At 68.5% G+C, this 112,833-nt stretch carries 91 protein-coding genes, 4 tRNA genes and 3 pseudogenes (2 of these 98 cut by a window edge); 50 read left to right on the top strand and 48 right to left on the bottom strand.

Going from position 1 to position 112,833, the window contains the following annotated elements; genetic code table 11:
• The 3 genes in view from ACSUZJ_RS15620 to ACSUZJ_RS15630 are tightly spaced (at most 2 nt apart) and all read left to right on the top strand, a layout consistent with a single transcriptional unit that may run on beyond the window.
• A protein-coding gene (locus ACSUZJ_RS15620) for an FtsW/RodA/SpoVE family cell cycle protein (protein ID WP_499409662.1) crosses the window boundary here: on the top strand, positions 1 to 2,227 show its 3' portion. Its footprint begins 110 nt before the window's first position; only the last 2,227 of its 2,337 coding nucleotides appear in the window; its start codon lies off the left edge, out of view; it ends in the stop codon at positions 2,225 to 2,227.
• Positions 2,228 to 2,229: 2 nt separating this feature from the next.
• Complete coding sequence (locus ACSUZJ_RS15625) at positions 2,230 to 3,813, top strand: hypothetical protein (protein WP_499409664.1); 1,584 nt, start codon at positions 2,230 to 2,232, stop codon at positions 3,811 to 3,813.
• 2 nt (positions 3,814 to 3,815) lie between these two features.
• Entirely contained in the window at positions 3,816 to 4,262 is a 447-nt protein-coding gene (locus tag ACSUZJ_RS15630; RefSeq protein WP_499409666.1) for an SH3 domain-containing protein, read from the top strand.
• A gap of 8 nt (positions 4,263 to 4,270) precedes the next feature.
• On the opposite strand, the gene ACSUZJ_RS15635 is transcribed toward ACSUZJ_RS15630, so the two are convergent.
• Complete coding sequence (locus tag ACSUZJ_RS15635) at positions 4,271 to 4,738, bottom strand: GNAT family N-acetyltransferase (RefSeq protein ID WP_499409668.1); 468 nt, start codon at positions 4,736 to 4,738, stop codon at positions 4,271 to 4,273.
• Between the two features lie 116 nt (positions 4,739 to 4,854).
• Here ACSUZJ_RS15635 and ACSUZJ_RS15640 point away from each other — a divergent pair, with 116 nt between their 5' ends.
• Positions 4,855 to 5,808, top strand: coding sequence for a PP2C family protein-serine/threonine phosphatase (locus ACSUZJ_RS15640; protein WP_499409670.1), 954 nt, complete (start codon positions 4,855 to 4,857; stop codon positions 5,806 to 5,808).
• A 210-nt stretch (positions 5,809 to 6,018) separates the two neighbouring features.
• A complete protein-coding gene (locus ACSUZJ_RS15645; protein WP_499409672.1) occupies positions 6,019 to 7,338 on the top strand; it encodes an FHA domain-containing protein in 1,320 nt (439 codons plus the stop codon).
• A gap of 443 nt (positions 7,339 to 7,781) precedes the next feature.
• On the opposite strand, the gene ACSUZJ_RS15650 is transcribed toward ACSUZJ_RS15645, so the two are convergent.
• From ACSUZJ_RS15650 to ACSUZJ_RS15680, 7 genes are all read right to left on the bottom strand, one after another.
• On the bottom strand, positions 7,782 to 10,094 hold the full coding sequence (locus ACSUZJ_RS15650; protein WP_499409674.1) for an SUMF1/EgtB/PvdO family nonheme iron enzyme: 2,313 nt from the start codon (positions 10,092 to 10,094) through the stop codon (positions 7,782 to 7,784).
• 7 nt (positions 10,095 to 10,101) lie between these two features.
• Entirely contained in the window at positions 10,102 to 12,291 is a 2,190-nt protein-coding gene (locus ACSUZJ_RS15655) for a coiled-coil domain-containing protein (RefSeq protein ID WP_499409676.1), read from the bottom strand.
• An 83-nt stretch (positions 12,292 to 12,374) separates the two neighbouring features.
• Entirely contained in the window at positions 12,375 to 13,391 is a 1,017-nt protein-coding gene (locus ACSUZJ_RS15660; RefSeq protein ID WP_499409678.1) for a hypothetical protein, read from the bottom strand.
• Entirely contained in the window at positions 13,388 to 14,470 is a 1,083-nt protein-coding gene (locus ACSUZJ_RS15665) for a hypothetical protein (RefSeq protein WP_499409680.1), read from the bottom strand. Before ACSUZJ_RS15665 ends, ACSUZJ_RS15660 begins: the two co-directional genes overlap by 4 nt.
• 1 nt (position 14,471) lies before the next feature.
• Complete coding sequence (locus ACSUZJ_RS15670) at positions 14,472 to 15,026, bottom strand: hypothetical protein (protein WP_499409682.1); 555 nt, start codon at positions 15,024 to 15,026, stop codon at positions 14,472 to 14,474.
• Between the two features lies 1 nt (position 15,027).
• Positions 15,028 to 16,329, bottom strand: a complete 1,302-nt coding sequence (locus tag ACSUZJ_RS15675) for a hypothetical protein (protein ID WP_499409684.1) — start codon at positions 16,327 to 16,329, stop codon at positions 15,028 to 15,030.
• A gap of 110 nt (positions 16,330 to 16,439) precedes the next feature.
• On the bottom strand, positions 16,440 to 19,625 hold the full coding sequence (locus ACSUZJ_RS15680) for a penicillin-binding transpeptidase domain-containing protein (protein ID WP_499409686.1): 3,186 nt from the start codon (positions 19,623 to 19,625) through the stop codon (positions 16,440 to 16,442).
• 215 nt (positions 19,626 to 19,840) lie between these two features.
• On the opposite strand from ACSUZJ_RS15680, the gene ACSUZJ_RS15685 reads away from it, so the two are divergent.
• Both ACSUZJ_RS15685 and ACSUZJ_RS15690 read left to right on the top strand, forming a co-directional pair.
• Positions 19,841 to 20,080: a hypothetical protein gene (locus ACSUZJ_RS15685; protein WP_499409688.1), complete on the top strand. Its 240-nt coding sequence runs from the start codon at positions 19,841 to 19,843 to the stop codon at positions 20,078 to 20,080.
• A 220-nt stretch (positions 20,081 to 20,300) separates the two neighbouring features.
• Positions 20,301 to 20,876 (top strand): YXWGXW repeat-containing protein, encoded by a 576-nt coding sequence (locus ACSUZJ_RS15690; RefSeq protein ID WP_499409690.1) that lies wholly within the window; start codon positions 20,301 to 20,303, stop codon positions 20,874 to 20,876.
• Between the two features lie 242 nt (positions 20,877 to 21,118).
• On the opposite strand, the gene ACSUZJ_RS15695 is transcribed toward ACSUZJ_RS15690, so the two are convergent.
• Positions 21,119 to 23,047 carry an alpha/beta hydrolase family protein gene (locus ACSUZJ_RS15695; RefSeq protein WP_499409692.1) on the bottom strand — a complete coding sequence of 643 codons (1,929 nt, stop codon included), beginning with the start codon at positions 23,045 to 23,047 and terminating at the stop codon, positions 21,119 to 21,121.
• A gap of 122 nt (positions 23,048 to 23,169) precedes the next feature.
• Here ACSUZJ_RS15695 and ACSUZJ_RS15700 point away from each other — a divergent pair, with 122 nt between their 5' ends.
• Positions 23,170 to 23,856 (top strand): ribonuclease HI family protein, encoded by a 687-nt coding sequence (locus tag ACSUZJ_RS15700; RefSeq protein ID WP_499409694.1) that lies wholly within the window; start codon positions 23,170 to 23,172, stop codon positions 23,854 to 23,856.
• Complete coding sequence (locus ACSUZJ_RS15705) at positions 23,837 to 24,511, top strand: HD domain-containing protein (RefSeq protein ID WP_499409696.1); 675 nt, start codon at positions 23,837 to 23,839, stop codon at positions 24,509 to 24,511. The genes ACSUZJ_RS15700 and ACSUZJ_RS15705 overlap by 20 nt, the downstream gene beginning before the upstream one ends.
• A gap of 176 nt (positions 24,512 to 24,687) precedes the next feature.
• On the opposite strand, the gene ACSUZJ_RS15710 is transcribed toward ACSUZJ_RS15705, so the two are convergent.
• Positions 24,688 to 25,821, bottom strand: a complete 1,134-nt coding sequence (locus tag ACSUZJ_RS15710; protein WP_499409698.1) for an IS481 family transposase — start codon at positions 25,819 to 25,821, stop codon at positions 24,688 to 24,690.
• Between the two features lie 162 nt (positions 25,822 to 25,983).
• Between ACSUZJ_RS15710 and ACSUZJ_RS15715 the strand changes: the two genes are divergently transcribed.
• Positions 25,984 to 26,559: an MFS transporter gene (locus tag ACSUZJ_RS15715; protein ID WP_499409700.1), complete on the top strand. Its 576-nt coding sequence runs from the start codon at positions 25,984 to 25,986 to the stop codon at positions 26,557 to 26,559.
• Here ACSUZJ_RS15715 and ACSUZJ_RS15720 read toward each other — a convergent pair.
• Complete coding sequence (locus ACSUZJ_RS15720) at positions 26,552 to 27,889, bottom strand: IS4 family transposase (protein ID WP_499409702.1); 1,338 nt, start codon at positions 27,887 to 27,889, stop codon at positions 26,552 to 26,554. The two genes, ACSUZJ_RS15715 and ACSUZJ_RS15720, sit on opposite strands and share 8 nt — an antisense overlap.
• 82 nt (positions 27,890 to 27,971) lie before the next feature.
• Here ACSUZJ_RS15720 and ACSUZJ_RS15725 point away from each other — a divergent pair, with 82 nt between their 5' ends.
• Together ACSUZJ_RS15725 and ACSUZJ_RS15730 are read left to right on the top strand one after the other, a co-directional pair.
• Entirely contained in the window at positions 27,972 to 28,640 is a 669-nt protein-coding gene (locus ACSUZJ_RS15725; protein ID WP_499409704.1) for an MFS transporter, read from the top strand.
• On the top strand, positions 28,637 to 29,494 hold the full coding sequence (locus ACSUZJ_RS15730) for an EamA family transporter (RefSeq protein ID WP_499409706.1): 858 nt from the start codon (positions 28,637 to 28,639) through the stop codon (positions 29,492 to 29,494). The genes ACSUZJ_RS15725 and ACSUZJ_RS15730 overlap by 4 nt, the downstream gene beginning before the upstream one ends.
• A gap of 99 nt (positions 29,495 to 29,593) precedes the next feature.
• Here the strand turns inward: ACSUZJ_RS15730 and ACSUZJ_RS15735 are convergent, their stop codons facing one another.
• Together ACSUZJ_RS15735 and ACSUZJ_RS15740 are read right to left on the bottom strand one after the other, a co-directional pair.
• The gene (locus ACSUZJ_RS15735) at positions 29,594 to 30,787 is read right to left on the bottom strand and encodes a GGDEF domain-containing protein (RefSeq protein ID WP_499409708.1); all 1,194 of its coding nucleotides are present in this window, start codon (positions 30,785 to 30,787) and stop codon (positions 29,594 to 29,596) included.
• A gap of 66 nt (positions 30,788 to 30,853) precedes the next feature.
• Positions 30,854 to 33,061: a TonB-dependent receptor plug domain-containing protein gene (locus tag ACSUZJ_RS15740; RefSeq protein ID WP_499409710.1), complete on the bottom strand. Its 2,208-nt coding sequence runs from the start codon at positions 33,059 to 33,061 to the stop codon at positions 30,854 to 30,856.
• A 248-nt stretch (positions 33,062 to 33,309) separates the two neighbouring features.
• Between ACSUZJ_RS15740 and asd the strand changes: the two genes are divergently transcribed.
• Positions 33,310 to 34,170, top strand: coding sequence for an archaetidylserine decarboxylase (gene asd, locus ACSUZJ_RS15745; protein ID WP_499409712.1), 861 nt, complete (start codon positions 33,310 to 33,312; stop codon positions 34,168 to 34,170).
• Here asd and ACSUZJ_RS15750 read toward each other — a convergent pair.
• From ACSUZJ_RS15750 to ACSUZJ_RS15770, 5 genes and pseudogenes are all read right to left on the bottom strand, one after another.
• A complete protein-coding gene (locus ACSUZJ_RS15750) occupies positions 34,158 to 36,356 on the bottom strand; it encodes a putative bifunctional diguanylate cyclase/phosphodiesterase (RefSeq protein ID WP_499409714.1) in 2,199 nt (732 codons plus the stop codon). The genes asd and ACSUZJ_RS15750 overlap by 13 nt on opposite strands.
• A gap of 186 nt (positions 36,357 to 36,542) precedes the next feature.
• Positions 36,543 to 37,166 (bottom strand): exopolysaccharide biosynthesis protein, encoded by a 624-nt coding sequence (locus ACSUZJ_RS15755; RefSeq protein WP_499409716.1) that lies wholly within the window; start codon positions 37,164 to 37,166, stop codon positions 36,543 to 36,545.
• 178 nt (positions 37,167 to 37,344) lie between these two features.
• The gene (locus ACSUZJ_RS15760; RefSeq protein ID WP_499409718.1) at positions 37,345 to 37,737 is read right to left on the bottom strand and encodes a VOC family protein; all 393 of its coding nucleotides are present in this window, start codon (positions 37,735 to 37,737) and stop codon (positions 37,345 to 37,347) included.
• Between the two features lie 80 nt (positions 37,738 to 37,817).
• The gene (locus ACSUZJ_RS15765) at positions 37,818 to 38,555 is read right to left on the bottom strand and encodes a YjjG family noncanonical pyrimidine nucleotidase (RefSeq protein ID WP_499409720.1); all 738 of its coding nucleotides are present in this window, start codon (positions 38,553 to 38,555) and stop codon (positions 37,818 to 37,820) included.
• Positions 38,556 to 38,597: 42 nt separating this feature from the next.
• Positions 38,598 to 39,454, bottom strand: a pseudogene (locus ACSUZJ_RS15770) (LysR substrate-binding domain-containing protein).
• Between the two features lie 171 nt (positions 39,455 to 39,625).
• Here ACSUZJ_RS15770 and ACSUZJ_RS15775 point away from each other — a divergent pair.
• Positions 39,626 to 40,294: a cupin domain-containing protein gene (locus ACSUZJ_RS15775; protein WP_499409722.1), complete on the top strand. Its 669-nt coding sequence runs from the start codon at positions 39,626 to 39,628 to the stop codon at positions 40,292 to 40,294.
• 2 nt (positions 40,295 to 40,296) lie between these two features.
• The gene (locus tag ACSUZJ_RS15780; protein WP_499409724.1) at positions 40,297 to 41,463 is read left to right on the top strand and encodes a flavin monoamine oxidase family protein; all 1,167 of its coding nucleotides are present in this window, start codon (positions 40,297 to 40,299) and stop codon (positions 41,461 to 41,463) included.
• Here the strand turns inward: ACSUZJ_RS15780 and ACSUZJ_RS15785 are convergent.
• Both ACSUZJ_RS15785 and ACSUZJ_RS15790 read right to left on the bottom strand, forming a co-directional pair.
• Positions 41,404 to 41,808 (bottom strand): YybH family protein, encoded by a 405-nt coding sequence (locus ACSUZJ_RS15785; RefSeq protein ID WP_499409726.1) that lies wholly within the window; start codon positions 41,806 to 41,808, stop codon positions 41,404 to 41,406. The genes ACSUZJ_RS15780 and ACSUZJ_RS15785 overlap by 60 nt on opposite strands.
• Positions 41,809 to 42,029: 221 nt before the next feature.
• Positions 42,030 to 42,944, bottom strand: a complete 915-nt coding sequence (locus ACSUZJ_RS15790; RefSeq protein ID WP_499409728.1) for a LysR family transcriptional regulator — start codon at positions 42,942 to 42,944, stop codon at positions 42,030 to 42,032.
• Positions 42,945 to 43,060: 116 nt separating this feature from the next.
• Between ACSUZJ_RS15790 and ACSUZJ_RS15795 the strand changes: the two genes are divergently transcribed.
• From ACSUZJ_RS15795 to ACSUZJ_RS15805, 3 genes are all read left to right on the top strand, one after another.
• Entirely contained in the window at positions 43,061 to 43,657 is a 597-nt protein-coding gene (locus ACSUZJ_RS15795; protein WP_499409730.1) for an FMN-dependent NADH-azoreductase, read from the top strand.
• A gap of 150 nt (positions 43,658 to 43,807) precedes the next feature.
• Complete coding sequence (locus ACSUZJ_RS15800; RefSeq protein WP_499416572.1) at positions 43,808 to 44,677, top strand: pirin family protein; 870 nt, start codon at positions 43,808 to 43,810, stop codon at positions 44,675 to 44,677.
• Between the two features lie 105 nt (positions 44,678 to 44,782).
• Positions 44,783 to 45,256 (top strand): hypothetical protein, encoded by a 474-nt coding sequence (locus ACSUZJ_RS15805; protein WP_499409732.1) that lies wholly within the window; start codon positions 44,783 to 44,785, stop codon positions 45,254 to 45,256.
• 36 nt (positions 45,257 to 45,292) lie between these two features.
• Here ACSUZJ_RS15805 and ACSUZJ_RS15810 read toward each other — a convergent pair whose 3' ends face one another.
• Together ACSUZJ_RS15810 and ACSUZJ_RS15815 are read right to left on the bottom strand one after the other, a co-directional pair.
• On the bottom strand, positions 45,293 to 45,817 hold the full coding sequence (locus tag ACSUZJ_RS15810; protein WP_499409734.1) for a nuclear transport factor 2 family protein: 525 nt from the start codon (positions 45,815 to 45,817) through the stop codon (positions 45,293 to 45,295).
• A gap of 83 nt (positions 45,818 to 45,900) precedes the next feature.
• A complete protein-coding gene (locus tag ACSUZJ_RS15815; RefSeq protein WP_499409736.1) occupies positions 45,901 to 47,070 on the bottom strand; it encodes an acyltransferase family protein in 1,170 nt (389 codons plus the stop codon).
• Positions 47,071 to 47,177: 107 nt separating this feature from the next.
• On the opposite strand from ACSUZJ_RS15815, the gene ACSUZJ_RS15820 reads away from it, so the two are divergent.
• Together ACSUZJ_RS15820 and bla are read left to right on the top strand one after the other, a co-directional pair.
• The gene (locus ACSUZJ_RS15820; protein ID WP_499409738.1) at positions 47,178 to 48,152 is read left to right on the top strand and encodes a succinylglutamate desuccinylase/aspartoacylase family protein; all 975 of its coding nucleotides are present in this window, start codon (positions 47,178 to 47,180) and stop codon (positions 48,150 to 48,152) included.
• Between the two features lie 104 nt (positions 48,153 to 48,256).
• Positions 48,257 to 49,141 carry a class A beta-lactamase gene (bla, locus tag ACSUZJ_RS15825; protein WP_499409740.1) on the top strand — a complete coding sequence of 295 codons (885 nt, stop codon included), beginning with the start codon at positions 48,257 to 48,259 and terminating at the stop codon, positions 49,139 to 49,141.
• 299 nt (positions 49,142 to 49,440) lie between these two features.
• On the opposite strand, the gene ACSUZJ_RS15830 is transcribed toward bla, so the two are convergent.
• Positions 49,441 to 50,643 (bottom strand): ISL3 family transposase, encoded by a 1,203-nt coding sequence (locus ACSUZJ_RS15830; protein WP_499409742.1) that lies wholly within the window; start codon positions 50,641 to 50,643, stop codon positions 49,441 to 49,443.
• Positions 50,644 to 50,741: 98 nt separating this feature from the next.
• Between ACSUZJ_RS15830 and ACSUZJ_RS15835 the strand changes: the two are divergent.
• Positions 50,742 to 51,425, top strand: a pseudogene (locus tag ACSUZJ_RS15835) (DMT family transporter); the annotation flags it as partial.
• A gap of 78 nt (positions 51,426 to 51,503) precedes the next feature.
• A complete protein-coding gene (gene yghU / locus ACSUZJ_RS15840; protein ID WP_499409744.1) occupies positions 51,504 to 52,352 on the top strand; it encodes a glutathione-dependent disulfide-bond oxidoreductase in 849 nt (282 codons plus the stop codon).
• A gap of 54 nt (positions 52,353 to 52,406) precedes the next feature.
• Here yghU and ACSUZJ_RS15845 read toward each other — a convergent pair whose 3' ends face one another.
• The 7 genes from ACSUZJ_RS15845 to ACSUZJ_RS15875 form a co-directional block, all read right to left on the bottom strand.
• The gene (locus ACSUZJ_RS15845) at positions 52,407 to 55,271 is read right to left on the bottom strand and encodes a sensor domain-containing diguanylate cyclase (protein WP_499409746.1); all 2,865 of its coding nucleotides are present in this window, start codon (positions 55,269 to 55,271) and stop codon (positions 52,407 to 52,409) included.
• 67 nt (positions 55,272 to 55,338) lie between these two features.
• The gene (locus tag ACSUZJ_RS15850; RefSeq protein WP_499409748.1) at positions 55,339 to 56,343 is read right to left on the bottom strand and encodes a DMT family transporter; all 1,005 of its coding nucleotides are present in this window, start codon (positions 56,341 to 56,343) and stop codon (positions 55,339 to 55,341) included.
• 106 nt (positions 56,344 to 56,449) lie between these two features.
• Positions 56,450 to 58,372 (bottom strand): PAS domain-containing hybrid sensor histidine kinase/response regulator, encoded by a 1,923-nt coding sequence (locus tag ACSUZJ_RS15855; protein ID WP_499409750.1) that lies wholly within the window; start codon positions 58,370 to 58,372, stop codon positions 56,450 to 56,452.
• An 86-nt stretch (positions 58,373 to 58,458) separates the two neighbouring features.
• Positions 58,459 to 59,208 (bottom strand): helix-turn-helix transcriptional regulator, encoded by a 750-nt coding sequence (locus tag ACSUZJ_RS15860; protein WP_499409752.1) that lies wholly within the window; start codon positions 59,206 to 59,208, stop codon positions 58,459 to 58,461.
• Between the two features lie 68 nt (positions 59,209 to 59,276).
• Positions 59,277 to 59,903 carry an N-acetyltransferase gene (locus tag ACSUZJ_RS15865; RefSeq protein WP_499409754.1) on the bottom strand — a complete coding sequence of 209 codons (627 nt, stop codon included), beginning with the start codon at positions 59,901 to 59,903 and terminating at the stop codon, positions 59,277 to 59,279.
• Positions 59,904 to 59,927: 24 nt separating this feature from the next.
• Positions 59,928 to 60,797, bottom strand: a complete 870-nt coding sequence (locus tag ACSUZJ_RS15870) for a hypothetical protein (RefSeq protein WP_499409756.1) — start codon at positions 60,795 to 60,797, stop codon at positions 59,928 to 59,930.
• Positions 60,798 to 60,804: 7 nt separating this feature from the next.
• Complete coding sequence (locus ACSUZJ_RS15875; RefSeq protein ID WP_499409758.1) at positions 60,805 to 60,963, bottom strand: hypothetical protein; 159 nt, start codon at positions 60,961 to 60,963, stop codon at positions 60,805 to 60,807.
• A 198-nt stretch (positions 60,964 to 61,161) separates the two neighbouring features.
• On the opposite strand from ACSUZJ_RS15875, the gene ACSUZJ_RS15880 reads away from it, so the two are divergent.
• Together ACSUZJ_RS15880 and ACSUZJ_RS15885 are read left to right on the top strand one after the other, a co-directional pair.
• Positions 61,162 to 62,775, top strand: a complete 1,614-nt coding sequence (locus ACSUZJ_RS15880) for a sensor histidine kinase (RefSeq protein ID WP_499409760.1) — start codon at positions 61,162 to 61,164, stop codon at positions 62,773 to 62,775.
• Positions 62,765 to 63,388, top strand: a complete 624-nt coding sequence (locus tag ACSUZJ_RS15885; protein WP_499409762.1) for a response regulator transcription factor — start codon at positions 62,765 to 62,767, stop codon at positions 63,386 to 63,388. Before ACSUZJ_RS15880 ends, ACSUZJ_RS15885 begins: the two co-directional genes overlap by 11 nt.
• A gap of 4 nt (positions 63,389 to 63,392) precedes the next feature.
• Here the strand turns inward: ACSUZJ_RS15885 and ACSUZJ_RS15890 are convergent, their stop codons facing one another.
• The 3 genes from ACSUZJ_RS15890 to ACSUZJ_RS15900 form a co-directional block, all read right to left on the bottom strand.
• Entirely contained in the window at positions 63,393 to 64,364 is a 972-nt protein-coding gene (locus ACSUZJ_RS15890; RefSeq protein ID WP_499409764.1) for a universal stress protein, read from the bottom strand.
• Between the two features lie 86 nt (positions 64,365 to 64,450).
• Complete coding sequence (locus ACSUZJ_RS15895) at positions 64,451 to 64,897, bottom strand: GreA/GreB family elongation factor (RefSeq protein WP_499409766.1); 447 nt, start codon at positions 64,895 to 64,897, stop codon at positions 64,451 to 64,453.
• A gap of 410 nt (positions 64,898 to 65,307) precedes the next feature.
• Positions 65,308 to 65,805, bottom strand: coding sequence for a DUF421 domain-containing protein (locus tag ACSUZJ_RS15900; protein WP_499409768.1), 498 nt, complete (start codon positions 65,803 to 65,805; stop codon positions 65,308 to 65,310).
• Between the two features lie 147 nt (positions 65,806 to 65,952).
• Between ACSUZJ_RS15900 and ACSUZJ_RS15905 the strand changes: the two genes are divergently transcribed.
• Positions 65,953 to 66,201, top strand: coding sequence for a DUF3297 family protein (locus ACSUZJ_RS15905; protein ID WP_499409770.1), 249 nt, complete (start codon positions 65,953 to 65,955; stop codon positions 66,199 to 66,201).
• Positions 66,202 to 66,407: 206 nt separating this feature from the next.
• Here the strand turns inward: ACSUZJ_RS15905 and sugE are convergent, their stop codons facing one another.
• The gene (sugE, locus tag ACSUZJ_RS15910) at positions 66,408 to 66,725 is read right to left on the bottom strand and encodes a quaternary ammonium compound efflux SMR transporter SugE (protein ID WP_499409772.1); all 318 of its coding nucleotides are present in this window, start codon (positions 66,723 to 66,725) and stop codon (positions 66,408 to 66,410) included.
• Positions 66,726 to 66,897: 172 nt separating this feature from the next.
• On the opposite strand from sugE, the gene ACSUZJ_RS15915 reads away from it, so the two are divergent.
• The 3 genes from ACSUZJ_RS15915 (at position 66,898) to ACSUZJ_RS15925 (ending at position 71,456) form a co-directional block, all read left to right on the top strand.
• Entirely contained in the window at positions 66,898 to 67,956 is a 1,059-nt protein-coding gene (locus ACSUZJ_RS15915) for an alkene reductase (RefSeq protein WP_499409774.1), read from the top strand.
• Positions 67,957 to 68,132: 176 nt separating this feature from the next.
• Positions 68,133 to 70,787 carry an aminopeptidase N gene (gene pepN / locus ACSUZJ_RS15920; protein ID WP_499409776.1) on the top strand — a complete coding sequence of 885 codons (2,655 nt, stop codon included), beginning with the start codon at positions 68,133 to 68,135 and terminating at the stop codon, positions 70,785 to 70,787.
• Between the two features lie 6 nt (positions 70,788 to 70,793).
• Positions 70,794 to 71,456, top strand: a complete 663-nt coding sequence (locus ACSUZJ_RS15925; protein WP_499409778.1) for a hypothetical protein — start codon at positions 70,794 to 70,796, stop codon at positions 71,454 to 71,456.
• A gap of 13 nt (positions 71,457 to 71,469) precedes the next feature.
• Here the strand turns inward: ACSUZJ_RS15925 and ACSUZJ_RS15930 are convergent, their stop codons facing one another.
• The gene (locus tag ACSUZJ_RS15930; RefSeq protein WP_499409780.1) at positions 71,470 to 71,799 is read right to left on the bottom strand and encodes a hypothetical protein; all 330 of its coding nucleotides are present in this window, start codon (positions 71,797 to 71,799) and stop codon (positions 71,470 to 71,472) included.
• Between the two features lie 108 nt (positions 71,800 to 71,907).
• Here ACSUZJ_RS15930 and ACSUZJ_RS15935 point away from each other — a divergent pair, with 108 nt between their 5' ends.
• The 3 genes from ACSUZJ_RS15935 (at position 71,908) to ACSUZJ_RS15945 (ending at position 74,657) form a co-directional block, all read left to right on the top strand.
• Positions 71,908 to 72,762, top strand: coding sequence for an endonuclease/exonuclease/phosphatase family protein (locus ACSUZJ_RS15935; protein WP_499409782.1), 855 nt, complete (start codon positions 71,908 to 71,910; stop codon positions 72,760 to 72,762).
• A gap of 115 nt (positions 72,763 to 72,877) precedes the next feature.
• Positions 72,878 to 73,315 carry an acyl-CoA thioesterase gene (locus ACSUZJ_RS15940; RefSeq protein ID WP_499409784.1) on the top strand — a complete coding sequence of 146 codons (438 nt, stop codon included), beginning with the start codon at positions 72,878 to 72,880 and terminating at the stop codon, positions 73,313 to 73,315.
• Positions 73,316 to 73,430: 115 nt separating this feature from the next.
• Positions 73,431 to 74,657 (top strand): right-handed parallel beta-helix repeat-containing protein, encoded by a 1,227-nt coding sequence (locus ACSUZJ_RS15945; protein ID WP_499409786.1) that lies wholly within the window; start codon positions 73,431 to 73,433, stop codon positions 74,655 to 74,657.
• A 21-nt stretch (positions 74,658 to 74,678) separates the two neighbouring features.
• Here the strand turns inward: ACSUZJ_RS15945 and arsC are convergent.
• Positions 74,679 to 75,023 (bottom strand): annotated as a pseudogene (arsC, locus tag ACSUZJ_RS15950) (arsenate reductase (glutaredoxin)); the annotation flags it as partial.
• A gap of 225 nt (positions 75,024 to 75,248) precedes the next feature.
• Here arsC and ACSUZJ_RS15955 point away from each other — a divergent pair.
• Entirely contained in the window at positions 75,249 to 75,878 is a 630-nt protein-coding gene (locus tag ACSUZJ_RS15955) for a 1-acyl-sn-glycerol-3-phosphate acyltransferase (RefSeq protein WP_499409788.1), read from the top strand.
• A gap of 29 nt (positions 75,879 to 75,907) precedes the next feature.
• On the opposite strand, the gene ACSUZJ_RS15960 is transcribed toward ACSUZJ_RS15955, so the two are convergent.
• The 5 genes from ACSUZJ_RS15960 to ACSUZJ_RS15980 all read right to left on the bottom strand — a co-directional run bounded on the left by ACSUZJ_RS15960 (position 75,908) and on the right by ACSUZJ_RS15980 (position 82,142).
• Entirely contained in the window at positions 75,908 to 76,456 is a 549-nt protein-coding gene (locus tag ACSUZJ_RS15960) for a GNAT family N-acetyltransferase (RefSeq protein WP_499409790.1), read from the bottom strand.
• Between the two features lie 118 nt (positions 76,457 to 76,574).
• A complete protein-coding gene (locus tag ACSUZJ_RS15965; protein ID WP_499409792.1) occupies positions 76,575 to 78,401 on the bottom strand; it encodes a DUF1302 domain-containing protein in 1,827 nt (608 codons plus the stop codon).
• A gap of 13 nt (positions 78,402 to 78,414) precedes the next feature.
• A complete protein-coding gene (locus ACSUZJ_RS15970) occupies positions 78,415 to 78,564 on the bottom strand; it encodes a hypothetical protein (RefSeq protein ID WP_499409794.1) in 150 nt (49 codons plus the stop codon).
• Between the two features lie 73 nt (positions 78,565 to 78,637).
• Entirely contained in the window at positions 78,638 to 80,278 is a 1,641-nt protein-coding gene (locus tag ACSUZJ_RS15975; RefSeq protein ID WP_499409796.1) for a SulP family inorganic anion transporter, read from the bottom strand.
• 382 nt (positions 80,279 to 80,660) lie between these two features.
• Positions 80,661 to 82,142: a GGDEF domain-containing protein gene (locus ACSUZJ_RS15980; RefSeq protein WP_499409798.1), complete on the bottom strand. Its 1,482-nt coding sequence runs from the start codon at positions 82,140 to 82,142 to the stop codon at positions 80,661 to 80,663.
• A 169-nt stretch (positions 82,143 to 82,311) separates the two neighbouring features.
• Between ACSUZJ_RS15980 and ACSUZJ_RS15985 the strand changes: the two genes are divergently transcribed.
• From ACSUZJ_RS15985 to ACSUZJ_RS15995, 3 genes are read left to right on the top strand one after another with little or no spacing between them, the layout of a single operon-like run.
• Positions 82,312 to 83,277 (top strand): SDR family oxidoreductase, encoded by a 966-nt coding sequence (locus ACSUZJ_RS15985; RefSeq protein ID WP_499409800.1) that lies wholly within the window; start codon positions 82,312 to 82,314, stop codon positions 83,275 to 83,277.
• Between the two features lie 11 nt (positions 83,278 to 83,288).
• A complete protein-coding gene (gene ku / locus ACSUZJ_RS15990) occupies positions 83,289 to 84,395 on the top strand; it encodes a non-homologous end joining protein Ku (RefSeq protein WP_499409802.1) in 1,107 nt (368 codons plus the stop codon).
• Between the two features lie 6 nt (positions 84,396 to 84,401).
• On the top strand, positions 84,402 to 84,725 hold the full coding sequence (locus ACSUZJ_RS15995; RefSeq protein WP_499409804.1) for a hypothetical protein: 324 nt from the start codon (positions 84,402 to 84,404) through the stop codon (positions 84,723 to 84,725).
• A 207-nt stretch (positions 84,726 to 84,932) separates the two neighbouring features.
• On the opposite strand, the gene ACSUZJ_RS16000 is transcribed toward ACSUZJ_RS15995, so the two are convergent.
• Positions 84,933 to 85,913, bottom strand: coding sequence for a hypothetical protein (locus ACSUZJ_RS16000; protein WP_499409806.1), 981 nt, complete (start codon positions 85,911 to 85,913; stop codon positions 84,933 to 84,935).
• A 218-nt stretch (positions 85,914 to 86,131) separates the two neighbouring features.
• Between ACSUZJ_RS16000 and ACSUZJ_RS16005 the strand changes: the two genes are divergently transcribed.
• From ACSUZJ_RS16005 to ACSUZJ_RS16015, 3 genes are all read left to right on the top strand, one after another.
• Entirely contained in the window at positions 86,132 to 87,595 is a 1,464-nt protein-coding gene (locus tag ACSUZJ_RS16005; RefSeq protein ID WP_499409808.1) for a catalase, read from the top strand.
• Positions 87,596 to 87,775: 180 nt separating this feature from the next.
• On the top strand, positions 87,776 to 88,408 hold the full coding sequence (locus ACSUZJ_RS16010; protein WP_499409810.1) for a DUF1294 domain-containing protein: 633 nt from the start codon (positions 87,776 to 87,778) through the stop codon (positions 88,406 to 88,408).
• A gap of 62 nt (positions 88,409 to 88,470) precedes the next feature.
• Positions 88,471 to 89,010 carry a DUF2059 domain-containing protein gene (locus ACSUZJ_RS16015; RefSeq protein ID WP_499409812.1) on the top strand — a complete coding sequence of 180 codons (540 nt, stop codon included), beginning with the start codon at positions 88,471 to 88,473 and terminating at the stop codon, positions 89,008 to 89,010.
• 24 nt (positions 89,011 to 89,034) lie between these two features.
• On the opposite strand, the gene ligD is transcribed toward ACSUZJ_RS16015, so the two are convergent.
• Positions 89,035 to 91,653, bottom strand: a complete 2,619-nt coding sequence (gene ligD / locus ACSUZJ_RS16020; RefSeq protein WP_499409814.1) for a DNA ligase D — start codon at positions 91,651 to 91,653, stop codon at positions 89,035 to 89,037.
• A 243-nt stretch (positions 91,654 to 91,896) separates the two neighbouring features.
• Between ligD and ACSUZJ_RS16025 the strand changes: the two genes are divergently transcribed.
• A complete protein-coding gene (locus ACSUZJ_RS16025) occupies positions 91,897 to 92,229 on the top strand; it encodes a hypothetical protein (protein WP_499409816.1) in 333 nt (110 codons plus the stop codon).
• A gap of 186 nt (positions 92,230 to 92,415) precedes the next feature.
• The gene (locus tag ACSUZJ_RS16030) at positions 92,416 to 93,360 is read left to right on the top strand and encodes a D-2-hydroxyacid dehydrogenase (RefSeq protein ID WP_499409818.1); all 945 of its coding nucleotides are present in this window, start codon (positions 92,416 to 92,418) and stop codon (positions 93,358 to 93,360) included.
• 176 nt (positions 93,361 to 93,536) lie between these two features.
• Here the strand turns inward: ACSUZJ_RS16030 and ACSUZJ_RS16035 are convergent, their stop codons facing one another.
• Positions 93,537 to 97,487 (bottom strand): sensor histidine kinase, encoded by a 3,951-nt coding sequence (locus tag ACSUZJ_RS16035; protein WP_499409819.1) that lies wholly within the window; start codon positions 97,485 to 97,487, stop codon positions 93,537 to 93,539.
• 110 nt (positions 97,488 to 97,597) lie between these two features.
• Here ACSUZJ_RS16035 and ACSUZJ_RS16040 point away from each other — a divergent pair.
• The 5 genes from ACSUZJ_RS16040 (at position 97,598) to ACSUZJ_RS16060 (ending at position 99,502) form a co-directional block, all read left to right on the top strand.
• Positions 97,598 to 97,674: transfer RNA gene (locus tag ACSUZJ_RS16040), tRNA-Arg, on the top strand.
• Between the two features lie 206 nt (positions 97,675 to 97,880).
• Positions 97,881 to 97,957, top strand: a tRNA-Arg gene (locus ACSUZJ_RS16045).
• A 226-nt stretch (positions 97,958 to 98,183) separates the two neighbouring features.
• Positions 98,184 to 98,260: transfer RNA gene (locus ACSUZJ_RS16050), tRNA-Arg, on the top strand.
• A 198-nt stretch (positions 98,261 to 98,458) separates the two neighbouring features.
• Positions 98,459 to 98,535, top strand: a tRNA-Arg gene (locus ACSUZJ_RS16055).
• 421 nt (positions 98,536 to 98,956) lie between these two features.
• Positions 98,957 to 99,502 carry an FxDxF family PEP-CTERM protein gene (locus tag ACSUZJ_RS16060; RefSeq protein WP_499409820.1) on the top strand — a complete coding sequence of 182 codons (546 nt, stop codon included), beginning with the start codon at positions 98,957 to 98,959 and terminating at the stop codon, positions 99,500 to 99,502.
• 90 nt (positions 99,503 to 99,592) lie between these two features.
• Here ACSUZJ_RS16060 and ACSUZJ_RS16065 read toward each other — a convergent pair whose 3' ends face one another.
• From ACSUZJ_RS16065 to ACSUZJ_RS16075, 3 genes are all read right to left on the bottom strand, one after another.
• Complete coding sequence (locus ACSUZJ_RS16065) at positions 99,593 to 101,485, bottom strand: sensor histidine kinase, YfiR-like protein-associated (protein ID WP_499409821.1); 1,893 nt, start codon at positions 101,483 to 101,485, stop codon at positions 99,593 to 99,595.
• Positions 101,485 to 102,066: a TOL_0243 family YfiR-like periplasmic protein gene (locus tag ACSUZJ_RS16070; protein ID WP_499409822.1), complete on the bottom strand. Its 582-nt coding sequence runs from the start codon at positions 102,064 to 102,066 to the stop codon at positions 101,485 to 101,487. Before ACSUZJ_RS16070 ends, ACSUZJ_RS16065 begins: the two co-directional genes overlap by 1 nt.
• A gap of 71 nt (positions 102,067 to 102,137) precedes the next feature.
• Positions 102,138 to 104,063, bottom strand: coding sequence for a TOL_0244 family TonB-dependent receptor (locus ACSUZJ_RS16075; RefSeq protein ID WP_499409823.1), 1,926 nt, complete (start codon positions 104,061 to 104,063; stop codon positions 102,138 to 102,140).
• Between the two features lie 256 nt (positions 104,064 to 104,319).
• Between ACSUZJ_RS16075 and ACSUZJ_RS16080 the strand changes: the two genes are divergently transcribed.
• From ACSUZJ_RS16080 to ACSUZJ_RS16095, 4 genes are all read left to right on the top strand, one after another.
• Positions 104,320 to 104,949, top strand: coding sequence for a 2-hydroxychromene-2-carboxylate isomerase (locus ACSUZJ_RS16080; protein ID WP_499409825.1), 630 nt, complete (start codon positions 104,320 to 104,322; stop codon positions 104,947 to 104,949).
• Between the two features lie 101 nt (positions 104,950 to 105,050).
• Positions 105,051 to 105,875 (top strand): response regulator, encoded by an 825-nt coding sequence (locus ACSUZJ_RS16085; RefSeq protein ID WP_499409827.1) that lies wholly within the window; start codon positions 105,051 to 105,053, stop codon positions 105,873 to 105,875.
• Positions 105,876 to 106,098: 223 nt separating this feature from the next.
• Positions 106,099 to 109,131, top strand: a complete 3,033-nt coding sequence (locus ACSUZJ_RS16090) for a PAS domain-containing hybrid sensor histidine kinase/response regulator (protein ID WP_499409829.1) — start codon at positions 106,099 to 106,101, stop codon at positions 109,129 to 109,131.
• Positions 109,132 to 109,262: 131 nt separating this feature from the next.
• Complete coding sequence (locus ACSUZJ_RS16095) at positions 109,263 to 110,255, top strand: response regulator (RefSeq protein ID WP_499409831.1); 993 nt, start codon at positions 109,263 to 109,265, stop codon at positions 110,253 to 110,255.
• 415 nt (positions 110,256 to 110,670) lie between these two features.
• Here the strand turns inward: ACSUZJ_RS16095 and ACSUZJ_RS16100 are convergent, their stop codons facing one another.
• Positions 110,671 to 111,114, bottom strand: a complete 444-nt coding sequence (locus tag ACSUZJ_RS16100; RefSeq protein WP_499409833.1) for a hypothetical protein — start codon at positions 111,112 to 111,114, stop codon at positions 110,671 to 110,673.
• 281 nt (positions 111,115 to 111,395) lie between these two features.
• Here ACSUZJ_RS16100 and ACSUZJ_RS16105 point away from each other — a divergent pair, with 281 nt between their 5' ends.
• Positions 111,396 to 112,833 carry the 5' portion of a response regulator gene (locus ACSUZJ_RS16105; protein ID WP_499409835.1) on the top strand. Its footprint extends 191 nt past the window's final position, so the window shows 1,438 of its 1,629 coding nt (coding positions 1–1,438); the start codon lies at positions 111,396 to 111,398; the stop codon falls past the right edge of the window.

Here is a 112,833-nt window from a genome sequence, read left to right on the forward strand (position 1 = left end):
CGCCCGGATCGCGGTCACGCTGGCGCCCGGCCAGGGCATCGAACTGGGCCGCGCGGAGCTGGCCGCGCCCGGGGCCGATCCGCGCCACCTGCGGCTGCGCCGCGACGAGGCCGGGCGCTGGTGGATCGCCAGCGCCAGCGGCATCCAGGGCCTGCGCCTGGAGACCATGGGCGAATCCCGGCGCAGCGGCGAACTAGCCCTGCTCGCGGGCCAGCGCTTCACGCTCGGCGCCACGCACTATACGGTGGAGGCTGCCGGCAGCCACCTGCGCCTGAACGACGGCCGCCACGTCTGGGACTACGACGGCGCCCTGGTGCGGCGCGACGGCGAAACCCAGGGCGCCTGCCCGCAGGCCACGCCCGGCGCGCGCCTGCTGTCCGCCTGGAACCGCTTCATGCCCGCCTTCCTCGGCTTCGCGCGCCCATTGCGCCTGGGCGGCAACCTGTCCTGCGCGACCATCATCGGCAATGCCGAGGCCGCTCCGGGCAGCGCCAGCATTGCCTTCGGCGACGGTGCGCCGGTCCTGCTGGCCGCCACCGGCGCCGGGCGCGCGCCGCTGCTGGCCGAGATCGACGGCCTGCCGGTCGACCTGGCCCTGCGCGAGCAGGCGCTGGCGGGGGTCACCGCGCTCACGGTCGGGCGTACCCGGCTGCTGGCCGATATCGATGGCGACCAGTTGCGGCTGCGTCCGGTCAGCCGCGTTGCCCTGTTCGGCGAGACCCGCACCGAACTGCCCGCGGCGGTCACCTGGCAGTGGGAAGCGCGCCAGCCCTGGCTGCTGCCGGGCTGGGCGCCCTGGGCCGCCGCCCTGGCGCTGGGCAGCGGCCTGCTCGCCGCCTTCCTTGCCTGGCGTACGGCCTGCCGCAAGCATCCGGGGCTGGCTGTGCGCTGCGGCGCCGGCGTCGCGCTCGTCCTTGCCGGCCTGGCCATGCTGCTGTCCCAGCGCGCCGGCCAGGCGCCCGGCCCCGCCCTGAGCTTGCTGCCGGCCTGGGCCGCGCTCTGGTACGGCATTGGGCTCGGCGCCGGGTCCGGCACCCAAGCGCGCCGTCCGAATCCGGTGCTGGCGACCGGCGTGCTGCTGCTGGCCGGCGGCCTGCTGCTGCAGCTCGAGCTGGGCGCGGCCGCAGCCGACACCTCCTGGATGCGCCACTTCCAGAAGACCGCCGCCGCCACCACGCTGGGCCTGGGCCTGGCCGGCCTGGCTGCGCTCTACCGGGGCCGCCGCCCCCTGTCGCAGGCCCAGGTCGAATGGCTGCTGCTGGCCCTGGCCTGCGGCGCGGTGCTGGCCCTCCTGGCCCAGGTCGGCTGGGGCAACGAGACCGGCGTCTTCGACCTCCAGCCCGTGGAATTCGCCAAGCTGGCGCTCACGGTGCTGACGGCCCACTGCGTCGCCCTCGGGCTGGGCGCGGGCGAAACCCGCAACGGCGCCCTGCTGCGCTGGCTGCGCCTGGCCTCGCCCGCGCTGCTGTTCATGGTCCTGCTGGCCGTGGCGCTGGTCCAGGTCGACGATTACTCGCCCCTGATCCTGCTGCTGGTCTGGGGCGCGGCCATGCTGCTGGCCTGGTCGCTCGCCGTGCGGCGCAAGGCCGTGGCCTGCGGCGTGCTGCTGCTCGCGGCCGGCGCAGTGCTGGCCGTCGCCCTGCTGCGCGGCGCCAGTCCCGAGGATATCGCGCACTGGAATTTCTACGGCGAGCGCTTCCTGGTCTGGCTCGACCCGGCGGCCCATCCGCACACCGGCCAGCAACTGCTGCTGGGCGCCCGCGCGGTCGCCAGCGGCGGCTGGCTGGGCGCCGACGGCGTGTTCGGCCTGGCGGCGCTGGGGCAAGGCGCGCCCGATGCCCTGGCGATTCCCGCGGTGCAGGACGACTTCGCGCCCTCCTTCTTCCTGCACCGCCACGGCCTGCTGGCGGGCCTGGCCCTGTGGACGCTGCAGGCCCTGTTCCTGTGCGCGCTCCTGCATGCGGCCCAGCGCGCCTGGCAGGCGGGCCTGGCGGCGCGCGACTTCCGCCATGCCTGGCGCGCCCGCCTGCGCTGCTTCGTGCTGTGCGGCGGAGCGGCCTTCGTGTTCGGCCACTTCCTGCTGTCCTGGGGCACGAACCTGGCCTTTTTCCCGATCATGGGCCAGCCGATGAGCTTTCTGTCGGCGGGCGGCTCGCACCTCCTGTTTTTCATCTTCCCCCTGCTAGCGTTCGGTGCCGCGGGCGCCCAATCTTTAGAGGAGAGTTAATCATGCCGGTCTACGTCCAACACGAATCCCTTGGCAAGGTGAGCGATGTGTTCAACGCCGAAGCCTTGTGGCAGGCGCCTGGCCTGGCGCTGTTCGCGCGCCGCCCGCTGCTGCGCGACCTGCTCGAGCGCGCGCCGCGCGAGCAGCGCGGACGCGCGCCTACCCGCTGCTTCTCCCACGTGACCCTGATGCTGCCGCAGGACGAGGTCGACGACGACCGCCACCTGACCCGCGGCGCCCGGGTACGCGACCTGACCCAGACCCTGCAGTCGCTGCACCAGAAGGACTTCGGCGACCTGCTCGGCGCCGACGAGGTGCGCTACCACGTGGTCGGCTCGGAAGCGCTGGAGCCGGGCCAGGTCGAGGTCAAGTTCGGCCATGCCGTCTACCTGCCGGCCCCTGGCGAGCAGGTGCAGTACTCGGTCAGCGTCTCGCGCGACAGCGCCATCTGGGAAACGGTGTGCCCCATCTACCCGGGCCAGCGCCTGACCGTCCTCGGGCACGACGCCGCCAGCGCCACCCACGCGGTGCCGGGCTGGCCCTTCGCGCTGGACGGCGCCATCCTCCTGATCAACGACGGCCCGGACGCACCGATCGAAGTGCAGGTGCGCCCGAAGGACGCGTTCGAGTGCCATTTTGATGCCGCCGGCGGCTACTACACGATCCGCACCCGGCGCGGCGATGCACCGGGCAGCACGGGGCGCCTGCTCCTGAGAATCACGCCCAGCCAGCCGGCCATGACGCAGATCCCGCGCATCGCGCAGGCCACGCAGCTTGCGCCCCGTCCGGCCGCCACACCGCCTGTTTCCGCCCCGGTCCGCGTGCCGGCCGTCTGGAAGACGCGCGCACGCACACTCGACGACGCCGACCTGACCGCCACTCCGGCCCTGCAGCGCGCGCACCCGAACGCCGGCAGCGAAGCGACCTTCGCCCCGGTGGCGCGCCAGCGCGTGGCCCTGGCGGCGCTGGCCCTGCCGCGCCTGAGCCGCTACCGCGAGACCGGCGCCCAGCTGCTCGAATTCGGCCTGGACCGCAAGCTGGCGGTGTGCGCGCCGGGCGAGGACTGCCTGATCGGCTTCGCGGTCGACGAGGCCGACGAGGTCTACGCCATCGGCGCAGGCGGGCGCCAGCGCATCGGCGTGCCGAACCGCTTCGCGCCGCTCGATGGGCTCGAGCTGCGGGTGCTGGCGCCCGCGCCCGAGATGGCGGATCGCTACAGCGCCCTGGTCTGCCTGCCGCAGGCGCCCTCGCTGCCGGTCCCGGGCGGCGCGCGCATCGCCTTCGGCCGCGGCACGCCCGCCCTCGGCGCCCTGCGCGTGTTCGACAACGCCTGCCTGCGCGGCGCCGACGGCATGGACGCCGGCAGCGCCGACCGCCTCGGCCTGTCGCGCGAGGCCTTCACTTTCGAGGCCGGGCCTGACGGCTGGCGCGTCGCGCGCCAGTCGCCGACCCAGGCCCTGTTCCACCTCGACGAGCGCCTCGGCTTCGTCGCCGCGCTCGATGCTGCGACGCTCGAGGCGCCCTGCCTGGTCCCGGCCGGGCACCACATCGTCGCCGGCCATTACGTGCTGCGCATCGAGGCGTAAGGATGCCCGCGATCCTCACCCTGCTGGCCTGCTGTGGCGCCGCGCTGCTGCTGACGCTGGCGCTGTCAGCCTGGCTCACGCCGCGCGCCTGGTGGCGCCGCGCCAACGCGCGCGCCCTGGCCGTGCTGGTGGCCGGAACCGGGGCATTCGGGACCGCGCTATGGTGGTGGGCGGCGCCTGCCGGCACCGCGCCCCAGCCGGCGGTCGCCGTGCACCAGGACGCGCCGCTGCCGGGCCGCAGCTACCGTGTGGCCGATGCGCTCAACCTGCGCTCGGCCGTCGGCGTCGGCGCAGCGCGGGTGGCGGTGCTGCCGGCGGGCTCGGTCGTCACCGCGACCGGCAGCCAGGATGGCGACTGGTGGCGCGTCACTGCCCAGGTCGAAGGCGCCGCCGTCGAAGGGTGGGCCAGCAGCCTGTGGCTACGCCGCGCGGACGAGCGCAGGCGCTGATGGGATCTTCAAGCCGGCGTAGCTGGCGTGTAGCGCATCGGGTTGAAATACAGTCCCTTCACGCATTGCGTCGGCGCCGTGCGCACGAAGCCGAAGGCCTCGTACACGGGCACGGCATGGTTCGAGGAATTGACGGTGAACTCGCCCGAACCGCCGCGCGCCACGGCCTCGCGCCGCGCCACGTCCCAGAGCTGGCGCGCCAGGCCGCGCCCATGCCAGCGCTTGTCGACGAACAGGTGGAACAGGTGGCTGTTGGCGCGCACGCCGATGAAGCCGGCCAGCGCCGCATCCATCTGCGCCACGTGGTAGACGTGGCCGCTGTGCACATAGGCGCGCAGCCCGTGCTCGTCGTTCTCGCGCAGGAAAGTCGCGGCGCCTTCCGGCGTCGATTCATGGACGATGAATTCGCTGGCGGCGTCGCGCAGCAGGCGGGCGCACAGGGGGAGATCGGCTTCTTCGAGAGGTCGGATCAGCATGAGGGGTGCGGGCTTTGCCAAAACCCTAAGTTACCATGCTATACGATACCATGGACACCTTGCGGCGGGCTGCGGCCCGTTCCCATCAACCAGCCTGCCTGAACAGGACACGCGTCATGTTCGAAGGACTCGATTTCGGCCCCCACCTGGACGTGGCGGCGAGGAGCAGCATCGGCGCCGGCCCGGTCCTGCGCGCCGAGAACCAGGACAACTGCGTCCTCATCGATACCCGGGGCCGGGCTGCCTTCCTGGCCGGGGGCGCGCCGCAGCGCGTGCAGTTGCCTGGCTGGCCGCCCGGTCACGTGCGCCTGGCCGTCCTCGACGGCATGGGCGGGCACGGCCACGGTCGGGAAGCCGCCGAAGCCGCCGCCGCCGGACTGCTGGACATTCCGGCCTGTACCGATCTCGACAGCCTGTGCGCCCACCTCGACGCCCTGCACGCCGCGCTGCAGCGCCGCTTCGACGCGCTCGGCGAACCGGGGCCGCGCCCCGGCACCACGCTGACCCTGCTCGAGATCGCCCCCGGCGGCCAGGCGCTGCTGTGGCATGCCGGCGACTCGCGCCTGCTGGAGATCGGGGCAGGCAGGGTGAGCCCGCTCACGGTCGACCATGTGCCGGCCACGGCTTACGCAATGAGCGGCCTGCTCGGCGAGGCTGCGTGGTGGCGCCAGGTGCACGGCGAACACTGGCCGCAGATCGCCCAGGCTTTCATCCTGGGCAATACCTTTGCCGATCCGCTGCGCCTGGACGACGGCCTGTTTGCGCTCACCAGCGAGAACCTGCCGCCCTGGCTGCACGCCCTGCCCGACCGCCGGGCCCTCGCGCTGCGCCCGGACGCGACCTGGCTGCTTGCCACCGACGGCTTCTGGTCCTGCACCGACCCTCAGGAATTCGTCGCGCGCTGGCCGCGCCTGCTCGGCCGGGGCGACGCCGCGGCCGGGGTCGCCGCGCTGTTTGACGAGATGGAAGCGCGCCCGCCGGTGGGCCTGCAGCCAGATAACCTGACCGCCATCGTGTTGCGCTGCCGCCCCGCGCGCCGCGACGAAACGGCACTGCCGGAAAGCAATTGATTTAGAATAGGAAATAGTGCTTTAAGCCAATTTTCGCCGGCCAGGCGCGCGCCATTGCCGGGCTAAAACGCGTAAGCTTGCCCTGTCCCTGAGCCCGCCAGTCCCATGAACCGTTGCGCCAATCCTGATCATCCGCATTGCACTGTCTGGGTCCTGCCAGGGGACGGAACCTGCGCGCACGGACACCCGCAGCCGGCTTGCGCGGAAGCCATGAGCGCGCCCGAGCCTGAAGCCGCCGCCGCGGCGCCGATCGTCGCCCCGGCGCTGCGGCGCCCGCACCTGCATGTCAGCGGTTTCGACCCACGCGCCGCCGGCGGCCGCCAGGTGCTCAAGCTGGAATTGCGCGGCATGCCGCCGGACTGCGCCCCCCAGGTGGCGATGCTGGCCAGTTCGCGCCTGCGCCTCGAAGGCGGCGAGCGCCACAGCTTCACGCGCACGCTGCGCGGCGACTGGCTGCCGGTCTTCCTCGAATTTTCCTCGCGCGGGCTGGAGCACGGCCAGTACCGGGTCGAACTGGAACTGCACAGCCGCACGCGGCCGGCGCGCTCCTGGCAGGCCACCCTCCTGATCCTGGCGCCGCGCCTCGACGCCAGCCTGCACGAGATCCACCAGACCTTCCTTGCCACCCACAAGAACGTGCGCGTGAGCGCTGACGACGCCTCGATCGCCCGGGTCAATGCCCGCCTCGATGCCCTCCCCGGCGGCCGGGTCGACATCGATGTCGCCGCCAACAACGCCGGCATCGCCCACCTCGACCTCGACGCGCGCGGCGGCAAGATCGACCTGGGCTTTTCCAGCATTGCCTGGGACGAAGAGCTGCTCGAGATCGACCTGCCCGCCGAGGAGTCCAGACACCCCTGCCCGGCCAGCAGCGCCTGCCTGGAATTCGCCGGCGCCGGGAGCGCGCGCCCCCGCTGGCTGCGCCTGTTCGCGCTCGACGAATGCATACTCGGCCGCCACGACGGCGATGCCGACATCCGCCTGATGCACCACGACGCCACCGGCCCCGCCCGCGACGGCCTGACGCGCCGCCTGTCGGCGCGCCATGCGGTGATCCGGCGCGGCCGCGAGGGTTTCGAGATCGAGGACGTGTCGCGCTACGGCCTGCTGGTCGACGGCGCCTGGCCGGGCAAGCACAAGAGCATCACCCTGCGCCCGGGCATGCGCATCGAACTGACGGCCAGCATTCCGGGCATTGCGGTGCTGGAGGTGACCGCCGTCCTGCCGAACGCGATCCTGCTGCACCGGCTCGACGCGGGCATGGCGCACGAGGCCTTCTACATCGTCGACCCCGAGCGCCAGCCCGGCTTCACGCCGCGCCTGGGCGCGCTCGGCCTGCCGCTGCTGTTCCACCGCGACGGCGGCTTCTGGCATGCCGATCCGGGCAGCGGCGTCGACACCCCGCTGACCCCAGTTACAGCGCCCGAGCGCCTGCAGGGCTGGCCGCGCGGCGCGCGCTTCGCGGCGCGGGCGTATCCGGACGGGCGTAGCGGACAGACGCCTGCGGCGGCGGAGCGTCACGTGTCCTGATTCCCTGCGTCGGCCTCGACAGTAGGGTGGGCACTCCGTGCCCACGCGGAAAGCCGCATCGAGTCAGCCCTGCTCCCATCGAGAACGACGCACGAAGACAGCGCCAACAATGATCATCCAGAAGCGCTGGCGACTATCGAGGCGTGCGTTTCCAAACGCGGCCAACGGCGCGCACGCTTTCGCGTGGGCACGGAGTGCCCACCCTACGGTCGGCATGCGCGACCGCTCGCTCTCTAATGCCCCTGCGGCAGCAACACCAGGAAGATGAGGGCGCAGCCCGCCAGCAAGGCCGCCTGCAGCCCGAAAACAATCATCGGGATGCGGAGATGTTCGGGGATGTTCATGACGTGTCCTTTCGTACGACGCTAAAAAGACCGTTTTGAAAGTTCTCAGGCTACTCCGGGCGCCAGGACACGGCGCACGCTAGCCCGCAGGCATCGCCCTCAGGATTCGTCCTCGGAAGCCGCGGCGGGCAGCTCGCGCGCCACGCGGAAACCCACGATGTCGTTCGACATCACGGCCGAGAAACCGTTGCGCAGCGCAGAGCGCAGGTAGCGCGGGTTGTAGAGCCAGGAACCGCCGCGCAGGATGCGCCGGGCCCGCTCGCCGCCCTCTTCCCAGGCGCTGCCGTCGAGCGGCGCGCCCTCGTAGCTGTCGTGCATCACGTCCTGCACCCATTCCCAGACGTTGCCATGCATGTCGTGCAGGCCCCAGGGGTTGGGCGGGAAATGCGTGACCGGCGTGGTGCCGCGCCGGTACGCGCCGCGCGCTCCGCCGTTGTAGGTGAAGTTGCCGTCGTAGTTGGCCAGGTCGGTGTGGATACTGTCGCCGAAGCTGAAGGCGGTCTTCGTGCCGGCGCGGCAGGCGTATTCCCATTCGGCTTCGCTGGGCAGGCGGTAGCGCTCGCCCGTGGCCTCGCTGAGCCAGGCGAGGTAATGCTGGGCGTCGACCCAGCTCACGCCGACCACCGGATGGTCGTCGGTTTGCGGGAAGCCCGGTGCCGCCCAGTCGACCTCGCCTTCGGAGCGCCAGCCGGTAGCCTCGGCAAACAGCCGCCACTGCCCGACCGTCACCGGATAGCGCCCCAGCGCGAAAGGGCGCGCGATGCCGACCCAGTGCTGCGGGGTCTCGCGCGCCAGCCAGTTCTTCTGGGCGCCCGCCGCCATCGCGATCCTGCGCTCGTGCTCGGGCGAACCCATCTGGAAGCGTCCGGCGCGCAGCACCACCAGTTCCGGCCCCTCCGCGCTGCCGTCGAGGAAGCGGTCGCGCATCAGGACGGGGGCGGCCGCCGCTGTCGGCGCGGCGGCCGGCGCTGGTGCGCCCGTTTCGCCAGGCGCACCCGCCCTGGCGCGCGTGCGCTCCTGCTCGGCCAGGTAGGCCGCCGCGGCCCTGGCCTGCAGCACCTTGCGCTGGGCCTCCTCCTGGGCCTGGCGCGCCTTCGCGAGCTCTTCCGCCTGGCGCGCGCGCAGCTGTTCGCGCAGGGCTTCGCGCCGGGCGCGCCGCGCTTCCTCGGCCTCCTGGCGCGCGCGGCGCTCCTGTTCGCGGCGCAGCCTGTCGGCCGCGGCCTGGGCTGCCACCGCGGCGGCGGCCTCGCGGCGGGCCTGTTCGTTCAAGGGCTGCGGCGCACGCGCCGGCCGGGCTGGTTCAGGCGGCGCCGGCTCCGTCGCCGCGGGAGAGGCAAGGTCCGCTGCGGGCGCCGCGTCCACGGCTTCGGCGCCCGCAGAGGAAGCGGCTTCGATGAGCGCTGCATCCGGCTCGTCCGCCTCGTCCGGCTCCCCGAGCTCCACCCTCTCCAGCAGCATCAGGAGCGCCGACACGCTTTCCGGGCGCGCGGCCGGATCGTGGGCGAGCCCGCCCAGCAGTGCGCGCCACTGCGCCTCGTCGAGGGCCGCCGGCCGCGTCGCCGCCCCGACCGAAGCGGCCGGCAGCTGTCCCGCCACCATCTGCTGGATCATCGCCGCCACCGCGTACACGTCCAGCGTGCGCGCCGGCGCCAGGTTCGGGGTGGACGCTTCCGGCGCCCGGTAGCCCGGCGTGCCCGATACGCCGGGCGCTTCCAGCAGAGACACCGCGCCCTGACCCTTCCTCGCCCGCGCCGCGATGCCGAAGTCGAGCAGCTTGACCTCGCCCCGCCGGGTGACGAAGACGTTGGCCGGCTTGATGTCCCGGTGCACCAGGCCGTGCTTCTCCCAGGCGTAGTCGAGCGCCGCGGCCACCGGCGCCAGCAGCGCCAGCGCCCGGGCCAAAGGCAGCGGCGTCTCGCGCGCCAGCAGGGCGTCGAGGTCCTCGCCCTCCAGGTGTTCCATGATGACGAAATAGCTGGACGTGGCCGGGTCCTGGGCCCAGTCGTAGACGCGCACGATGTGCTCGTGCGCCAGGCGCCGCGCGCGCGTGGCCTCCTGCACCAGCAGCTTGGCGTGGCTGGCGCTCTCGGTCAGTTCCGGCGACAGGATCTTCAATGCGACCTGGGCGCTGTGGCCCAGCTCCGCGTGGGTCGCCAGGTCGGTCGCCTGCCAGACCTGGCCCATGCCGCCGTGCGCGATCAGGCGCTCGAGCCGGTAACGGCGGTTGGCCGGACCGACCTGCTGGCCCTGCATCAGCCCGAGCTCGGTGCCGCGCGCCGCCTTGTCTTCCGGGGGGAGCGCGTACACCGCATCGAGGATCGCGTTCTTGCGCTGGTCGAACTCCTGGCGGCTCAGCAGGCCGTCGTCGTGCAGCGCGCGCAGTTCGCGGATCTTGTCGATGGCTGTCTGCATCGCCGGCTCAGTCCTGCAGTGCCGCGCCGCAGCTGGCGCAGAAACGGTCGCCCGCGCGCGCCGGATGCCCCTGGGCGCAGCGCCGCGCCTCCTCGACCGCCTGGACCAGCGCGCCGGCCACGCTGGCCTGGGCGCCGAGCGCCGTCTTGTTGACGTCGTTCTGGAGCGTGAGCAGGTCGATCTGGTGGCGCCTGTCCTTGTCGACCTCGCGGTCGCGGCGCAGCCGCTCCTGCTCGGCCGCTTCCTGGGCCAGGCGCGCCGCGTCCACCGCCTTCAGTTCGCCGCCGGCCGCCACCACGCCGGCCAGGGAGGCGAGCTGACCCGCATCCATGGTCGCGTGCACGCGCGTCTTCATGTAGTCGGCCAGCACGGCCGCATTCGGCGCGGCGGCGACCGCCAGTTTCGCCGTGTCGTCCAGGCGCCCGATGGCTTCGGCGCGCGCGATCTCGATGCGCGCCAGTTCGAGCGCATGGTCGAGCTGGGCCGCGCGCTCGGCGCGCTCGTGCCCCAGGCGGCGCAGCTCCTGCTGCCACTGCGCTTCCTGCTCGGCGCGGCGCAGCGCGTGCTGGCGCTCCCCGGCCATCAGCTCGACTTCCTTGGCGCGCTGGGCCTGGCGGTGCTCGGCCTCGATGGTGCGCAGCAGTTTCTCGTGCTGGGCGACCGCGTCCTGCTGGCCGCCCTCGCGCTTCAGGGCATCGATCTTCTGCTGCACGCGCTCGGCTTCCAGGCTTTCGGCGCGCTGCAGTTCGCGCATGCGCTGCTGCCCCGCCAGCTCTTCCCATTCCTGTTCGCGTTCAAGCGCGCGGCGGCGCGCAGTGTTCGCCAGCGCCAGCAGGCCCAGTTGCGCGGCGTGCTCTTCCTCGTCGAGCGCGCGGGCGCGCCGGGCAGCGAGGTCTTCGGCGGCGCGCAGGCGCGCCAATTCCTCGCGCTGGCGCGAGGCGTCCGCGATCTCCTTCACCTGCTCGACCTTGTTGCGGATCTGCTGGAGCAGCAGGGTCTGGGCGAAGCGCTGCTGGGCGAGCTGGCGCGCGCCGATCGCTTCCTGCTGCGCCACCTCGAGCGCGCCGCGCATGCGGATCTGGGCCAGGGCCTGCAGGTGCCGCCATTCGGCCTCCTCGCCGGCGCGCTCGCCGCGCTTCTTGGCAAAATCGTGCTCGAGTTCGGCCAGCACTTCGCCGGCCCCGCGCTCGATCGCCTCGCGGCGCGACTTCGCTTCGGCCACCCGTGCATACAGGTCGATCTCGCGCGCCCGGATGCCGTGGGCGCGCTCGGCATTGCCGAGGGAAAGTTCGGCCCGGTCCAGCGCTTCGTCCTGGCGCAGCTCCAGGCGGCGCAGGCGCAGGCGCGCCTCGTGCTCCTCGCGGCGGATGCGCTGCCATTCCTGTTCGTCGTAGAGTTCGTCGAGCTGGCGCGCATGCGCCATCTGCACGCGGCGCTCGTCGGCCGCCAGCCACAGCGTGCCGATGCGCGCGCGGTTGGCGTCGAACTTGTCGTGGCGCAGCGCCAGCGTGTCGACCCCGGCCACGCCCAGACCGTACTGGGCCAGCAGCAGGCGCAGCGCCCCCTGCAGGCGTTCGTCGAACTGGGGACGCAGGTCGCGGTTGGCGGCCATCTCGCGCAGCGACTGGGCGCCGACGAACTCGGCGGCCAGCTGGCGCACGGCCGGTTCGAGCAGTTCGCGCAACTGGGCGCTGCCGACCACGCCGGGCATGGTCATGAAGTGGCGCGCAAAGGCCGGCACGTTCTCCACGCGCAGGCTGACGGTGAAGCGCGCCGCCACCTGCAGGTGTTCGACCGTCTCCAGGTCCTCGAACGCGAATTCGACCGGCAGCGCGCTGGTCCGCGTGATCAGGATCTCGGCATGCCCGTCGCGCAGCAGGTGGTTCAGGCGCGTGAAGAAGCCCTCGATCTCGTATTCGCCCTGGGGCACTTCGGTGGCCTGGTCGCCCTGCAGGATCCAGGCGCGCGCGGTGGCAGGCACGCGCAGCGTCTTCACGAACAGGCCCGAAAGCGCGTTCACGCCGAAGAATACGGCCAGCTCGTCGGGACCGGCAACCCAGCGGTTCTCGACCAGCACCGGCTTGTTCCGGGGCGCGCCCAGCGTGATGCCGCAGGCCGCGCAATAGCCGGCGCCGCCCGCATTCTTGTGCTCACAGCGCGGGCACCGGGCGCCGCCAAAACCGAACATCTGGAACATGATCCGACTCCATCCTCAGGTAATCCCCAGCCCGGCGATTCTAGCAGCCGGGACAGTACCGGGCCTTGCGCGCGCAAGACCTCTCAAATAATGCCGATCCGCTCGACACAGGCCAGGCTTGCGCCTTTCGCGCGCAGCGCGTCGCGCAAGCCGGGGGGCAAGCCGCCCTCCCAGGCGCGCGGCAGCAGCACGCGGTCGCCAGCCGCCGCTTCGCGTTCGATCAGCGCGCATTTCGGCGCCAGCCCTTCCACGCCCTCGACCTGGCCGGCGTGCCAGGCGTTTGATGCGCCGCTGGCGATGATGCGCCCGCGCGGCAGGAATTCGCGCCCGCGCGCCATGCGGTCGGCCAATACCAGCGCCAGTTCGTAGGAGTTCCCATGCAAGTTGTCCTGGCCGAAGCGCACCGTGGTGCGCCAGCGTGGAGCTGTCTCGCCGTCGAAATGGCGCGCGCCCGCCAGGGCCTGGCGCAGCGCATGCTGGCGGGCGCTGTCCAGGCCCGGGGCCGCGATCGCCTCGTCCTGGGGCACCGTGCCGGGTTCCAGCGGGTAGACGCTGACCTCGACCCAGCACAGGCTGTCGTTGATGCCGCCGCTGTGCAGCGGGAACCAGGCGCGTGCGCTCGACACCGACTGCGCCACGTCCGGCTGGCCCGACAATGCACCAAGATGGTGCAAATGCCGGGGGCCGCCGAGCAGCGCGTCCGCCGGCGGATGGCGCGCGTCGTGGCCGTCGATGCGCCCGCGCTGCCACTGCTCGGACCAGCCCAGCGCCAGCGGCGCGGCGCGCAGCGGCAAGACCCCACGCACCATGCGGTCGGCCAGCACCACCGCCAGTTCCCAGTCGCGTTCGTGGGCGCCGGGCGCGCGGTCCATGCTGATCAGGACCTGGTCGCGGCTGTCGTAGCGCGCCTCGGTGTGCCGGGCCAGGCGCGCCACCTGCTGCATGCGCGCGGCGATGGCGGGGGCGCCGGGCGCGCTGCACTTGACCTCGGCCAGGCTGCCGCGGGGGCGGCGCGTGGCCGTGACCGTCACCACGCTGCCGTCGGCCAGCAGGCTGCGGCATTGGGCGGTGTCAGGACGGGTGTGCGGCTCGGCCTTCATGCCTGCTCCTTCGGCGCGACCAGCTTGCGCCCGTCGAATTCGTGTTCGAGGTTGGCGACGATGCGCTCGGCGTCGTCGAACAGCAGCGCCAGTCCTTCGTCCCCGGCGCGCTCCAGGCGCGCCAGCAGCGCCCAGGCTTCGTCCAGCGCGGCGGCGGCGCGCACGCTGTGGTGGGCCCGGCGCGACTGCTGCTCGGGCGCCAGCGGCTGGCCGGGCGCGGCCAGCGCCAGGGCCGGCATGCTGGCCGCCGCCAGGCAGGCCAGGTCGAGGCGCTGCAACAGCGCCTGCTGCTGGCGGAACAGCGCCTGCCCGCTCGGCAGCGCCGCCAGGCGCAGCCGGCACATCACGCAGGGCAGCTCCAGGAACAGGCGGCGCAGGGCCCGCGCATCCTCCTGGGCCGGGTCGAAGGGCTGCGCGGCCGCTGCCTGCGTCCGGGCGGGAGCGGAAGGCGCGGCCGCGGGTTCGGCCCCGATGAAGGGCTCGTCCTGCGCCAGCGCGGCGCGCGCACGCAGCGCCTGGGCGTAGTCGCGGCTGGCGCCCAGGTCGACCGGCACGCAGTCGTCCACCGTCAGGCCGAAGCGGGTATAGAGCAGCTGGTTGAAGCCGGCGCGGAAGGCATTCCACTCGTCGAGCGTCGTGCACGGCGGCAGCTCCAGGTTGCCCTGGGCCAGTTCGCGCTGCAGCGCGTCCTCGATGCGCGCGCGGAGCTCGTCCAGCACCAGTTCGCCCGCCGCCTCGCTGGCGAGGAAGAGGTCGAAGCGCTGCTGGGTCATGCGTGGATCCGCGCTGTCGATGGCGAAGTGCACGCGCAGGCCGATCTCCGGCGCCTGCGCGAAGGGCAGCAGCTCGCAGCCGTAAGGGCCCGGATGGAAGCACCAGCCGCTCTCGCCTTCAACCAGGGCGATGCGTCCGCCCGCGCTGATGCGGCGGGTGTGGCCGGCGCGGTCGACCGCCACGCCGACAGTGGACGGCGGCAGCACGCAGCCGGATCCGATCGGCCGCGCCAGCACCCGCTCGCCCAGGCCCGCCGCGTCGAAACCTGGTGCGCGCCCGATCCGCCTGAACAGGTCGAACATCATCTCAGGCCGGCACCACGGAAAAGGCCGCGCCATGGCCCTGGAAGTGCGCGGCCGGCGCCTGCGCAAAAGGCCAGGCGCCTTCGCACTCGCCGTCCGCATCCAGCCGTCCCTGCAGCACTTCCTGGCCGGCGCCGTCGAGCACGCGCAGCAGCGCTGATTCGCGCAGCAGGCGCGCCGCGAACGGAGCCGCCGGCGCCAGTTGCAGGATCACGCGCCGCGCGCTCCCGCTGCCCAGGAAGTAAAGGCGCCAGTAGCCGTCGTCGGTGGCCAGTTGCTCGAGTTGCGCGCCGCTGTCGGCTGCGCGCAGCATCCCGGTGCTGCCCTGCCAACCGCCGTCATTGGCGGCCGCGCGGCGCGCCAGCGCCAGGCTGCGCAGGCGGCGCGCCGTCAGGGGCGAAGCCTGCAGGGCCGCGCGCTCGCCCGCGGTGAGCGGCCGGCTGCCGTCCAGGGCGGCGAGCAGCACGGCGTCGCCCAGCACCAGGCGGTCGCCCTCCACGCGCCGGCCCAGCACCAGCCGCTCCTGCAGTTTGCGCTCGATATCGCTCGTCGTCTTCAATTCATCCTCCCGTTCGTGGTGCGGCCAAGAGGCGCGCGATGGCCGCGTCGCGCCGCTTGCGCAGGGTCGGCAGCGAGACCCCGTCCAAAGCCGCCAGCTGCTGCATGGTCGGCAGCGCGCCGGTCGCCGGATCGCGCCAGGCCTCGGGATAACTGTCGTCCTCCCCGCCCAGCAGCTTCAGGTAGACCGCCAGGCGCACCGGCAGCGTGTCCGCCGCCAGCAGGCGGCCGATCGGGCTGCCGGGGTCCTCGGCGGCGCGCGCCGCAGGCATGAAGCCGGGGGGAAGTGAAACCGCTTCCGCCCGCAGAGCAAGTGCCGGCCAGTCTTCAAGCGCGGGCGAGGGATCGGGCAAGGCGGGCGGCGGCACGGACACCGCCACATCGAGCTCGTCCTCGCGCGCTTCCAGGACCAGGTCGGGTCCCGGGGTGCTGCCCTGCGCCGACTCGTCCAGCACCCGCCAGTAGTCTTCCAGCCAGGCGCCGGCGGCGTCCTGGTCGTGCAGCCAGTCGCCGTCGCGGTTGCTGGAGATCGCCTCGTACTCGCCGATCTCGGCCAGCATCTCCGCGATCTTCTGCGGGCTGTTCTTCAGGCTCTCGAAGCGCTTCGACTTCGTGTGCAGGGGCCCTGGCGAGCCGGTGAAGCGCTCCAGGGTCTCGCTCCAGCGCATGATCCACTCCGGGCGGCAGCCGGCGATCGACTGCAGCTGGCGCACCTCGATCGGGATCGAGAACTCGACCGGCCGGCCGAGGATGGCCCCGACCTGGGCCGCGTTCTCGTGCCAGCCGGCGAACAGGCGCGCCACCTCGCCATAGGCGGTGTCGAGCATGCGGTAGGCATAGATGCGGTTCGGGCTGCAGGGGCGGCCGCAGGCGGCCTGGTAGTTGTCGGCGTCGACCTTGTCGCGCAGGACGGCGAACATGTCGTTGACCTTCTTGCGCAGCAGGGCCTCGCCGCCGGGCTGGCGCCAGAAGCAGGGGGCGCGCGCGTGCGCGCTCCCCAAAGCCGTGCGAAATGCCTCCCAGTCGCCCGGCCGCGCCGCCAGTTCATAGGCCAGCAGCAGGGCCAGCTCGCCGACCGTGTCGCCATAGCTGTTGCCGCTCGCCTGGAAGCGCGCCGTGCGGCTGGACGCGTGCAGGCATTCGGCCAGCAGGTCGACGTACAGCGCCAGCGCCTCGTCCAGGGGCGCCGGGGCGAGCAGTTCGGCGGGGTCGCAGCGCGCAAAGGCGCCGAGCGAGCAGGCGCCCAGCAGCTTGCGCACCTGCTCCCAACCAGGTTCCTGATACCGGGTTCCCGGCAAACGCATAGCGTCCTCTTGAGTCAAATGGCATATCCGGCAAACAATGGATGTTGCGGATTTTGCTAATCGAGCAAATCATGCCATAGAAACACAAAATCCAGGCGCGCTGGAGAGCCTCACTTGCCCTTCAATTCCTGCTTTTGGACCAGCATGCTGCGCAGCAGCGCGGCCACGACCGGGGCCGCGTGCGCCCCGCCCGTTTCTTCCGAGCGGCTGACGAACACGGCGAAGGCCAGGCGCCGGTCCTGGCCCGGGATGCTGCCGGGCTCGAGCCAGCCGGTGAACCAGACCGTGGCCAGGCCCGCATCGCCGACCGGCGCGGTACCGGTCTTGCCGTACAGGCCGGATCGCAGGCCATCGAACTCCGGCGCGCGGAAGGCGCCCGCTGCCGTGCCCTGCGCCACCACGCCGCGCAGGCCGGCGCGGATGCGGTCCAGGCGCACCCCGAGCGGCTCGCCCTCTTCCGCCCGGGCCTCGCGCCCGTCCAGCGCCAGCAGCAGGCGTGGCTGGACGGCGCGGCCTTCGCCGACGGCGCCGGCCGCCAGCGCCATGTGCAGGGGTGTCGCCTGCATGCGCAGCCCGATCGCCATCTGGCGCAGCTCGTGGCGCGAACCGATCGGGTCGCTGGCGGCAATGCTGGCCTGCAGGGCGTCCCAGTCGCGCCAGCGGTACTCCGACGGCAGCAGGCCGCCGTCCAGGCGCAGCGCCCGCTCGAAGCCGAGCCGGCGCGCCATGTCGGCCACCGGCCGCACGCCAGACAGCGCGCCGGCGTCGAGCGCGCGCAGGCTGGGTGCCCCGCCCTGCGGCTTGCCGAGCAGGCTGCGGTCGGCCAGCTCGGCGGTCCAGGCGAACCAGGTATTCAGGCTATGGGTGAGCGCCTGCGCCAGGCCCAGCCTGCCGTCCTGGGCGCGGCGGTCGAGGTGCTGGTCGCGGAAGTTAGTGATATGGACCCCGGTCCCCAGCGGATAGCTGGCGGCGTCGGTGCGGAAGGCGTAGCCCCCGGCGGCGGCCATGGCGTTGATGCCGGACAGGGGCATGCCGTCCAGCAGCGCATCCAGGCGCGGGTCTTCCTTCGCCGCCAGCTCCAGCCCGAGTGCGCTGACGATCTTGAAGGTCGAACCGGGACTGCGCTCGGCGCCGCCGTCGTGCTGGAAGGTGGCCTGGCGCAGGGGGCTGCGCGCCGGATCGACGCGGTCGAAGTCGCGCAGCTCGCTCCACGCGGCCGCATCGGGCGCACCCTGGCCGCCGGCGCTCGCGGCGGCCAGGATGTCGCCGCTGCCGGTGTCGAGCAGGACCAGTCCCGCCTGGCGCTCCGGCGGCGGTGCGCTGCCACCCTGGCAACGCCGGCCGTCCCACTGGCCGCGGCGCAGGCCGACGCAGTCGAGCGCGCCCTGGGCCGCCGCCTGCAGCGCCAGGTCGAGGCTGAGGGTGGCCTGGTGCGGCCTGCCGCTGGGCGCCGGCTGGCGGCCCAGCATGCCGGCAATGCTGTTGGCATGGCCCTCGCGCAGGCCGAGCAGCGTGGCCAGGCCGGCCGCGGCCGCGCCTGGGGCCGGACGTCCGCCTCCCCACAGGCGCTCGCCGTGGCGGTCCGCCAGCAGCACCGGCGCCGCCGGACCGGGGCCGGGGCCGGGGCCGGCGGCCTCGGGCAGCGGCTGCCAGCGCAGGACGCCGCGCTCGACCACCAGGTGGCGATAGGCCGCATCACCGGCCGAACCGAATCGTCCCATGTCGAGCGGCGCCGCTTCCAGCACGACACGGCGCGCGCCCGGCGCCAGCGCCAGCACCAGTTCGTTCACATCGTCGGCCCGGGTGCAGGCGCGCCCGCCGCACACCGCGTGCGACGCGACCAGGCTGGCGCCCTCGAGCGCGCCGGGGCGTCCCGCCAGCATGATCTCGATGCGCTCGCCGCCCCGCGCCGGACGCGGCAGCACCAGGGCTAGCCGGGCGGCGGCCGCGCCTGCCGGCCAGTCGGCGATCCGGCTCCACGGCGCCCAGCCCCGCGGCAGGCGGTCGAACAGGCGCGCCGCCAGCGGCATCGCGGCCACGGTCCCCACCGCGACGGCGCCTGCATTGGCCTGGACCGTCGCGCCCGGGGCGTCCGGCCGCAGGCGCCAGGCCAGCAGGCGCCGCTCGCTGTTGAAGATGCGGACCTGTTCCAGCACATAGGCGCCGTCGGCGCGGTGGTGCAGGCGTTCCAGCAGCTTCAGTCCGGCGGCGTCGAGCCTCACGCCGTCCCAGCTGCGCAGGTCGCCGGCGCGCTGGGCTGGATCGGCGGCGCGCCAGCGCGCCAGGTCGCGCGGGGCCACTTCGATCAGTCCGGAGGGCGCCAGGCGGATGAAGCCGCGTTCGCGCAGGCTGTCGAACAGGGCGCCGTCCTCCAGGCGCGGCGCGGCGGCAAGCGGCACCCGGTATTCGCCGGGCGCGAGCGTTGCGCTCACCACCTCGCCGTGGACGGGAAAGGCCGCCACCTGCGCCGCCTGCAGGGCAGCCGGGGCCGGAGAATAGCGCTGCAGCACCAGCTCGCCCGCCGGGCAGGCCGCGCGGGCCCGCCGTGTCACGCGCAGCGCGCCGGTCTCGCCCCAGACCAGCCAGCCCTGGCGACCAAGAATGGCCTCGCCGCGCTCGCCCTTGACGATGACGCCGGCGCTGGCGTCGCCGATCCAGCGTGCGGCAGGCGCACCGCTCCAGCTCACCCGCAGCGGCGCGCCGGGCGCAGCAATGCCGGTGATGTCGAGCTGGGGCATGGGCTGCCCGGCCAGCACCACGTTGCGCAGGGTGACCGGACTGCCTGCCGTCTCGTTGCGCCTGGCCCAGCGCGCCACGTCCTCGAAGCGGTAGCCGATGCGGATCGGTGCCAGGCGGCCGCTGTCGCGCTCGAGCATCTGCTCGCACAGGTCGATCGCGACGGCCCGCTCGGCGCGCATGCCGGCGACCACCAGCAAGGCGCCGTTGCCGTGGGCGCCCAGGCTGACGCCGGATTGATGCGGCACGCTGAAGGCCAGGCCCGGCAGCGCCGGCTGGAAGGCAGGCAGTTCGCGCACCAGGCCGCTGCCGGCGCCGGCCGGGCCGGCCGCCGCGCCGAGCATGCGGGCGTGGTGGGCGATCAGGATGGCCCCGCCGATCGCCACCGCCAGCGCGCCCAGGGCGAGCCACCATCCGGCGCCAGCATGCGCTCCCGCGGACACCCGCGCGTTGGCGGCGGCGCCGACCGGCCGTGCACCTGCGCGCAGGTTGCGCGCACGCCGCCGCGCCCGCCTGCTGGCGGCCAGCCCATCCAGTACCGTGGCAAACACTCCCTGCATCGAACCCTCCCCCTGGCGCCCGCGACGGGCGCATCTCGCGCATGCCTAGCGGAGGGACGGTGAAAAGCATGCAGATACGGTCGGGTTGGCGCGCGTTGTCCTCCGTTTTGTGCAGGTCATCCCGCTTTTCATGCGGCTCGTCGCAATCCGGTGGAGCATCGGGGCGGGCTTGGATACAGTGCATCCATCGCAAACCCACCCGCAAGGAGAACACCGTGAACATCGCCAAGCACATGGAAGCCGTTTTCGTCGTTGCCCTCGCCGCCGCCGGCTCCGCCAGCTACTTCGTGGACACCCTGCCGCAAGCCCAGGCCCGCCCCGCCCTGATCCAGGATTCGAGCATCGCCACCAACACCAAGATGGCTGTGGTGGTCGTCAAGGGCAAGCGCATGAGCGAGGCCGAAAAACGGCAGACCCTGCTGGCCGATCGTCGCGAAGCCGGGAGCCGCATTTGACCGCCCGCGCGCGCCGGGCCGTGCACTGAGCACGCCCGGCAGCGGTTTCCCCTCTCCCCTCTTCTCCCCGTCCTTTCCTTTCGTTTTTCACCGGTTTCTCCCCGGCTGTTGTAGCCGCGCTGCTGCAATCTGTTTCAGTTGTAAGCACATGCGTCAAACGCCCCATTGCGCGTAAGTGATTGATATAGTGAATCATCCGCTTTGGATTTGGAGAACGAACATGAAACGCAGCCTCACTCTCGCTACCCTGATCGCACTCGGCGCCGCTGCATACGCTCCACTGCCGTCGATGGCGCAGGGCAACCTGGAAGTCTATATCGGCACCGCTCCGCCGGCGCCCCTGTACGAACGCGCGCCCAGCGTGCGCCGCGGCTATGTCTGGTCGCCGGGCTACTGGGAGTGGCGCGGGCACCGCCACCACTGGATCCCCGGCACCTATATCGTCGAGCGTCCGGGCTATGTCTACGCGCCGCCGTCCTGGCGCCAGCGCGGCGGCCAATGGGTCATGACCCAGGGCTACTGGAGCCCGCGCGACCGCTACTATGCCGGCAACGACCGCTACTACGACCGCGGCGACCGCTACTACGGTCCGGACCGCGGCTGGCACGACCGCGACCGCCGCGGCCCGCCGCCCCGCGTCGAAGGCCGCCGCGACTACGACCGCGATGGCGTGCCGAACCGCTACGACCGCGACCGCGACAACGACGGCATCAGCAATCGCTATGACCGCGATCGCGACGGCGACGGCATCGGCAACCGCCGCGACCACAATCCGGATAATCCGTATCGCCGGTGATCGTGGACCGGAGCGGATGAAAAAAAAGCGCCCCCATGGGGCGCTTTTTTGTTGGGTCGGTATTTAGTACAGGGCATATCGCGCAGGTTTTCCGGTGATCGGGCGGTGAAGCTTTGCCGATGACCGACCGGTGAGACAGCGTGGACACAGGTGTCCACCCTACGAATGCCCTTGCAGGGTGGACTCCCGAGTCCACGCTGTACGACGTCCGATCTGTCGTGGCGTTGAACCAGGCACAGACGTCAGCGTTTCAAATGCTTGTCCAGGAACGCCAGGATCTTCGCACTCGCTTCCGCCTGGTTCTTCTTCTTCGAGAACCCATGCCCTTCGTCCGGGAAGACGATGTACTCGACCTCGACGTTATTCTTCTTCACCGCCTCGACGATCTCGTCGCTTTCCGGCTTGATCACGCGCGGGTCGTTGGCGCCCTGGATCACCATCAGGGGCTTGCGGATGTTCGCGGCGTGGAACAGCGGCGAGGTCGCGGTCAGGAATTCCTTGTCCTTGACCGGGTCGCCGATCTCGTCGTACAGCGCCTTGCGCTGGGCTTCCCAGTAAGGCGGGATGCTTTCGAGCGTGCGGATCCAGTTGCTGACGCCGAAGATGTCGATGCCGACCTTGAAGGCTTCCGGGCGGAAGGCCATCGCCGCCAGCGTCATGTAGCCGCCGTAGCTGCCGCCCATGATGCCGATGCGCTCCGGGTCGACCCAGCCCAGGCTGGCCAGCCAGGTCTTGGCCTCCACGCAGTCCCACAGCGGCTCGAGGCCGTGCCTGCGGTCGTCGGCGGTGAAGAAGGTCTTGCCGTAGCCCGAGCTGCCGCGGTTGTTGATGCCAAGGACCGCATAGCCGTGGTTGACCAGGTACTGGATCTGGGCGCTGTAGCCGCGCATGGTCTGGCCGCCCGGTCCGCCGTGCACGTAGACCACGGCCGGCACCTTGTTCAGGTTCGACGCGCCCTTGGGCTTGTAGAAGATCGACGGGATCACCGTGCCGTCGAAGGACTTGAAGCGCACCACCTCGGCCTCGACCAGGTCGTCCGGATCGATCTCCGGACTCAGGCTGCGGGTCAGCTGGACCGTCTTCTTCGTGCGGAAGTCGTGCACGTAGAGGTTGTTCGGCGAGCGGTCGCCGTTGACGTAGAAGGCCATCAGGCTGGCGCTCGGCGAGAACACCGCGCCGCGGATCTCGCCGCCGCTGGTCTTCGGCAGCGCCACCGGTTTTGCGCCCGCTGCGTCGACCACGCGCAGGCGGATGCTGCCGTCCTCGTTGACATAGCTGATGCGGTGGCCGCCGTTGCGCGAATAACCGGTGCCGAGGATGTCCCAGTCGGCCTTCTCGACCTCGGTCACGGCGCCGGTGGCCAGGTCGTAGGCGCGCACGCGGGTGAATTCGCCGCCGTCGTTGGTGGTGAACAGCAGGCGCTTCGATTCCGGATCGAAGTCCTGGGCGCTGTAGCTGGCCGTGCCCTGGTGCGGCGAGATGTGCTTGACCTGGCCCGTGGCGACCTCGTACAGGTAGATGTCGCTGTCGGCCGTGGTGTTCGGCTTGCCCAGCGCCAGCCAGCGGCCGTCGCGGCTGATGGCCGAGACGGTCTGCCCGGTCTCGTTCTTGTAGACCATCGTACGGGCGTAGGTTTTCGCGTCGTACTTGTAGAGGTCGAAGAACTTCGGGTCGCGTTCGTTGGTCACCACATAGAAGGCGTTGCCGTCGGGCTGCCAGCCGGCGAAGCCCGCTTTCAGCTTGGCCCCCGGCGTCAGGTCGCGCTCGCTGCCGTCGAGCTCGCGCACGAACAGGTGGTTCTGCTCGTTGCCGCCCTGGTCGCGCGTGAACAGGACGCGGTCGTCGTTGTAGAAGAAGCCGACCGCGTAGGTGCTGTCGGTGGTCGATTTGGTCAGCGCGCGCGGCGTGCCGCCGCCGACCGGCAGCACGTAGGCATTGAAGATGCCCGATGCGTTGCTGCTGAACAGGATCTGCTTCTCGTCGCGGCTGAACGAGGCGCCGCTGACGGAGGTCGTCGCCATGAACTGTTCGATGGTGTAACGCTTGTGTTCCTTCTGTCCCTTCTGCGCCTGCTTGGCGGGCGCCGGCGCGGCGGCCTGGGCAGGCGAAAAAGCGGTGGCGATGCAGACGGCCAGCGCGGAGGCGCTTACGACATGGTGCAACAAACGCATGGGTTCTCCTGTTGAACGACGGGCGAAGTGAAACAACGAAACGAATGTCGAAATAACACCAGGCAAGTGTTGCAAGCTTTACACGCCGTGTCAACGCCGCCGAAAGCGGTTATGCTCACGTCATGAACGACCTCGTCCGCCTCGAAGGCGCCGCCAACAAGACCGAACTTGCCGCCAGCCGCAAACTCGTCCGGCAGACCGGCATCCCGTTTGAAGCAGCCCTGCGCGCCACGCTCGAACGCAGCGCGGGCGCGGCCGGCCTGGCCCAGTTGCTGGCCGAACGCGCCGCCCTGCGCGCCGCCGAAGCCGCCCGCGCCCTGTCCAGGCGCGCCGCGCGCGACGCCGCGCTGGCCCTGCGCCGCGCCCGCCACGAAGGCGCCCCGACCGCCTGGCGCGCCTGGTTCGACGGCTCCGCCAAACCCAATCCCGGCCGCTGCGGGATCGGCGCGCGCCTGCAGGGACCGAACGGCGAACTGGTCGAACTGTCGCAGGCGGCCGGGTACGGCAACAGCAGCGAAGCGGAATACCGCGCCCTGATCCTGGTGCTGGAAGCCGCGCTGGCGCACGGCGCCGGCCCGCTCACCGTCTACGGCGACAGCCAGGTCGTGATCAACGACGTGAATGGCGGCATCGAGGACAGTGTCCTCGTCCTGCGCCCTTACCGCGAACGCGTGCACGCCCTGCTGGCCCGGCTGCCCGCGGTCACCCTGCGCTGGGTGCCGCGCCACAAGAACCTGGAGGCCGACGCCCTGTCGCAGCGGGCCAGCGCCTTGCCTCTTGAAGAGACCGATGACTCCACCACACACTGAAACCGAGCTCGCCACCTGGCGCCCCCGTTTCGTCGCCCTCGCGGAGAGTGCGGCAACCGCGACCGCCGGCAACGACGGCGCCCACGACGCCAGCCACCTCGAACGGGTCTGGCGCAGCGCCCAGGCCCTGCTGGCCCATCATCCCGAGGCGGACGCCCTGGTGGTAATGGCCGCCAGCTACCTGCACGACCTGGTCAACCTGCCGAAGAACGATCCCGACCGGGCCCAGGCTTCGCGCCGCTCGGCGGGGCTGGCGCGCGAGGAACTGGCGCGGCTGGGCTTTCCGGCGGAGCGGCTGGACGCGGTGGCCCACGCGATCGAGGCGCACAGCTTCTCGGCGGCGATCGCGCCCACCACGATCGAGGCCAGGATCGTGCAGGACGCCGACCGCCTCGACGCCCTCGGCGCCGTCGGGCTGGCGCGCATGTTCTATATCGCCGGGCGCATGGGCAGCGCGCTGGCGCACCCCACCGATCCGCTGGCGGAGCAGCGCGAACTGGACGACCGCAGCTATTCGCTCGACCACATCATGGTCAAGCTGGCCAGGCTGCCGGAGATGATGCAGACCGAGGCGGGACGGGACATCGCGAACGAGCGGCTGGGCAGGCTGCTGGTGTTCCGCAAGGAGTTCGCGCAGGAGTGGCTGGGGGCGTAGGGTGGGGTAATCGAGGGCAATGCCCTCGATTACATACGTGCCCACCAACACGATGAGCATACGCAGCGCCTTCGACGTCAACGCGACGCGCGCACTCGGTGGGCACGGGGCGTGTTTAGCACAGGGACATAGGTAACACCTGTCTAGAGACATGGGTAACACTGCGTGGTGCTATTTTAGCTGCTGGCGAGGTCGATCTGTGCAACCTGTTGGTGGCAGAAGATGACGTTGAAGACGCCGTCCTGATCCGTCGCTCTGATTGCCACAGGCTCTTGGTACAAACCTTCACCCACAAAGTAACTGCGGCCCTTGAAATTGATCTGGCCGTGCCGCTGTACGGTACGCACGATGTCGCCGTCGTCATATTCGATCGGCGGCAGGTGGGATGGAAAACTGCGCGCACTGGGCTGGTAGCGGGTGGCGGGAGCTTTTTGTCCCAGTGCCTCGTGGGGACGAATCAGGTTGTATTGGTCGCGCCAGGCATCGAAGGCCTCCTGGCACGCGGCAAGCGAGCCATAACCGTAGCGCTCCAGGAGTTCGCGCTTGAGCGTTCGATGAAACCGCTCGTCCTTGCCCTGCGTTTGCGGATGGTGCGGACTGCTATGGCTGACGCGGATACCCAGGCGTACCAGCCACACCTCGAGCCGCGAGATGGATTTATGCCCGGCTGTTCCCCAAGGCGCACCGTTGTCGCAGGTAATGCGCTGCGGCAGTCCATATTTTTGAAACGTCCTTGTAAGCACAGCCTTTGCCTGCGGGCCGTCTTCGCCCGAGCACGCAGCCAGACACAGCGAAAAGCGGGAGTGATCATCCAGTACTGTCAACGGATGGCAGCGGCCGGCCGCTGCATTGGTCAAGGCAAAATGGCCTTTGAAATCCATCTGCCACAAGCTGTTCGGTTCCTCGTGTTCGAAGCGTCCCTTGGCAGGCTTGGTCTGGCTGACATGAGGCACTAGTTGGCGCCCATGCCGTCTCAAAATGGCAGCAATGGTGTTTGGATGCGGTTTGCCCGCGGTCTCGGGGAGCAGTGCTTTGAGCTTGCGGGCACCCCAGCAGGGATACTTGTCGTGCAGGGCCAGCACTGCCGCCTCCAACTCGGCACCGCATCGCTTGGGCGACGACAGAGGACGGCGTGAGCGCTCTTGCAGCCCTTCCGGGCCGTGCTTCCGATACAAATCGAGCCACTTGTAGCCAGTCTTTCGGCTGACGCCGAAAGACTGGCAAAGCGCTGTCATGTTGCTGTCAGACGCATCCGCCAGCATGGCAAATTCAAGACGAGAGGACATACGGGAACTTTCCTTCCAAGGCATCGCACACTCCACTTGTTAGCTGTGCAATGATCATAAAAGGTGTTACCTATGTCTCTAGACAAGTGTTACCTATGTCTCTGTGCTGAACAGGGCGCCCACCCTACGACGATGTTTTTTTAACATGAACGGTGCTAAGATGGTTCCTTTTGGCAGGACCCGTCCATGCTGCGCAAGACTGCTTCGCACCAGGCCAAACCAGGCAATCTCAACTTCGTCCTCGTCAGCGTCTTCATCGACGTCATCGGCATCGGCCTGATCGTGCCGGTGATGCCGCTGCTGGTCGGGCAGTTCGTCGCCGGGCGCGACGAGCAGGCGCTCTGGTACGGCATCCTCGCCACCGTCTTCGGCCTGCTGCAGTTCATCTTCATGCCCATGCTGGGCGCGATCAGCGACCGCGTCGGACGCCGGCCGGTGCTGCTGTACTCGATGGGCGGGATGTGCCTGAACTTCCTCGTCACCGCCTGGGCCCCGAGCCTGGCCTGGCTCTTCCTCGGGCGCGCGATCGGCGGGCTGTCGGCCGCCAGCATGTCGGTGGCGATGGCCTATGCCTCGGACGTCTCCACGCCCGACACCCGCGCGAAAAGCTTCGGCAAGATCGGCGCCGCCTTCGGCATCGGCTTCATCTGCGGCCCCGTGCTGGGCGGCCTGCTCGGCGAAATCAACCTGGCCCTGCCGTTCTACGTCGCTGCAGCCTTGTGCGCCGTGAACCTCGCCTACGGCTTAATGCCAGTCAGTTAAGCTGACTGGCATTTTTCATTGGAAATTTGGATCTGGGCTGTTTGACGACTCTTGGATAGGAGCGCGTTCGACGTTCGGGCAAGAGATAGGCGCGGGCCTGCTCGCGTAGCAATGCCAGGCGCCTGGGGAAGGTGCCTGGTGTCTGCAAGGGCCAGTGGTAAAGCGCAGTGGTGATGGCCAGGGCCAGCCATTGGAAGCTCAGGTACTGAGGCGTCACATGCAACTCGTCGGCCATCTGGGCCATTTCATGGCGCAGCAGGTTATAAGCGATGAGCATTCCCCACACTTCCTGACGTACCAGTTCGGGCAGTTTGCTGCGCAAGGTCGTCGCCTTTTTCAGCATGCTCTGCTTGATCTCCCTGAAGCCCAGTTCGATCTCCCAGCGCTGCACGTAGTGCGCGGCGATGTCGCGTGCGGGAAAACGCTGCGCGTCGCACAGCGAAGTAAGAAACTGGCGTGCCTGTCCGCCGACCTTGCATTCGATCAGACGGGCTTGCCAATGCGTCGGCAACCCAGGATGCAGCCTCTGCGCCCGCGGAGAAACCGGCAGGTGCACCAGATAGTCGCCAGGAGCAAACCGGTGCACGATTTCGTGGCGCAGCGGCGTTTTGGCGCGCATGAGCCAGTGTCTTTGTGTTCCGGCCTTTTGCCAGTCGAGCAGGAAAGCGGCCGAGAAATAGGCGCGGTCGAAGATCGTCAGGGAATCGTCCGGCACCGCCTGCATGAGCGGCGCGGCAAAACTGAGTTCGCCGGTACGATAATCGCCGAAATTGGCCGCGCGAATCAGATGCGTATAGGTGTCCATCAGGCAGACAGCGCGCAACTGCGGCCATGCACCACAGCCATGGGCGTTCGAGGGCCGGCCAAATTGCGCCAGGTTGGCTTGCGTGTCGGGCACTGACCAGACGACGCCATCGACGGCGTAAGTGCGCAGGCCATGAAACCGCTCCTGCTCGGGCACGGGGCAACTTCCCCAGCAACTGGCCAGGCGCTCGAACAGCCACGCCATCGGCGCTTCGCCCAGACGCTCACGACCGGCGACCGACGCGCTCGGAACCGGGGCGCACAGCGCCGGGCCGTCGGCAAGATCGAGTTGCTGCACGATGTGCCAGATCGGTTCATTACGAAACAGGGCCAGTCCGATGACCAGCCACACCATGCGCTCGGCGGGAAGCCGCCGGCGCCGCAGCGAAACCGTCCCGGTCTGGCGCAGGGCCTCATCGATCCACTCCGGCTCAATCAGGCTGGCAAAGCGCTCGAACTCATGCGGCGCCAGCTCAGCCGCATAGTCCAGGTCAAGTTGGAGAGCCATAATAAAAAACGGATTCACGTTGATCGTGAATCCGTTTTAGTTGCTGCAGCCAGCCAGTCAAGCGCTTAAGTGACTGGCATTAGCCTACGGCTGGTTTTTCGTGCCCGAGTCGCTGCCCGCCGCCACCCGCGCGCCCTTCAGCTGGCAGCGCGTCAATCCGCTGTACGCGCTGCGCCGCCTGCTGGGGCGGCGCGACATCCGCGGGCTCGTCATCGTCTTCGCGCTGACCACCTTCGGCCAGATGATGACCCAGGCCACCTGGGTGCTGTACACCACTTTCCGCTTCGGCTGGACCCCGCGCGACAACGGCATCGCGATGTTCTGCGTCGGCCTGGCCGCCGCCGTGGTCCAGGCCGGACTGCTCTCGCTCCTGATACGGCGCTTCGGCGAGACGCGCCTGGCTGTCATGGGCCTGACTTCCGGCGCCATCACCTTCGTGCTGTACGGCCTGGCCACGCAGGGCTGGATGATGTACGTCTTCATCTGCTGTAACCTGCTGGCCTTCGCCGCCGGGCCGGCCCTGCAGGGCATCATCTCGCGCGAAGCCGGCCCCGGCGAACAGGGCGAGTTGATGGGCTCCCTGCAGTCGATCAGCAGCCTGGCGGTCGTGATCACGCCGCTGCTCGGCACCGGCATCCTGGGCGCGGTCAGCCACCTGCCCCCGAACGACTGGCGCATCGGCAGCAGCTTCTTCCTGTCGGCGGCGATGCAGGCGCTGGCCGTGCCGGTGGCGATCCGCACCTTCCGCCAGCGGCGCCTGGCCGTATGACGCCCGCCGCGGGGATCTCCGGCCCCGTGATGGCAGCCGTGCTGTGCGCGGCGCTGATGCACGCCGGCTGGAACGCCCTGGTCAAGGCCAGGGGCGACGCCTTCCTCTCGACCGTGCTGGTCACGGCCAGCGCCGGCATCCTCTGCCTGCTGGCCCTGCCCTTCCTGCCCCAGCCCCTGCCCGCGAGCTGGCCCTTCATCGCCGCATCCAGCCTCACCCAGGTGCTGTATTACGCCCTGCTGATGGAGACCTACCGCGAGGGCGACATCAGCCACGCCTATCCGCTGATGCGCGGCTGCGCGCCGCTGATCGTGGCGCTGCTGGGCCTGGGCTTCATGGGCGAACGGCTGGCGCCCGGCCAGTGGCTGGCGATCGGGCTGATCTGCGGCGGCGTGCTGGCGATGTACCTCAGTGCGCGCGGCGGCACCGCCGGCGCGCGCCGCACCACGCTGCTGGCCTTGTGCACCGCCTGCGTGATCGCCACCTATACCCTGATCGATGGCGCCGGCGTGCGCCGCTCAAGCGCTCCGGCAGCCTACACCATGTGGATCTTCGTCTTTACCGCCTGCGGCGTGTCGCTGCTGGCCCTGCGCCGGCGCCGCGAACTGCTGCCCTTCGCGCGCCGCCATCCGGCCCTGCTGCTGGGCGGCGGGGCGATGTCGGTCGGCTCCTACGGCGTGGCGCTGTGGGCGATGACGCAGGCGCCGGTGGCCGCCGTGGCGGCGCTGCGCGAGACCTCGATCCTGTTCGCGGCCGCGATCGCTTTCCTGGTCCTGCGCGAGCGCATCGGCCTGGCCCGGCTGGCCGCCGCGGCGCTGATCGCCTGCGGGGCGGTGGCGATGCGCCTGGGCTGAGCGTGCCCGGCGTCGATACCGGGTTCCCGAGCGTGCGGCCGCAACCCGGACACGCGGCGTCAGCGCAGGGACCGGGGATCCGTCGGCCCTGCGCTGACATCAGCCGCTCGAGCGCAACAACGCCGGAGCACCGCTCGCGATCGTCCCGCGCACGCCATTGCGCCCGCCGCGCTTGGCCGCATACAGTTCTTCGTCGGCGGCCCCGATCAAGGCGTCGACATGCTCCGGCGGAACCGGATGCCACGCCGGGACGGTGGCGACGCCGAAGCTTGCGGTCGCGGCGACGCGCGCGCCGCCTTCCACCGCGATGGAAGCATCGGCAAAGGCCTGGCGCACGCGTTCGGCCAGCGCCAGCGCCCCTGGCAAATCGGTTTCAGGGAGCACCACCAGGAACTCCTCGCCGCCGTAGCGGATCACGCTGTCGACCGTCTCGCGTGTCATCGCGCGCAGCAGGGCGGCAAACTCGCCCAGCACCCGGTCGCCGGCCGCGTGGCCATGGCTGTCGTTGATGCGCTTGAAGTGGTCGATGTCGCACAGGACCACCGACAGGGCGCTGCCGTAGCGGCGGCTGCGCGCCAGTTCGGCCTCCAGCAGGCCGCGCTGCAGCACCCGGCGGTTGCGGCAGCCCGTCAGGGGATCGCGGTCGGCCAGCTCCTGCAGCAGCATGGTCGAGCGGAACTGCTCGCGCTGGGCGATGTGGAAGCGGTGCGCAGCGATGTAGCCGAGCGCATTGCCGAGGATGAGCATGAGGACCAGCGCCACCAGGTCGTCGATCTTCAGCGACGCCTGGAACAGCAGCATGCCGGCAAAGACCAGGCTGGCGCCGACGCCGATCGCCACCGCGTAGACGAAGCGGTTCGGGATGATGACATAGACCGCCATCAGGATCAGCGCGTGCGACATCAGGTTCCACGCCATCGCGCTGGGCTGGAACCAGCACAGCACCGGGAAAACCACCAGTCCCACGGCCTGCGCGGCGCAGCTGGCCCGGACCGAGGCCACCACGCAGTCCGGTCGACGCGCAATGGCGGCGCAGGCGCCCAGGGCCACCAGCGCCACCAGCACGCGCAGGGCGACCATGCACCAGGCGGTGAGGGTCGGACCCAGGGTCGCGATATCGGTGAGGCCGAACACGACATAAAAGGCCGCCGAGAACAGCAGGCTTGCCTTCAACTGGGCGTTGCGCTCCGCCAGGACGTGGCGCATGAAACGCTCCTCGCATTCGCGGTCCGCGAACTCGGCGCGGCGGCGGTCGATATGCAGGCGCAGGGCGGACAGGTGCGGGAGCGACACGGCAGTTTCCGGCAGTGGATCAGGAGGCCGCGCCACGGCGGCCGCAGGAACGGCAACCGGCCATGATCAGAACTTCGCCTCCACGGTCGCGCGCAAGGTCACCCCGACCGGATACTCCCCGCGCCGCACCACCAGTCCGCGCCCATCCTCGAGATAGCTGCTGCGGTGGGTAAAGTCCTGGTCCAGCAGGTTCTGGCCGGCCACGCGCAGCTGCAGCTTCGGCGTGAACTTGTAGAGCACATAGGCTTCCAGGTCGCGCCGCGCCTCGATATACGAGGTCTGGCGCTCGGACACGCGGACCCGCCCGCCCTGCTTGTAGGCGAAGCTGGTGCCGGTGCTGAAGCTGCCGGTCTTGTAGTCGACGCCGAGGTTGGCCGCGAGCGGCGTCTGGCCGTCCAGGCGGTTATCCGGGCCCGGCACGCCGTCGACCTCCGACCAGTTGCGGCTCAGGCTGGCGCGCAGGTCGATCGCCGGGGCGCCCTCCATGATCGCCTTCAGCGGGAATTTCGCTTCCAGCTCCAGCCCGCGCGTCTCGGCGCGGCCGGCGTTCATCGGCATCGCCACCCAGCGCGCGCCGTCGAAGTCGACCAGGTGGCGGGTGTAGCCGTCGATGCGGCGGCTCGAGACGCTGGCCGAGAGCAGCGCGCCATCAAGCCAGTAGTGCTCGTACGAGAGGTCGAAGCCCAGCGCCAGTTCCGGCTGCAGGTTCGGGTTGCCCTGGTAGTCCGGGTCGGTCGAGCGGTTGTCGACCGAGGTCTGGCGGCGCGGAATCAGGTTCGAGACGCTGGGCGCCTTGTAGGTGCGGGTGACGGCGAAGCGCAGCTGGTCGCCCTTGGTCTCCGGGATCTTCCACAGGGTCTGCAGCACCGGGCTCCAGACGCTCGAGCGCGAGCGGCCGGTCCCGAAGGTATTGCCCGAGGTGCGGGTGCGGATGCCTTCCCAGCGCGCGCCGAGATACACCGACAGGCGCGGGCTGATGCTCCACTCGTCCTGCGCATACAGCGCCAGGCGCGCGACCTGAGCCTCGAACTGTTCGCCGCCTGGCAGTCCCGGGAACACGAGGCGGCCGGCTTCGCGCTCGAGGCGGCTGTCCTCGCGCGTGTTGTAGCCGCCGTCCCAGCCCATGCCCAGCGCGTGGCCCTCGAAGATCGTTCTCGAATATTTGCCGGTGCTGGTCGCACCGCGGTCCTCGCTCTCGGACGCAATGACGTTGTCGAGCACGCGCGGCGCGCCGGCGGGCGTCCAGCGGCGCTGCTCGTTGTCGCTTTTCCCGCGCTGCACGCCCAGCTTGGTGTCGAGCTTGGCGCCGCCTTCCATCTTGTGCACCCAGTTCAGTTCGGTGCGCAGGTAGCTGTTCCTGACCTCGTTTGCGAGATCCAGCTCCGGATACGCTGCCGGCGCCCCGATGCCGGTGCTGGCGACTTCGTTCGTGCGCGTCTTGAACCTGGTCATGTTGAGGAAGGTCTGCGAGGTCAGCGTGTCGCCGTTTTCCAGGTTCCAGTTCAGGCGCGGCGCCAGGTTCATGAAGTTGAAGGAGCCGTCTTCCCTGCCCGTCGTACTGCGCGCCTGGGTCTGCAGGCCGCTGGAGGCAAAGCCATCCTCGGTGACGGTGGCGGTGCGCTCGAAGCTTTCGTGGGCGGCTGCGCCCGAGATCGAGTACGACATCTTCCCAAGCTTGTCGGACAGCTGCAGGTTCGCGTTCGGTCCGCGCATGCCGCTGCTGGTGCGGCGCATGCCGAGCTTCAGTTCGCGCTGGCCGCTGCGGATCGCCTTTTTCAGCACGATGTTGATGGTGCCGGCCACCGACTGGGTCGAGAACTCGGCGCTGGCTGCGCGCAGCACCTCGATGCGCTCGATGACGTCGGGCGAGAGCGATTCGATCGAGAAGCCGGCCGGCGCGCGTTCGCCGTTGATCAGGATCTGGGTGTAGCCGGCGCCCAGGCCGCGCATGCGGATCTCGCCGCCGCGCCCGTTGCTGCTGTTGACCGTGATGCCCGGCACGCGCTTGAGCACGTCGGTGACGCTGGTGTCGCCGTATTTGACGATCTCTTCCTGGCTGACCACGATCCTGGTGGCGGTGTCGTCGCGGCGCGGATCGTAGGCCGCGGCACTGCCCTTGACCTCGACCGTCTGCATCTTCTGCGCGGACTGAGGCGCGGCCTCCCCGGTCGCCTTGCCGCCTTGTTGCGGGACTTCCTGGGCGTGCAGCGGGAAGCTCAGTGCCAGTGCCGCGGCCAGCAGCGTCGGGCGAATCGGGGAAAATGCGCGGTGCATAACAGACAGACAATAAACGGAGCGCGTATTGTCGGTCAGTTTTCCCGGCTTGTGTTGCTACAAAGAATATTTTTTTGATATGCATGTGCAGCGCACAATGGACGCCGCGCCGGCCGCCGCAGCGCCGGACGCCATCGGCAGAGGACGATGCGCTACACTGGGCAGGCACGGCCGCTGTGAAAACAACCATATGCACCGGCTCAACCCTTATTTATAATTCGCGATTCTTTCGTTTGGGGCCTTCCACCGTGTCCGACCGCTTTAAAGTACTGCCGCAATATGTCCTGCCCAAGCAGGCGCTGACCTCGTTTGCCGGACGCGTTGCCGGCGCCCGCGGAGGCGCGATGACAACCCGCCTGATCCGCTGGTTCGTGGCCAAGTATGGCGTCAACATGGCCGAGGCGGCCAATCCCGACATCGCCAGCTACGCCAGCTTCAACGAATTCTTCACCCGGCCCCTGCGTGACGGCGTGCGTCCGCTTGCCAATGCCGACTTCGTTTGCCCGGTCGATGGCGCGATCAGCCAGTTCGGCGCGATCGACGACCACCGCATCCTGCAGGCCAAGGGCCACAAGTTCACCACGGCCGAACTGGTCGGCGGCGACGCCGGGCTGGCCTCGCACTTCCAGCACGGCAGCTTCGCCAACCTCTACCTGAGCCCGAAGGACTACCACCGCATCCACATGCCCTGCGACGGCCGCCTGACGCGCATGATCTACGTGCCCGGCGCCCTGTTCTCGGTGAACCCAACCACGGCGCGCGGCGTGCCCGGCCTGTTCGCGCGCAACGAGCGCGTGGTCTGCGTGTTCGAGTCCGGGCAGTTCGGCACCTTCGTGATGGTGCTGGTCGGCGCGACCATCGTCGGCAGCATGGCCACCTCCTGGCACGGCGTGGTCAATCCGCCGCGCATGGCGCGCATCTGCGACTGGACCTACGACAGCCAGCCGGTGGTGCTGAAAAAAGGCGAAGAAATGGGCCGCTTCCTGCTCGGCTCGACGGTCGTGATGCTGTTCAAGGAAAACACCATCAGTTTCAATCCGGAGTGGGCGCCCGAGCGCGCCGTGCGCCTGGGCGAAATGATGGGCAACCGCCCGCTTCAGGGCGCCTGACGGGCGCCCTTTCCGGCCGCTGCCAGGAAGGCATGCAGCTCCGCTGCCGGAAGCGGCCGGCTGAACAGGTAGCCCTGGAACAGGCTGCAGCCGCAGCTGCGCAGCTGCTCGCGCTGCGCGGCCGTCTCCACCCCTTCCGCAACCACGGATAGTCCCATCGCCTGCCCGAGCGCGATGATCGTATTCACGATCGCCAGGTCGCGCGGATCGCTCTGCAGGTTGTGCACGAAGGATTGGTCGATCTTGAGCTGGTCAAGCGGCAGCCGCTTCAGGTAGGTCAGCGAGGAGTAGCCGGTGCCGAAGTCGTCGAGCGAGAAGCGCACGCCGTGCTCCCTGAGCGCCTCGATCTTTTCGATCGCGCCCTCGATATCTTCCACCAGGAGCGACTCGGTCAGCTCGATTTTCAGCCGCTGCGGATCGGCGCCGGCGCTGCGCACCGCCGCCAGCACTTCGGCCACGAAGTCGGGCTGGCGAAACTGCAGGGCGCTGACATTCACCGCCACCCGCAGTCCCCGGCTCGCGGGATGGCTGTCCAGTTCCACCAGCTGGGCGCAGGCCGCTTCGAGCACCCAGCGCCCCAGGGGCAGGATCAGGCCGGTGTCCTCGGCCAGGGGAATGAACTCCGCCGGCGACACCATGCCGCGCTCCGGATGCCGCCAGCGCAGCAGCGCCTCGACGCCGATGACCCGGTCTTCGCTGTCGAGCTGGGGCTGGTAGTGGAGCAGGAACTCTGCTCGCTGCAGGCCCTGGCGCAGGTCCGCGTCGAGTCCGGCGCGCGCCACGGCGGTCGCCTGGATCGCGGGATCGAAGAAGCGCACGGTATTGCGGCCCGCGGCCTTGGCCTGGTACATCGCCAGGTCGGCGCGCTTGAGCAGTTCGGTGATGGTCGGAGCGCTGCAGTCGAAAAAGGCGACGCCCACGCTCGGCGTGATGTGGCGCTCGTAGCCCTCGAGGTTGAAGGAACCGTTGAGAGCCGCCAGGATGCGGCCGGCGACTTCGGCCGCGTAGCGCCCCGCGCTTTCCTCGCAGGCGCCGATGTCTTCCAAAACGACGACGAATTCGTCGCCGCCGAGCCGCGCCACCGTGTGCCGCTCCTCCACGCTGCCAACCAGGCGCCTGGCAACGAGATCGAGCAGGAGGTCGCCGTTGTCGTGGCCGATCGTATCGTTGATGTTCTTGAAGTGGTCCAGGTCGAGCAGGAGTACGGCCCCGAAGCGGCCCAGGCGCGCATGCATGGTGACGGCGTGCGCCAGCCGGTCCATGAGGAGCTGCCGGTTCGGCAGGCCGGTCAGGGTGTCGTAGAAAGCCAGCCTGCCGATCTCCTCGTGGGCCAGCTTCATGTCGTGGATGTCGGTGGTGGTGCCGTACCACTTGGTGATGTTGCCATTGCCGTCGCGCACCGGCAAGCCCTTGGCGATATGCCAGCGGTAGAGCTGGTCGGCGCCGCGGCGCAGGCGGTACTCGACCGAGAAGACCGCACCGGACCGCACCGATTCCGCCCAGGCCGACAGCGTCCTGTCGACGTCGTCCGGGTGCAGCAGGCCCATCCATTGTTCGCCGATACGCGTGCTGTCGCGCAGGCCGGCGTAGTCGACGATCGCCTGGTTGGCGAAATCGATGATGCCGTCGGGCGTGGCCGACCAGACGATGTGGGGCATGGCGTCGGCCAGATGGCGGAAGCGGCCGCGCTGCGGCTCGAGCGCCTCGTGGCCGCGGCGGCGCAGCTCGAGCCGCGCCATGACGGCTCCGGCCAGGGTGCGCAGGCCTTCCAGCTGGGCCGGCGCCGGCGTGCGCGGTTCGCCGTCCATGACCGCCAGCACACCGAGCACGAAGCCGTCCGGCGTCACCAGCGGCATGCCGGCATAGAAGCGCCAGCCTTCGCGCCGCGGCGCCGCCGCATCGGGCGGCAGGGCCTGCAGGTCGGGAACGACCAGCTCCCTGCCGTTGGCGAGGAGCTGGGCGCACAACGAGTCCTGGTGGGCCAGTTCCGCCAGGTCCAGGCCGATCCGCGATTTGCGCCATTCGCGGCTTCCGTCGAGAAAACAGAGCGCCGCCATGGAGGTGCCGAAAAGGGTGGCGGCCAGCCGCACCAGGTCGTCGTAGCAGTCCTCGGCCCCGCTATCGAGAATGTCGTAGGCCTCGAGCGCCTGGCGCCGATTCAGTTCGTTCAGATTTTCAGAAAGCATGGTTGGCCGAAGGAGTTTGCGGTCGCGCCACAACCAACATGATTCTTGTCGGCTGCCGCACGCTCCCATTCTAGCCAAGCTGCTCTGAAATCCCCTAACGATTGCCGTACGCCAACATCAATGTCCTTCAAGCAATGTCGGTAAAAGGCGACGCCGGCCGTCTTCCCCACGCTGCCGGCATGTGCTTCAGCTGCTCAGGCGCCCGACCACCTCGCGCGCCGCCAGCCCGCCTCCGCCGATGAGGACGCTGAAATACACGATGGTGAGCACATTGCTGATGTAGCCCAGCAGCACGCAGACGCCGTCGCGCTGCAACAGGCCGATGGCCAGGAACAGCAGCGCGACGGCCGGGAAGGTATTGCTGAACGGGATCAGGCCGAAGGGCATCATCAGGAGCACGGCGCCCAGGATCAGGGAGGCGTCGTTCATGCGCTGGACGGGGCCGCCGGCCACCAGCCATTCGATCCGGTTCGGGCGGCTGACGCGTTCCAGCTTGTGCAGCAGGGGCAAGGCCTTGCGCAGCACCGGACGCAGCTTCTTGGTGCCGATGGTCTTGTGTTTCAGGCGCGACGGAATCCAGAGTTCGCGCCGGAACAGCCGGCTGATGCCGATCAGGAGGATGGCGGCGCCGAACACGGTGCTCACGCCGGGAATGGAGATGGGGATCAGGAACACCAGGGTGAGCAGCGCGGCCAGGATCAGGAGGCCGTCATTGCCCACGCGATGGATCAGCTCGCTCAACGTGATGCCGGTGGGCGGCAGCGAGCGGACCAGGCTGCGCAGCCTTTGGGAAATCGGTTCAGCGTACATGGGACTCCTTTGCGTCTTGCGTCGTGGTGGCGGGAAACATGAGCCGCCCACGGCCGAGCCAGGCGCTTGCCAGGCTCAGCCGTGGGCTGGAGCGACATTATAATTTTGCTACGACACTCGTTCAAGGAATTCGATTGCGCTCAGGACCGCAGGCCGAACCTTGCCTGCCGCGTCCGGTCTAGCGGGGGCGGTAGACCGCGCACAGCTTGTGGCCGTCCGGGTCGCGCACATAGGCGAGATACATGGCGCCCAGGCTGCCTTCGCGCAGGCCAGGCGGGTCCTCGATGGAAACACCGCCGTGCGCGAGCGCCGTGTCGTGGAACTGCTGCACCTGCTCGGGCGAATCGCACCTGAAGCCGATCGTGCTGCCGTTCGCGACGCAGGCTGCCTCACCATTGATCGGCTCGGTAATGCCCAGGGTGCCGCCGTTGTGCCGGTAGAAGAGCCGGGCGTGGCCGGACGGCGCCGTGTTGGGGATGGGCTCGCCGGCCCCGAGCGTGCCGAGCACGGCGTCATAGAAACGTTTCGAGCGCTCGATGTCGTTCGAACCGATCACGATGTGATTGAACATTGCCTGTCTCCTTCTTGTGTGGTGGTGTCACGGCTGTGGACAGGCAGTATAGATGAACTGACGGGCGGATTGCCGCGCTTTCAGGCCAGCGCCAGCGCTTCCAGCGCCGGAATCACTTCGCGCAGGCTGGCCGCCTCGCAGCTCGGCGTGGCCTGCGAGGTGTTGGCCAGGCCCTCGGGATTGAACCAGCAACTGTCGATGCCGAACAGGTTGGCGCCGAGGATGTCCGCATCGAGCCGGTCGCCGACGATGACCGTGGCCTCCCTGCTGAAACCGCGCGCCATCCGGGCCGCGTAGTCGAAGAAGCGGCTGTCCGGCTTGGCGTGGCCGCAGGCTTCGGACGTGGCAACAAACGAGATATATTCGCCCAGTCCGGAACTGGCGATGCGCCGCTGCTGGATGTGGTCGACACCGTTGGTGATGATGCCGAGTTCCCCGATGCCGGCCAGGGCCTCGCACAGCTGGCGCGCGCCGTCGACCAGGACCACGGTTTGCGGCAAGGCCTCGAGGTAGAGGCGGCTGGCGGCTTCGGGGTCGAGGTCCAGGCCGGCCGCCTGGAAGGTCTGGCGGAAGCGCTCCACCTTCAGGAAGTCCTTGGTGACCGTGCCGGCCTCGAAGCTGCGCCACAGGGCCAGGTTGAACGCCTGGTAGTGCTGGAACAGGCTATCGGTGCTGCCCTGCAGGCCGAGGGCGCGCAGCGTGCGTTCGAAGGAGAGGAGTTCGGACGCGCGAAAGTCGAGCAGCGTGTCGTCCAGGTCGAAGAGGAAGAGCGTGTGTTTCAATGCGTCGAAAGGATAGGGCTGGGAGGCTTGCATCATAGCATGCTGACCGGCCGCTCCCGGCGGCCCCTGATGCGCTGCTCAGGCCGCCCGCTCGTTCCTTGCGGCCTCGGCAAGGAGCCAGTCGCGGAAGGCCGCCAGCTTGGTCAGCCCCGCGCATTCCGGCCGATACACGACGTAGTAGGCCAGCGGCGACTGGCAGCGCACCTGCGGGAACAAGGGCAGCAGGCGCCCTGCCCGCACGTCGTCGTGCGCCATCGCACCGCGCGCCAGGGCCACGCCATGGCCATCGATGGCCGCCTGCAGCACCGCCGCCGAGTTGTTGATCCGCAGGCCGCGCGCCGCGCCGGGGTCGCCAACGCCGGCCAGCGCGAACCACTGCGCCCATGAGGGAAAACCGCTGTGCCCCTCCATCGACAGGTCGTGGATCAGAGTTTCTCCAGTCAGGTCCGAGGGCTTGCCCAGCCGGCCCGGCGTGCGCAGCAGCGCAGGCGAGCAGACCGGATAGATCTCTTCTTCCATCAGCTTGTCCGCGGCCAGTCCCGGCCAGGCGCCGGCGCCGTAGCGCACGCCGATGTCGACGCCTTGCGCAACGAAGTCCACCGGCTTGTGGTTCGTGTCCAGGCGCACGTCGGTATCGGGCCAGGCGGCCTGGAACCTGTCGATGCGCGGCAGCAGCCACTTGGCGGCGAATGCGGGGCTGACGGTGACAGTCAGCACACCTCCCGCAACGCCCTCCTTCAGGCGTTCCACCCCCAGGGCGAGACGGTCGAACCCCGCGCGGATATCGGGCAGCGCCTTCTGGGCCGCCTCGGTCGGAACCAGTCGGACGCGGCCGCCGGCGTCACGTTCAGTTCGGCCGCCGCTGCGGAGAAGCTCTTGTGGCGGGCGCTGGCCTCGAAGGCGCGCAGTGCGTTCAGGTGGACGAGCGAGGCCATGACGATAAAGATTTTCTTTCAATGAGAGACAGATTATCTCATTTGCCGGCGTGCGCGCGTTGGTCGACAATCCTGTACATCTCAACGAGCAAGGATGCAATCAACATGAGCAATCAATTCGAAGGCAAGAAACTGCCGGTCGCCTGCGCCGGCCACAGCTGAGGAACGATCATGCTCATCCATGCCGACTTCTCGCGCCGCGCCGTCGTCGCCCCCGACCAGTACGCCTGGACAGCCTCGCCGCAGGGCGGTGTCGAGCGCGTCATGCTGGACCGGATCGGCGCCGAAAAAGCGCGCGCCACCAGCATCGTGCGCTACGCGCCCGGTTCGCGCTTCCCTGCCCACACCCATCCGGGCGGCGAGGAAATCCTGGTCCTGTCCGGCGTCTTTTCCGACGAGCACGGGGACTATCCGGAGGGCTGGTACCTGCGCAATCCGCCGGGTTCGGCCCATACGCCTTCCAGCCGCGAGGGCGCCACGATCTTCGTCAAGCTGCGCCAGATGACGGCAACCGAAACCGCCGGCGTGCGCATCGACACCCGTGCGCCCTCGTCCTGGCGGCAGCAGGGCGCGCGCGCGGTCTGTCCGCTCTTTGCCGCCGAGGGGCAGGAAGTGTCGCTGCAGCGCGTGGAAGCGAACGGCATGGTCCTGGCCGAGCCGGTGGCCGGCGCCGAGATGCTCGTGTTGGCCGGCGAGCTCGTCGAGGACGATGCACGCCACGCCTGCGGAACCTGGATGCGCCTGCCTGCCGGCGCCTATCCCGCGCTGCGCGCCGGCCCGCAGGGCGCAACCCTCTACCTGCGCACCGGAGCCCCGGCCGCGGTGCCGGCGCAGGAGTGAGCATGCGCAGCGCACGGATCGCGATCGTCGGTGGCGGCCTGGGCGGCCTGTTCGCCGCGTATTGCCTCGAGCAGGAAGGAATACACGACTACGTCCTGCTGGAAGCGCGCGACGGCATTGGCGGACGGATCGCGTCGCACGGGGCGGCTGGCGCCGACCCGCGCGAGCGCTTCGATCTCGGGCCGACCTGGTTCTGGCCCGGCATCCAGCCGCGGCTGGACCGTCTGATCCGCGGCCTGGGCCTGGAGCGCTTTGCCCAGCACGAGGAGGGCGAGATGCTGGTCGAGCGTGCCGGCAGCGAGCCGCCGTTCCGGGTGCCTGGCTACGTGAACGCACCGCCGTCGATGCGCCTCGCCGGAGGCATGGCGGCGTTGACCGATGCCTTGCGGGTTCGCCTGCCCGACGCGCGGGTCGTCACCGGCCAGGCCGTGCGCCGGCTGCGCCAGGCCGGCGGCCAAGTGGAACTGGACTGCGAAGACCTCGCCGGCCAGGCGCACACCTGGCGCGCCGCGCACGTGCTGCTGGCCGTGCCGCCGCGCCTGGCCGAGAGCAGCATCGCATTCACGCCCGCACTGCCGCAGGCCCTGGGCCGGGCGTGGCGCGCGACGCCGACCTGGATGGCGCCGCATGCCAAGTATGCCGCCGTGTATGCGGCGCCCTTCTGGCGCCGGTTGGGCCTGTCCGGCGAAGCGCGCAGCAGCCGCGGGCCGATGGGCGAGATCCACGACGCTTCCGTGCCCGGCGCCGGCGCCGCGCTGTTCGGCTTCCTCGGGATTCCGGCGCAGCTTCGCCAGGGCCTGGATGAGGCGACGATGCGCGCGCATTGCCGCGCGCAGCTGGTGCGCCTGTTCGGCCCGCAGGCGGCAGCGCCGCAGGCCGAATTCTTCAGGGACTGGGCCTTCGAGCGCTACACGGCCGCGCCGGCCGACCTGGCCGAACTGGCCGGCGGCCAGGAGCACGCCGCCGCGCCCGCCTCCACGGCCGATTCCGGGCCATGGGCGGGGCGGCTGACCGGCATCGCCAGCGAATGGTCGCGCCAGTTCCCCGGCTACCTCGCCGGCGCCATCGGCCGAGAGCGGCGTACATGCCATGCTGGAGGCGCTCCTGCGTCAGGACACGCCCGCCGCGTCCAGCAGCGCGGTGCCATAGGAATTATCGATCAGGCATAGCCATGTGCCGTCCGCCTCCCGCCGGAACACATAGGTGGCGCGCCGCGTCACCGAGACCGGCCTGCCCTCTTCCACATAGTCGAGCAGGGACTCCATGATCACGAGGGCGGTGCCGCCGCCCTCGACGACTTCGAACAGGCCCTGGCTGACGACGAGGCTGTGCCGGACGTACTCGGCGATCTTCACGAAGGCCGCCCGGATGTTGGCCTTGCCGCTGACGTTCAGGCCCGGCTTCACGACGAGGGTGGCGTCGGGCGCGTAGAAATCCATCAGGGCGTCGAAGTCGCCTGCCGTGATGGCCCTGTCTGTCGCCTGGATGACCTGTTCGAGTGGATGCGATGCCATGGTAAGTCTCCTTGAGTTGGCCGAAGAGACGGGCATCGATGCACACCCGCCGCTCGGCGGGTTGCAACGAAAAAGCGCTAACCCACCATTGGAAGAATGGTGGTGATAATCGCCAGGGAGGTGGTGCGTACGCAGTTCATTGCCAAATGCTAACACAGCCAGGGACGGTGGCAAGCGCCGTCCCTGGCTTTTTTGTCATGGCAGACCGGGCAGACCGCCAGCTAGCGCCCTTCGCCGCCCGCCTCGCTGCAGAACATCTCTTCCATCATGTCGAGGAAGGCCCGGGTCTTGGCCGGCATCAGGCGCCGCCCCGGGAACACGGCCCAGCCGGTGGCGGTCGGCATTTCCCACTCCGGCAGCACGCGCACCAGTTCGCCACGGCGCACGAGCGGCGCCGCAAACAGTTCGGAGCTGGCCGCGATGCCCGCGCCGCTGCAGGCGATGCGCGCCAGCAGGTCGGGCGAGTTGGCGGTCAGGCGCGCCGGCAGCTCGCGTTCCCAGCGCACCTTGCCGCGCGTGAGCACCCAGGGCACGGCCCCGCCGCTGCGGCTGAGCAGGCACAGCAGGTCGTGGCCCAGCAGGTCGTCCGGGTGCTCGGGCAGGCCGCGCACGGCCGTGTAGCAGGGCGAGGCATACAGGCCGAAGCGCTGCAGCGTCACCCGGCGCGCGTTGAGGGAGGCGTCGTCCGGCAGGTCGCCCATGCGGATCGCGATATCGAAGTTCTCTGCCACCAGGTCGACCCGGCGCGGCGACAAATCCAGTTCCACGCTCACGGCCGGATAGCGCTCCAGGAAGCGCCCGATCATCGCGCTCATGCCGAGGTTGGCGAAGTCCGCCGGCAGCGAGATGCGCAGGCGGCCGCTGGGCGCGGCCTGGCGGTGCTGGGCCAGGGCGCCGGCCGCTTCGCTTTCCTCCGCCACCTTGCGCGCGTGCTCGAGCAGGCTGGCGCCGAACTCGGTCAGCACCAGCTTGCGGGTCGTGCGCTGCAGCAGCCGCTCACCCAGGCGCGCTTCGAGCAGCGAGATGCGGCGCGAGACGGTCGACTTGGGCAGGTTCACGCGCGCGGCGGCCTGGCTGAAGCTGCCCGCGTCCACGATCCGCGCGAACAGCAGCAGGTCGTTCGGTTCGACTTCCATGACATTGTTCCACTGGCTGAATAATGTTATCCATTCTAGCGGCTTCTGGTTCGATTTTGGAACTGCTAAAGTAGCTTCCATCGATACACAACCCATACACAACAAAGGAAGCCTCCATGAACATTCTGCAGATCACCTCCAGCCTGCGCGGCGCCCAGTCGGAATCGACCCGCGTTGCCAACAGCATCGTCGCCAAGCTGGTCGCGGCCAATCCGAACGCGCTAGTTGTCACCCGCGACCTGGCGCGCGATCCGCACCCGACCCTGGACGAGGCCGCCCTGGGCGCCTTGTTTACCCCGGTCGAGCAGCGCACTGCCGAGCAGGCCGCCCGCGTGGCCCTGGATGACGCCCTGATCGCCCAGGTGCAGGCTGCGGACGTGGTCGTGATCGGCGCGCCGATGTACAACTTCGGCATCCCGGTGCAACTGAAGAGCTGGTTCGACGCCATCGCCCGTGCCGGCGTGACCTTCCGCTATACCGAGAACGGTCCGGAAGGCCTGCTGAAGAACAAGAAGGTGTTCGTGACCACCTCGCGCGGCGGCATCTACCCGGTCGAGGCCGACCCGCAAGTGCCCTTCGTGCGCATGCTGCTGAACTTCCTGGGCATGACCGACCACACCTTCGTGTACTCGGCCGGCCAGGCGATGGGTCCGGAAGCCGCAGCGAAAGGCCAGGCCGAAGCCGACGCGACGGTTGCCGCCGCACTGGCGTAAGGCAAACAACTAAGAGCGCCTAACAAAAGCTTCAGGGCAAGGCGCATTGTCGAAGACAGTACGAGCGTACGGCGAGACGATGCAACGCCGCCATGGAGGCTTTGTTAGGCGCTCTAAAGCCGCTCCGGCGGCGCAGACAAGGAGAAGATGATGACCCAGGTAGTGAACACCCAATCCGTGACGAAGGCGCGCGCAATCGAGCGCGTCATCGCAGGCCAGTACGTGATGGACGGCGCCGGCGTGAAGATCAACCGCGTCCTCACCAACACCCTGCAGCGCCGCCTCGATCCCTTCCTGATGCTCGATGCCTTCGGGAGCGACAAGGCCGGCGACTACATCGCCGGCTTCCCGGAGCACCCGCACCGCGGCTTCGAGACCGTCACCTACATGCTGACCGGCCGCATGCGCCACCGCGACAGCGCCGGCAACGAAGGCCTGGTGACCGACGGCGGCGTGCAGTGGATGACGGCCGGGCGCGGCGTGATCCACTCCGAGATGCCCGAGCAGAACGAGGGCCTGATGGAAGGCTTCCAGCTCTGGCTCAACCTGCCCGCGAAGGACAAGATGAGCGCGCCCTGGTACCGCGACATCCCGAACGAGGAAGTGCCGCGCTTCACGCTGGATTCCGGCGCGACCGTGCAGGTAATCGCAGGGACCAGCCACGGCGTGGCCGGCGCGGTGCAGCGCGAAGGCACCGAGCCGCTCTACCTCGACGTCGAGCTGCCGGAAGGCGCGACCTTCGAGCAGGCGCTGCCGGCCGGGCACAATGCCTTCATCTACGTATTCCGCGGCGAGGCGGTGGTGGCCGGCAAGGGCGTGCCGCAGACGCGCATGGCGATCCTCGACAATGCGGAAGGCGCCGACGGCGTGGTGATCAAGGCGGCGAAACCGACCCGCCTGCTGCTGATCGCGGGCCGTCCGCTGAAGGAGCCGATCGCGCAGTATGGCCCGTTCGTGATGAACACCCAGGCCGAGCTGCAGCAGGCCGTCGAGGACTTCCGCGCAGGCCGCTTCGCTTAGCGCGCAAGCAGCACGTTGACTGACAACGCGGCCGGGCGATCCATGCATCGCCCGGCCGCGCTTGCGTTACACTTCCGGCATGTTCATCGTCCGTCCTTCCCCGCCATGCCCCTGATGCCCATCGTGCTCGACCTGCTCTCGAAAGCGAGCCACGCGCTGGGCTTCGAGACCATCGACCGTTTCCCCGCCGGCCACGCCTATGCGCGTACGCGCTGGGACCGGGCATACTTCGACATCGCCTCCGACCTCAAGCCCGAGGCCATCGAGCGTTCGTTGTGCGAGTCGATCGCCAACACGCCTTCGGTATTCGCCCACATCGTCAATCCGACGCCGGCCATGCAGCGCACCCTGCTCGGCGTGATCGACACCCGCCTGCGCCGCTCCTGCGGCGCGCCGACCGACCTGGTGATGCTATTGATCGAGGCCTACCGCAGCCCGCACACGATCGAAGCGCGCCCCGGCCTGCGCGCGGCCATCGAGGCGACCCAGGGCCAGGACATGCGCGAGCGCGTGCACGCAACCCTGGCCTTCCTGGGCGCGATGCCGGCGGCCTTCGACGTGATCGAAGCGCGCGACTGAGAAACCGGACACGCGTCTTCGAACCGGAGTCCGGCATCAGCGTGGGATGGGGTTTTCTTCCGCCGACCAGGTGACTGCGACGATCTTCCAGCCCGCGTCGGTCCTGACAAGTTGCCAGCCTTCCTTGCCCCAGGCGTTCTTGTAGTCGCCGCTCATGAAGGTGTAATCGAACCAGACCTGGGCGACCTCGCCGTCGGTGTCGATGCGCACGTTGGAGAAGGTTTCGGATTTCACTTCCCTGGACCTCGCAATGCTTTCGATGAACTTGCGGGGACTGCCTCCCTGGACCTTGGTGGCCAGGGGCGTTCCCGTGCCCTTGAGAGCTGCGTTATACCTGCTGACACTGTCATCCGTATAGACGACATTCCATGCGATGTCTTCCCGCAGGAAAAGCTTCATGAAGCCGGCGACGTCCTTGTCGACGATCGCTTTTCCGAAACTTGCGATCACGTCTTCGATCTGCTCCCTGCTCGATGCCATGCTCTGCGCGAAAGCCGACTGCGGCGCCGAAACAAGGAGACTGGCGGCGAGTATGGCGGCGGAAAGTACAATTCTCATCATTTCTCCCTAGGCGAAGTTGAGGTAGCTTTTCTTGCCACATCCTAGCACTGAAGAGTTCCAGTTCGAAGAAATATTATTGAACACTAGACATCGGAGGATGGCAGCCGATTCACGTGGTACACCGGCCGCGCCAGGTTGCTCGGCACATAGCGCTCGCGCAGGCGCATGAAGGGCGTTTCGACCAGCCGGTACAGGAGCCAGCCCGACAGGACCGACAGCGCCAGCAGCACGACAATCGCCACTGTCGTCTGCGGCCCGAATCCGAGCCCGCTCAGGACCTGGGCCCCGAGCGCGCTCGCGCCGCGGTGGGTCAGGTAGATCGCATAGGACCACAAGGCCAGGCTGGCGGCGCCGGGAATGCGCAGTTCGCGCAGCAGCGAACGCTCGGACAGCGCAGCCAGGATCAGCAGGCCGAAGCCCAGGCCCAGCAGCGGATAGCCGAACACCGTCGCCGCGAAACCGTAGTGGTTATCGAGGAAGAGCCAGAATGTCAGGCCGGTCACCACTACGCCGGCGGACAACCAGAACCGGCCCTGGTGCGTGAGCGCGGCCCAAGCCTGCGGGTGGCGGTTCTTCAGCAGCGCAAGCGCGACGCCGGCCACCAGTTCGTCGAGGCGGCATAAGCTCGAGTAATAAATGAGCTTGTAATAGAAGTAAATCCCATACTTGTGGGCGTCGACGTGGGCGCTCCAGAGCCAGGCGCGCAGCAGCATGCCGCCGATCACGACCAGCCCGATGACGACCCAGGCAAAGGAAATGCGCAGGCGCAACGCCGCGCCCAGCATGGCCAGCGCCGGCAGCAACAGATAAAACTGCTCCTCGATCGCCAGCGACCAGCTGTGCGAGAACGCAGTGCCCGGCGCCAGGCCCAGGTTCTGGGTAAAGCTCAGGTAGCGCCACAGGGGCAGGAGCGGCGCGTCCTCGCGGAAGGCCGGCCACAGGAAGTAGATCGCCAGCACCACCCAGAAATTCGGCAGGGTGCGCAGCAGGCGCCGCGCATAGAAGGACTTCAGCGACAACCCCTCTTTCGTGCCGAGCGCGGCGCAGATCTGGTTGCCGATCAGGTAGCCGGAGAGCGCGAAGAACAGGTCCACGCCCACCCAGCCTATCCGCCCGACCCAGCCGAAGGTACCGTCGTCGTTGGAAACGAAGAGCGTGTAGTGGTGCAGCACCACCAGGGTCACGGCAAGGGCGCGGAGGGTGTCGAGCCCGTGGATACGTGCACTGGGGCGCGCACTGCTGAAAGAGGTCATCGGTCGGGTTGGCTTGCCAGGGTTGCGAATGATGCCATGCTGCACGCACGCGGGCCAGGGTTTCCCGATAAAATGACGCCACCGATATTTCCTTGGATCACCATCGCATGAGCTCCGCCCGCAATTTCCAGTTCAAATCCGTCAACTATACCGGCCTGGGCCAAGGTCCGCGCGTCATCATCATGGGGGCGACGCACGGCAACGAAATCTGCGGCACCGAGGCGATCAAGCGGGTGATGGCCGAAATCGACAGCGGGGAACTCCGGATCGTGGCGGGCAGCGTCACCTTCGTCCCCATCGTCAATCCCCTCGCCTACGCCAAGAACGAGCGCAACGGCGACCGCAACCTGAACCGCAACCTGTTCCCGAAAGACGACCCGCAGGACTTCGAGGACCAGGTCGCCAACTGGCTGTGCCCGCTGCTGGCCCAACACGATGTGCTGCTCGACCTGCACTCCTTCAACGCCGCCCATGGCGAGCCCTTCGTGATGGTGGGCCCGGTCAACAACGACGGCGAGCTGGAGCCCTTCCAGCATGCCGAAAAAGAACGCGCGCTGGCGCGCCGCCTGGGCGTGCGCCGCTTCGTGACCGGCTGGATGGCGGCCTATGGCGGCGGCGTCAAGCGCCGCACGCGCGGGAATGCAGCCGAGCTCGAGACCGTGCTGCGCTACGGCGTCGGCACCACCGAATACATGCGCACGACTGGCGGCTACGCGCTGACCCTCGAATGCGGCCAGCACGTCGACCCGCGCGCCCCGGAAGTGGCCTACCGCGCCATCATCAATACCCTGGCCCACCTGAAGCTGATCGACGCGCCGGACCCGGAACCGGTGCCCTTCGACGAAATGGAAGCCCTGCAGATGGTCGTGGTGCACGACAAGACCGATGCCGCCGACCAGTTCAGCCGCGCCTGGGCCAGCTTCGACCCGGTGATCGAGGGCGAACAGATCGGGGTACGCGCCGACGGCACGCCGGTACTGGCCGAGTTCAGCGGCCGCATCCTGTTCCCGGACGCGAAAGCCGGCGCCAACTCGGAGTGGTACTACATGACCCGTCCGAATCCGGAGTTCGGCAGGAGCTGAGCGTCCTTCCCTTCCGCTTGAAGGCGGCGCCAGCCCGCGCCTTCGAGCGCCAGGCAAGCGCTTCGAAGTCCAACGATAGCTGCTGCGCTACACAAATGAGACCAATGAGCCCACCTCGACGCTTCTCGCCTTCGATGAGCCGCCGCCATCTCGTGCTGGCGCTTGCCTCCTTGCCTTTTCCCGCAGCCGCCGCGCCGACGGCGGGCAAGGCCGGTTTCGCCGCTGTCGAAGGCGAGTTGAACGGCGAGCTCGGCGTGGCCGCGATCGACACTGCCACCGGACGGACGATCGGCTATCGCCAGGACCAGCGCTTCCCGATGTGCAGTACGTTCAAGGCAGTGCTGGCGGCGGCCGTGCTGGCGCGCGAAGCCATGGAGCCCGGTTTGCTCGACAGGCGCCTGCCCTTGCCAGAGTCCGTCTTTGTCGACTGGTCACCAATTACCGGCAAGCACGTCGACGGCGAACTGAGCGTGGCGCAGTTGTGCGCCGCGGCCCTGCAATACAGCGACAACACCGCCGGCAACATGCTGCTGCGTGAAGTGGGCGGTCCGGCCGGGTTGACGCGCTATGCACGCGCGCTCGGAGACGAATATTTTCGGCTGGACCGCTGGGAAACCGAGCTGAACACCGCAACGCCTGGCGATGAACGCGATACGACGACTCCGCTGGCGATGGCACGCACGTTGCAGAAGCTGTTGTTGCTGGACGGCTTGCCACCGCCGGGGCGCCGCCGCTTGCGTGACTGGATGCTGGGGAACACGACGGGCGCTGCACGCATCCATGCCGGCGTGCCGGCCGGCTGGCAGGTGGCCGACAAGACAGGCACCGGCAGCTACGGCAGCGCCAGTGATATCGCTGTGATCTACCCACCGGACAAGGCACCGATCGTGCTGGCTGTTTACACCCGACAGTCGGTAAAAAACGCCAGCGCGCGCAGTGATATTATTGCCCAAGCTGCAAAAATCGCGATCAGCGCCTGCCGATCATAAGCCCCTCGAAATCCGGACAATGCGCGCGGACGCAGGGCAGGTCATTGCTCCGTTGCGCCACATTTGCGGCGTTCATTACAGCGAATCTGAAAGCGGGGGAAAATGGAACGCTCGTCAGCCGGATGGGGCAGCGGCCTGATCGGGGTCATCATATTCAGCGGTTCATTACCGGCGACCCGGATTGCCGTCGTCGATTTTTCCCCGATGTTCCTTACCTCGGCACGCGCCGTGATTGCCGGTTTGCTCGGGGCGTTTTTCTTGTTCACACTTCGGCAGACGCTGCCATTAAAAAAGGTTCATCACGGATTTCCGGGAAATGCGGCTTTGATCTTCAGGAAGAAGAAGTCGCTATCGCGGTAGCCGTAGGCCATCCGCTTCATGACCTTGATGCGGTTATTGATGCCTTCGAGCTGGCCGGTATGCATCGGCCAGCGCAGCCGTGCTGCAATGCCCCGCCAGTAAGGCTTGAGCTTGGCAGCGAATCTCCTGAGCGGCTCGATTCCGCTGTCGCGCGCCATCCTGAGCCAGTTCCGCCAGGCGAGAAGCCATTGCCATCCGCCTGATGTCTGCCAGAGTTCCTTAAGTGTCGTCTTCATCACGTACACCGTCATCAAAGCCTGGTTGGCGGCTAGCAGCTCATCCAGATTCGCCTGCTGCGTCGGCGGGACGTTTTCCCGGTTGCGCAGCAACAGCCAGCGGGAGCGCTTGACGACTTTACGCTGTGGACGATCGTCTCGCAGACGATTGGCCTCGTCGACGCGTACCCGGTCGATGACTTCACGGCCATACTTGGCGATGACGTGAAACAGGTCGTAGACCACGCGCGCTTTCGGACATTGCCGCCGCACTTCCAGGTCGAACGCGGTATTCATGTCCATCGCTACGGCTTCGATCCTGGCGCAGCGTTCAGGGCCGAGCCATTCGAAGAACGGCCGGATGGCCTCGCGGCTGCGGCCTTCGCCGACCCAGAGCACCTGCCGGCTGTCGGCATCGAGCACGACCGTGGCATAGCGATGGCCTTTGAACAGCGCAAACTCGTCCATGACAAGCCGGGTTGGCTGTGCTGCAGGCAAGGTAGCCAATTCACGTTCCAGCTTGGCACGCTCGATATTGCGCACCGTCTCCCAGTGCAGCTGCGCCAGCTTGCACACATGGGCTACCGGCAGCTTCTCGCACCACAAGCCTACAAATTCAGCCAAGGCGCGGGTCACTCGGGCGTGCCGGTCGAGCCAGCTCACGCGCTCAGTACGGGTGCCGCATTGACCACACCGAAGCCGTCTGAGAGGCACACGCAGCCACACCGGCAAACCGAACATGGGCAGCTCGCGGATAGTGCGTAGGCCTGTTTCGTGTATCTGATGACAGTGATGGCCGCAGCCGCCGCATACCATCGGCGCCCCAGGATCGCGTCGCAGGTTGATCCACACTGCGTCAGGTCCGCGTTCCAATTTAGATGCAATGAACCCTTCCCAGAACGGGAGGTCAAGATTATGATTCGTCATGAAAGCGGTGAGTTGAGTCAGCTTTGTTGGTCGCACAACAAGTCTAGCTCTTCTTCACCGCTTTCTTGTTTTTAGCATTGCTTCCCGCTAATCCGTGAAGAACCTTAAAAAAGGATATCTTGCCGCTGCTTGTCGTTTCCCTCGGCGTGGTCCTTGGCTTTCCGCTCCTGACCGGATTCGCACTCCAGCACATCACGGCTGCCCATTCCATCGTCTTCATCGGACTGTTGCCCCTGGCGACCGCCATCTTCGGTGTCCTGCGCGGCGGCGAGCGTCCCAAGCCGGCATTCTGGGCATTTTCCATCCTTGGCGCAGCAACGGTGGCCGGCTTTGCGCTTTCCACAAGCGACGGCGGCTCCATGCCTGGCAACGCGCTGATGGTGGCCGCGATTCTCCTTTGCGGCCTGGGTTATGCGGAGGGCGCAACACTATCGCGCCGGCTAGGCGGATGGCAGGTCATTTCCTGGGCACTGCTATTGTCGCTGCCGGCGATGGCAATCATTGCCATGTTCACCGCACCCGCCATCTGGACGTCGGTTGGCGTGCCGGCCTGGGCCAGCCTCGCCTACGCGTCGATCTTCAGCATGCTCGTTGGCTTCATCTTCTGGTATCGGGGCCTTGCACTGGGCGGCATTGCCAAAGTCGGCCAATTACAGCTCTTGCAACCATTCTTCGGCCTGATACTGGCAGCGGTATTCCTGCATGAGCCGATCTCGTCGGGCATGATCGCCTCCGCGCTTGTCGTCGTATTGTGCGTTGCCGGAGCCAAGCGCTTTACGTAGAGCCTATCAGCGCCATCCGGCCAGTGCGGCTAGAATCTGGTCAGGCATGCAAGTTAACCCGAATTCAAGGAGAAATCGATGACCGACCAGCAGAAGCACGGAGTGTACGAACCGCCGAAAGTCTGGACCCCGACCGCTTCCGGCGGCAACTTCGCCAACATCAACCGCCCGGTCGCCGGCGCGACCCATGAGCAGGAGCTGCCCGTCGGCAAGCATCCACTGCAACTGTATTCGCTGGCCACGCCGAACGGCGTCAAGGTCACCATCATGCTGGAAGAACTGCTGGCTTTGGGCCACGGCGGCGCCGAGTACGATGCCTGGCTCATCAAGATCAACGAGGGCGCCCAGTTCTCCAGCGGTTTCGTCGCCGCCAACCCGAACTCGAAGATCCCGGCCCTGGTCGACCGCAGCGGCGAGAAACCCCTGCGCGTGTTCGAATCGGGCTCGATCCTGCTGTACCTGGCCGAGAAGTTCGGCGCCTTCTTGCCGCAGAACATCGCGGCGCGCACCGAAACCCTGAACTGGCTGTTCTGGCAGATGGGCTCGGCGCCTTTCGTGGGCGGCGGCTTCGGCCACTTCTACGCCTACGCGCCGGAAAAATACGAGTACCCGATCAACCGCTACGCGATGGAAACCAAGCGCCAGCTCGACGTGCTCGACCGCCAGCTGGCCGAGCACCGCTACGTGGCGGGCGAGGAGTACACCATCGCCGACATGGCGATCTGGCCCTGGTACGGCCAGCTCGTGCTGGGCCATCTCTACAATGCCGGCGAATTCCTCTCGGTGCACGAGTACCAGCACGTGCGCCGCTGGGCCGACGAGATCGCGGCGCGCCCGGCCGTGATCCGCGGGCGCAAGGTCAACCGCGTGTTCGGCAACCCGGAAGACCAGGTGCCGGAACGCCACGACGCGTCCGACCTGGGCTGATCGGCCACACGGTCGAGACCCTGCCCGCCGCCCTCCTCCTGCGGGCGGCGGGCCTCAATCGATCCGCTTCAGGGCAGACCGCCCGCGGCCGGCTTCCTTTGCCAGGTACAGGGCCTGGTCCGCGGCCACGCCCAGTCCTTCCGCGTCGACGCCCGCCGACGCGCTGTAGGCCAGGCCGATGCTGGTCGACACCATCCGCTCGCCCTGCTCGAGGAGCACGGGCCGCTCGAAGGCTTCCAGGATCTTCGCCGCCACGAGTAGCGCTTCCTCGGCCGACTTCACCCCTTCCAGGATCACCGTGAACTCGTCGCCCGCGAGACGGCAGACCGTGTCGGTGGCGCGCACCGCGGCTTTGACGCGCTGCGCGAATTCCTGCAGGACGGCGTCGCCGGCGGCATGGCCCAGGCTATCGTTGACCTGCTTGAAATGGTCGACGTCGAGATACATCAGGGCAATCGCTGTGCCGTTGCGGCGGGCGCGGCGCAGCGCCTCCTCGAGCCGCTCGCCATAGTTGCGCCGGTTCGGCAGGCCGGTCAGCAGGTCGATGCGGGCCAGCCGGTTAAGCTCTTCCTCGTGGCGCTTGGCCGTCGACACGTCGGCGCTCAGGACATAGACGCCGCGGCAGGCTCCGTCCTGGACGTCGGGGATGGCGGTGACCTCGACGGTCCTGAAGCCATCCGGGCCCGGCATGCGCGTCTCGAACTTCACCGGCTCGCCCGCCAGGCTGCGGCGCAGGAAGGGCGCGTCGCGCGCGTACGGTTCCTCGCCCAGCGCTTCCTTCACGGTCCTGCCGACAATGTCCGCCACCGGCACGCCGTACCACTTTTCATGGGTGGCGTTCACGAACCGGTAGCGCTCCTCATGGTCGATGTAGGCGATCAGCACCGGCAGGTTGTCGGTAATCGTGCGCAGCGTGCGTTCGCTCGCCTCCAGGCGGCGCGCCGATTCGCGCAGTTCCGTCACGTCCTTCAGAGCGATCACCGCGCCGATCTTCGTGCCATCGGTTGCATGCAGGGCGCGCCCGCTGGCGAACACCGTGCGCGGCGCGCGCTGCAGGCGCTTGACGACGACCTCGGCGTTCTCGACCAGCTCTCCCGCCAGCGCCCGGTGGAGGGGTGTCTTCCCGGGGGCGATCGGCGTCTTGCCGTCGGCCGCGAACAGCCGGTAATGACCGTCGCGCTCGTCGAGCGAGGCGGCGTCAGGCGGCAGGCCGTTGATCTCGCGCGCCGCGCGGTTGAACAGGGTCACCCTGCCCTCGCGCGAGCAGACCACCACGCCGACGTCGATGGAATCGAGCACCGCGTCCAGCAGTTCGCGCTCGCGCGCCAGTTCGTCCTCGATGCGCTTGCGCTCCGAGATATCCTGCATGAAGGTGCCGAAGAAATGGGTCGTGCCGTCGTTCACCAGGCCGATCGTCATCTCGACCGGGAACTCCTCGCCGTTGCGGCGCTGGGCGACCAGTTGCAGGCGCCTGCCGACCACGCCGGTGCTGCCGGCGATCGAGAAGCGCTCGATGCCGCGGTCATGCGCCTCGCGGTAGCGCGGCGGGATGATCATGCTCGACACGCTGCGGCCCAGGGCCTCGTCGCGGCGCCAGCCGAAGATCTGCTCGGCGCGCGGATTCCAGTCGATGATGCACCCGGCCGCATCCACGCCCACGAAAGCGTCCAGGGCAGTGTCGAGGATCGCCCGGATGCGCCGCTTGCCGGCGCTGCTGGCCGCAACCGCCGCCTCCAGCGCCATCGTGCGTTCCTGCACCCGCCTCTCGAGCGTCGCGTTCAGCTCGCGCAAGCCCTGCTCGTTGGCGCGCAGCTTGGCTAGCAGGGCGTCCAGGGCGCTTTGCAGGATCTGCACTTCGGCCAGCCGGCTGCGCACCGGCGCGATCTCGTGGACGCGGCCCTCGCGCAGGCTGTCGGCCTGGTCGGTGATGGTGCGCAGCGGGCGGGTCACGGTGCGCGCCAGCGCCCAGACCGCCAGGGCGGCCAGCAGGGACGTGGCGAGGCCACCCCACAGGATCTTCGCCTTCAGGGCCTCGACCGGGCGGTAGGCGTCCTCGAGCGGCTGGCGCACCACGACCACCCAGCCCATCCCTGGATACGTCCGGTGGCCGCGGCTCGGGCTGTAGCCGACCAGGTAGCGCCGGCCGTCCGGCCAGGTTTCGATCGCCGAGCCGCTGGCGCCCTGCCGGGCCCGCAGCACGCTTTCCTGGTCCAGCACCTTGCCGGCATAGGCCGGCGGCCCCAGCAGCACCGAGCCGCCGCGGCTCAGGATCAGCGTATCGACGGCCTTGCGCTCGGCCAGCGGGCGCAGCACCGAGCGCTCGATATCGGCGGCCCATTCCCAGCTCAGGTGAGCGGCGAGCACGCCCTCGATCTCGCCGCTCTTGCCGCGGTAGGGAAAGGCGATATCGAACAAGCGCAGCGGCTCCCGGCGCGGATTCGGCAAGAGCTGGGCCAGCAGCACCGCCTCATGGACATCGTGCAGGTGCTGGCCCTTGCCGGCGGCGGCAAACCAGGGCCGGCGCGAGACGTCGACGTTTTCCAGCAGACCCCGGCTGGCCACCTGGACCTTGCCGGCCTTGTCGGTCAGGCCGATCCAGGCGTAGTAGGGATAGGTCGCCTGCATGCTGTCGAACAGGGCGCGCTTGACCGCCAGGGGCACTGCGCGGTCCGTGATCTCGTGGCGCTCGGCCATCAGCTTCACTTCGCGGTAGCGCTCGAACATCCCCTGGTCGAGCTTGTCGGTGGTCTGGAACGCCAGCTCGGCCAGGCTGCGGCCGATGTCGGCTTCCGCCTGCCTGGCCGAGGTATGGCCGACCAGTTGCAGCGTCACGAAGGTGAGCAGCAGCATGGCGGTGGCCATGGCGATGGCCAGCGAGGGCGCCAGCGCGATACGTCGGAAGCGAAGCTGTAAGGACATGGACTGGGAAGGTGGCGAACATTTCAACCCAGAATCGTAACATGTGGTTCACTCAGGTCAATTCCGGCTAGTCGTCGGCAGCCGCTTTCGTCATCGCATGTGTTTCCAGGCCCTGGCCTGGCGCACGCGGCGCGGCGGCGCCGGCCTCGCCCGCCTGCGTGTTCCGGTGTACCGAGGCGCAGGACACCACCCCGGCGCTCAGCAGGACCAGGGCCGCACCCTCGGCCAGGGTCGGCCAGCGCCCCGCCCACAGGAAGCCGTAGAGCGCGGCGAAGATGGTCTCGAAGACGATCATCTGCCCCATCAGGCTCAGGGGCAGCGCGCGGCTGGCGTAGTTCCACAGGCCGTTGCCGATGACCGAGCAGAAGACCGCGACGGCGCCGACCACGCCGGCGAAGCGCAGCCAGTCGGCATCAGCATGCACCTGGCCGGCGAACAGGAAGGCCGGGACCGCCAGCAGCAGGGCCTGGCCGCCGGTCACCACCCCGACCAGGAGGCTCCACTCGTGGGCCGACACCGTGTCGAGCCGCGCCAGTATCCGGCTGTTCGCGACCGCATACACGGTCCAGGAAGCCAGCGCGCCGAGCGCGCAGGCCAGGCCCATGAGCGAGCCCTGGCCTGCGCCGGCCCCGGCCAGCGACTCCCAGCTGATGCAGAGCAGCCCGGCCAGGCCGAGCAGCAGCGAAGGCAGCAGCCGCCGCAACGCCACCGCCTGCCTGTCGCGGCTGCCGACCAGGGTGACCGCCAGCGGCAGCAGGCCGATCACCAGCGAAGCCATCGCCACCCCGCCGGCCTGCACGGCGGTGGCAAGGAACAGGTAATAGACGATGTTCCCGCACAGGCTGAGCCAGAAGAGCGCGCGCCACTCGGTGCGCGTCAGCTGACGCGCCAGGCGCCGCCACGAAGGGGCGATCAGGACGGCCGCCACCAGGCCGTAGACGATGTAGCGGCCGGCCGAGAGCTGCAGCGAGCCGAAGCCTGCCGCCAGTTCCGGCGCCACGAAGACCAGGCCCCAGAGGGCGCCGGCCAGCACGCCCGCGCCGATGCCGAGCCAGGTTTGTTTCACGAGCATGTTCAGTCTCCAGAAAACACGGAGTCTGAACCCACCGCGCCGGGAAATCTTGTCGGAAGCTCCGCCGCTTTTGGCGTATCTTCCGGTTGCGGGGCTGGAACCGGATTCAGCCCGCGCCCGCGCGCGCCAGGATGCTCTCCAGCCTGGCCGTGTCGATGGGCTTGACCAGGTAGTGGTCGAATCCCGCGGCCAGGGCGGCCTGCTGGTCGCTCTCCTGTCCGTAACCGGTGATCGCGACCAGCAGGCTGGCGGCGGTCTCCGGCCGGGCGCGCAACTGCTGCGCCAGCTCCTTGCCGTCCATCTCGGGCAGCCCGATGTCGAGCAGGCAGACCTGGGGCGGGTCAAGGCGCGCCCGCTCGAGCGCGCCCTGCGAGCGATGCTCGACCGCCACCTCGTGGCCGGCCGTCTCCAGCAGCACGGCCAGGGTCGTGGCGGCATCGACGTTGTCGTCCACCACCATGATGCGCAGCGGCGCGGCGGCTTCCCTGGCCTCGTCCGCGGACATGTCCGGCCGCGTGGCGCCGCCTACATCGGCCAGGCGCGGCAGGCAGACGGTGAAGCGGCTGCCCTTGCCGGGACCGGGGCTGTCGCAGGACACGGTCCCGCCATGCAGTTCGACCAGGCTCTTCACCAGCGCCAGGCCCAGCCCGAGGCCGCCGGACGAACGGTCCGGGGTGCGCTCGGCCTGGGTGAACAGGTCGAAGGCGCGCGCCGCCATCTCGGGCGCCATGCCGATGCCGTTGTCGACGACCGCGATGCGCACGTGGCCGCCGTCGAGCCGGGCCGTCAGGGCGATCTTGCCGCCGTCGCGGGTGTACTTGGCGGCATTGTTCAGGATATTGGTGACGACCTGCACCAGCCGCTTCTTGTCGCCGAGCACCAGCGGTGCCCCAGGCGGCAGGCTGCAGCCGAGCTCATGGTGCCGGGCGCGCATCAGCGGCATGACCTGCTCCACCGCATCCCTGAGAATGGCGTTGACGTCGGCCGGCGCCTTGTCCAGCGTGACCAGGCCGTTGGTGACGCGCGAGACGTCGAGCAGGTCGTCGATCAGGTGGGTCATGTGCAGGACCTGGCGGCCGATGATCTCGCTGGTCCGGCGCACCCCCGCCTCGTCCAGCCTGCCTTGCTGCAGCAATTGCGCGGCCACCCCGACCGGCGCCAGCGGGTTGCGCAGCTCGTGGGCCAGCATCGCCAGGAACTCGTCCTTGTGGCGGTCGGCCTGCCTGAGCTTTTCCTCGGCCTCGCGGCGCTCGGTGATGTCGCTGGCGGCGCCGATCCATTCGTAGATCGCGCCGTCGGCGTCGAACATCGGCACCGCGCGCGAGAGCGTCCAGCCGACGCTGCCGTCGAGGCGGCGCACCCGGTGCTCGAGCTCGAAGATCTTGCGTTCGCGGATCGCCTCCTCGACAGCGGCATGCACCAGCGCGTGGTCTTCCGGCGGAATGTATTCGTCGAGCCAGAACTCGTGCGAGTCGGCGCTGTTCTTGAGGAAGCCGCGGCCTTCCAGTTCGCGGAGCCGGGTCCAGTCCGGATTCATGCGGTAGACGACGTCGGAGGAAGCCAGGGTCAGGGCGCGGAAACGCTTCTCGTTCTCGCGCAGGGCATTTTCCGCGCGGATCTGTTCGGTCACGTCGCGGTTGGTGTGCGATATGCAGACGATGCGGCCATCGGCATCGAAGATCGGGCTGCTGTACGAGCTCCAGAAACGTTCCTCGAAAACGACCTGGCCATCGGGCAACGTGACGGGGATGGGATAGCGCTGCACCGGCAGGTTGTCCGGCTGGCCCGTCTCCATCACGCGCGCGAACGAGCTGCGCAGCTCCGCCTCGCTGGTGTCCTCCGGGTCGTGCGGGTTGCCGGGGAAGGCTTCGAACAGGCTGACGCCGACCAGTTCCTCGCGGGTCCGGGACGATGCCCGCAGAAAGGTATCGTTGACGGCGAGAATGATCGCCTCGGGCGTAGGCGAGAGCAGATAGTTACCGACGGGAGAACTGTTGAAAGCCGATTCGAATAAAGCTGGGGAAAGCATCTGGTCTACTCGCCGGACTCGGCGCTTCTGAAAATCGGGAACGCCAGTGTAGGAGCAGTCTTGTCTCGAAGGCAAGCGGGTTCGTGTCAGGGCCCGGCATTTTCCCGGCTCCGGCGCCGATACGCCGCGGGCGTCGTGTCCATGTGCCGGCGCATGGCGCGGGTCAGCGCGCTCTGGTCGGCAAACCCGGCCCGCAGCGCCACCTCGGCGATGGCCTGCCCGCTGCCCGCCAGTTGCCGGCAGGCGAGCTCGATACGCTTTTGCAGCAGCCAGGCATGGGGACTGGTGTCCAGTTCTTCACGGAACAGTTCGTGCAGGCGGCTGGCGCTCAGGCCGGCGCAGCGCGCCATCGCCTCCAGGCTCCAGGCCAGCCCGGGCTCGGCTTCGATCCTGGCCAGCAGCGCGGCCAGGCGCGAACGCGGCTGGGGAACGTCCAGCGCCAGGGTATCGAGCAGCAGCGGCATCCAGCCGGCGAGTACGGCGGGCGCCGCCTGTCGCGCCGCCATGATGCCCATGTATTCGACCAGCTTGCGCGCGGCCGCGCCGATCGGGGTGAAGGGGCGCTCGCGCAGGCGCTCGAAGGCATCGTGGGTCATCGCCGCGCGCCCGATGTCGACGATCAGGGAGCGGTTGGCGACCGCGCTGTACTGCGAGTGCCAGGCGCCCGGCACGACCAGGGCGCCGTGCAGGGGATCGAGCCGCCCTTCCCTGCCGTCGATCGCAAGCCGCACCTCGCCGTCCAGGGGCAATACCAGCTGGGCGAAATCGTGGCGGTCCGCCGTCGGCTGCGCCGGATAGCTGCGGATCGCCAGGTCGACGGATGGGCTCTCGATCATGGACAATGGCGTGCGGGGATGCGGTACGAAGCCCGAGTCTAGCACGCCCGCCCGCACGCCGCGGCGGCTCAGTCGTCCAGGCGCATGCCGCTGCAAGAGGCCAGGCGCGCCAGGTCCCAGCCCGATCCGAGCAGGACCATGCGCGTGAACAGGTCTTCGCGCAGGCGCGCATCGACCTCCCCGCCCAGGCAGCGCAGGCGCCGGTCGCGCACGCCGACGTAGACCAGCCGATAGCGCGCCGCCAGCCGGCCCCAGAGGGCGTGGGCGCCGCTCGACTGGCGCGCGCCGCTGATCAGGCAGCGTCCGCCGTCGAGCCACCAGCGGTAGACCGTGGTGGCGATGCCGCGGCGCTGGTAGCGGACCCGGTATTTCGAGTGCGGCGCGCGCAGGCAGGCGCCGGCGCCGCGACCCGCTTCCGGCACCCGGCTGAACACCGTGTAGCCGGCCAGGCGGCCGCTGATGGCATCCTCGACGTACACGTAATGCTCGCCGCCGGCTTCGCGGTGCCGGAACACGAAACCGGGCAGCACGATGGGCAGCAGCGGCAGGCCATGCAGGGCGTCGCCGCGGCAAGCCATGCGCCGCTGCAGTTCGTCGAGCTCGCGCTCGAGCTCATCGGCGGGCCGCTCGACGTCGATGCGCAGCTCAACCGGCCCGCCGCACCAGGGCGGGAAGGAAAAAACCAGCCTGTACACAGGGAACTCCGGTGGCGTCCCGCCTCAACGGCCGGGACCACCCCACCAGCCGCTCAGCAGTCTCGTCGGGCGCAGGCAGGCATGCACGCGCGCACTGGACTCCCAGGCATCGCAATGCACCTGCAGTCCCGCATACACGCCGTAGCCGGCGCCGGCGGCGATCTCTTCGCCCGCCTGCAGGCTTTCCCCGGCCTTGATCGCGCCGCGCGCAAGGATGGCCTTGCCGGCCTTGATGCCCCAGTTCGCCTGCAGGTGGCTGGCGCAGTCGATGCCGGCGCCGGCCTCGATGCCCTGCCCGGCGCAGATGCGCCCGTGGGCGGCAATGGCGCCGCCGGCGCGCAGGCCCTTGCCGCAGTCGAGCGCGGCGCCGGCCGTGATGTCGCGTCCAGCAATGCAGTTCGCGCCCGTCGTCAGTTCGCGTCCGCTGACGATGTCCCAGTCGGCGCGCAGTTCGCCGCCGACCCGGATGCTGCCGGCCGCCTCGATGCCCCAGCGCACATGCAGGTTGCCGCCGGTTTCGATGCTGCCCTCGCTGACCACCATGCCTTCGCAGCGCAGGTCGGCGCCACAGGCAATCGCCGTGCCGGCGCGGATGCTGCCGTCGCAGCGGATGCCGCCGCCGGTGCGCAGCACCGTGCCGACGGTGATGCTGCCGTGTACGACGAGGGTGCCGGCGAACACGATGGCGTCGGCCTCGAGGGCGTCGACCGACAGCACGGCGTCGGTGGGGCCGAATTGCGCCAGCAGCCAGCAGGCGTCGTCGACGCGGCCGTCGGCCACCAGGGCGTCGAGCAGGGGCTGGTAGTCGGCGCCCTCGTCGTGGTGGCGCAGGAACCAGCGGAAGCCCTCGGCGCAGGGACGCTTGGCCTTCACGAACTGTCTGGTGATGTCCATGGCCGTGCTAGCCCACCAGGCCGGCCAGCGCGCTGCCGGCCGCCATCGCCACGCCCAGCGCCGCCATCAGCGCGCTGTCGCGCCGGTTCGCGTCCCTGTGCTCGCGCCATGCGGTCCAGAACAGGCAGGCGCCGATGATCGCCAACGCCAACACGAGCTCCTTCATTCCCTTTTCCTCCTTCCGGCGAACCGCCAACTGATCAGCAGCGAGTATCGGCGATCGCCCCCGGCTTGCCTATTCGCCCGCGCCCCTACGGGTTTCCCTTACACCCGTCGCCGCAAGCCGGCGCCAGGTGCCGGGACGCGGGGAATTTCGTATACTCCGGCCTTTGTCCTCCCGCCCGGACGCCCGACCGGCCCCACCATGAACAACCTGCGTGCTGTACGCGCGGCAGGGAACGGCCTTGCCTTCCTTGCCGCCTACGTTGCCTTCGACATCCTCAGCGGCCCCGAAGCCCGGCTGCAGGTGATCGCCCCGGTCTGGCACCCGGCCGCCGGCCTGGCCCTGTACGCCCTGCTGCGTTACGGCCGGCATGCCCTGCTGCCGCTGTTCGCCGCCGCGCTGGTGGCGGCCGCGATCACGCCGGCCCTGCCGGCGCGGCCCGGCTTCTCGCTGCTGGTCGGGCTCCTGCCCCTGCCGGTGTACGCGGCGGCCGGATGGCTGACGCGCCGCCTGCTGCCGGGCAGCGCCTTCTTCGCCAGCCACCGCGGTCTGCTGTCCTGGGCCGGCATCGTCACCCTGGCCAGCATCGCCGGCGCGGTGCTGTACGCGGGCATGCTGCTGGGATCCGCGGCCTTTGCCGGCCCGGCCTGGATCGAGGCGGTGACCCGCTATGCCGTGGCCGAGACCGCGGGCATGCTGGTGATCGTGCCGGCCGCCTGGTGCCTGCTCGACCCCGCGCTGCGCGCCGAGGCCCTGCAGCGCGTGCGCACGCCGGAAACCCTGGCCTACGCCGCCCTGATCGCGCTGGTGCTGTCGATCGCGCTGCAGGGGCCGGCGCTCGAGTCCTTTGCCTACCACCTCCTGATCCTGCCGCTGGCCTGGGCCGCGGCGCGCCAGGGCATGGCCGGCGCGATCGCGGCCGCGATCGTGCTCGAAGCCGGCGTCACCGTGGCCGCCCTGCGCCCGCTGGCCTATGCCGCCCACATGCCCGACGTGCAGATGCTGGTGCTGACCCTGACGCTGTCGGGCTTCCTGATCGGCATCGCGGTGGACGTGGCGCGCCGCGCCAGCGACGAACTGCGCCAGTCGCTGCGCCTGGCGGCGGCCGGGGAGATGGCGGCGGCGCTGGCCCACGAGCTGAACCAGCCGCTCACCGCCCTCTCGGCCTACGGCAGCGCCTGCCAGCGGCTGGCGGAGCGCGGCGGTGGCCCGCTGCCCGACCCGCTGCTGCAGAAGACGATCGCCGCGATGGTGGCTGAATCGCAGCGCGCATCGAACGTGCTCAAGCGGCTGCGCGAATTCTTCCGCACCGGCAGTGTGCGCCTGGAGCCGCTGTCGCTGCCGGCGCTGGTCCAGGCCGGCGTCGATTCCCTCGCCGTCCAGGCGCGCGAGGCCGGCATCAAGGTCGAGGTCGGCACCCTGCCCGCGGCCAGCCTGCTGGGCGACGGCGTGCAGCTCGAGATCGTGCTGCGCAACCTGCTGGCCAACGCGATCCAGGCGCTGGCGGAGCTGCCCGAGGGCTTGGCGCGGCGCGTCACGGTCGACGCCGGCCTCGAGCGCGGCAAGGTCTGGATCAGGATCGCCGACAATGGTCCCGGCATCGCCCCGTCGATCCGGGCGCGCCTGTTCGAGCCCTTCGTGTCGCTCAAGTCGAGCGGACTGGGACTGGGCCTGGCGATCAGCCGCGCCATCGTCGAGGCCCACGGCGGCAGCCTGGCCGCCGCGCCGGGGCGGCACGCGGTGCTGACCATCGTGCTGCCGGCGCAACTGCCGGACGAGAAAGAGGAGGAGAATGAGAAGCGCCATGAATCCTGAAAATACCGTCTTCATCGTCGACGACGATGCCGCCGTGCGCGACGCCCTCGGCCTGCTGCTGAGCCTGCACGGCTACCGCACCGCCTTCTTCGCCGACGCCGCCGCCTTCCTCGGCGCCTGGCAGGCCGGCATGCGCGGCTGCGTGCTGATCGACATCCGCATGCCGGGCATGGACGGCCTGAGCCTGCAGAAGGCCCTGGCCGAGCGGGGTTCCCGGCTGCCGGTCCTGATCATCACCGGCCACGGCGATGTCGATTCGGCGCGCGAAGCCTTCCGCGCCCAGGCCGTCGACTTCCTGGAAAAGCCGCTGCAGGAAGCGGCGCTGGTGGCCGCGATCGAGGAGGCGTTCGCGCGCCAGGCCAGCAGCGGCGGCAACAGCGCGGCGCGCGCCGACTACCTGCGGCGCGAGGCCAGCCTGACGCCGCGCGAACGCGAAGTGATGCTGCAGGTGGTGGCCGGACGCCACAACCGCGAGCTGGCGCAGGCGCTGGGAATCAGCGTGCGCACGGTCGAAGTGCACAAGGCGCGCATGATGGACAAGCTCGGCGCCCCGACCGTCGCCGACCTGGTGCGCCAGCACCTGCAGCACGGCGCCGGGCTTCCCGGCGCCTGACGCCTCAGGCCGGGCTGGCCTCGGCCAGGCCGGCGCCGCCGCCATGGGCGACGCCGTGGGCGAGCTGCGTGCCGGCCGGGCCGATCAGGACGTCGCAGTCGGCATCGCGGCTGAGACGGCGTGGCGCCTCGCCCAGGGCGTCGCGCCCGCGCCGCCCCTGCCCCTGGCGTCCGAGCACGACCAGGTCGGCGCCGATGCGCCGCGCGCAGGAGCGGATCACCGGCACCGGAAAGCCGGAATGCACGGCGCGCGCCCGCGGCTGGCGCATCGGCTTGAGCGCGTCGATCCAGTTTGACAAGCGCTCGCGCGCCGCCTCGCAGCCACGCACCAGGTAGGCGTCGACGACGCCGGCGGGCACCTCGAATTCGCGCATCAGGCCTTCGTCGGGCAGGCGGTAGGCGTGCAGGAAGGTGAAGTGGGCGCTGGGCGCGAGCGCCAGCGCCATGCGCGCCGCGTTCAGGGCGTCCTGCGAAAAGTCGACCGCCACCAGCACCCGCTGGTAGACCTCGCGCGGCTCCTGGTGCACCACCAGCACCGCGTTGCGGCTGCGCCGGACGATCTCGTCGCTGTCGGACGACGCCAGCAGCTTGAGGAAGGCGTTGCGCCGGTGCGGCGCCAGGATCGTCAGGTCGGCCGCCATCTCCTGGGCGCGCCCGACCACGATCGCCGCCGCCGGCCGCGCCTGTTCGTTCCAGAGCACGTCGACCGCATCCGGATGGTCAGGCAGCGCGAAGGGACGGCGCTGCCCGGCCACCCAGGCGCGCAGTACGCCGCAGCCGACTTCGAGATGGCTGAAGCTGGTAAGGGGCGTACCCATTCCCCGTTTGCCCTGCCTGACAGCGATCATGTCGAACTTGCCCACGTCGAGCTGGGCGCTGAGCAGGGCCGCGCGCAGTTCGGCGTTGCGCGACTGCGCGCTCTGGGTCGTGGCCAGCAGGATTTTCTTGATGTCGTGCATGCGGTTCTCCTTTGCCATGGACGACGCCGCGCCACAGGGCGCGCCGTCGTGTTGGAAACGGGGTCCGTGGTGCGCGCCGCGTCCGGGCGGCGGCGCCCGGATCGCTAGAAGCAGTAGGCCGACTGCGCGGCCGGCGCCCGGCGTGGCGGCCAGTCCGCCCGTACCGGAGGCGTGATGGCGAGGATCTCGAACGCGTCCCCGCCGCCCGCCGGGTCCCCGATGGCGACCACGCTGCCGCAGGCGCGCCCGAGCACGGCCAGCGCCAGCGGCGTGAGCAGCGACACCTGGGCCAGGGCCAGGTTCGCGTCCTGGGGACAGGCGATGAAGACGCCCTCGCGCTCACCGCTGCCGAGCTTGCGGCAGCTGACGTGGGAATACAGGGCGGCGTACTGCGCCGTCCTGTCGGATTCGGGCAGCAGGATGGCCGTGGCCAGGATGTCGGCGAGATGCGCGCCGGCGCATGCGCGCTCGCCGCCGGCGCCCAGCCAGGCGGCGGCAAGCCGGCTCAGCACGGCGGCATCGTGTTGTTGCAGATAGCGTGGTTCGGTCATGGAAATGGCCTTTCGCAGCCGGCGCGAATGCGCGGCCGCAGAACGAAATGGAAAGTCGGCCAGCCGGGGGCTGGCAGCTCAGGCAAGTCGTGGGCAGGCTCGGGAGGCCGGGGCCGCGTGGGCGCCCGGCGCTCGCCGAGCTTACGAGAGGCCGGCGATATCTCGCGTGGAAAGGTGCACGAGGCGGGCGTACAGGACGCCGCATTCGCGCGAAGCGAGGCAGGTGGCAAGACGCGGGCAACTGCACGCCACGCGGCGCCCGGCCCGGCGTGGGCAGGCGTGTTCGGCGGGGCGGCGGATGCGGTCAGTGTTCACGTCGGTGCACGGTGATGGTGTTCAAAACCCGGTCGAGTATAGCGCAGCTGGTTTTTTCGTCAACTCCACGGCCAAGGCAGGGTGCGGTGCGGCGCTCAGCCTTCCTTGAACCTGACGACCGTGAGCGCGCCTTCTCCCTCGATGTAGGCGGCCTTGACCTCCTCGACCGACGCGATGCTCTGCTGGCGCAGCGAACTCATGAGCTCTTCCTCGGTCAGGAATTCGCGCCGCATGTTCCGCCTGAGCATGCGCCCATCGCGGATCACCTGGATCGGCGGCGAGGACACCAGCTTCTCGATGAAGCGGAAGCGGTAGCTGGCGGCATTGATGATGAAGTTCCAGCCCATCAGGACGAGGACCAGCACCAGGCCTTCAAAAATGGAGGTGTATTCGCCGAAGGCGTTCGACGCCGCTTCCGCGATCAGGAGCAGGAAGATCAGGTCCATCGTGGCCAGCTCGCCGCCGGTGCGGCGCGGCATGAAGCGCATCAGCACCAGGATGGTGAAGTAGAGGATCGTGCCGCGCACGACCAGTTCGAGGACCGGGGTCTCGACCACGAACAGGTCGGACCATGCGTCGGGAAGCCAGTTCATTGTCACCTCTTCGCTGCGAAATGCCGTGGACATGGGCGGGCCGCAAGCGCAGCCCGGCAGCCGCACTGTACCCGTCCCGGCCTTTCCATGACGCGCAGGCGTGCGCGCCGTTGTACGCGGCGCGGTTCTGGTGGATAATTCGCACCCATGAACGATACCGCTACCCTCCCCCCGCTCCCAGACCGGCTCTCGATCGACCCGAGCAGCCCTTTCCATAACCGCGACGTCTTCCAGCATGAAATCGGCATCCGCTTCAACGACAAGGATCGCCACGATGTCGAGGAATACTGCATCAGCGAAGGCTGGATCAAGGTCGCCGCCGGCAAGGTGCTCGACCGCAAGGGCAAGCCCATGCTGATCAAGCTGAAGGGCAAGGTCGAGGCGTTTTACCGCTGATCGATCGCGACAGTTTTCCCATCACGCAGACGCAGGCGCCTCATTAAGGCGCCTTTTTTGTAGGGTTGGCACCTGTGCCCACGCGGTGCGGAACTGTCGCGTATCCGCACGGATCCTCTTCAGCGAAGATACAAACAGGCGTTTTGGTACGCTTCAGCACCATACAGCGTGGACACAGGTGTCCACCCTACGACCTCGCCTCCGAGTCAGGGCGTCAGCAGCTTCAGCCCGGCAATCCCTAGCGCGATCAGGCCGATCGACGCAATCCGCAGCGCGCCTGCCGGTTCGCCCAGGATCACCATCCCGAACACGGCCGTGCCGATGGTGCCGATGCCGGTCCAGACCGCATACGCCGTCCCCAGCGGCAGATGGCGCACGGCCAGGCCCAGCATGCCCACGCTGCCTGCCATCGTGGCCAGGGTAAAGGCCGAAGGCCACAGCCGCGTGAAGCCTTCCGTGTACTTCAGGCCTACCGCCCAGGCCACTTCAAGCAGGCCCGCCACCACCAGGTAAATCCAGCTCATCGCTTCCCTTTCGCGGACCAGGCCGCCTGTCAAGAACGGCCCGCAGTATACCGTGTGCCGCTCGCGTGCCCTGCGCCGCCCGTCCCGCCGCTTCCGCAAAATCAAGCGGCCTCGGCAGGAATCTGGCGCTTCCCTTAAGATGGCCGCCAGCTAATTTCTTGAAGGAGCATGCATGACCACCCTGTTCGACCCGATCAAGATCGGCGCCTTCGAGCTGCCGAACCGCATCATCATGGCGCCGCTGACCCGCGCCCGCGCCGTCGGCCCCGGCCGCGTGCCGAACGCCCTCATGGCCGAGTACTATGCCCAGCGCGCCAGCGCCGGCCTGATCCTGTCCGAAGCGACCTCCGTGACGCCGATGGGCGTCGGCTATGCCGATACCCCGGGCATCTGGTCCGAGGAACAGGTCGAAGGCTGGAAGCAGGTGACGCAGGCCGTGCACGAGGCGGGCGGACGCATCGTCCTGCAGCTCTGGCACGTCGGCCGCATCTCCGACCCGGTGTTCCTCGACGGCGCCGCTCCGGTCGCCCCGAGCGCGATCAAGCCGGCCGGCACCGTCAGCCTGCTGCGTCCGAAGCGCGAATACACCACCCCGCGCGCGCTGGAAACGGCTGAAATCGCCGGCATCGTCGCCGCCTACCGCAAGGGCGCCGAGAACGCGAAGAAGGCCGGCTTCGACGGTGTCGAGGTGCATGGCGCCAATGGCTACCTGCTCGACCAGTTCCTGCAGGACAGCACCAACCAGCGTACGGATGCATACGGCGGCCCGGTCGAGAACCGTGCGCGCCTGATGCTGGAAGTAACCGATGCCTGCATCGACGTCTGGGGCGCCGACCGGGTCGGCATGCACCTGGCCCCGCGCCGCGATTCGCACGACATGGGCGATTCCACGCCTCTTGAAACGTTCGGCTACGTCGCCCGCGAGCTGGGCAAGCGCGGCATCGCCTTCATCTTCGCGCGCGAGGCCGTGGGCGAAGACAGCCTGGGTCCGCTCCTGAAGAAGGAGTTCGGCGGCCCCTTCATCGCCAACGAGAAGATGTCGGTGGAAACGGCCGGGCAGCTTCTCAGCACCGGCAAGGCCGACGCCATCGCCTTCGGCCTGTGGTTCATCGCCAACCCGGACCTGCCCCAGCGTCTCAAGCTGGGCGCCGAGCTCAATCCGCTGCGCTCCGAGGTGATCTACGGCCAGACCGGCGAGGGCTATACGGACTACCCGGCGCTGTCGGCATAAGCGTCCACGGGCGGCCGCGCGCCGCCCTGCCTGCCCCTCCTCCGTTTCAAAGCGCGCCCGTCAATACGGGCGCCGCGTGCATACGCAACTCCTGCGCAACGCCCGTTGCACTCATGATATTCTTGCGCGATTCGCATGATGCGCCCTCGCTGGCGCGTGCTTACAAGGACCGCTACTTGAACATCTTCGCACTCCGCCTGATGGCGCTCGCCATCGCTTCCGCCTTCGCTTTCGGCGCCACCGCCCATGCCGCACATGCCGCCGCCGCGCCTGCCCGCGCCGAGAATGCCTTCCTGTCGCAGCAGGACACCGCCGCGCGCTCGGCCCGCGTGTCGAACGTCGCCTACGCGCTGGAATTCACGCTGACCGGCAAGGAGACTTTCAGCGGCGTCACCACGGCCAGCTTCGACCTGAAGGACAAGGCCTCGCCGCTGACGATCGACCTCGACAAGGCCACCGTGAAATCGGTGACCGTCAACGGCAAGACGGTGGATGCGAAGTACAACAACTGGTTCATCACGATTGCCGCCGCCGACCTGGCCGAGGGCCGCAACACCGTCGTCATCGCCTACGAGCGCCTGCACAGCACCAATGGCGAAGGCCTGCACCGCATGGTCGACCCGGTCGACGGCCGCGTCTACACCTACTCGCACTTCGAGCCGGCCGCGGCGCACCAGATGTTCGCCGTGTTCGACCAGCCCGACCTGAAGGCGACCTACCAGGTCACGGCGAGCGTCCCGGCCGACTGGCATGTGGTGTCGACCACGCGCGAGTCGAAGATCGAGCAGGCGGGCGACTTGCGCCGCTGGACCTTCCCGACGACGAAGAAGCTGAGCCCCTACAACTTCTCGCTGCACGCCGGCCCCTATAAAGTCTGGGAAGACAACAGCGGCAAGTACCCGATGCGCCTGTTCGCGCGCCAGTCGGTAGCGGCCCAGGTGACGCCGCAGGACTGGTTCCGCTACACGAAGGACGGCCTGGCCTTCTTCGACCACTACTTCGGCATCCCCTACCAGTTCGAAAAATACGACCAGCTGCTGGTGCCGGACTTCCTGTACGGCGCCATGGAAAACGCCGGCGCGATCACCTTCGCCGAAGGCCGCTTCCTGCACAAGGCGAAGATGACCGACGCCCAGCGCCAGTCGCTGGCCTCGGTCATCATGCACGAGATGGCCCACCAGTGGTTCGGCGACCTCGTCACCATGCAGTGGTGGAACGGCCTGTGGCTGAACGAAAGCTTCGCTTCCTTCATGGGCACGCTGGCCACCGCCGAAGCGACCGAGTTCAAGGATGCCTGGCAGGCCTTCTATTCAAGCGGCAAGCAGGCCGCCTATGCCCAGGACCAGAAGCTCACGACCCACCCGATCGAGGTGCCGGTGCCGTCGACGGCCAACGCCTTCGACAACATCGACGCCATCACCTATTCGAAGGGCGCCTCGACCCTGATGCAGCTGCGCCACCTGCTGGGCGCGGAGACCTTCCGCAAGGGCGTGCACAACTACCTGGTCAAGTATGCGTACCAGAACGCGAAGCTGGACGACTTCATCGGCAGCCTGGGCCAGGCCGCCGGCCGCGACCTCTCCGGCTGGACGCGCCAGTGGCTGTACGAGCCGGGCGTGAACACGATCGCCGCCGACTACACCTGCAAGGCCGGCAAGATCGCGTCCTTCAGCCTGAAGCAGAGCGCGAGCCGCCAGTTCCCGACCCTGCGCGAGCAGCGCGTGCAGGTGGCGACCTTCAAGGTCGAGGGCGGCAAGGTGGCGCTGGCGCAGAACGTGGCCGTCACCTATGCCGGGGCGACGACGAACGTTCCGGGCCTGGTCGGCAGTGCCTGTCCGGACCTGGTCTATCCGAACTACCAGGACTGGGGCTTCGTCAAGGTGCAACTGGATGATCGCTCCTTCGCCACCGCGCGCGCCAGCCTGTCCCGGGTCGAGGACCCGCTGCTGCGCACCATGCTCTGGCAAAGCCTGTGGGATGGCGTACGCGACGCCAAGCTGCCGCTGAACGAATTCATCGAGACCGCGCTGACCAATGCGCCGCTGGAGAAGGACTACACGCTGCTGGGCGACATCCTTGGCAAGGTCGCCGCCTCGAAGGACTATCTCGACGCGATGAACCTGGACAGCGCCTGGGCGCGACAGACCCGCACCACGCTGGAAGAGATGGCGTGGAAGGGCGTGCTGGCGAACAAGGGCAACGAGAACTTCCAGCGCCGCTGGTTCTCGACCTACCTGGGCCTGGCCAGCACCCCCGTCGCGCTCGACCGCCTGAAGGCCATCTTCGCCGGCAGCACGGTCGTCGAAGGCCTGACGATCAACCAGGACCTGCGCTGGGCCATCATCGGGCGCCTGAACCGCTATAACGTGGCGGGGGCAGCCGCCCTGGCCGAGCAGGAAGCGCAGCGCGACAAGTCCGACACCGGCCAGGCCGCCGCGCTGGCGGCCAGCGTCGCGCGTCCTGCCCCGCAGGTGAAGGCGCAGTGGCTGGGCACGGTCGAAGACCTGCAGACCAAACTGCCGTTCTCGAAGATCCGCACCGCGATGAACAGCCTCTACCCGAGCGAGCAGAACGCGCTGTCCGAGCAGACCGCCAGCGCGCGCCTGGCGAAGCTGCCGGCGATCGACAAGGCGGCCGGCCCGGTCTACATGCGCGCCTACGTCGGGGCCCTGATCCCGGCCACCTGCACCCCGCAAAGCGTGAAGCGCCTGAGCGAGGCGGCCGACAAGTACCAGGACCTGTCGGCCGGCACCCGCCGCGCCCTGCTCGACACGTTGCAGGAAGACCAGCGCTGTGTCGCCATCCGGCAGGCCATGACGGCGCCGAAGTAAGCCGCCATGGTGAGCGGCGTTCCGGCATCATCGCGTACCGTGTCGTGGACGCCGCTCGTCCTGGCGCTGGGCCAGCACCTGCTGCTGGTGCTGGCCTGGTGGCTGCGGCCGGGCGTGCAGCTCCCCGGCCTGGCTCCCACCGAGCGCACCACGATGCTGGTCATGGTCAAGCCGCCGCCTCGGTCCTCCGCCACTTCCAGGTCCCTGCCCCGGCCGCCCGCGGTCACGCGCGCGCGGCCGCCAACGCTGCCCGCCCAGCCCGCCCAGCCCGCGAATCCCGACGCTGTCTTCGAACCACAGCCCACCCCGCCGCCCGCCGAAACCGAGGCTGCGCCCGCGCCCATGCCGGGCGGGCTGCTTGACGCGTCGCGGCGCATGGCCGGCAGGATAGCCCGGGAACTGCCTGCGGACAGCAGCCCGATCACGGCCGAACCCGACCGCAAATGGGAGCGCTTCGCCGGCATGGTGGCGGGCGCGCGCGTCGACGCCGGCCGCAGCGTGAGCCTGGACAGCTATACGGCTTCCGACGGCGTGACGATCTACCGCAAGACTGTCGGCGGCCGCGCGCGCTGCTATATGAGCGGCAGCGTCGGCGGCCTCGGACCGGCCGACGGTCACTCGGCCGGCAACGTGCCCTGCCCGCCCGGGGTGCGCTGGACCCGGCTCTAGCAGCCGGCGGACTTCAGGGGGCGGGACTGGACGACGGCCGGCACAGCTCGGCCACCCGGCGCCAGTCCCCGCTGCCGCCGCAGCCGGGCGGCGGTCCCTGCTTGAGCAATTCCTCGATCCGCAGCGGCGCCATCTCGTTGACCCGCACCTCGCGGTTGATCGGCAGGCAGACGGCGTCGTGCCAGGCCGCGGCGACGCCGGCCGGCGCCGGCAGCGGACCGCGCAGGCGCACGGCGGCCTGCTCGCATTCGTTTTGCGTCTGGTATACGCCGCGCAGGCTGCTCGATTCCAGCGTCACTTCCAGGTTCTGCTGCAGGTAGAGCAGCAGCACGATCGTGTACATAAGGCCTCCGCGACAGTACGGCCGGGTTCGCTCATCAAGCCTGAGCTGGATCAGCCCGGCTCGGCGGTAGAAGCTTAGGCTGTGCGCTTCGATTAAAAGAGGACAGCAATGCCGAAGCTTATCACCTGGAATATCCAGTCGGGCCGCACCGCGCAAGGCGGCGCCGACCTCGACCGCGTCGTCTCGACGCTCTCGCGCTTCTCCCATTTCGACGTGTTGTGCCTGCAGGAAGTAGCCTCCGGATACGAGGCGCGCGACGGCAGCCCGCTCGGCGACCAGTTCAAGGGCCTCGCCCTGCGCCTGCCGGGCTACAACCTCGCCACCTGCACCACCCTCGACACCCTCGCGCCCGAGGGAAGCCGGCGCCGTATCGGCACCATGATCTTCTCGCGCTACCGCATCCTGCAGGTATTTCGCCACTCCCTGCCCTGGCCGCCGGACCCCGAGGTGATGAGCATGCCGCGCAGCGCGCTGGAAGTGACGCTGCAGACGCCCTGCGGCCTGCTGCGCGTGCTGTCGGTGCATCTCGAATACTTTTCGCTGATCCAGCGCATGGCCCAGGTCGGACGCCTGCGCGAACTGCACCGCGAGGCCGTCCAGCACGCCCGCGCGCCGCGTCCGGGCGAGTCGGAAGCCGGTCCTTTCGAGGCGCTGCCGCGCGCCGCCAACACCATCCTGCTGGGCGACTTCAACATGCTGCCCGGCTCGCCCGAATACGCGCGCCTGCTCGAGCCCTTCCACGACGGCACGCCGGCCCTGCGCGACGCCTGGAGCCTGACCCAGCCGGGACGGCGCCACGCGCCGACCGTCGGCCTGCACGACGACAACCCGGACGCGGGCGCGCCCTTCACCTTCGACTTCGCTTTTGTCAGCGCGGGCCTGGCCGAACGCGTCGGCAAGATGCGGGTGGACGCCGCCGAGACCGGCTCGGACCACCAGGCGCTGCTGCTCGAAATCGGATGAGCCTGCATCCGACCGGGCTGGCGGGTAGAATGGTCCTTTTGCCGGCGGCCCTTGCATTGCACGTCATGGACGCCTCGCGCGCAAGGACCGCGGCTGCTGCCAGAAGGAAACCGATTTGAACTGGGATTATCCGCAACCGTATATCTTGTCGCTCGTGCCGCGCCCTGAAGACATCGATGGACTGAACCACACGAACAATGCCGTTTATGTCCGCTGGTGCGAACAGGTCGGCTGGGCCCATTCCGAGTCGCTGGGCCTGAGCCTGGAGGACTACCGGCGCCTGGACCGCGCGATGGCGATCCGGCGCGGCGAATACGACTACATCCTGCCGACCCTGCTGGGCGAGGCGTTGACGCTCGCCACCTGGCTGGTCGGCGGCGACGGCAAGCTGTCGATGGAGCGGCGGTTCCAGCTGGTGCGCAACAGCGACGGCGCGACCGTGCTGCGCGGGCGCTGGGAACTGGTCTGCATCGACATCAGCGGCGGCCGGCCGCGCCGCATGCCGCCGGAGTTCCTCGACGCCTATATGCCCCAGGTCGTCGCGGCGAACTGAGCCATGCACGGGCGCGCGTGAGCTACCTTGCGCGCGCTCAAAAGGAAACTTGAGCAAACCGGGCCGGGCGGCGGGTGTGCCGGGCGACACTCTCTGAGTGCCCACAAGGATCCCTATGGCCAGTCCCGACAACCTCGCCGCCGCCCGTCGCGCCTATCCGCTCGCCGCCCTGCTGCGCTGCGTTGGGTCGCTCCCGCTTCTGCTCCCGCTTCTGCTCCCGTTTCTGCTTGTGCTCCTGCTTGTGCTCGCCGGCTGCTCGCGCGAGGATTCGTCCGAGCAGCTCGTGGTGCCCGAAGTCGTGCGCACCAACCTGTACGTGGCGCCCGGCGGCTCCGACGCCAATCCCGGCACCGAGGCCGAGCCCTTCCGCACCATCAGCCGCGCGGCCCAGGTCGTCACGCCCGGCACCACCGTGTACGTGGCGCCCGGACAGTACACGGGCGGCTTTCGCACCGAGGTCAGCGGCAGCGCCGAGGCACGCATCATCTTCCAGTCGAGCGAGCGCCGCGGCGCCAGGATCGTGCCGCCACTCGACTCGCGCACCACCAGCGCCTGGGACAACCGCGGCAGCCATGTCGACATCGTCGGCTTCGAGATCGACGGCACCCAGTACCAGAGCGGCAACAAGTGGCTGAACGGCATCTACAACGGCGGCTCGCACAACAACATCCGCCACAACCACGTGCACCATGTCGGCGTCGACGTGCCCTGCGAAAGCGCAGGCGGCGCCGGCATCCTGGTGGACGGCTCGCACAAGGGCACTGGGTCCGAGGTAGTCGCCAACAACGTGCACGACATCGGACCGGCCGATTGCGGCTCCCACCACGGCATCTACATCGGCACCGAGGCGCGCGTGCGCAGCAACCTGATCTACCGCATTGCCGGCGCCGGCATCCAGCTCTGGCACGACGCCAACCGCGTCGAGGTCACCGGCAACACCATCTCCACCTCCGGCGCCGGCATCGTGGTCGGCAGCGGCGACTACCACCACGGAACGGGCCCGAACGACTACACGGTGGTGGCAAACAATATCGTGTACGACAACAGGCAGGGCATCCTGGAACTGGGCCAGACCGGCGAGAACAACAGCTACCGCAACAACCTGGTCTTCCAGAATGCAGTGGCCGACTGGCGCCTGCCCGAGGGCCGCAAGCACGTCGGCACGATCGCGGCCGAGCCGGCCTTCGTCGAATACAGCCGCACCGGCACCCCGGACTTCCGCCTCAGCCCGCGCTCGCCGGCGATCGGCAAGGGCCTCCCCGGCGACACGCCGGAACAGGATTACCAGGGCAAGCTGCGCAGCAAGGCGACGGGGTATGACATCGGGGCCTTCCAGCACTGAGAGCGTTCGCCCCCCGCCTTACAGGATTTCGCGCACCAGCTCGAACGGCCGGCACAGGCGCACGCCCTTGGGCGTCACGACGAAGGGCCGATTGATCAATACCGGATGCGCCAGCATGGCGTCCAGCAGCGCCTCGTCGGTGACCTCCGGCGCATCCAGGCCCAGCTCGCCGTACAGGCTTTCCTTGCTGCGGATCGCCTCGCGCGGCGTGAGGCCAGCGGCTGCCAGCATGGCCTGCAGCTCCTCGCGGGTCGGCGGATTGCTCAGGTAGTCGATGACGCGCGGCTCGATGCCGGCGTCGCGGATCGCGGCCAGGGTGTTGCGCGAGGTGCCGCAACGCGGATTATGGTAGATCGTGATGTCCATAGTGATAAGCCTTGCTGAAAGGACAGCATGATACCGCAGCAATACATCAACAGTACCGCAGCACCATCGCCGCCGCCATACAACAGGCGCGCCATTTTTGCTTGTCGCCCTTGCGCGGCCGCTATAGAATCCTCCGCTTGGTTTTCCGGGGAGTAAGTTTGCTTCCTTGCGAGAACAGTAAAATACAAGGATAACGGCCGGTTCACACGGCACGACGGAGAAAACATGAGCGATCATCTGCTGCGCCCCGCGGCACTGCCCACCTGGGGTCAGCGCACTTCCCTGCGCCTGCTGAACCTGATCGGCTGGAAGATGCACTACAAACCGCTGCCCGGGCCGCACGGCATCGCGGTCGTCTATCCGCACACCTCGAACTGGGACTTCTTCATCGGCCTGCTCGGCAAGTGGGCCGTGGGCCTGCAGTTCCGCTGGCTGGCCAAGGATTCGCTGTTCAAGGGCATCCTGGGCCCGGTCATGCGCTACTGGGGCGGCATCGCGGTCGACCGCCGTGCGCCGATGGGCGCCACGCGCTCGCTGGCGCAGAACATGCTGCGCGAAGAATGGTGCTGGGTCGCGATCACGCCCGAAGGCACGCGCGGCTACCGTCCGCACTGGAAAAGCGGCTTCTATCACCTGGCGCTGGCCGCCGACGTGCCGCTGCTGCTGGTCTACATGGACTACAGCAAGAAGGTGCTGAGCGTGGTCGACACCGTGCGCCTGACCGGCGACCAGGAAGCCGACATGGCCGCGATCGCCGCCGTTTACGCCGGCAAGCAGGCGCTCTACCCCGAGCTGGCCGCGCCGATCAAGCTGGCCCCGCCGCACGCGGGCCCGGACCGCAGGAAGAGCGCCTGAGGCGCCCGAAACTCCCGCCCGAGCCTCTCTTATGCCGCGAGCGCTCCCTTGCGCTCGCGCACGAACAGCGTCTTGTAGTAGATCGCCGTCGCGCGCCAGTCGCCTTGCGGGGTCGCGCAGTATTCCGGCAATTCGCCGATCCGGGTATAGCCGAGCCGCTGGTAGAGCGCCTCAGCGCCCGAGCCCGCCTCTGTATCCAGGAACAACAGGCCGCGCCTGAGCGCCAGCGCCTGCACTTCCAGGGCCTCCATCAGGGCCGTGGCCGCGCCGCTGCGCCGCGCGCCGCTGTGCACCAGCAGCTTCTGCACTTCCGCACGGTTCAGGCCGTTCGGCTTCTGGCACAGGTCGAGCTGCACCGTGCCGACCAGCACATGGTCGCGCCAGGCCACCAGCAGCACGCGCGAACCTTCCGCCACCGCTGCGCGCACGTCGCGCCAGTAAGCATCGGCCGCCGCCTCGTCGATCGAGGCCATGAACCCCACCGATGCGCCATGCGCGACCGCGTCCAGCAGCAGTGCGCGCAGCGGCGCCGCGTGCGCCGCTGCGCCGGCGGCGTCGAGCATTCGAATCTGCATCATGGTTTCCTCCGTTGTCGTCAACGCAGAGCGTGCAGGATTCGTGCCTGCCTGTCCAGCCGTGCTGCCGCGAGAAATGCACCAATATGGTGCATTCGTCGCCTCCGTACATCCCGATGCACTAGAAGCGGACCCCGACAGCGAGCGCCGCGACATCGCGGTCGGCGACCTGGTTGTAGTCCCCTCCCCAGCCCGGCAGGTACTGCATCTCGAACAGGTAGCGCTGGCGGTACTCGAAGCGCAGCGCCAGGTTGGCCGTCTTGCGTCCCTCGTTGAGCAGGAAGTCGCCGGCCCAGCCTTTCACGTCATGCGCGAATGTCATGCTGGCGCTCGCGGCCAGGCCGTCGAGCAGCGCCGGGACGCGCGCATCCAGGCGCAGCCGGTAGCCCCAGGCGTTCGCCGTGGCATAGCCGCGCAGGCTGCACTGGCGGACGGCATTGCCGGTGGCGACGGTGCAGGCGCCGTTCACCGGGCCGACGCCGAAGATGTCGGCCCGCCCGTAGCGCCGCAGCGCCTGATCCGGCAGGTTCGATGCATGCTTGCCGACCACTTCGGCCGTACCGGTGAACCCGGCCCTGCCCCATTGCCACTCGCGCTGGGCGCCCAGCTGCAGCTGCGACATCGCATACAGGTCGTAGCCATGGAAGAGGCCTCCGGGCGGCACCGCGTTGGCGTCGGCGCGCAGCAGGGCCGGCGCGCTGGCGTTCAGGAAGGGCGGGAGCACGTCGCCTGGCGCCAGCATGAAGGGCTGGCGCGGCCGGTAAGACGCTTCGCCGTAGAAGACGGCGCGCCCGCGCTTGTGCGCGACCGTGAGCGCGGTGATTTCCAGGTCCTGCGGGTACTCGGTGAAATAGGCCATGTTGCGCCCGTCGGGATCGCCGGCGATCAGGGCCGGGCCATTCGGGCGCGTGCTGCGGCGCAAGCTCGGCAAGGCCGTGCGTGCGTTGTAGCGTGCGTGGTAGATCCCGACGTCGAGCGCCAGCGCTGCCGATTTCCAGGTCAGGCCGACACCGTACTCGGGACCGTTCACCTCGGGCGTGGGCAGGCGCTTCTGGTAGGCGCCAAGCGGGATGCGGGCGCGGTCGCTGACCATCGGCTGGCCCGACATCACCAGGTCGCAGCCTTCGGCCAGGTAGTCGCTCAGGGCCCACAGGGTGCCGCACATGTCGAGCGCGGTCGGCCTGTGGCTGGTCTGGTAGTAGGCCTCCACGCCGAAGGCGGGCGCGAACTCGAGCCGCCCGGACAGCATCGGCACCGCCACGCGCATCTCCTGCGGGACGGCGCCAGCCCTGTGCAGGGCCGGCAGGTCCTTCGGATTGAGCGCCTCCAGCCCGCCGGGCGTGATACTGCGGTTGCCCCAGTCCAGCGACTGCTGCCCGAGGCGGGCGCTGTAGCGCAGCCTGTCGGCCTGGCCGGCATACTGCAGCCAGGCCTCGCCCAGGGCCACGCCCGAAAAACGCGACAGGCGCGCGGCGCCGGCATCCGACAAGGGCGCTCCCGCCGCATAGCCGTTGGCGACATTGCCCCAGGGGCGCTTGCGGTTTTCCAGCGCCTCGTCGCGCCAGGCCTTGACCCGCACCAGCGCCGACCACGGGCCCTCGCGCAGGCTCAGGTCGAAGTAGGCCTTCAGGGCCAGGGAGGCCAGGTCGCCGCGGGCGTAGTTCAGGTTGGCGTCGTCGGCATTGCCGCCGCTGCCATAGCCCGCCAGGCCGATCGCAGCGGCATTCACGCCGGTCAGCAGTTGCGGGTCCTGGGCCTGGGTGCGGGCCACCGCGCCGAAGTTCACGCGCCCGCTGATCTTCGTTTCGACCGCCTGCGCCGCGGGCAGGCTGCCCAGCGCCAGCGCCAATGCCGGTCCAAGCACGGCTGCGCCGCGTGTCAGGTTGAGGGAAAAGCCGGTGGGATGGACTTGCCCGGTCCTGGGCCGGGACGATGCGAGCGGCGCCATGGCATGGCCCGGCTCAGTGAGGACGGCGGGCCAGCATGCGCTTCCAGGCCGCCAGCTCGAGCAGGCCGGCGGTCGCAAGCAGCGCGATGGAATTCTCGGCCAGGCCCGCGATCCAGAGGACCGGCGCCAGGAACAGACAACCAACGGTGATGAAGCGATGCATGCCAGCCTCCTTCATATTTATTATTTGCAAGTTAATACTGCCACAGCATTTGTGCTGCCGCAATATCTGCAATTCATTCTTTGTTGTTCGAAAGCTGGTCCCAGGCCATCGCCGTGCTCAGGAACACCCTGCCCTTCAGTTGCGGCAGCAAGTCGCTCTGCTTGAGCCGGTCCATCACCGGCCCCTTCACCTCGGCCAGGTGCAGCGTGACGCCGCGCCCCGCCAGCATCGCATTCAGCTCGGTCAGCCCGAACAGCGCCGTGGTATCGACCTCGTTCACCGCCGACAGCACCAGCACCAGGTTGCGGGTGCCGGGGTACGCGGCCAGCTCGTCCTCGATGCGGGCGTTCACCGCCTCGACGTTGCCGAAGAAGAGGCCGGCGTCGATGCGCAGCATCAGCAGGCCCGGATGGGTGTCGGCCGTGTAGCGCGCGATGTTGCGGAAATGCTCGGTGCCGGGAATGCGGCCCAGCACCGCGATGTGCGGACGGCTGGCGCGCCAGATCAGGGCGCCCATCGACAGCGCCAGGCCGATCACCACGCCCGCCTCCACGCCCATGACCAGCACGCCGCAGCCGGTCGCCACCAGGGCGGCGGCGTCGGCGCGGTCGAAGCGCCAGGCGGTGCGCAGCGTGCTGGCGTCGAGCATGCCGAGCACGGCGACGATGATGGTCGCCGCCAGCGTCGGCAACGGCATCAGCGCCAGCCAGCCGGTGGGTGCAACCAGGGCCAGGGCCAGCAGCGCGGCCGTGATCAGGCTGGCGAGCTGGCTGTTGGCGCCGGCGGCGAAGTTCACCGCCGAGCGCGAGATGCTGCCAGTGACCGGCAGGCCGCCGCTCAGCGCGCTGCCGAGGTTGGCGGCGCCCAGGCCGATCAGCTCGTGGTTGCTGTGCAGCTTTTCGGCGCGCTTGAGCGCCAGCGTCTGGGCGCCCGACATGCTGATCAGGAAGACCATGAAGCCGATCAGGAGGGCCGGCTTGAGCAGTGCGACCCAGTGGCTGGACGAAGTTTCCAGCGCCAGCAGCGGCAGGCCGGCCGGGACGCGGCCGGTGGTGTGCACGCCCAGCGCCTGCAGGTCGAGCAGGGGCACCAGCGCGGTGGCGCCGAGCACGACCGCCATCGGCGCGAGCTTGGCGCCGATATCGGCCGCTGTCGGCGCCAGCCCCAGGCGGCGCAGCAGCGGCGCCAGGTGGCTGCGCGCGAACAGCAGCAGGAGCAGCGACACGACACCGAGGATGGCGCTGGGCAGGTGGAAGTCCGGCAGCTTCGCGCCCAGCAGCGCCGGCAACTGGCCGAGGGCGATGACGATCGAGGAACCGATGGTGAAGCCGCTCATCACCGGACGCGAGAAAAAGTTGGCGACGAAGCCCACGCGCAGCAGGCCGCAGACCAGCAGCACCGCGCCCGAGATCAGCGCCAGCTGGGCCGCCAGCGTGGCGTACAGGGCGCTGCCGGCCGGCGCCAGCGGCGCCAGGGCGGACGCGGTCATCAGCGAGATGATCGCCATCGGCCCGACCGACTGGGTGCTGCTGGTGCCGAACAGGGCGTACAGGGCCGGCGGCACGATGCTGGCGTAGATGCCGACCACCGGCGGCAGCCCCGCCACCAGCGCGTACGCCATGCCCTGCGGGATCATCATCATCGCCACGACCACCCCGGCGCTGATGTCGCCCGGCAGCATGGCGCGCCGGTAGTGCCTCAACCAGTGCAGCATGGTGTTCTTCGTTTCTTAGCGTGTTTCAAAGGCGCAAGGGTAGCATGCCGGACGGGCCGGTGGCCGGCCTTTTGTAGGGTGGACACCTGTGTCCACGCGGTTTGGTACCGGTGCACGCCACCGAAACGTCCGGCAGCCGGCCGCGTCGCAAGCCGCGTGGCTCGGAAACGGTGAGACGGCGCGGGCTCGAGAGCCCACCCTACGAAAACCCACAGCCACCCGGAACATCCGCGGTGCCGTAGGGTGGACACCCGTGTCCACGCGGTATGGTGCCGGTCCACGCCACGGAAACGTCCGGCAGCCGGCCGCGTCGCAAACCGCGGGGTTCGGAAACGGTGAGACAGCGTGGACACAGGTGTCCACCCTACGAAACCAGCGATGATTACATCGCCAGCTCGACGCAGTTGCGCCCTGCCCGCTTGGCCCGCCCCAGCGCGGCATTCACCCGCAGCATCAGCGAGTCGCCGCTTTCCTGTTCGCCGAGCTGGGCCACGCCCAGGCTCACGGTCAGCTGGTCGCAGCCGGGAATCGGGGTCGCGGCGATCGCCGCGCGCAGCTTCTCGGCGATCTTCAGGCCGTCGATCGCGCTGGTATGCGGCGCGATCACCTGGAATTCCTCGCCACCCGAGCGCACCACCATGTCGCTCGAACGCAGCAGTGCTTGCGCCGCCTCGGCCACCGTGCGCAGCGCGACGTCGCCGACCGGGTGGCCATAACGCTCGTTGATTTCACGGAAGCGGTCGATGTCGAAGGCGATCAGCGCCAGCGGCAGCCGGTAGCGGCGCGCGCGCTTGATCTCGAGCTCGAGCAGGGTCTCGCCGTGGCGGCGGTTCGCCACGCCGGTCAGGGCGTCGACGGTGGACAGGTGCGTCAGGCGCGCCAGCAGTTCCTCGCTCTCGCGCCCCATGTCGGCCATGCGCAGGCCGAGCGCCACCAGGCCCGCCAGTTCGTCGAAGGCGTCGAGCTGGTCGCGCGAGAACACATGCCTGCTGTCGAACAGCAGGCACAGCGACCCGCGCGCGCTGTTCAGGCCACTGCCGGGCCCGCCCGCCGGGATCGGCAGGCCCAGCACCATCTCGACGCCATGCGCGCGCAGCGCCTCTGCCAGCGCGGGCTCGCCCGATTTTTCCGGCGCATCGAGCAGCGCGACGGTGTTGGCGGCGGCCGCCAGCAGGCCGGGGAAGGCGTGGCGCAGCGGCGACTGCAGCAGGCGGTCGCCGCGCTGCAGCACGCTGGCCAGGTTCAGGGTGCGGCGCGCGCCGTGCTGCGCCTGCAGCCGCAAGTCGCCGCCGGGCTGCAGGTAGAACAGCGCCGCATGCACGACGCCCGGCCAGCTGCACAGCGCCTCGCACAAGTGCTCCGACAGCGCCAGCAGGTCCTCGCCCTGTCCAAGGGCCGCCTGCACCCTGGCGCGCAGGGCCGCCAGTTCTTCCAGCTCGCTTTCGCGCGGCGTCGGTGCCCGCACCAGGCTGGCGCCGGCCGCCAGGCGCGCCGCGAGCAGCTCGCGCAGGGCCTGTGGCGCGAGCGGCGCGATCGCGTAGTCGAGCGGACCGCAGGCCATCAGGGCCGGCAGCCAGCGCATGTTCGCGAACGGGCACAGCACCAGCGTCGGTTCGCCCGCGCGCGCCGACACCAGCCGCGCCAGGCTCGCCAGGTCGAGTTCGGGATCGAAGCGCTCGAGGTCGATGACGAGGAGATCGACCGCTTCACGCTGCAAGGCCTCGAGGGCGGCGTCGGCGCCGTCGGCCAGCGCCAGGCGCGCGAATTGGCCGCCGCAGTCTGCCTGGAACGCAAGGCGCCGCTGGGCTGCCGGGTTGACGAACAACCCGGCGCGTTGGCCTTGCGGCTCGGCCTGCTGAGGCATGGTTTTCTCCTTGTCATGCATATTTGTTACGAAGCGGTATGAATTTTGACATATTTGGGAGGGGCCGAACAGGCAAGGTGTGTTCTTGTGTGTGGAAGCGCACCGTCGCGCCCGGGCGCGCGGCCGATACTGGCGCGGTCAAGAACCAGGATGCGAAAGGAAGCGTGCGATGGCCAACCAGGACGATGTAGCGAACCACCAGAAGGCGATCCAGAACCGCCAGGACCAGCTCGACGCGAGCGGGGGACAGCAGGAAGGCGAAAAGCCGGTCCAGATCGGCGCCCAGCAGCCGGTGCCGCCGATGCCCGAGCAGCACCTGGCCAAGCCGGGACTGGAGGCGCAGATGGAGGTCAAGCCGCGCTTCATGGCCGAACACTACAAGGGCAGCGGCAAGCTCGAGGGCCAGGTGGCGATCGTCACCGGCGGCGACTCGGGCATCGGGCGCGCAGTGGCGGTGCTGTTCGCGCGCGAAGGCGCCGACGTCGCCATCCTCTACCTGAACGAACACGAGGATGCGGCCGAGACCCAGCGCTGCATCGAGGCCGAGGGCCGGCGCTGCGTCACCATCGCCGGCGACGTCAAGGACATGGAGTTCTGCCAGCAGGCGGTGGACCGCGTGGTCGCCGAATGGGGCCGCCTGGACGTGCTGGTGAATAACGCCGCCTTCCAGGAGCACGCCAGCAGCCTGCTCGACATCACCGAGGAACGCTTCGACGAGACCATGCGCACCAACATCTACGGTTACTTCCACATGGCGAAGGCCGCCCTGCCCTACATGAAGCGCGGCGCGGCCATCGTCAACACCGGTTCCGTCACCGGCCTGAAGGGATCGAAGATGCTGCTCGACTATTCCTCGACCAAGGGCGCGATCCACGCCTTCACGATGTCCCTGGCCGCCAACCTGCTGGACAAGGGCATCCGCGTGAACTGCGTCGCGCCGGGCCCGGTGTGGACCCCGCTCAACCCGGCCGACCAGTCGCCGGACAAGATCGTCCACTTCGGCGAGAGCACCACCTATGGCCGCGCGGCCCAGCCCGAGGAGCTGTCGCCGGCCTACGTGTTCCTGGCCTCGAACGCCTGTTCGAGCTACATCACGGGCATCGTGCTGCCGGTGACCGGCAGCGTCGGCGAATAAGGAGAAACGGCATGGCGCGCAGCATGTGGAAGGGTGCGATCAGCTTCGGGCTGGTGCACATCCCGGTCGAGATGTACCCCGCGGTGAGCAACAATGCGCTCGACCTCACCATGCTCGACCGCCGCGACTTCTCCCCGATCGGTTTCAAGCGCTACAACAAGACCACCCAGAAGGAGGTCTCCTGGGACGACATCGTCAAGGGCTACGAGTACAGTTCGGGCGAATACGTGGTGCTGTCCGACGAGGACCTGCGCCGCGCCAACCCCGAGGCCACCGCGACCATCGACATCCTCGCTTTCGTCGACGCCGGGGACGTGCCCCTGCTGTACTACGACCATCCCTACTATCTCGCGCCCGGCAAGGGCGGCGACAAGGTGTACGCCCTGCTGCGCGAGACGCTCAAGAAGGTCGGCAAGATCGGCATCGCCCACGTCGTCATCCGCGTCAAGCAGCACCTGGCGGCGCTGGTGTGCGAGGGTGACACCATCGTCCTCAACACCCTGCGCTACCCGGACGAGATCCGCGACGCGGGCGAACTGAAGATCCCGTCGGCGAAGGCGAAGAGCGCGGCGATCAGCGACAAGGAGCTGAAGATGGCCATGGCCCTGGTCGAGGGCATGAGCGAGGACTGGGACCCGAGCCAGTACCACGACGACTACCGCGAGGACCTGCTCGCCCTGGTCGAAAAGAAGATCAAGGCCAAGCAGACCAAGACCATCACGATGCCGGACCCGGACGAGAAACCGGCCAAGTCGACCAACGTGATCGACCTGGTCGCCCTGCTCCAGGCCAGCCTGGGCAAGAAGCCGGGCAAGGGCAAGGCTGCCCAAGGTGATGAGAATGCGGACGAGGACGACGACGAACCGCCGCCGCCGAAGCGCTCGCCCAAGCCGGTCGAGGTCGAGGACGAGGAGGAAGCGCCGCCCCCACGCGCCCGCAGGACGGCGGAGAGCCGCGAGCCTGCCACCGCCAGCGCGAAGCGCACGGCGGCGAAGTCGGCTACAAGGACCGCGGCCAGGCCGGCTGCAAAACCGGCCGCAAAGAAGGCTGCCGCGAAATCGACCCGCGCCGCGCCGCCGGCCGCGAAGGCGCCGGCGCGCCGCAAGAAGGCGGCGTGACGGCCCATGGATGAATTCCTCGACTTCCTCCAATGGCCCGCGATGGCGGTCAGCCTCTACGCCGCCTACCTGATCGGCTCGCAACGCGCCGGCAGGCGGGTGTTCGGTTTCTGGATGTTCATCCTCAGCAACCTGCTGTGGATCGTCTGGGGCGTGCACGACGAAGCCTGGGCGCTGATCGCGCTGCAGGCGGCCCTGATGGCGATGAACATCCGCGGCATCTGGAAGAACGACTCGCATCACAGGGCGCATGACACGGCACATGACACGGCCGGCGCGACAGACGCACCGGCCAGCAGCGAAGGCCGGCGTTCAGCCGGGCGGCGCTGAAGACAACACCCACGCGACACGATTCGCTCACTCAAGGAGGTTCACATGCGTAAGATGATCATGATGGCGATTGCCGGTTTTATCTGGAAAAAAATCCAGGCCAAGATGAATGGGCAGACCAGCGGGTCGGTGCGCCGCTACTGATGATCCGCCGCGCTCGCTCTCGCAGCGGGCGCTGGCACGACCGCGCGGTTCGCGCAGGGCGCCCTAGTTCTTGGGCACGTTCTGCGGCGTGTGCACGTCGGTCTGCGCGAGCGGCGCCTTGCTCAGCCACCCGAGTGCATCCTTGAGCTTCATACCGAGACCGTTTGCACCAACGTCCAGGATGACCGCCGTCGAGCAGCAGGACTGGAGGCTATTCAGCGCCTTTTGCGCTTTTTTGAACGTGATACCGCCGGTTCGAGAGGCATCGCAGCGGCCGATCAGCCAATCCTTGAAAACCGGAGCGCCCTTCAGCACAAATTGCTGGCCGGGAACGACGTCTTCGTAACCAGGCCCGGCAAGTTCTTCCTCCGCGCCGTCGAGCGAACGATATAGTGGAGCGCCGCCATCGTCGGGCCAGAACACATAGCCGATCTCCGCGGTGTTCTTGCCAATCCTGTTCCTCAGGGCGAGCAGCTTGCTCAGCTGCCAGTGCACGCCGGTCAGGTCGCTGGTCTTGTCGCCGCCAGTAAGCATGGCCAACAGCTTGGTGTTCGCGTCCGGGTCGAGTTCCTTGCTCGAGGGAGCGCGCTTTACCGTCGCCGTCTTGGCGCCGCCATGGTCAACCCGTTTGGCCTGCAGAATCGCGATGACGTAACCATTGTCGCGGCAAAGCACGAGCGCAAAGTCCGCGCCGATGCGTGCCTCGTCGTTCTTGCTGAACTGCTGCACCCAGGCAATCGCGGTTTCCCCGCGCGGGGCCCAAGGCGCCCAGAAGCGGGTTGCGCCAATCAGCGCGGTGATGAAGGCGCTGGTGGTTGCCTCTTCATCGAGCTTGCGTCCGAAAATGGCGCCGTTCAATAAGGCGAAAGCCTCTTCGCAGACCGCTGCGCCGGTGAATTTCCGGGGAAGCAGTGCAAATTTGGTCCCCATCTTGACGTGCATTGCATCGACTGTCTGCCGCATTGAAACGTAGGACCAGGGACTTGGTGCGCTCGTCTTTGGAATCGTTACTGCGGGTGCCGCCCCTTGCTTCATCTTGTTCATGCCACTCCTTCGTCGTCCTCAAACCATGCGTCGCTGCTTTCATCTGAGCTCGTGGATTCTAACGGTTACAAAGAAGATCAAATTTTATTTTGAGACTTGGTAAGCATGGCGATTAGGGTTTAGCTATCAAACCAATCAAATCAATTAAATTTATCTTTCACTCATCAGTATTTAGAATCCTCTTCATCAAATTCGTCATTTTTTGAAGAGGAGCGAGCATGACCCAACCCCGCCTGACCACCGCCTCCGGCATCCCGGTCGCCGACAACCAGAATTCCCTGAGCGCCGGCCCACGCGGCCCCCTGCTGCTGCAGGACTTCCACCTGATCGAAAAGCTCCAGCACTTCAACCGCGAGCGCATCCCCGAGCGCGTCGTGCACGCCAAGGGTTCAGGCGCCTACGGCACCTTCACCGTCACCCACGATATCAGCCACCACACCAAGGCCAGGCTGTTTTCGGAAATCGGCAAGAAGACCGAGACCTTCCTGCGCTTTTCCACCGTCGGCGGCGAAAAAGGCAGCGCCGACACCGAGCGCGATCCGCGCGGCTTTGCCCTGCGCTTCTACACCGAGGAAGGCAACTGGGACCTGGTGGGCAACAACACGCCTGTCTTCTTCATCAAGGACCCGATCAAGTTCCCGGACTTCATCCACACGCAAAAGCGCCTGCCGGACAGCAACCTGAAGTCGGCCAACATGATGTTCGACTTCTGGAGCCGCGCCCCGGAGAGCCTGCACCAGGTGACGATCCTGTTCTCGAGCCGCGGCACCCCGGACGGCTACCGCCACATGGACGGCTTCGGCAGCCACACCTACAGCCTGATCAACGAGGCGGGCGAGCGCGTCTACGTGAAATGGCATTTCAAGACGCGCCAGGGCATCAAGAACCTGAGCAGTGCGCAAGCCGTGCGCCTGGCCGGCGCCGATCCCGACCACGCCCAGCGCGACCTGTTCGACGCCATCGCCGCCGGCAACTTCCCGCAGTGGGACGTCAAGGTGCAGGTCGCCACACCCCAGCAACTGGCCGACTGGGAAGCGCGCACCGGCTGGAACCCGTTCGACCTCACCAAGGTCTGGCCGCATGGCGACTTCCCGATGCTGCCGGTGGGCGTGCTGGAACTGAACCGCAATCCACTGAACTACCACGCCGAAGTCGAGCAGGCTGCCTTCTCGCCAGCCAACGTGCCGCCGGGCATGGGCTATTCGCCTGACAAGATGCTGCAGGGCCGCCTGTTCGCCTACCACGACGCCCAGCTCTACCGCGTCGGCACGAACCACCAGCACCTGCCGGTGAACGCTCCGCGCTGCCCCTTCCACAACCAGCAGCGCGACGGCGCGATGGCGATCGCCAACGGCGGCGCGGCGTCGATCTACGACCCGGTCGATCCGGTCGGCAAGGGCGTGCTGGGCATGGGCCACGGCGAGCAGGAACTGCCGCTCTACGGCAACGCCGGCCGCTTCGACTTCCGCGGCCAGGAAGACGACTACACCCAGCCCGGCAATCTGTTCCGCCTGATGAGCACTGACGAGAAGCAGAACCTGTTCGAGAACCTGGCCGGTCCGCTGAGCCAGGTGAGCGACGAGATTCTGCAGCGCCAGCTGCGCCAGTTCGACCTGGCCGACCCGGCTTACGGACGCGGCGTGCGGGCTGCGCTGAAGGCGCGCGGCCGCAATGTCGACTAAGCTCGACTAAGGCCGGCGAGGCAAGTGCTCTACGGCCGGCTCCGCCGGCCCCTCCTCTCCCTGGCGCCGCAGGCCTCCTGCGGCGCCTTTCTTATGCCGCAGGAATAGACAGAGGCATGGTCATTGCCTCCAGGAATGTCCACGGTTACACTCGCTCCTGTTCGAACAACAGGAAAGCAGATGCGTAGCGCGAAAACGCCCCGTTACCAAGGAAAAATCAGTAGCTGGAAGGACGAGCAGGGTTTCGGCTTCATCGCGCAGAACGGCGGCGGGCCCAGCGTGTTCTTCCACATCAAAGCCTTCACCGAGCGCGGCATCCGCCCGGCCGCTGGCGACCTGGTCACCTACGAATTGAGCGCCAACGAAAAGGGACAGCCGCGCGCCGAACGCGTCGCCTTCGTGCGTGACCGGCATGCCCGTCCGGATGCGCCTTCGGGCAGCCGGTCCGGTTCGCCCTTGATCGCTTTCGGCTTTCTCGCCGTTCTCGCCGTCGCCGTCCTGCTCGGCAGGCTTCCTCTCCTGGTGCTCGGGCTGTATGTCGCCGTCAGCCTGGTCGCCTTCATCGCCTATGGCGTCGACAAGTCGGCCGCCCGCAACGGGCGCTGGCGGACGAAGGAAAGTACCCTGCACATGCTGGGGCTGTGTGGGGGCTGGCCGGGCGCCCTGCTGGCGCAGCGCGTGTACCGGCACAAGTCGAAGAAGCGGGAATTCCAGGTGGTGTTCTGGTTTACCGTTCTCGTCAATTGCGCCGTGCTCGGGTGGACCGTGCTTCCTGCCGATGTGCGCAGGTCTGCCCTGGCGATAATTGGTTAGATTTCGAGCATTACTCAGGGGATATACTCCAGCTGATTTCACGCTCACCTGAAGGGAAACCCATGAAGTTCATCGTCCAGGCCGCACTCGGCTTCTCGCTGCTTGCGGCGGCGCCCGCATTTGCCGCTGCCCCGGCGCCCACGGCACAGACCGGCGTCGCCAGCGCCGCACACCTGCAAGCCGTGCAGGACCTGCTCGGCGCCATGCAGTTCGAACTGGCCCTGCGCGGCGTCGCGGCGCGCAGCGGCTACCAGAGCGAAGCCCAGCGCAAGGCCGTGTACGCCAGGCTCGACAGGATGCCGCCCGCCGAGGTCTACCGGCGGCTGGCGCCTTCGCTGGCGCGCTTCGTCTCCGCCGATACCGCGATCGAGATGACCCGCTTCTACCAGACCCCTTACGGGAAGAAAGTCATCCATGCCAGGTACAACAGCGCCGCCCAGGTCATGATGCCGGGCGCGCGGGCGGCCGTGGCGCCGGAAGAAAAGAAAGAGCGCAAGCGCGCCGCCTATGTCGCGGCGAGCAAGGAACTGGCGGATGCGGAGCCGATGTTCCAGCGCGAAGCCTTCAAGCTGCTGCAGAAGATCAACAGCGAGAAGGGCTGAACAGGTCTTCGCGGTTCCCGAGCCTCAGGAAGGCTTGAAGCCCATCTGCTTCATCGCCGCCGTCAGCGTCTTTGCCGCTTTGGCATACCCCGTCCAGGGCTCGTTGCCCCGGTCCAGGCGGGTGTGCACGTTGGTCACGTTCCAGTGGTCGCCCGATTTGAGGGACTTCAGCTCGTCCCAGGCGACCGGCACCGAGATGCCCAGGCCCGGCCGCACGCGCGCGGCCCAGGCGCAGATGGTGGTGGCGCCCTGGCCGTTCCTCAGGTAGTCGATGAAGATCTTGCCGACCCGGTTTTTTGCCCCGCTCTTGAAGGCGAAGCGCTCCGGCAGCGTGGATGCCAGGTGCTTGACGATGGCCTGCGAGAAGGCCTTCACCGTGTCCCAGTCCCTGCCGCCCTTGATCGGCACCACCACGTGCAGGCCCTTGCCGCCGCTCGTTTTGAGGAAGTTCGGCAGGCCGAGTTCGTCCAGGAAGGCGTGCATCAGCTGGGCCGCTTCCTGCACCGTATGCCATTCGACGCCCTCGCCCGGGTCGAGGTCGAACACCATGCGGTCGGGCTTGTCGTAGGCCTTGCCCGTGGCGTTCTGGGTATGGATCTCGACCACGTTCCACTGCGCGGCCGAGAGGATGCCCTCGACGCTGGCGATGGTGAGCATCGGCGGGTGGCCGGGGTCGAGCGACTCGTCCATGTGCTTCACGCCCGGCATCTTGCTCACGTCGGCGTGCTTCTGGAAGAACAGCTCGCCGCCCACCCCGGCGGGCGCCCGCACCAGCGACACCGGCCGGCCCTTCAGGTGCTCCATCATCAGCTCGCCGACCAGGGCGTAGTAGCGGATCAGGTCGAGCTTGGTGGTGCCGGTTTTCGCGTCGATGACGCGCTCCCCATGCGTCACCTTCATCGTCGCCGGCAGCCTGCTCGGCGCCGCGACCGGCTCGGGAGCAGGATCGGCCACATCGTCTTCCTCGAGCGGCGCCACCTCCTCGATCGGTTTGGCGACCTCGCGCGTGATGCCCTTGGCCGGCTTGTCGCTGCGCAGGCCCTGGAACACCGGGTGGCGGATCGAGCCGGTGTTGGTCCACTCCGAGAAGCTCACCTCGGCGATCAGCTTCGGCTTGACCCAGTGGTGCTTGCGTCCCGGGACCGAGCGCGGCGGGAACGGGCTCTCGTCGGTGTCGAGGGCCTTCAGCTTTTTCGTGATGTCGCGCAGGCTTTCGGCGTTGAAGCCGCTGCCGACGTTGCCGCAATAGCGCAGCACACCGTCCTTGTCGTAGGTGCCCAGCAGGAGCGAGCCGACGCCCTGGCGCGAGCCCTTGGGGTCGGTATAGCCGCCGATCACGAACTCCTGGCGCATGCCGCACTTGAGCTTGATCCACTCGGGCGAGCGGCGCGAGACGTAATGCGAGTCGCGCCGCTTGCCGATCACGCCTTCCAGGCCGATCTTGCAGGCGGCGACCACCAGGCCTTCCGGGTCGTTGCCGAACTCGGCCGAGAAACGCACCTTCTCGGACGGCTGGGCCTGGGCCAGCGCGCCCTCGAGCAGCGCGCGGCGCTCGACCAGGGCGACCTCGCGCAGGTCGTAGCCGCCCAGGTAAGGCACGTCGAACAGGAAGTAAAGGATGTCGGCCCCGTGGCTGCCGTCGAAGGCCAGCTGCAGCATGCCGAAGTTCGGCCGGCCGTTGGCGTCGTGGACGACGATTTCGCCGTCGTACCAGCCGTCGGGCAGCCCCATGCGCTCGAGTTCATCCTTCAGCGGGGCGAGCCTGTCGGTCCAGTCGTTGTTGTTGCGGGTGATGAGGCGCACCTTTCCGTTCTCGATCCGCACGAGCATGCGGTAGCCGTCGAACTTGACCTCGAACACCCACTCTTCCGGGTCGGGCGGCGGACCGTCCACCAGGGTGGCCAGTTCGGGCGCGAATTCCTCCGGCAGCTTCGCTTCGACGGCGCCTTCGGGCAGGCCGGGCGTCGTGCCGGCATCCTTCGCGGCCAGCTTCGCCACGGCCTTGGCCGCGGCCGCGTCGGCCTTCGCCTTGGTGGTGCGGCCGGCTTTCGTCGCCTTGGCTTTCGCCGGCGCCTTCGTCGCGGTGTGGGGCATCGGCAGGTTCTTGACGCTGTCGGGCATCTCGTCGATCACCGAGAATTCCTCGGCCGGGCGCGCATAGTCGTCCTTTTCCTTGATCAGGAGCCAGGGCTCCTGCTTCTCGTCGCCGCGGCCCTTCATGCGCACCAGCACCCAGTTGCCGTGCATTTTGTGCCCGTGCATGCGGAACTTCAGGTTGCCGCTGCGGTAGCCCTTGTGGGGATCTTCCAGCGGTTCCCAGGTGCCCTTGTCCCAGATGATGACCTTGCCCGCGCCATATTGCTTCTCAGGGATGGTGCCCTCGAAGTCGGAGTAGGAAATCGGGTGGTCCTCGACGTGCACGGCCATGCGCTTGTCGTGGGTGTCGTAGCTGGGGCCCTTGGGCACGGCCCAGCTCTTCATGACGCCGTCGAGCTCGAGCCGGAAGTCGTAGTGCAGGCGGCTGGCCCAGTGCTTCTGGATGACGAAGGTCAGCGCGTCCGCGCCGGGCGCCCCGCCTTCGGCAGGCTCGGAAGTGATCGAGAAATCGCGCTTGGCTTTGTATTCCTTGAGGGCGTCGGACATGGCAGGCTCCTGCGAACTTCGATGGCCCCAGTCTAGGCTGCCCGGCCCGGCGCGACTGTACGGCAGCTAACGGTTGACCTCGGGTCGCGCCCGGGCCGACCCGGTTCGATCCAGCATGCATCGATTGTAACGGGATGTAATAAGCGTCAACGTTGCGAAACGGGACCGCGTTACTGGCTCAGTAACACCGGCATTTCCCCAAGCGGGACGTCCAATTCTGACCACTACTGAAGGAAAGACACCATGAGCAAGATCGTCGCTACCCTGATTGCTGGCCTGTTCGCTACCTCGGCATTCGCCCAGAGCACGGCCACCCAGGCGACCACCCCGGCTACCAAGGCCGAGGCCAAGGAAGCCAAGGAAACCGCGAAAGCCGATGCCAAGGTAGAAAAGGCCAAGGCCGAGGCGAAAGCGGACGTTGCCGACGCCAAGGCCGATGCCGCCAAGACGAAAGCCAAGGCCGAGAAGAAAGCCAGCAAGGAAAAGGCCGAGGCCAAGGCCGATGCCGCCGAACAGAAAGCCGAAGCCAAGCACGACGCAGCAAACCACCATACCACTACTGCGTCCACCAAATAAAGCCGCTCGAGCTCCCCTCCATATACCCAAAAAAGACAGGGCCCGCCCTGTCTTTTTTTCGTCCCGACGCGACACCGCATGCGGCCCTGCCGTCAAGCTTTCCGCTCTGCCTTCTTGCCCCGCTTTTTCACGCATGCGGCGCGCATGCTCTACAATCATCCGATCCCATCTGAGGAAAGAAGCGCCATGCACAAGATCGTCTTTCTCGACCGCGACAGCCTGATGGCCACGGTAAGGCCGCCGGCCTTCCCCCACGAATGGCAGGACTACCCGGCCACCGCGCCCGACCAGGTGCCCGAGCGCCTGCGCGGCGCCACCATCGCGGTGACCAACAAGGTGCCGCTGCGCGCCGACGCCCTCGCCCAGCTGCCGGAGCTGAAAATGGTGGCGGTGGCCGCCACCGGCACCGACAACGTCGACCTGGCGGCCTGCCGGGCGCGCGGCATCGCGGTCGCGAACATCCGCAATTATTCGGTCGTCTCGGTGCCCGAGCACTGCTTCGCCCTGATCCTGGCCCTGCGCCGCAACCTGCGCGCCTATACCACCGATGTCGAGGCCGGGCGCTGGGAGCATTCGAGCCGCTTCTGCCTGCTCGACCATCCGATCGGCGACCTGGCCGGCAGCCGGCTCGGCATCGTCGGCTTCGGTGCGCTGGGGCGGCGCGTGGCGCAGATCGGCCAGGCGTTCGGGATGCAGGTCGCCACCGCCTCGCGCTCGCCGGTCGACGCGCCGGGCGTGAGCCAGCTGCCGCTGGACGAACTGCTGGCGAGCTCGGACGTGATCAGCCTGCACCTGCCGCTGTCCGCACAGACCCGCCACATGATCGGCGAGCGCGAACTGGGCCTGATGAAGCCGACGGCGCTGCTCATCAACACCGCGCGCGGCGGCCTGGTCGACGAGCAGGCGCTGGCCGAGGCGCTGATGCGCCGCACCATCGGCGGCGCCGGTTTCGATGTGCTGAGCCAGGAACCGCCGTCCCCGGACAACCCGCTGCTCGGGCTGCGCCTGCCGAACTTCATCCTCACGCCGCACGTGGCCTGGGCCAGCGCGGGGGCGATGCAGACCCTGGCGGACATGCTGGTCGAGAATATCGAGGCCTGGGAAGCAGGACGGGCGACCAATCTGGTGTGACGCCAGCGGGTTTGGCGCGGAGCAGGTGGGCACGGAGGCGCCCACCCTACGGCCTGCAAGCGCGGGTTGAACGCGTGGACGGGAGACCCGTCCACCCTGCAGGTCTGACCGGAGGGACGTAGGGTGGACGGCTGTGCCGTCCACGCGTTCAACCGGCCATCGATCCGTTGCGAGGCTCAGGCCTGCAGTTGCCTCTCGTCGCTGGCATGTCCTGTGGCCTTCGCGTCCGGCGCCACCTGCGGCAGGTCGAGGATGAAGACCGTCCCTGCCCCGTCCCCGCTCTCGACCCTGATTGCGCCGCCGAGCAGCGAGGTGGCGATGGTGTGCGCGATATTCAGGCCCAGGCCGGTGCCGCCCTGCCCCATGCGCGTGGTGAAGAAGGGGTCGAACACGCGTGCCAGGTGCGCGGGCGCGATGCCGCGGCCATTGTCGGCAAAGCGCAGCTGGACCCAGTCCGCATCCAGCCGCCGCGCCGACAGGCGCATCCGGCCGCCCGGCGCGTCGAAGGCGTGCAACAGCGCGTTGTTGACGAAGTTGATCACCACCTGGCCGAAGGGTCCCGGATAGCTGTCCATCGCGATCCCCTCGGGCACCTCCACTTCGAGGTTGTGGCCCGCCAGGCGCACCTTGTTCATCATCGTCGCCGCGATCTCCTGGCAGGCGCGCGCCAGGTCGAAGCGGCGGCGCTGGGCGCTGGCCTGGTCGACCGAGACCTGGCGGAAGCTGTTCACCAGCTCGGCCGCCTGGTGCAGGCTGCGCTGGATCAGCTCGAGCGCTTCGCGCGAGGCGCCGAGGTAAGCGGCCAGGTCCGAGCGCCGCAGCGCCGCTTCGTCGAACGCGGTCCCCAGGTCAACCGTCTTTTCGAACAGGGTACTGGCCATCAGCAGGCTGTTGCCGATCGGGGTATTCAGTTCGTGGGCGACGCCGGCCACCACCGAGCCGAGGGCGGCGAGCTTTTCCTGGGCCGCGAGCTGGGTCTGCACCTCCTTCAGCTGGCGGTAGGCCTGCGCATTGTCGAGCGCCACGCCGACATAGGCGGCCAGGGTGCGCAGCATGTCCAGGTGCACCCGCTGGTAGGCGCCGCCGGTGTAGCTCTGCACCGCCAGCGCGCCCAGCACGCGCTTGCCCACCGCCACCGGTACGTAGAGCAGTGCGCGCGGCTGCCCTGCGCCGCTGGGCAGCGCGGTAGCGCGCACCGCGTCCAGCGTCGCTGCCGGCAGATAGCGCCCCCATTCGCTGGCCAGGTCGTTGATGAAGACCTCGCGCCCGTGCTCGACGCACCAGGCGGCCAGCGAGGCGGCATCGCGGCGCTGCCGCACCGCCGGGGGGCAACGCTGCCCATCGACCACGGCATACGGGATGTCGAGCAGCGCCTCGTCGGCGCGCGCCACCGCCACTGCGAACACGGGCGCGTCCATCAGCACCTGCACATGCTCGTACAGGGTGTCCATGATGGCCTCGATGTCGAGATTGGCCGTCAGGCGCCGGCCGATATCCGACAGCAGCGCGATGTTGCGCCGCGCCTGGTCGGCCGCGTCCTTCTGCTGCTCGGCTTCGCGCTTGCGCCGCTCGGCGGCATCCTTCTGCAGCAGCAGCTCGGCGGTACGCGCGTTCACCTGGCGTTCCAGCAGGCGCTTCTGCTGCATCAGCGCGCGAATGCGCAGCCAGTAGACGCCGAAGGCCGCCGCACCGGCCAGCGTCATGGCCAGCAGGCGGAACCACCAGGTCTTCCACCACGGCGGCAGGATCGTGATCGAGAGCGTGGCCGGAGACGCGCTCCACACCCCGTCCTTGTTACTGGCGCGCACCCGGAACACATAGCTGCCGGGGTCGAGGTTGGTATAGCTGGCGAAGCGCTTGCCGGCGTCGGTCTCGACCCAGGCATCGTCGAAGCCGTCGAGCCGGTAGGCGTAGCGGTTGCTCCCCGGCGCCGCATAATGCAGCGCCGCGAACTCGAGCGAGAACACGGCGTCGCGGTGCGACAGCGTGACGGCGCCCGGCTGGTGCAGGGGCAAGGCGCGCGGCTTGTTGAAGACCAGGAAATCGGTGATGCGCACCACCGGCGGGTAGGGATTGTCGCGGATCGCATCCGGCTGGAAGGAGCTCAGGCCGTTGACGCCGCCGAAGTGCAGCTGGCCATCCGGCCCGCGCGTCGCCGAATCGACGAAGTAGCTGCCGTCGAGCAGCCCGTCCTTGGCCGTGTAGTGCTTGTACTGCCCGTTGGCCGGGTCGAGCCGGCTGATGCCGACCGTGGTGCTGGCCCACAGGCGCCCGGCGCCGTCTTCGAGCATGGCGCCGATCGGCACCGCTTCGCGCGTGTCGGTGATCGTGTAGTAGCGAAACGCCGGCCTGCCCTTGGTGTCGCGCTCCATGCGGTGCAGGCCGCCCGCCGTGCCGACCCACAGCTCGCCGCGGCGCGATACCAGCACGTCGTGGACGCGGTTGTGGCGCAGGCTGGCCGGATCAAGCTCGTCGTGGCGGTAGTGGGTGAAGACGCCGCTGGCGCGGTCGAAGCGGTCCAGGCCGTTGTCGGTGCCGATCCACAGGATGCCGTCCCTGTCCTCGACCATCGCGAACAGCCGGTTCTCACCCAGGCTGGCCGGGTCCGCCGGATCGTGACGCCAGGACCGGCGCACCTTCAGGTCCGGTCCCAGCAGGTAAAGGCCGGCGCGCGTGACTACCCAGGTGGCGCCGTCGCGCGTCTTCATGACGGCCTGGATCAGCGCGGCGCTCGCCTCCGGACCGAGGTCGACGCGGTGGAAGTCGCCGCCGCGCTCGTCGCACCAGGCCAGGCCGGCCGTGGTCCCGACCCACAGCCGTCCGTCCACGATCGAGACACTGTGCACCACGTCGCCCGGCAGCGAGGCCGGGCGCCCGGGTTCGTGGCGCAACTGGCGCGCGCGACCGCTGGACGGATCGAACAGCAGCAGGCCGGCGCCCGAGGTGCCCATCCAGAGCTGGCCGTCGGCGCGGGCCGCGACGTCGCGCACTTTGCGGAATCCGCTCTGGTAGCCGCTGTCCGGCGCATAGCTGAAATGGGAGAAGCCGCCGCTGGCCAGGTCGGTGCGGCTCACGCCGCCGAAACGGGTGCCGACCCATAGCGTGCCGGTGCGGTCGATGCGCACCGCCGCTACCTGGTTGTCCGACAGGCTGTGCCGGTCGAGCGCGTGGCTGCGGTAGGACACGAAGCGGCCGCTGGCCGGATCGCGCCAGCGCAGGCCGTCGAAGTCGGTACCGACCCAGAGCGTGCCGCCGTCATCGTGGTACAGCGCCTGCACCCGCACCTCGCCGACGCCTTCGCGCGCTTCCACCTTGCGTCCCCGCGGCTGGCCTGCGCCGAGGCGCCACTCCTCCAGCCCGCCCTCGGTGCCGACCCAGAGGGTCTTGTCCGGCCCCATCGACAGCGACAGGATGCGCGCGCGGCGCGGGTCCTTGTCGGAGGAAGGAAAATGCTCCAGGTGCGCCGCACCCGGCGCCAGGCGCGCCAGGCCGCCGGTGCTGCCGACCCACAGCTTGCCTTCGCCATCGAAGGCCAGGGCATTCACGATGCTGTCGGCGGTTTCCGCTGGCCGGGTGTCGGGATGACGCAGCGTGGTGAATGCGCCGGAACGCGGATCGAAGCGCTTCAGGCCGTCGCTGGTGCCGACCCAGAGTATTCCCTGGCGGTCGGCGACGATGGCGTTCACGCTGCGGTTGGCTTCCTGGACGGCGCCGGGTTCGAGCAGGGAATAGCGCACGAACTTGCCGCTGCCCGGGTCGAAGCGCGCCAGGCCGCCCTTGGTGCCGAACCAGAGCCGGCCCTCGGCGTCCTCGAAGGAGGCGTTGACGAAGCCGTCCGGCAGCGAAGCGGGGTCGTGCGGATCGTTACGGTAGACAGTCAGGCGGTAACCATCGTAGCGGTTCAGGCCGGCCTGGGTGCCGAACCACATGAAGCCCTGGCGGTCCTGCAGGATGGTCAGGACCGACTCCTGGGTCAGCCCGTCCTCGATCGACAGGCGCTCGAAGCGCAGGTTGCGCGGCGAGGCGGCGTTGGCGCCGCCCAGCGCGCCGGCAAGCAGCACGGCCGCCAGCGCGGACAGCACGATGCGCGCGCTACGGTGACAGGCGCGCCTGGTAAACCCCAGCATAGTCTTCCGGATCAAAACAGGTTGCTCTCAATCTACCAGAACACCTCACGGAGTTGTAATAAATTAAGACTTCCGCAAAGACCATGCCGCTGCTATAATGCGTGCATCGGGCGGCTGTAGCTCAGCTGGATAGAGTACTTGGCTACGAACCAAGGGGTCGTGGGTTCGATTCCTGCCAGCCGCACCAAGAAACACGGAAGGCCAGATCGTAAGATCTGGCCTTTTTCGTTTTGTGCGTCCGGCTTCAGCCGGCAGCGGTGCGGCATGCCGCCGCCGGTTTCGAGCACGATGGCGCGCAGACGGGCCGCAGAAAAATGCCTGCCCTCCTGTTTTGCCATCCTCTCAATCAAGGCTTCCAAAAAACAACAAGTGCCGCTATAATGCGTGCATCGGGCGGCTGTAGCTCAGCTGGATAGAGTACTTGGCTACGAACCAAGGGGTCGTGGGTTCGATTCCTGCCAGCCGCACCAAGAAACACGGAAGGCCAGATCGCAAGATCTGGCCTTTTTCGTTTTCCGCTTCCGTCTTGTCTTCAGGCCGCATGTCGGCCTTTCCCCTCCCTGCTCAGCCAGCATCGCTTCGACAAGTCCACGCGCGCGTCAGCATCGCTGCAACGCTTCCTTCGCCAGCCGGCTTGCGACAGTCTCAATTGGCACTTCCATAATCGGCCACGCCCCGCTATAATGCGTGCCTCGGGCGGCTGTAGCTCAGCTGGATAGAGTACTTGGCTACGAACCAAGGGGTCGTGGGTTCGATTCCTGCCAGCCGCACCAACTTTTTCAAGAGAATGGCTCAGAAGAAATTCTGAGCCATTTTTCTTTTCCGCGCCGCTTGTCCGATTGCGCTTCCGCCACCGCCCCAACCGCCCCCCCTCATGTTCGCCACTCGCGCCGTGCCGTGAATACCCATCCGCACCAGTTGCAATTAGCGCTTCCCTTATCCAGCAGGCCCCGCTATAATGCGTGCCTCGGGCGGCTGTAGCTCAGCTGGATAGAGTACTTGGCTACGAACCAAGGGGTCGTGGGTTCGATTCCTGCCAGCCGCACCAACTTTTTCAAGAGAATGGCTCAGAAGAAATTCTGAGCCATTTTTCTTTTCCGCCTCTCTTTTCTTTCCGCTTCGCATACTGTGGCGCGTGCCGTGCCATTTCACGGTCAACAGTCAAGCGACTCGCTTAAACGAGGCTTAGCTCTGCACAGGACTCCTACTTTTGTTTTTGTAGGATTGCGCTGACGGTATCTGATCAATGCCTGTGATCTTTTTCTTAACAAAAGGATCGAACCGCCCCTCCCTCTATGGCCGCCCGGATTCCGTCTCCATGTGGCATGAATTACCCGATGGCAGTATTGTCGCCTGCGTGACACATCTCAGCATGATGCGCGCGCAGCGCTGATCCCTTTGCTAGCATAAAAAGCCCCGATTGCCACAACCGGCCGCATGACGCGGCTGACTTCTTGCGTGAGGTAGCTATGAAAAAATCTTTGATCGCAGCAATCGTGTTGGCAGGCGCGTCCTTCGGATCGACGGCGGTACAGGCGCAGGTCATCGGCGAATCACCCCAGGCGCTCGACCTGGTGGACGATACCGCCGCCTTCTTCGGCGACAGCCTGGGTGAAGGCAACAGCGGCAGCACCTTCGCCGACCGCTTCACTTTCACGATCGACGGGACGGTGGGCATCAACGTCGACGCCATCGTCGCCTCGGTCAGCCGTTCGCCGGACGTCGGGCTGGACATCACCGGCCTGTGGCTGTTCGACGGCAACGACACCCTGATCAGCCAAGGCACCTCGCTGCAGTCGGGTGCGGTGGACGTGTGGACGGTCGCAGGCGGCAACCTGAGCGCCGGCGATTACTACCTGCGGGTGAACGGCAACATGGTGTCGAACGACGCAGCCTCGTTCGGCGGCGCGATCATGCTGGCGCCGGTCCCCGAACCGGAGACCTACGGCATGATGCTCGGCGGCCTGGGCGTGCTGGGCTTCCTGGCGCGGCGCCGCAAGGCCAAGCGCGGGTGATGCCAGCCCGGCGCGCCACCCATACAATGGCGCGAAAAAAAACGGAGACGCGCCGCGTCTCCGTTTTTTCATCTTTCCCCCGTTTCGGCCTCAGGTGCGCAGCTTCTTGATGATGCTGCGGTTGCCCAGGATTTCCTCGATCTGCTCGAAACGCACCGGCTTGACCATGTGGTGGTCGAAGCCTGCCTCGAAGGCCAGCTGGCGGTCCTTTTCCTGGCCCCAGCCGGTGACCGCGATCAGGGCGGTCATGGCGCCGCAGGAAAGCTTGCGGATGCCGCGCGCCAGGTCGTAGCCCGACATCTGCGGCAGGCCGATGTCCAGGAAGGCGTAGTCCGGGCAGAAGCGCGCCGCGGCCGCCAGGGCGTCCGGACCGTTGTGGGTGATGACCACGCTGTGGCCCATGGCGGTAAGCAGCGCGCCGATGCTGTTGACGAAGTCGACGTTGTCGTCCGCCAGCAGGATGCGGTAGGTCTCGGTGCTGATGAAGGCGGCCGGGGTTGGCTTGGTCGGCAATTCGGGCTCGACCACGATCGGCAGGCGCACCGTGAAGCAGCTGCCGCGCCCCAGTCCTTCGCTGCGCGCCGTGATCGTCCCGCCGTGCAGCTCGACGAGCTTGCGCGCCAGCGACAGGCCGACGCCCAGCCCGGCATTGGTGCGCTCCAGGGTCGAATCGACCTGCACGAACATCTCGAACACCGAGTCCAGCATCTCGGGGGCGATGCCGATGCCGGTATCAAGCACTTCCAGCACCAGGGTCTTCTCTTCCACATGGCCGGACAGGGTCACGCGTCCGCCGCGATTCGTGTACTTGGCCGCGTTGTTCAGCAGGTTCGACAGGATCTGCGCCAGGCGAGTGGCGTCGCCATGCAGGAACACCGGCCGGTTCGGCAGGTCCAGCACCAGCTCGTGGCCATGCAGCTCGATGTAGGAGCGCACCACCTCGAGGGCGTCGTTGACCACCGCCTTCAGTTCGACCCGGCCCATCTTGATCGCGAACTTGCCGGTGTTGATGCGCGAGACGTCGAGCAGGTCGTCGACCAGGCGCACCATCTGGCGCAGCTGGCGTTCCATGATGTCGGTGGCGCGCTGGGTGGCCTGGGCGTCGCCGCTGCGGATGCGCAGGATGTCCAGGCCGGTACGGATCGGGGCCAGCGGATTGCGCAGTTCGTGCGCCAGGGTCGCGAGGAATTCGTCCTTCCTGCGGTCGGCCACGATCAGCGCCTCTTCCGCCTTCTGGCGCACGTCCATCTCGTGCTCCAGCGTGCGGTTGGCGGCCTGCAGGGCGTCGGCGCGGCGCCCGATCTCGGCCAGCATGTCGTTGAAGGCTTCGACCAGCACCCCGATCTCGCCGCTGTCGTTGCCCGGCACGCGCAGGGTGAAGTCGCGCCGCTGCATGACCTGGCGCGCGACATTGGTGACCGCCTCGAGCGGCCGGGTGATGGCCGCCTGCAGGCGCGAGGCGACCAGGGCCGCGATCACCAGCGCGCCCAGCATCACGCCGCCGAGGATGGCGCCATAGTTGAGCAGGCGGTCGACCAGCCCGTAGCGCGAGCGCAGGTAGACGGTGCCGACCAGTTCGCCGTTCTCGACAATGTTGCGCCAGACCTCGAGGCCGCCGTGCTCGATGCGGTAGCCGGCCGCGCGCGGACGCGCCGGCAGGGCCTGCTCGGTGCCGGCCTTGACGTAGCTGGCGAAGCGCGAGCCCGAGGCGGTGAAGACGGCGCCGGCCAGGATCTGGGGACGCGCGCGCAGCACGGCCAGCTGCTGCTGGGCGGTCCTGGCGTCGCTGAAGGCGAGCGCCGGCGCGGTGACGCTGGCCATGATGTCGGCCTGGGTGGAGAGGTCGTCGATCCAGAGGCGCTGGAAGGTGCGCAGGTCGAGCACCAGCATGGCGATCGAGGCCGACAGCAGGGCCGCCAGGGTGGTGAACACCGCCATCTTGATCAGCTTGCTGCGGACGGAGCCGGTATCGTGTGCGTTCATCAGGAAGCCCCTTTCACGACACGGTTGGCGACGGTGAGCAGTCGCGAACTGAGTTTCACGTTATTCCTCTCTGCGGAATCGAGCGAGACGTCGAAGCGCACGCGCTCGTCGATGATCCTGAAATTGATGACGCTGCCCTGCTGCAGGCCGAGGTCGCACTCCGTCACCGGCAACAGCGCGGCGGGGCTGTTCCTGAGCACGCGTCCGGCGCGCGCGCTGTCGTTGCCGGCGATGAACAGCAGGTGCACCGATCCGCCCTCGCCTTCGCGCAACTGGCGCACCACGACCGGACGTCCGCCGACATGGCGGCCCGCCACCACGCGCGCCAGCTCGGCCGCCATCTCGTCGGAACCGAGCACGCCGATCGTCACCGGTGCGCCGGGGTCGGCGAAGCTCGCTGCCGGGAACTCGGCATAGCCGAGGAATTTATAGATGAAGGCGGCCTTGACGCGGCGCTCGAGCGCCTGGCTGGCGCCGCCGTCCTGGGCCAGCGCCGGCCGCGGGATGGCCCCGGCGGCGGCAAACACCGCCGCGGCGCAGGCCAGCGTCCAGCCGGCCAGCCGCCAGGGCCGCCGGAACATGCCTGCCGGGCCGCCGCACGCGCGGGCGGACGGCGCGGAAGAAGAAGAAAGTCGGTGTCGAATCATTGGGCCTAAAATTGCAGGATCGCGCTCATCGTCAGGCTGCGCTCGAAGGTCTGGCGCACGCCAGGCTCGCCGAATTCGGCATGCTCGTCGTGCAGCAGGTTGCGCCCGACAAGGGCGAGCTCGAGGTTCGGCCTGGCCTGCCAGGCGATCCGCGCGTCGAGCTCATGATATCCCGGCACGGCCGGTTGCGTCAGCCCGCTCGTGTGTCGCAGCGACAAATCGAGATGCAGGTGACGCGCCAGCTCGTGGGCCGAGCGCAGGCTCCAGTAGTGTTTCGGGTCGTTGGCCTCGAGCCCGGCGACCCGCGAACGGTCGCGGCTGTCGGCGTTCGCGCCGATCCGGACATCCTGCAGCACGGCGCCTCCGGCCAGGCGCCAGCCGCGCATCGGCTGCCAGCTGGCCCAGGCTTCCAGGCCGCGCGCCAGCCCTTGCGCGCGGTTCTCGAAACGGGCCGGCATGCCGGGCTGCGCTTCCAGCGTGCGCAGGCGGTCATAGTCGCTGTGGAACAGGGTCGCAGCGACCGAGAGCGAGGGCGACGGCTGGGCGCGGTAGCCCAGCTCGAGCACCCGCGCGGTCTCGGACGCGAAGTCGGGCCCGCCCTCGATCGCGTAGCGCGGCGAGCCGTCGGGATCGCTGCCGGCGACCAGGCGCAGGTCGCGCTCCAGGCGCGAGGGGGCTCGCACCGTACGCGAGGCCGCCGCCCACAGCAGCGTGTCGGGCGCCGCGCGCCAGGCCAGGCGCGCACTCGGCAGCCACTCGACGCCGGTATACACATTGTGCTCGGCTCGCGCGCCCGCCGTGAAGCGCAGCGACTCGCCCAGGACGATCTCGTCCTGCACGAACAGGTTGGCCCAGCGCAGATTCCTGTTTTCCGGGACCATGCGCAGCCAGGGACTGCTGCGGATGCGGTCATGGCTGACCCGCACGCCGCCGCCCCAGGCCAGGCGCTGGCGCGCGTCGATGGCGAGGTCGTGCTGGAATTCGAGGTCGGCGGTATCGAGGCGCTGGCTGCCCACCGGCTGGCGCCGGCGCTGATGGTCGAGGTAGGCCTGGACCCGCAGCGTCGACCCGTCGCCCAGGGTGCGCACCGTGCGCGCCAGCAGGTTGGCGCCGCCTATCGTGGTGCGCGGCGCCGCGGTCTCGCCCATGGTGCCGTCGTAGACGTCGCCGCTGACCGTGAAGCTGCCGCCGGCGCGCGTCCAGTCGGCGCGAAAACCGGCCTGCCGGCGGCGCCAGCCGGTGCCGCGCAGGGGGCCGCTCAGTGAGTCACCTTCGCTGGCGACGTCGTCGCGGTGCAGGACCTTGGCGTAGATGCGGTAATGGCCGCCCGCCCCCAGTTCGCCGCCATGACGCAGCGAGCCGCTGGCGCCGTCGCTGCCGCCGCGCAGGACGAGCTGCCCGCCCTGGGTGTCGCGCGCCGCCCGCGTGATGATGTTGATGACGCCATTGACCGCGTTCGCGCCCCAGATGGTGGCGCCCGGTCCGCTGATGACTTCGATGCGTTCGATGTCGGCCATGATCACGTCCTGGGTGTCCCAGAACACGCCCGAGAACAGCGGCGAATACACGCTGCGCCCGTCGATCAGGACCAGGAGCTTGTTGGCCAGGGTCGAGCCGAAGCCGCGCGCGCTGATCGCATAATCGTGGGCATTCGCGCGCGCCACCTGCAGGTTCGGCGCCAGGCGCAGCGCTTCGGGCAGCGTGGCCGCGCCCGAGCGGCGGATCTCGGCGCCGCTGATCACGTACACCGAGGCGGGCGCCTGCGCCAGGCTGGTTTCCTGGCGCGCGACCGAGCTGACGACGATGTCCGCCAACTGCTCGAGCGAATAGTCGGCCAGCGTCCCCCCCTCCTGGGCCTGAACGCTGGGGAAGACCGTGAGCAAACCCAGGAAGGCGCAAGTCGGCAGGCAGGTTTTTAACATATTTGCCATGGTAAAACATTTTCCGCCATGCACCAATAGCGTGCACCAGCCGTGCGCAGCATGCACCAGCCATATTCTCAGCCTATAACTGTCATTACAAATAAAAATTGGAAAGTCCTGTTGCACAGCAGCATAATCCTGCCTGTCTCCTCTATTCTCCCTTAAGGAAATAGATTCAGCCCGCTCCTCACCGAGCGGGCTTTTTTTTGCCCAAACGGCCGGGTGGCCGCTATCATCGCCGTACTCACCCCTCCGGGAGGACGCCGTGCAGGAACTGCAGCCCGCCCCGCAGCGCCCCGAACTCGAATTCTGGTTCGAGTTCGGCAGCAACTACAGCTACCTCGCCCTCATGCGTGTCGAGGAACTTGCCCGGCGCAGCGGGGTTCCCCTGCGCTGGCGGCCCTTCCTCCTGGGCCCCATCTTCCGCCAGCTCGGCTGGAGCACCTCGCCTTTCGTCCTCCAGGAAGCCAAGGGCCGCTACATGTGGCGCGACATGGAACGCGAAGCGCGCAAATACGGCCTGCCCTTCGTCCAGCCCTCCAGCTTCCCGCGTGTGGCGCTGCTGGCGATGCGCGTCGCCACGCTCGGCGCCGCGCAGCCCTGGATGGCCGAATTCTGCCGCCGCGTCATGCGCCAGAACTGGATCGACGACCTCGAGATCGACGACCGGGAAAACGTCCTGCGCGCCCTCGAGGGGCTGGTGGGCGACCCGCAGGCGGTGCTGGCGGCCGCCCTTGGCGAGGAAAACAAGCTGCGCCTGCGCGCCAGGACCGAGGAAGCCCGGACGCGTGGCGTGTTCGGCGCCCCGACCATGTTCGTCGGCGACGAAATGTTCTGGGGAAACGATCGACTCGAGGATGCGATCGCCTGGGCGGCCGCCGGTGGCGCGCCATGAGCTCCTGCGCCAGAGGGCTGGCGACGCAAGCGCGCCGACGGTGCACCGCTATTTAGTGTAGGATTCGGCCATGTTTTCGAATACACAACAGGTCGTTTCCCATGCCCGCTTCCGGTAAGTCTGCACACACCGTTTCCACCTACGACTGGAGCACCAGTACGCTCGGCGATCCTGCTGGCTGGCCGCAGCCGCTGCGCCTGGCCGCGGAACTGATGTTCAACACGCCGCTGCCGATGCTGCTGCAATGGGGCCCGCAGTCCATCCTCCTGTGCAACGAGGCCTACGGCACGCTGGCCGGGCCGGGCTTCGGCCGCGTTCCCGGCGGCTCGGTGCCGGCCGTGATGCCGCCGCCGCTGACGGCCGGCCAGGACGGCGCGTCGCGCGCCTGGCAGGGTGAAGCGGCCGTGGTGCCGGGCGTTGCGGTGAGCTTCGGCGCCGCCGGACCGGAGCGCTACGACCTGCATTTCACGCCCATCGTTGCGGACGGCAAGGTGGGCGGCGTGCTGTGCGCGCTGGCGCCGGCGAGCGCTGTCGAGGCAAGCGTGCCTGAAGAAAGCGGCGCCCTGCAGATCCTGGTGGTCGAGGACAACCTCGATTCGCAATACCTGGTATGCGAGATGCTCAAGGCCTTCGGCTACGAGGCCGACGGCGTGGCCCATCCCGACGACGCGCTGGCGCACATGGCCGGCAAGCGCTACCACGTGCTGTTCACCGACGTCAGCCTGCCCGGCATGTCCGGCGTCGACCTGGCGCGCGAGGCGCTCACGCGTTATCCGCACCTGAAAGTGATCTTCGCGTCCGGCTACGGCGACATGCTGCTGCGCCACCTCGAGTTTCCTTATCAGTCGCTGCAGAAGCCCTACGAACTCGATCAGCTCCAGGATGCGCTGAGCAAGGTGGCGGGCCAGACGCGGGTGGGCGCCTGAGTGCGGCCCAACCGTGTGGTGGCTGCCAGGCCGGTTGGGCTAGAATGGCGCCTGGCCACGCCTGGGCGCGCATGCGCCCGCTGCCGCGCACCCGTTGCGCATCGACCGCGCCCCGCGGGGAACCAAGAACCATGATCTCGACCGACACCACCTGCAAACGCACGCGCCCGCCCCCGCCGGGCCGGGCCGCTCGCGCGTGGCGATGCGGCGGAGGGAAGCAGGCGTGAGCGACAACCGCGACGATCTCGAGACCATGCGCTCGGCCGCGCTGCGCAATGCCACCAGTGTGCTGGCCGCACGCCAGCGCGCCGAAGCCGAGCTGATGGCCGCCAAGGAGGCGCTGCGCCAGGCCAACGAACGCATGGAGAACATGCTCGAGAGCCTGACCGACGCCTTCTGCGCGGTCGACTTCGACTGGCGCATCACCTACATCAACGGGCGCGCCCTGTCGATGCTGGCGCCGCTGAACAAGACCCGCGAAGGCCTGCTCGGCAAGAGCCTGTGGGACGAGTTCGAGGAACTCCAGGGCAGCAACCTGGCCAACGAGCTGCGCCGCGCCATGCAGTCGCGCCAGATGGGCAGCCGCGAATTCTTCTACCCGCGCCTGTCGATCTGGATCGAGGCGCGCCTCTACCCCTCGCCCGACGGCCTGACCCTCTACTTCCAGGACATCACCCAGCGCCGCGCCGACCAGCAGGCCCTGATCGACGGCAACAGCCGGCTGCAGGTGGCGCTGGCGGCGGGCCGCCTGGGCGACTGGCGCTGGGACGCCGCCAGCGACCGCGTGATCCTGGGCGAGCGCGCGGCGAGCATCCTCGGCCTGGAAGCCGAAACCCCGCTGGCCTGGCTGGCACTGCGCTCGCGCCTGGACGAAGCCGACCGCGAGATGGTGCGGCGCGCGGTACTGCACGCCTTTGCCACCCATACCGACCTGAACATCGAGTGCCGGCTGCTGTCCGACGGCGGCCAGGTGCGCTGGGTGGCCCTGGTCGGCCGCGCCGACTACGCCAACCCGGCGCTGCGCGACAGCGTGGTGGGCATGACCGGCGTGGTGCAGGATGTCTCCTCGCGCAAGAATGCCGAGGACAGCCTGCGCCAGAGCGAGGAAGTGCTGCGCGCGCTGGCCAACACCATCCCGCAACTGGCCTGGATGGCCCAGGCCGACGGCGCCATCGTCTGGTTCAACGAGCGCTGGTACGAGTACACCGGCACGACCCCGGACAGCGCGAGCGGCTGGGGCTGGCAAGACACGGTCGACCCCGAAGTCCTGCCCACCATGCAGGAGCACTGGCGCACCTCGATCCGCACCGGCGAACCGTTCGAGATGGAATACCCGATCCGCGGCGCCGACGGCCAGTACCGCTGGTTCCTCACGCGCGTGAACGCGGTGCGCGACCGGCACGGCATGGTGGTGCGTTGGTTCGGCACGAATACCGACGTCGACCAGGTCAAGCGCGCCGAGCAGGCGCTGCGCGAAGAATCGAAGGTGCTGGAGCTGCTCAACAGCACCGGCGACGCCCTGGCCTCGACGCGCGACCTGCGCTCGCTGCTCCAGGTGGCCACCGATGCCGCCAGCGGCATTGCCGGGGCCCGCTTCGGCGCCTTCTTTTACCACGGCAAGGAAGGCGAGAAGCCGACCTTCTCGCTCTACACCCTGACCGGCGGCAGCGCCAACGAATTCCAGAGCTTCGGCGAGCCGCATGCCACCGCCCTGTTCGGCCCAAGCTTCCGCGGCGTCGGGCTGGTGCGTTCGAGCGACATCAGCGCCGGCCTGGCCGACGGATCGGCGCCGCAGGCCGCCTCGCAGTTCGCCCCGCAGTTCTCGCTGTTCTCGGACAAGCCGATCGTGCGCAGCTACCTCTCGGTGCCGGTGGTGGCTGCGAGCGGCGAGGCGATGGGCACGATGTTCTTCGGCCATCCGGAGCCCGGCGTGTTCACCGAGCGCACCGAGCGCATCGTGCGCGGCATCGCCGCCCAGGCCGCGGTCGCGCTCGACAACACCCGCCTGTACGAGGCCGCCCGGCAGGCCGCCGAGGAGCGCAAGGTTCTCCTCGAGAGCGAGCGCGAAGCGCGCGCCGAGGCCGAGCGTTCGAGCCAGATGAAGGATGAGTTCCTGGCCACGCTGTCGCACGAACTGCGCACGCCGCTGTCGGCCATCCTCGGCTGGGCCCAGGTGCTGCGCCGCGGCGGCAAGGACGAGGCCGACCTGCAGCGCGGCCTGCAGACGATCGAGCGCAACGCCCGCTCGCAGGCGCAGCTGATCGAGGACCTGCTCGACATGAGCCGCATCACCTCGGGCAAGGTGCTGCTCGACATGCAGACGCTCGCGCCGGCCAGCTTCGTCGACGCCGCCATCGAGACCGTGCGCCCGGCAGCCGACGCCAAGAACATCCGCCTGGAGAAACGCTACGAGCCGAATCCCGGCATGATCGCCGGCGACCCGGCGCGCCTCCAGCAGGTGGTATGGAACCTGCTGTCGAACGCAATCAAGTTCACCCCGCGCGACGGCCAGGTCACGGTCGAACTGGGCCAGCGCGACGGCTCGGTCCTGATCACCGTGCGCGACACCGGGGCCGGCATCCGCCCCGAATTCATCACCCACGTGTTCGAGCGCTTCCGCCAGGCCGACGCCTCGATGACGCGGCGCCACGGCGGGTTGGGACTGGGCCTGGCGATCGTCAAGCACCTGATCGAGCAGCACGGCGGCACGGTGCGCGCCGACAGCCCCGGCGAAGGCCTGGGCGCCAGCTTCTCGATCGAACTGCCACTGGCGAAAGCCGCGCCGCAGGCCACGCGTTCGCGCGCCGCCCTGGTTGGCACCCCGGCGCCGGCCACGCCGGAGCTGACGCTGCGCGACCTGAAGGGCGCCTCGGTGCTGGTCGTGGACGACGACCGCGACGCGCGCGAACTGATCGCGCGCATCCTCACCGACTGCAATGCCAGGGTGCGCATCGCCGCCAGCGCACGCGAAGCCTTCGACGTCCTGCGCGCCGACCTGCCCGATATCCTGATCAGCGACCTGGGCATGCCCGAGGTCGACGGCCTGGAACTGCTGTCCTGGGTGCGCGGCCTCGGGCGCGACCGCGGCGGCCTGCTGCCGGCCGTCGCCCTGACCGCTTTTGCCCGCTCGGAAGACCGCCTGCGCGCCCTCGAAGCGGGCTTCAACGCCCATATCTCGAAGCCGGTCGAGCCGAGCGAACTGATCGCGGCCGTGGCATCCCTGGTGCGTCCGGCAGCGGCCAGGATACGATTGTGATGTTCCTACCCGCGGACGCGGCGCTGTCCTACAAGAAATTTCGGGGGCTTTGCTAGACTACGATAGATGGGAAAGTCGGATTCCTGAGTGAAATTTGTTTCCTTCCAGTACCTATTTAGACGAGAAGAAGCATGCCGAGCAGACAAGACATTTTGAACGCCAAAATTTTGGTCGTGGACGATTCGCCCGACAATATCGAGCTGATGGAAGAGATATTGCGCGAAGAGGGCTACACCAACGTCAGCTCGACGATGGAGCCGGAGCAGGTGTGCCCGCTGCACCGCGAACACAATTACGACCTGATCCTGCTCGACCTGCAGATGCCCGGCCTGAACGGCTTCCAGGTCATGAAGAGCCTCAAGGAAATCGAAAAGGGCGGCTACCTGCCGGTGCTGGCCCTCACGGCCCAGCCGAGTTTCAAGATTGCGGCCCTGGAAGCAGGCGCGCGCGACTTCATCAGCAAGCCCTTCGACCTGCTGGAAGTGCACAAGCGCATCCACAACATGCTCGAGGTGCGCCTGCTCTATAAAGAGCTGGCCCAGTACAGCCGAGCCCAGCAAGAACTGGCCCTGCACGACGCCCTCACCGGCCTGCCCAACCGGCGCCTGCTGGAAGACCGCATCGAAACGGCCCTGCAGCACGCCAACCGCAGCCACGCGAAGGCCGCAATCATGTACCTGGACCTGGACGGCTTCAAGGCGATCAACGACACCTATGGCCACGCCTACGGCGACGAGATCCTGAAGATGGTCTCGCAGCGCCTGCTGGCGTCCTCGCGCAAGGAAGACACGGTGGCGCGCCTGGGCGGCGACGAATTCATGGTGGTGCTGGGCGACATCCACAGCCTGGCCGATGCCCAGGGTCCGGCCGCCAAGCTGGTCGAAGCGCTCTCCGAGCCCTTCTTCATCAACGACCTGACGCTGCGCCTGTCGACCTCGATCGGCATCAGCATCTACCCGGACGACGCCGAATCGGTCGACGCCCTGATCAGCATTGCCGATTATGCGCTCTACGAAGCCAAGCGCGCCGGCAAGAACCGTTACTGCTCGACCGCCGGAGGCACGCGCCAGGTGGCCGTGAAAGCGCCCCCAAAGCAGGTGGCTGAGCTGGCTCAGCACCGCTGAAGACCCGCCAGCCGCCCACGGGCGGACCCGCCCTTTCGACCGGCGCCGGCCTACCAGCCGGCGCTGTTTTCATTCCTGAGCACCGTAGGGTGGGCGCCGTGCCCACCGGAATCATGAACGGTGGGTGCACGCGCCACGGTATAAGGGTGATGTGGGCTCATGTGAAAATGGCGCCAGCAGTCACGTGTGCGTCATGTTGGCGTAACCCGTGCCGCCACCGCCGCCTACGCATCGATACACGCTGCAAACGAATGCGTATGTTCAGCGTTCACGCGTGGGCACGGGGCGCCCACCCTACGCCTTTGCCCTACTCGACCACGCATCAACCACGACGGCGCCCGCCGCCCGCAACGAATGCGGACGCACGGGCGCCGTGTGATGCCGGCGGCGCGCCGCCGGCAGGAGACCGCGCCGCTCAGGCGCTGCCGGGCTGCTTCGACTCCGTGCCGACGCAGGGCTTGCCCAGCGCTTCCTCGTTGTGCGCCGCGATCGCATCGGCGCCCTGGTGGTCGCGGGCGGCGTCGACCTTGTCCGGAGCCACTTCGATCCGCGTGATCCCGGAGTCGACCGAGATCGGGTCGCTGGCCGGGAAAGTCATCTCGACGGCTTCGTCGAGCAGGGTTTCCTTGGCGGCTTCGCCCTGGGGCTGGCTGCCGGCGCCGGCCATCATGTTGATCGCGACGGCATTCGCAACGACCTCGAGCCGCGCCAGCTGGCCGACGGTGGTGACGCCGAACGCCTCCTGCAATGCCCTGGCCTCTTTCTCGCCGACGCCGTTCAGCGCGGTCAGCGGACAATCCATCAGTTCGCGCGGCGACTTGCCGTGGAACGCTTCGTTGACAATTGTGGTGATATTCATATTTGTCCTTTCAAGTGGGCGCGCCTGTCCTCCATTGACACGGTTGAACTGGACACGGTTCCACTATCGCACAGGCCTCCCGGCGGGTATGTGCGGTGCCGTACATGGGCGCAAGGGCCAGCCCAGTGCTGCGCACGATTGCTGGCAAACATTGCATATTGCCGTGCTATCATTCCACGCCGCGTAACCGTGTCTTTACTTTCGGAAAGCGGACACACTCTGCTATGCTTGCAGGACCGCAGAGTGATCGGCCTTTGCCTCGACAACGCAGCAGGAACGACGTGCCAACCACCGACAAACCGAAGATACTTGTCGTCAACGACGACGCAGCCAGCCTGCTGGCATTGACCAGCCTGCTTGACCAATGGGCCATTGAAACCGGCTATACGGTGCTCTCGGCGCGTTCCGGCCAGGATGCGCTGCGCCAGGTCCTGCTGCACGATTTCGCGGTCATCATCCTCGACGTCAACATGCCCGGCATGGACGGTTTCGAAACCGCCGAGGCGATCCACCAGCGCGCGCGCTCGGCCGACATCCCGATCATCTTCGTGACCGCCTTCCTGGCCGACGAGATCGACCGCCTGAAGGCCTACCAGCGCGGCGCCGCCGACTTCCTGTTCACCCCGGTGATCCCGCAGATCCTGCACGCCAAGGTCTCGGTCTTCGTGGCGCTGGCCAACAAGAACGAACAATTGCGGCGCCAGGCCGACAAGCTGTCCCAGCATACGCTCGAACTCACCGCCACCAACGAGCGCCTGATGCGCGAGATCGAGGACCGCCAGGCGGCCGAGCGCAAGAGCCACGCCAAGGACGAATTCCTCGCCATGCTGGGCCACGAGCTGCGCAACCCGCTGTCGGCGATCAGCAGCGCCGCGGCCCTGATCGACATGCCCGGCGCCGGCCCCGAGATGGCCAGCCGCGCGCGCCAGATCATCGGGCGCCAGAGCCAGCACCTGTCGCGCATCGTCGACGACCTGCTCGACCTGTCGCGCGCCATGTCGGGCAAGATCCTGCTCGAGCGCCGCCCGGTCGACATGGCCAGCCTGGTCGGCGCCTGCCTCGACACCTTCCGCGCCACCGGCCGCACTGCCGGCTACCGCATCAATGTCGACCTGGCGCCGAACTGGGTCGACGGCGACCCGACCCGCCTCGAGCAGATCGCCACCAACCTGATCGACAACGCACTGAAATACACGCCGGTCGGCGGCAGCATCGACATCGTGATCGGCGCCGAGGGCGACGACGTCCTGCTCACCGTCAGCGACACCGGCGTGGGCATCGCCCCCGACCTGCTGCCGCACGTGTTCGATGTCTTCGTGCAGGGTTCGATCAGTCTGGACCGCGCCCAGGGCGGGCTCGGGATCGGGCTGGCGCTGGTGCGCCGCCTGGTCGAGCTGCACGGCGGCAGCGTCAGCGCCACCAGCGGCGGTGCCGGCGGCGCCGGCAGCGCCTTCACGATTCGCCTGCCGCGCGCCGAGCCGGCGAAGGGCAGCGAGCCGGCCGAGGCGGCGCCGGCCGGCCACGCCGGCCGGCCGACCGTGCTGCTGATCGAAGACAACGAAGACGGCCGCGAGATGATGGCCACCATGCTCGACGTCTACGGCTACCCGGTGCTGCAGTCGGCCGACGGCCTGGACGGCGTGGCCCTGGCCACCAGCAGGCTGCCGAAGGTCGCCCTGGTCGACATCGGCCTGCCCGGCATCGACGGCTACGAGGTGG

Source organism: Telluria sp. B2 (genome assembly GCF_051789535.1).
GTDB lineage: Bacteria > Pseudomonadota > Gammaproteobacteria > Burkholderiales > Burkholderiaceae_D > Telluria.

Bases quoted from the DNA above. Each gene is read 5' to 3' on its own strand.
- ACSUZJ_RS15755 (WP_499409716.1), bottom strand. From the start codon at position 37,166: ATGTACGCTGAACCGATTTCCCAAAGGCTGCGCAGCCTGGTCCGCTCG.
- ACSUZJ_RS15795 (WP_499409730.1), top strand. From the start codon at position 43,061: ATGAACATTCTGCAGATCACCTCCAGCCTGCGCGGCGCCCAGTCGGAA.
- ACSUZJ_RS15975 (WP_499409796.1), bottom strand. From the start codon at position 80,278: ATGCTGCACTGGTTGAGGCACTACCGGCGCGCCATGCTGCCGGGCGAC.
- yghU (WP_499409744.1), top strand. From the start codon at position 51,504: ATGACCGACCAGCAGAAGCACGGAGTGTACGAACCGCCGAAAGTCTGG.
- bla (WP_499409740.1), top strand. From the start codon at position 48,257: ATGAGCCCACCTCGACGCTTCTCGCCTTCGATGAGCCGCCGCCATCTC.
- ACSUZJ_RS15645 (WP_499409672.1), top strand. From the start codon at position 6,019: ATGAGCGCGCCCGAGCCTGAAGCCGCCGCCGCGGCGCCGATCGTCGCC.
- ACSUZJ_RS15895 (WP_499409766.1), bottom strand. From the start codon at position 64,897: ATGACCGAACCACGCTATCTGCAACAACACGATGCCGCCGTGCTGAGC.
- ACSUZJ_RS15870 (WP_499409756.1), bottom strand. From the start codon at position 60,797: ATGGACATCACCAGACAGTTCGTGAAGGCCAAGCGTCCCTGCGCCGAG.
- ACSUZJ_RS15965 (WP_499409792.1), bottom strand. From the start codon at position 78,401: ATGGCGCCGCTCGCATCGTCCCGGCCCAGGACCGGGCAAGTCCATCCC.
- ACSUZJ_RS16015 (WP_499409812.1), top strand. From the start codon at position 88,471: ATGAAGTTCATCGTCCAGGCCGCACTCGGCTTCTCGCTGCTTGCGGCG.
- ACSUZJ_RS15970 (WP_499409794.1), bottom strand. From the start codon at position 78,564: ATGCATCGCTTCATCACCGTTGGTTGTCTGTTCCTGGCGCCGGTCCTC.
- ACSUZJ_RS15850 (WP_499409748.1), bottom strand. From the start codon at position 56,343: ATGCTCGTGAAACAAACCTGGCTCGGCATCGGCGCGGGCGTGCTGGCC.
- ACSUZJ_RS15635 (WP_499409668.1), bottom strand. From the start codon at position 4,738: ATGCTGATCCGACCTCTCGAAGAAGCCGATCTCCCCCTGTGCGCCCGC.
- ACSUZJ_RS15880 (WP_499409760.1), top strand. From the start codon at position 61,162: ATGAACAACCTGCGTGCTGTACGCGCGGCAGGGAACGGCCTTGCCTTC.
- sugE (WP_499409772.1), bottom strand. From the start codon at position 66,725: ATGAGCTGGATTTACCTGGTGGTGGCGGGCCTGCTTGAAGTGGCCTGG.
- ACSUZJ_RS15960 (WP_499409790.1), bottom strand. From the start codon at position 76,456: ATGATGCAGATTCGAATGCTCGACGCCGCCGGCGCAGCGGCGCACGCG.
- ACSUZJ_RS15995 (WP_499409804.1), top strand. From the start codon at position 84,402: ATGGATGAATTCCTCGACTTCCTCCAATGGCCCGCGATGGCGGTCAGC.
- ligD (WP_499409814.1), bottom strand. From the start codon at position 91,653: ATGTCCGACGCCCTCAAGGAATACAAAGCCAAGCGCGATTTCTCGATC.
- ACSUZJ_RS15915 (WP_499409774.1), top strand. From the start codon at position 66,898: ATGACCACCCTGTTCGACCCGATCAAGATCGGCGCCTTCGAGCTGCCG.
- ACSUZJ_RS15875 (WP_499409758.1), bottom strand. From the start codon at position 60,963: ATGAAGGAGCTCGTGTTGGCGTTGGCGATCATCGGCGCCTGCCTGTTC.
- ACSUZJ_RS16035 (WP_499409819.1), bottom strand. From the start codon at position 97,487: ATGCTGGGGTTTACCAGGCGCGCCTGTCACCGTAGCGCGCGCATCGTG.
- ACSUZJ_RS15630 (WP_499409666.1), top strand. From the start codon at position 3,816: ATGCCCGCGATCCTCACCCTGCTGGCCTGCTGTGGCGCCGCGCTGCTG.
- ACSUZJ_RS15885 (WP_499409762.1), top strand. From the start codon at position 62,765: ATGAATCCTGAAAATACCGTCTTCATCGTCGACGACGATGCCGCCGTG.
- ku (WP_499409802.1), top strand. From the start codon at position 83,289: ATGGCGCGCAGCATGTGGAAGGGTGCGATCAGCTTCGGGCTGGTGCAC.
- ACSUZJ_RS15855 (WP_499409750.1), bottom strand. From the start codon at position 58,372: ATGCTTTCCCCAGCTTTATTCGAATCGGCTTTCAACAGTTCTCCCGTC.
- ACSUZJ_RS15765 (WP_499409720.1), bottom strand. From the start codon at position 38,555: ATGATGCAAGCCTCCCAGCCCTATCCTTTCGACGCATTGAAACACACG.
- ACSUZJ_RS15750 (WP_499409714.1), bottom strand. From the start codon at position 36,356: ATGCTTTCTGAAAATCTGAACGAACTGAATCGGCGCCAGGCGCTCGAG.
- ACSUZJ_RS15925 (WP_499409778.1), top strand. From the start codon at position 70,794: ATGGTGAGCGGCGTTCCGGCATCATCGCGTACCGTGTCGTGGACGCCG.
- ACSUZJ_RS16065 (WP_499409821.1), bottom strand. From the start codon at position 101,485: ATGAACGCACACGATACCGGCTCCGTCCGCAGCAAGCTGATCAAGATG.
- ACSUZJ_RS15665 (WP_499409680.1), bottom strand. From the start codon at position 14,470: ATGATGTTCGACCTGTTCAGGCGGATCGGGCGCGCACCAGGTTTCGAC.
- ACSUZJ_RS16025 (WP_499409816.1), top strand. From the start codon at position 91,897: ATGAGCAAGATCGTCGCTACCCTGATTGCTGGCCTGTTCGCTACCTCG.
- ACSUZJ_RS15730 (WP_499409706.1), top strand. From the start codon at position 28,637: ATGACGCCCGCCGCGGGGATCTCCGGCCCCGTGATGGCAGCCGTGCTG.
- ACSUZJ_RS15675 (WP_499409684.1), bottom strand. From the start codon at position 16,329: ATGCGTTTGCCGGGAACCCGGTATCAGGAACCTGGTTGGGAGCAGGTG.
- ACSUZJ_RS16070 (WP_499409822.1), bottom strand. From the start codon at position 102,066: ATGTTCCGGCGGCCCTGGCGGCTGGCCGGCTGGACGCTGGCCTGCGCC.
- ACSUZJ_RS16000 (WP_499409806.1), bottom strand. From the start codon at position 85,913: ATGAACAAGATGAAGCAAGGGGCGGCACCCGCAGTAACGATTCCAAAG.
- ACSUZJ_RS15680 (WP_499409686.1), bottom strand. From the start codon at position 19,625: ATGCAGGGAGTGTTTGCCACGGTACTGGATGGGCTGGCCGCCAGCAGG.
- ACSUZJ_RS16100 (WP_499409833.1), bottom strand. From the start codon at position 111,114: ATGAATATCACCACAATTGTCAACGAAGCGTTCCACGGCAAGTCGCCG.
- ACSUZJ_RS16005 (WP_499409808.1), top strand. From the start codon at position 86,132: ATGACCCAACCCCGCCTGACCACCGCCTCCGGCATCCCGGTCGCCGAC.
- ACSUZJ_RS15820 (WP_499409738.1), top strand. From the start codon at position 47,178: ATGAGCTCCGCCCGCAATTTCCAGTTCAAATCCGTCAACTATACCGGC.
- ACSUZJ_RS15860 (WP_499409752.1), bottom strand. From the start codon at position 59,208: ATGATCGAGAGCCCATCCGTCGACCTGGCGATCCGCAGCTATCCGGCG.
- ACSUZJ_RS15700 (WP_499409694.1), top strand. From the start codon at position 23,170: ATGAACGACCTCGTCCGCCTCGAAGGCGCCGCCAACAAGACCGAACTT.
- ACSUZJ_RS15785 (WP_499409726.1), bottom strand. From the start codon at position 41,808: ATGGCATCGCATCCACTCGAACAGGTCATCCAGGCGACAGACAGGGCC.
- ACSUZJ_RS15985 (WP_499409800.1), top strand. From the start codon at position 82,312: ATGGCCAACCAGGACGATGTAGCGAACCACCAGAAGGCGATCCAGAAC.
- ACSUZJ_RS15905 (WP_499409770.1), top strand. From the start codon at position 65,953: ATGAACGATACCGCTACCCTCCCCCCGCTCCCAGACCGGCTCTCGATC.
- ACSUZJ_RS15810 (WP_499409734.1), bottom strand. From the start codon at position 45,817: ATGATGAGAATTGTACTTTCCGCCGCCATACTCGCCGCCAGTCTCCTT.
- ACSUZJ_RS15705 (WP_499409696.1), top strand. From the start codon at position 23,837: ATGACTCCACCACACACTGAAACCGAGCTCGCCACCTGGCGCCCCCGT.
- ACSUZJ_RS15900 (WP_499409768.1), bottom strand. From the start codon at position 65,805: ATGAACTGGCTTCCCGACGCATGGTCCGACCTGTTCGTGGTCGAGACC.
- ACSUZJ_RS15780 (WP_499409724.1), top strand. From the start codon at position 40,297: ATGCGCAGCGCACGGATCGCGATCGTCGGTGGCGGCCTGGGCGGCCTG.
- ACSUZJ_RS16075 (WP_499409823.1), bottom strand. From the start codon at position 104,063: ATGGCAAATATGTTAAAAACCTGCCTGCCGACTTGCGCCTTCCTGGGT.
- ACSUZJ_RS15805 (WP_499409732.1), top strand. From the start codon at position 44,783: ATGCCCCTGATGCCCATCGTGCTCGACCTGCTCTCGAAAGCGAGCCAC.
- ACSUZJ_RS16060 (WP_499409820.1), top strand. From the start codon at position 98,957: ATGAAAAAATCTTTGATCGCAGCAATCGTGTTGGCAGGCGCGTCCTTC.
- ACSUZJ_RS15830 (WP_499409742.1), bottom strand. From the start codon at position 50,643: ATGACGAATCATAATCTTGACCTCCCGTTCTGGGAAGGGTTCATTGCA.
- ACSUZJ_RS15655 (WP_499409676.1), bottom strand. From the start codon at position 12,291: ATGTTCCAGATGTTCGGTTTTGGCGGCGCCCGGTGCCCGCGCTGTGAG.
- ACSUZJ_RS15715 (WP_499409700.1), top strand. From the start codon at position 25,984: ATGCTGCGCAAGACTGCTTCGCACCAGGCCAAACCAGGCAATCTCAAC.
- ACSUZJ_RS15945 (WP_499409786.1), top strand. From the start codon at position 73,431: ATGGCCAGTCCCGACAACCTCGCCGCCGCCCGTCGCGCCTATCCGCTC.
- ACSUZJ_RS15815 (WP_499409736.1), bottom strand. From the start codon at position 47,070: ATGACCTCTTTCAGCAGTGCGCGCCCCAGTGCACGTATCCACGGGCTC.
- ACSUZJ_RS15790 (WP_499409728.1), bottom strand. From the start codon at position 42,944: ATGGAAGTCGAACCGAACGACCTGCTGCTGTTCGCGCGGATCGTGGAC.
- ACSUZJ_RS15955 (WP_499409788.1), top strand. From the start codon at position 75,249: ATGAGCGATCATCTGCTGCGCCCCGCGGCACTGCCCACCTGGGGTCAG.
- ACSUZJ_RS15640 (WP_499409670.1), top strand. From the start codon at position 4,855: ATGTTCGAAGGACTCGATTTCGGCCCCCACCTGGACGTGGCGGCGAGG.
- ACSUZJ_RS15980 (WP_499409798.1), bottom strand. From the start codon at position 82,142: ATGCCTCAGCAGGCCGAGCCGCAAGGCCAACGCGCCGGGTTGTTCGTC.
- ACSUZJ_RS15650 (WP_499409674.1), bottom strand. From the start codon at position 10,094: ATGCAGACAGCCATCGACAAGATCCGCGAACTGCGCGCGCTGCACGAC.
- ACSUZJ_RS15695 (WP_499409692.1), bottom strand. From the start codon at position 23,047: ATGCGTTTGTTGCACCATGTCGTAAGCGCCTCCGCGCTGGCCGTCTGC.
- ACSUZJ_RS15935 (WP_499409782.1), top strand. From the start codon at position 71,908: ATGCCGAAGCTTATCACCTGGAATATCCAGTCGGGCCGCACCGCGCAA.
- ACSUZJ_RS16010 (WP_499409810.1), top strand. From the start codon at position 87,776: ATGCGTAGCGCGAAAACGCCCCGTTACCAAGGAAAAATCAGTAGCTGG.
- ACSUZJ_RS15690 (WP_499409690.1), top strand. From the start codon at position 20,301: ATGAAACGCAGCCTCACTCTCGCTACCCTGATCGCACTCGGCGCCGCT.
- ACSUZJ_RS16085 (WP_499409827.1), top strand. From the start codon at position 105,051: ATGCCCGCTTCCGGTAAGTCTGCACACACCGTTTCCACCTACGACTGG.
- ACSUZJ_RS15775 (WP_499409722.1), top strand. From the start codon at position 39,626: ATGCTCATCCATGCCGACTTCTCGCGCCGCGCCGTCGTCGCCCCCGAC.
- ACSUZJ_RS15740 (WP_499409710.1), bottom strand. From the start codon at position 33,061: ATGCACCGCGCATTTTCCCCGATTCGCCCGACGCTGCTGGCCGCGGCA.
- ACSUZJ_RS15930 (WP_499409780.1), bottom strand. From the start codon at position 71,799: ATGTACACGATCGTGCTGCTGCTCTACCTGCAGCAGAACCTGGAAGTG.
- ACSUZJ_RS15890 (WP_499409764.1), bottom strand. From the start codon at position 64,364: ATGGCAAAGGAGAACCGCATGCACGACATCAAGAAAATCCTGCTGGCC.
- ACSUZJ_RS15845 (WP_499409746.1), bottom strand. From the start codon at position 55,271: ATGTCCTTACAGCTTCGCTTCCGACGTATCGCGCTGGCGCCCTCGCTG.
- ACSUZJ_RS15660 (WP_499409678.1), bottom strand. From the start codon at position 13,391: ATGAAGGCCGAGCCGCACACCCGTCCTGACACCGCCCAATGCCGCAGC.
- ACSUZJ_RS15625 (WP_499409664.1), top strand. From the start codon at position 2,230: ATGCCGGTCTACGTCCAACACGAATCCCTTGGCAAGGTGAGCGATGTG.
- ACSUZJ_RS16030 (WP_499409818.1), top strand. From the start codon at position 92,416: ATGCACAAGATCGTCTTTCTCGACCGCGACAGCCTGATGGCCACGGTA.
- ACSUZJ_RS16095 (WP_499409831.1), top strand. From the start codon at position 109,263: ATGCCGAGCAGACAAGACATTTTGAACGCCAAAATTTTGGTCGTGGAC.
- ACSUZJ_RS15710 (WP_499409698.1), bottom strand. From the start codon at position 25,821: ATGCCTTGGAAGGAAAGTTCCCGTATGTCCTCTCGTCTTGAATTTGCC.
- ACSUZJ_RS15800 (WP_499416572.1), top strand. From the start codon at position 43,808: ATGACCCAGGTAGTGAACACCCAATCCGTGACGAAGGCGCGCGCAATC.
- ACSUZJ_RS15760 (WP_499409718.1), bottom strand. From the start codon at position 37,737: ATGTTCAATCACATCGTGATCGGTTCGAACGACATCGAGCGCTCGAAA.